This is a genomic window from Ancylobacter radicis (assembly GCF_018449475.1).
GTDB lineage: Bacteria > Pseudomonadota > Alphaproteobacteria > Rhizobiales > Xanthobacteraceae > Ancylobacter > Ancylobacter radicis.
On record NZ_JAHCQH010000014.1, the window covers coordinates 274,582 to 387,288 of the forward strand.

At 67.2% G+C, this 112,707-nt stretch carries 103 protein-coding genes, 3 tRNA genes, 2 pseudogenes and 1 other annotated feature (2 of these 109 cut by a window edge); of the genes and pseudogenes, 43 read left to right on the forward strand and 65 right to left on the reverse strand.

Translation table 11 applies throughout. From position 1 onward, the window contains the following. From KIP89_RS04520 to KIP89_RS04540, 5 genes are all read right to left on the reverse strand, one after another. On the reverse strand, positions 1-532 hold the 5' portion of the coding sequence (locus KIP89_RS04520) for an AAA family ATPase (protein ID WP_213754216.1). Its footprint begins 500 nt before the window's first position; the window shows 532 of its 1,032 coding nt (coding positions 1-532); the start codon lies at positions 530-532; its stop codon lies off the left edge, out of view. A gap of 202 nt (positions 533-734) precedes the next feature. Continuing rightward, positions 735-1,052: a methanol dehydrogenase [cytochrome c] subunit gene (locus KIP89_RS04525; protein ID WP_213754217.1), complete on the reverse strand. Its 318-nt coding sequence runs from the start codon at positions 1,050-1,052 to the stop codon at positions 735-737. Positions 1,053-1,091: 39 nt separating this feature from the next. Beyond that, the gene (gene moxG, locus KIP89_RS04530) at positions 1,092-1,670 is read right to left on the reverse strand and encodes a cytochrome c(L), periplasmic (protein WP_213754218.1); all 579 of its coding nucleotides are present in this window, start codon (positions 1,668-1,670) and stop codon (positions 1,092-1,094) included. A gap of 72 nt (positions 1,671-1,742) precedes the next feature. Then, a complete protein-coding gene (moxJ, locus tag KIP89_RS04535; protein ID WP_213754219.1) occupies positions 1,743-2,642 on the reverse strand; it encodes a methanol oxidation system protein MoxJ in 900 nt (299 codons plus the stop codon). Between the two features lie 139 nt (positions 2,643-2,781). Continuing rightward, positions 2,782-4,686, reverse strand: a complete 1,905-nt coding sequence (locus tag KIP89_RS04540) for a methanol/ethanol family PQQ-dependent dehydrogenase (RefSeq protein ID WP_213754220.1) — start codon at positions 4,684-4,686, stop codon at positions 2,782-2,784. Between the two features lie 445 nt (positions 4,687-5,131). On the opposite strand from KIP89_RS04540, the gene KIP89_RS04545 reads away from it, so the two are divergent. Genes KIP89_RS04545 through KIP89_RS04555 form a run of 3 tightly spaced genes read left to right on the forward strand, consistent with a single transcriptional unit; the run spans position 5,132 to position 7,826 of the window. Further along, the gene (locus KIP89_RS04545; protein WP_250152191.1) at positions 5,132-5,713 is read left to right on the forward strand and encodes a hypothetical protein; all 582 of its coding nucleotides are present in this window, start codon (positions 5,132-5,134) and stop codon (positions 5,711-5,713) included. Next, complete coding sequence (locus tag KIP89_RS04550) at positions 5,710-7,170, forward strand: ATP-binding protein (RefSeq protein WP_369807045.1); 1,461 nt, start codon at positions 5,710-5,712, stop codon at positions 7,168-7,170. Before KIP89_RS04545 ends, KIP89_RS04550 begins: the two co-directional genes overlap by 4 nt. Beyond that, positions 7,167-7,826: a response regulator transcription factor gene (locus KIP89_RS04555; protein WP_213754221.1), complete on the forward strand. Its 660-nt coding sequence runs from the start codon at positions 7,167-7,169 to the stop codon at positions 7,824-7,826. Before KIP89_RS04550 ends, KIP89_RS04555 begins: the two co-directional genes overlap by 4 nt. 21 nt (positions 7,827-7,847) lie before the next feature. On the opposite strand, the gene KIP89_RS04560 is transcribed toward KIP89_RS04555, so the two are convergent. Beyond that, on the reverse strand, positions 7,848-10,634 hold the full coding sequence (locus KIP89_RS04560; protein ID WP_369807046.1) for an ATP-binding protein: 2,787 nt from the start codon (positions 10,632-10,634) through the stop codon (positions 7,848-7,850). Positions 10,635-10,688: 54 nt separating this feature from the next. Here KIP89_RS04560 and KIP89_RS04565 point away from each other — a divergent pair, with 54 nt between their 5' ends. From KIP89_RS04565 to KIP89_RS04590, 6 genes and pseudogenes are all read left to right on the forward strand, one after another. Next, positions 10,689-10,973, forward strand: coding sequence for a hypothetical protein (locus tag KIP89_RS04565; protein WP_213754223.1), 285 nt, complete (start codon positions 10,689-10,691; stop codon positions 10,971-10,973). A 241-nt stretch (positions 10,974-11,214) separates the two neighbouring features. After that, positions 11,215-11,415 (forward strand): YgaP family membrane protein, encoded by a 201-nt coding sequence (locus tag KIP89_RS04570; RefSeq protein ID WP_213754224.1) that lies wholly within the window; start codon positions 11,215-11,217, stop codon positions 11,413-11,415. Next, a pseudogene (locus tag KIP89_RS04575) lies at positions 11,376-12,323 on the forward strand (MBL fold metallo-hydrolase); the annotation flags it as partial. The gene KIP89_RS04570 and the pseudogene KIP89_RS04575, both read left to right, overlap by 40 nt. A gap of 14 nt (positions 12,324-12,337) precedes the next feature. Further along, entirely contained in the window at positions 12,338-12,679 is a 342-nt protein-coding gene (locus KIP89_RS04580) for an ArsR/SmtB family transcription factor (RefSeq protein WP_213754507.1), read from the forward strand. Then, positions 12,676-13,104 (forward strand): YeeE/YedE family protein, encoded by a 429-nt coding sequence (locus tag KIP89_RS04585; RefSeq protein WP_213754226.1) that lies wholly within the window; start codon positions 12,676-12,678, stop codon positions 13,102-13,104. Before KIP89_RS04580 ends, KIP89_RS04585 begins: the two co-directional genes overlap by 4 nt. Before the next feature lies 1 nt (position 13,105). After that, positions 13,106-13,531: a DUF6691 family protein gene (locus KIP89_RS04590; RefSeq protein WP_213754227.1), complete on the forward strand. Its 426-nt coding sequence runs from the start codon at positions 13,106-13,108 to the stop codon at positions 13,529-13,531. A gap of 183 nt (positions 13,532-13,714) precedes the next feature. Here KIP89_RS04590 and KIP89_RS04595 read toward each other — a convergent pair whose 3' ends face one another. Continuing rightward, positions 13,715-15,082 carry a dicarboxylate/amino acid:cation symporter gene (locus KIP89_RS04595; RefSeq protein WP_213754508.1) on the reverse strand — a complete coding sequence of 456 codons (1,368 nt, stop codon included), beginning with the start codon at positions 15,080-15,082 and terminating at the stop codon, positions 13,715-13,717. Between the two features lie 219 nt (positions 15,083-15,301). Here KIP89_RS04595 and KIP89_RS04600 point away from each other — a divergent pair, with 219 nt between their 5' ends. Further along, positions 15,302-17,146 carry a sensor histidine kinase gene (locus KIP89_RS04600; protein ID WP_213754228.1) on the forward strand — a complete coding sequence of 615 codons (1,845 nt, stop codon included), beginning with the start codon at positions 15,302-15,304 and terminating at the stop codon, positions 17,144-17,146. After that, entirely contained in the window at positions 17,146-18,507 is a 1,362-nt protein-coding gene (locus tag KIP89_RS04605; RefSeq protein ID WP_213754229.1) for a sigma-54-dependent transcriptional regulator, read from the forward strand. Before KIP89_RS04600 ends, KIP89_RS04605 begins: the two co-directional genes overlap by 1 nt. Before the next feature lie 45 nt (positions 18,508-18,552). Here the strand turns inward: KIP89_RS04605 and KIP89_RS04610 are convergent, their stop codons facing one another. The 17 genes from KIP89_RS04610 to KIP89_RS04690 form a co-directional block, all read right to left on the reverse strand. Then, the gene (locus KIP89_RS04610; protein ID WP_213754230.1) at positions 18,553-20,625 is read right to left on the reverse strand and encodes a TRAP transporter permease; all 2,073 of its coding nucleotides are present in this window, start codon (positions 20,623-20,625) and stop codon (positions 18,553-18,555) included. Between the two features lie 21 nt (positions 20,626-20,646). Then, on the reverse strand, positions 20,647-21,627 hold the full coding sequence (locus KIP89_RS04615; protein WP_213754231.1) for a TAXI family TRAP transporter solute-binding subunit: 981 nt from the start codon (positions 21,625-21,627) through the stop codon (positions 20,647-20,649). A gap of 124 nt (positions 21,628-21,751) precedes the next feature. Further along, positions 21,752-25,732, reverse strand: a complete 3,981-nt coding sequence (locus tag KIP89_RS04620) for an autotransporter domain-containing protein (protein WP_213754232.1) — start codon at positions 25,730-25,732, stop codon at positions 21,752-21,754. Between the two features lie 135 nt (positions 25,733-25,867). After that, complete coding sequence (locus tag KIP89_RS04625) at positions 25,868-26,854, reverse strand: AraC family transcriptional regulator (RefSeq protein WP_250152192.1); 987 nt, start codon at positions 26,852-26,854, stop codon at positions 25,868-25,870. 208 nt (positions 26,855-27,062) lie between these two features. Then, entirely contained in the window at positions 27,063-27,431 is a 369-nt protein-coding gene (locus KIP89_RS04630; RefSeq protein WP_213754233.1) for a cupin domain-containing protein, read from the reverse strand. 23 nt (positions 27,432-27,454) lie between these two features. Further along, complete coding sequence (locus tag KIP89_RS04635; protein ID WP_213754510.1) at positions 27,455-28,843, reverse strand: NAD(P)/FAD-dependent oxidoreductase; 1,389 nt, start codon at positions 28,841-28,843, stop codon at positions 27,455-27,457. Further along, entirely contained in the window at positions 28,843-29,580 is a 738-nt protein-coding gene (locus KIP89_RS04640) for an NTP transferase domain-containing protein (protein WP_213754234.1), read from the reverse strand. The genes KIP89_RS04635 and KIP89_RS04640 overlap by 1 nt, the downstream gene beginning before the upstream one ends. Then, positions 29,577-31,064 (reverse strand): aldehyde dehydrogenase family protein, encoded by a 1,488-nt coding sequence (locus KIP89_RS04645; RefSeq protein ID WP_213754235.1) that lies wholly within the window; start codon positions 31,062-31,064, stop codon positions 29,577-29,579. The genes KIP89_RS04640 and KIP89_RS04645 overlap by 4 nt, the downstream gene beginning before the upstream one ends. A 29-nt stretch (positions 31,065-31,093) precedes the next feature. Next, positions 31,094-32,638, reverse strand: coding sequence for an aldehyde dehydrogenase family protein (locus KIP89_RS04650; protein WP_213754236.1), 1,545 nt, complete (start codon positions 32,636-32,638; stop codon positions 31,094-31,096). A gap of 11 nt (positions 32,639-32,649) precedes the next feature. Further along, positions 32,650-33,711 (reverse strand): aminoglycoside phosphotransferase family protein, encoded by a 1,062-nt coding sequence (locus tag KIP89_RS04655; RefSeq protein WP_369807047.1) that lies wholly within the window; start codon positions 33,709-33,711, stop codon positions 32,650-32,652. Between the two features lie 2 nt (positions 33,712-33,713). Then, positions 33,714-34,061 (reverse strand): cupin domain-containing protein, encoded by a 348-nt coding sequence (locus tag KIP89_RS04660; RefSeq protein ID WP_250152193.1) that lies wholly within the window; start codon positions 34,059-34,061, stop codon positions 33,714-33,716. 9 nt (positions 34,062-34,070) lie between these two features. Further along, complete coding sequence (locus tag KIP89_RS04665; RefSeq protein WP_250152194.1) at positions 34,071-34,430, reverse strand: cupin domain-containing protein; 360 nt, start codon at positions 34,428-34,430, stop codon at positions 34,071-34,073. A gap of 5 nt (positions 34,431-34,435) precedes the next feature. After that, positions 34,436-35,710: a nucleotide disphospho-sugar-binding domain-containing protein gene (locus KIP89_RS04670; RefSeq protein WP_213754238.1), complete on the reverse strand. Its 1,275-nt coding sequence runs from the start codon at positions 35,708-35,710 to the stop codon at positions 34,436-34,438. A 62-nt stretch (positions 35,711-35,772) separates the two neighbouring features. After that, on the reverse strand, positions 35,773-36,828 hold the full coding sequence (locus tag KIP89_RS04675; protein ID WP_213754239.1) for an ABC transporter ATP-binding protein: 1,056 nt from the start codon (positions 36,826-36,828) through the stop codon (positions 35,773-35,775). After that, positions 36,825-37,616 carry an ABC transporter permease gene (locus KIP89_RS04680; RefSeq protein ID WP_213754240.1) on the reverse strand — a complete coding sequence of 264 codons (792 nt, stop codon included), beginning with the start codon at positions 37,614-37,616 and terminating at the stop codon, positions 36,825-36,827. Before KIP89_RS04680 ends, KIP89_RS04675 begins: the two co-directional genes overlap by 4 nt. Beyond that, positions 37,609-38,475, reverse strand: coding sequence for an ABC transporter permease (locus KIP89_RS04685; protein ID WP_213754241.1), 867 nt, complete (start codon positions 38,473-38,475; stop codon positions 37,609-37,611). Before KIP89_RS04685 ends, KIP89_RS04680 begins: the two co-directional genes overlap by 8 nt. Before the next feature lie 101 nt (positions 38,476-38,576). Then, the gene (locus tag KIP89_RS04690) at positions 38,577-39,623 is read right to left on the reverse strand and encodes a polyamine ABC transporter substrate-binding protein (protein ID WP_213754242.1); all 1,047 of its coding nucleotides are present in this window, start codon (positions 39,621-39,623) and stop codon (positions 38,577-38,579) included. A gap of 164 nt (positions 39,624-39,787) precedes the next feature. Between KIP89_RS04690 and KIP89_RS04695 the strand changes: the two genes are divergently transcribed. Together KIP89_RS04695 and KIP89_RS04700 are read left to right on the forward strand one after the other, a co-directional pair. Beyond that, positions 39,788-40,747 carry a GntR family transcriptional regulator gene (locus KIP89_RS04695; RefSeq protein WP_213754243.1) on the forward strand — a complete coding sequence of 320 codons (960 nt, stop codon included), beginning with the start codon at positions 39,788-39,790 and terminating at the stop codon, positions 40,745-40,747. Then, positions 40,744-42,027 carry a nucleotide disphospho-sugar-binding domain-containing protein gene (locus KIP89_RS04700; protein ID WP_213754244.1) on the forward strand — a complete coding sequence of 428 codons (1,284 nt, stop codon included), beginning with the start codon at positions 40,744-40,746 and terminating at the stop codon, positions 42,025-42,027. Before KIP89_RS04695 ends, KIP89_RS04700 begins: the two co-directional genes overlap by 4 nt. Positions 42,028-42,036: 9 nt before the next feature. Here the strand turns inward: KIP89_RS04700 and KIP89_RS04705 are convergent, their stop codons facing one another. Further along, on the reverse strand, positions 42,037-42,744 hold the full coding sequence (locus tag KIP89_RS04705; RefSeq protein ID WP_369807048.1) for a DeoR/GlpR family DNA-binding transcription regulator: 708 nt from the start codon (positions 42,742-42,744) through the stop codon (positions 42,037-42,039). A gap of 120 nt (positions 42,745-42,864) precedes the next feature. Between KIP89_RS04705 and deoC the strand changes: the two genes are divergently transcribed. The 7 genes from deoC to rbsK all read left to right on the forward strand — a co-directional run bounded on the left by deoC (position 42,865) and on the right by rbsK (position 50,329). Continuing rightward, entirely contained in the window at positions 42,865-43,566 is a 702-nt protein-coding gene (gene deoC / locus KIP89_RS04710) for a deoxyribose-phosphate aldolase (protein ID WP_213754246.1), read from the forward strand. Positions 43,567-43,627: 61 nt separating this feature from the next. Further along, positions 43,628-44,674: an autoinducer 2 ABC transporter substrate-binding protein gene (locus KIP89_RS04715; RefSeq protein WP_213754247.1), complete on the forward strand. Its 1,047-nt coding sequence runs from the start codon at positions 43,628-43,630 to the stop codon at positions 44,672-44,674. A gap of 142 nt (positions 44,675-44,816) precedes the next feature. Then, positions 44,817-46,313 (forward strand): sugar ABC transporter ATP-binding protein, encoded by a 1,497-nt coding sequence (locus KIP89_RS04720; protein ID WP_213754248.1) that lies wholly within the window; start codon positions 44,817-44,819, stop codon positions 46,311-46,313. Further along, the gene (locus KIP89_RS04725) at positions 46,313-47,284 is read left to right on the forward strand and encodes an ABC transporter permease (protein ID WP_250152195.1); all 972 of its coding nucleotides are present in this window, start codon (positions 46,313-46,315) and stop codon (positions 47,282-47,284) included. Before KIP89_RS04720 ends, KIP89_RS04725 begins: the two co-directional genes overlap by 1 nt. 14 nt (positions 47,285-47,298) lie before the next feature. Next, a complete protein-coding gene (locus tag KIP89_RS04730; RefSeq protein ID WP_213754249.1) occupies positions 47,299-48,294 on the forward strand; it encodes an ABC transporter permease in 996 nt (331 codons plus the stop codon). After that, complete coding sequence (locus KIP89_RS04735; protein WP_213754250.1) at positions 48,291-49,367, forward strand: aldose 1-epimerase family protein; 1,077 nt, start codon at positions 48,291-48,293, stop codon at positions 49,365-49,367. Before KIP89_RS04730 ends, KIP89_RS04735 begins: the two co-directional genes overlap by 4 nt. A gap of 44 nt (positions 49,368-49,411) precedes the next feature. Beyond that, positions 49,412-50,329 (forward strand): ribokinase, encoded by a 918-nt coding sequence (rbsK, locus tag KIP89_RS04740; RefSeq protein WP_213754251.1) that lies wholly within the window; start codon positions 49,412-49,414, stop codon positions 50,327-50,329. A 24-nt stretch (positions 50,330-50,353) separates the two neighbouring features. Here rbsK and KIP89_RS04745 read toward each other — a convergent pair. The 3 genes from KIP89_RS04745 to KIP89_RS04755 form a co-directional block, all read right to left on the reverse strand. Continuing rightward, a tRNA-Ser gene (locus KIP89_RS04745) sits at positions 50,354-50,443 on the reverse strand. Positions 50,444-50,599: 156 nt separating this feature from the next. Further along, the gene (locus KIP89_RS04750) at positions 50,600-51,433 is read right to left on the reverse strand and encodes a hypothetical protein (RefSeq protein ID WP_213754252.1); all 834 of its coding nucleotides are present in this window, start codon (positions 51,431-51,433) and stop codon (positions 50,600-50,602) included. A 110-nt stretch (positions 51,434-51,543) separates the two neighbouring features. Continuing rightward, positions 51,544-51,813, reverse strand: coding sequence for a hypothetical protein (locus KIP89_RS04755; RefSeq protein ID WP_213754253.1), 270 nt, complete (start codon positions 51,811-51,813; stop codon positions 51,544-51,546). A gap of 563 nt (positions 51,814-52,376) precedes the next feature. On the opposite strand from KIP89_RS04755, the gene KIP89_RS04760 reads away from it, so the two are divergent. The 3 genes from KIP89_RS04760 (at position 52,377) to rimO (ending at position 54,866) form a co-directional block, all read left to right on the forward strand. Further along, positions 52,377-52,943: a hypothetical protein gene (locus KIP89_RS04760; RefSeq protein ID WP_213754254.1), complete on the forward strand. Its 567-nt coding sequence runs from the start codon at positions 52,377-52,379 to the stop codon at positions 52,941-52,943. A gap of 128 nt (positions 52,944-53,071) precedes the next feature. After that, positions 53,072-53,401, forward strand: a complete 330-nt coding sequence (gene hmuQ, locus KIP89_RS04765; RefSeq protein WP_213754255.1) for a heme-degrading protein HmuQ — start codon at positions 53,072-53,074, stop codon at positions 53,399-53,401. Positions 53,402-53,510: 109 nt separating this feature from the next. Further along, positions 53,511-54,866, forward strand: coding sequence for a 30S ribosomal protein S12 methylthiotransferase RimO (gene rimO / locus KIP89_RS04770; RefSeq protein ID WP_213754256.1), 1,356 nt, complete (start codon positions 53,511-53,513; stop codon positions 54,864-54,866). Between the two features lie 37 nt (positions 54,867-54,903). Here rimO and KIP89_RS04775 read toward each other — a convergent pair whose 3' ends face one another. The 9 genes from KIP89_RS04775 to KIP89_RS04815 all read right to left on the reverse strand — a co-directional run bounded on the left by KIP89_RS04775 (position 54,904) and on the right by KIP89_RS04815 (position 65,017). Next, positions 54,904-55,668, reverse strand: coding sequence for a bestrophin-like domain (locus KIP89_RS04775; protein WP_213754257.1), 765 nt, complete (start codon positions 55,666-55,668; stop codon positions 54,904-54,906). Positions 55,669-55,687: 19 nt separating this feature from the next. Then, positions 55,688-56,911 carry an ArgE/DapE family deacylase gene (locus KIP89_RS04780; protein WP_213754258.1) on the reverse strand — a complete coding sequence of 408 codons (1,224 nt, stop codon included), beginning with the start codon at positions 56,909-56,911 and terminating at the stop codon, positions 55,688-55,690. Continuing rightward, positions 56,908-58,188 (reverse strand): allantoate amidohydrolase, encoded by a 1,281-nt coding sequence (locus KIP89_RS04785; protein ID WP_213754259.1) that lies wholly within the window; start codon positions 58,186-58,188, stop codon positions 56,908-56,910. The genes KIP89_RS04780 and KIP89_RS04785 overlap by 4 nt, the downstream gene beginning before the upstream one ends. A 150-nt stretch (positions 58,189-58,338) precedes the next feature. Further along, a complete protein-coding gene (locus KIP89_RS04790) occupies positions 58,339-59,421 on the reverse strand; it encodes a BMP family ABC transporter substrate-binding protein (protein WP_213754260.1) in 1,083 nt (360 codons plus the stop codon). Between the two features lie 101 nt (positions 59,422-59,522). Next, positions 59,523-60,446, reverse strand: a complete 924-nt coding sequence (locus KIP89_RS04795) for an ABC transporter permease (protein ID WP_213754261.1) — start codon at positions 60,444-60,446, stop codon at positions 59,523-59,525. Next, positions 60,439-61,515, reverse strand: a complete 1,077-nt coding sequence (locus KIP89_RS04800) for an ABC transporter permease (RefSeq protein ID WP_213754262.1) — start codon at positions 61,513-61,515, stop codon at positions 60,439-60,441. The genes KIP89_RS04795 and KIP89_RS04800 overlap by 8 nt, the downstream gene beginning before the upstream one ends. After that, on the reverse strand, positions 61,505-63,067 hold the full coding sequence (locus tag KIP89_RS04805; RefSeq protein ID WP_213754263.1) for an ABC transporter ATP-binding protein: 1,563 nt from the start codon (positions 63,065-63,067) through the stop codon (positions 61,505-61,507). The genes KIP89_RS04800 and KIP89_RS04805 overlap by 11 nt, the downstream gene beginning before the upstream one ends. Positions 63,068-63,249: 182 nt before the next feature. Continuing rightward, entirely contained in the window at positions 63,250-64,227 is a 978-nt protein-coding gene (locus KIP89_RS04810) for a quinone oxidoreductase family protein (RefSeq protein ID WP_213754264.1), read from the reverse strand. A 28-nt stretch (positions 64,228-64,255) separates the two neighbouring features. Next, positions 64,256-65,017, reverse strand: coding sequence for a CDP-alcohol phosphatidyltransferase family protein (locus tag KIP89_RS04815; protein ID WP_213754265.1), 762 nt, complete (start codon positions 65,015-65,017; stop codon positions 64,256-64,258). 166 nt (positions 65,018-65,183) lie between these two features. Here KIP89_RS04815 and KIP89_RS04820 point away from each other — a divergent pair, with 166 nt between their 5' ends. Further along, the gene (locus tag KIP89_RS04820; protein WP_213754266.1) at positions 65,184-66,395 is read left to right on the forward strand and encodes a UbiH/UbiF family hydroxylase; all 1,212 of its coding nucleotides are present in this window, start codon (positions 65,184-65,186) and stop codon (positions 66,393-66,395) included. Positions 66,396-66,399: 4 nt separating this feature from the next. Here KIP89_RS04820 and KIP89_RS04825 read toward each other — a convergent pair whose 3' ends face one another. Beyond that, positions 66,400-67,359: an AEC family transporter gene (locus KIP89_RS04825; RefSeq protein WP_213754267.1), complete on the reverse strand. Its 960-nt coding sequence runs from the start codon at positions 67,357-67,359 to the stop codon at positions 66,400-66,402. A 166-nt stretch (positions 67,360-67,525) separates the two neighbouring features. Between KIP89_RS04825 and hspQ the strand changes: the two genes are divergently transcribed. Next, complete coding sequence (gene hspQ, locus KIP89_RS04830) at positions 67,526-67,861, forward strand: heat shock protein HspQ (protein WP_213754268.1); 336 nt, start codon at positions 67,526-67,528, stop codon at positions 67,859-67,861. Between the two features lie 79 nt (positions 67,862-67,940). On the opposite strand, the gene KIP89_RS04835 is transcribed toward hspQ, so the two are convergent. Further along, entirely contained in the window at positions 67,941-68,693 is a 753-nt protein-coding gene (locus KIP89_RS04835) for an invasion associated locus B family protein (protein WP_213754269.1), read from the reverse strand. A 317-nt stretch (positions 68,694-69,010) separates the two neighbouring features. Here KIP89_RS04835 and KIP89_RS04840 point away from each other — a divergent pair, with 317 nt between their 5' ends. Then, the gene (locus KIP89_RS04840) at positions 69,011-70,711 is read left to right on the forward strand and encodes an extracellular solute-binding protein (protein ID WP_213754514.1); all 1,701 of its coding nucleotides are present in this window, start codon (positions 69,011-69,013) and stop codon (positions 70,709-70,711) included. Between the two features lie 168 nt (positions 70,712-70,879). After that, positions 70,880-71,206: a hypothetical protein gene (locus KIP89_RS04845; RefSeq protein WP_213754270.1), complete on the forward strand. Its 327-nt coding sequence runs from the start codon at positions 70,880-70,882 to the stop codon at positions 71,204-71,206. 26 nt (positions 71,207-71,232) lie between these two features. Here KIP89_RS04845 and mfd read toward each other — a convergent pair whose 3' ends face one another. Then, entirely contained in the window at positions 71,233-74,757 is a 3,525-nt protein-coding gene (gene mfd / locus KIP89_RS04850) for a transcription-repair coupling factor (protein WP_213754271.1), read from the reverse strand. After that, positions 74,754-75,050 carry an FAD assembly factor SdhE gene (locus KIP89_RS04855; protein ID WP_213754272.1) on the reverse strand — a complete coding sequence of 99 codons (297 nt, stop codon included), beginning with the start codon at positions 75,048-75,050 and terminating at the stop codon, positions 74,754-74,756. The genes mfd and KIP89_RS04855 overlap by 4 nt, the downstream gene beginning before the upstream one ends. 175 nt (positions 75,051-75,225) lie before the next feature. Here KIP89_RS04855 and recG point away from each other — a divergent pair, with 175 nt between their 5' ends. Genes recG through mobA form a run of 3 tightly spaced genes read left to right on the forward strand, consistent with a single transcriptional unit; the run spans position 75,226 to position 78,354 of the window. After that, positions 75,226-77,307, forward strand: a complete 2,082-nt coding sequence (recG, locus tag KIP89_RS04860; protein WP_213754515.1) for an ATP-dependent DNA helicase RecG — start codon at positions 75,226-75,228, stop codon at positions 77,305-77,307. A gap of 52 nt (positions 77,308-77,359) precedes the next feature. After that, positions 77,360-77,755, forward strand: coding sequence for a YbaN family protein (locus KIP89_RS04865; RefSeq protein ID WP_250152196.1), 396 nt, complete (start codon positions 77,360-77,362; stop codon positions 77,753-77,755). Next, complete coding sequence (mobA, locus tag KIP89_RS04870; RefSeq protein ID WP_213754273.1) at positions 77,755-78,354, forward strand: molybdenum cofactor guanylyltransferase MobA; 600 nt, start codon at positions 77,755-77,757, stop codon at positions 78,352-78,354. The genes KIP89_RS04865 and mobA overlap by 1 nt, the downstream gene beginning before the upstream one ends. On the opposite strand, the gene mobB is transcribed toward mobA, so the two are convergent. After that, complete coding sequence (mobB, locus tag KIP89_RS04875) at positions 78,351-78,887, reverse strand: molybdopterin-guanine dinucleotide biosynthesis protein B (RefSeq protein ID WP_213754274.1); 537 nt, start codon at positions 78,885-78,887, stop codon at positions 78,351-78,353. The two genes, mobA and mobB, sit on opposite strands and share 4 nt — an antisense overlap. Positions 78,888-79,034: 147 nt before the next feature. Between mobB and KIP89_RS04880 the strand changes: the two genes are divergently transcribed. Next, a complete protein-coding gene (locus tag KIP89_RS04880) occupies positions 79,035-79,307 on the forward strand; it encodes a sulfurtransferase TusA family protein (RefSeq protein ID WP_213754275.1) in 273 nt (90 codons plus the stop codon). A gap of 69 nt (positions 79,308-79,376) precedes the next feature. Here KIP89_RS04880 and KIP89_RS04885 read toward each other — a convergent pair whose 3' ends face one another. Together KIP89_RS04885 and KIP89_RS04890 are read right to left on the reverse strand one after the other, a co-directional pair. After that, entirely contained in the window at positions 79,377-79,868 is a 492-nt protein-coding gene (locus KIP89_RS04885) for a hypothetical protein (RefSeq protein ID WP_213754276.1), read from the reverse strand. 77 nt (positions 79,869-79,945) lie between these two features. Next, positions 79,946-80,242 (reverse strand): DUF2218 domain-containing protein, encoded by a 297-nt coding sequence (locus KIP89_RS04890; protein WP_213754277.1) that lies wholly within the window; start codon positions 80,240-80,242, stop codon positions 79,946-79,948. Between the two features lie 114 nt (positions 80,243-80,356). Here KIP89_RS04890 and KIP89_RS04895 point away from each other — a divergent pair, with 114 nt between their 5' ends. The 5 genes from KIP89_RS04895 to KIP89_RS04915 all read left to right on the forward strand — a co-directional run bounded on the left by KIP89_RS04895 (position 80,357) and on the right by KIP89_RS04915 (position 85,022). Then, a complete protein-coding gene (locus tag KIP89_RS04895; protein WP_213754278.1) occupies positions 80,357-81,010 on the forward strand; it encodes an alpha/beta fold hydrolase in 654 nt (217 codons plus the stop codon). 69 nt (positions 81,011-81,079) lie between these two features. Continuing rightward, positions 81,080-81,508 (forward strand): lysozyme inhibitor LprI family protein, encoded by a 429-nt coding sequence (locus KIP89_RS04900; protein ID WP_213754279.1) that lies wholly within the window; start codon positions 81,080-81,082, stop codon positions 81,506-81,508. Next, positions 81,501-81,815 (forward strand): RNA-binding S4 domain-containing protein, encoded by a 315-nt coding sequence (locus KIP89_RS04905; protein WP_213754280.1) that lies wholly within the window; start codon positions 81,501-81,503, stop codon positions 81,813-81,815. The genes KIP89_RS04900 and KIP89_RS04905 overlap by 8 nt, the downstream gene beginning before the upstream one ends. 123 nt (positions 81,816-81,938) lie before the next feature. Then, positions 81,939-83,594 carry a methyl-accepting chemotaxis protein gene (locus tag KIP89_RS04910; protein WP_369807049.1) on the forward strand — a complete coding sequence of 552 codons (1,656 nt, stop codon included), beginning with the start codon at positions 81,939-81,941 and terminating at the stop codon, positions 83,592-83,594. Positions 83,595-83,765: 171 nt separating this feature from the next. Then, complete coding sequence (locus tag KIP89_RS04915) at positions 83,766-85,022, forward strand: GGDEF domain-containing protein (RefSeq protein WP_213754281.1); 1,257 nt, start codon at positions 83,766-83,768, stop codon at positions 85,020-85,022. Positions 85,023-85,077: 55 nt separating this feature from the next. On the opposite strand, the gene KIP89_RS04920 is transcribed toward KIP89_RS04915, so the two are convergent. Then, positions 85,078-85,153: transfer RNA gene (locus KIP89_RS04920), tRNA-Lys, on the reverse strand. A gap of 243 nt (positions 85,154-85,396) precedes the next feature. On the opposite strand from KIP89_RS04920, the gene wrbA reads away from it, so the two are divergent. Further along, a complete protein-coding gene (wrbA, locus tag KIP89_RS04925) occupies positions 85,397-85,996 on the forward strand; it encodes an NAD(P)H:quinone oxidoreductase (protein ID WP_213754282.1) in 600 nt (199 codons plus the stop codon). A gap of 142 nt (positions 85,997-86,138) precedes the next feature. On the opposite strand, the gene tgt is transcribed toward wrbA, so the two are convergent. The 7 genes from tgt to gyrA all read right to left on the reverse strand — a co-directional run bounded on the left by tgt (position 86,139) and on the right by gyrA (position 93,628). Then, complete coding sequence (gene tgt / locus KIP89_RS04930; RefSeq protein WP_213754283.1) at positions 86,139-87,278, reverse strand: tRNA guanosine(34) transglycosylase Tgt; 1,140 nt, start codon at positions 87,276-87,278, stop codon at positions 86,139-86,141. Further along, on the reverse strand, positions 87,275-88,360 hold the full coding sequence (gene queA / locus KIP89_RS04935; protein WP_213754284.1) for a tRNA preQ1(34) S-adenosylmethionine ribosyltransferase-isomerase QueA: 1,086 nt from the start codon (positions 88,358-88,360) through the stop codon (positions 87,275-87,277). The genes tgt and queA overlap by 4 nt, the downstream gene beginning before the upstream one ends. Before the next feature lie 82 nt (positions 88,361-88,442). Further along, positions 88,443-88,907 (reverse strand): peptidylprolyl isomerase, encoded by a 465-nt coding sequence (locus KIP89_RS04940; protein WP_213754285.1) that lies wholly within the window; start codon positions 88,905-88,907, stop codon positions 88,443-88,445. A 41-nt stretch (positions 88,908-88,948) separates the two neighbouring features. Next, positions 88,949-89,503 (reverse strand): peptidylprolyl isomerase, encoded by a 555-nt coding sequence (locus tag KIP89_RS04945; protein ID WP_213754286.1) that lies wholly within the window; start codon positions 89,501-89,503, stop codon positions 88,949-88,951. A gap of 40 nt (positions 89,504-89,543) precedes the next feature. After that, entirely contained in the window at positions 89,544-90,050 is a 507-nt protein-coding gene (coaD, locus tag KIP89_RS04950; protein ID WP_213754287.1) for a pantetheine-phosphate adenylyltransferase, read from the reverse strand. An 83-nt stretch (positions 90,051-90,133) separates the two neighbouring features. Beyond that, positions 90,134-90,715: an LOG family protein gene (locus KIP89_RS04955; protein ID WP_213754288.1), complete on the reverse strand. Its 582-nt coding sequence runs from the start codon at positions 90,713-90,715 to the stop codon at positions 90,134-90,136. A 144-nt stretch (positions 90,716-90,859) separates the two neighbouring features. After that, entirely contained in the window at positions 90,860-93,628 is a 2,769-nt protein-coding gene (gene gyrA, locus KIP89_RS04960; protein ID WP_213754289.1) for a DNA gyrase subunit A, read from the reverse strand. Between the two features lie 496 nt (positions 93,629-94,124). Between gyrA and KIP89_RS04965 the strand changes: the two genes are divergently transcribed. Next, positions 94,125-94,751 carry a MarC family protein gene (locus KIP89_RS04965; RefSeq protein WP_213754290.1) on the forward strand — a complete coding sequence of 209 codons (627 nt, stop codon included), beginning with the start codon at positions 94,125-94,127 and terminating at the stop codon, positions 94,749-94,751. A gap of 246 nt (positions 94,752-94,997) precedes the next feature. Here KIP89_RS04965 and ssb read toward each other — a convergent pair whose 3' ends face one another. Then, positions 94,998-95,558: a single-stranded DNA-binding protein gene (ssb, locus tag KIP89_RS04970; RefSeq protein WP_213754291.1), complete on the reverse strand. Its 561-nt coding sequence runs from the start codon at positions 95,556-95,558 to the stop codon at positions 94,998-95,000. A gap of 275 nt (positions 95,559-95,833) precedes the next feature. Between ssb and KIP89_RS04975 the strand changes: the two genes are divergently transcribed. Together KIP89_RS04975 and uvrA are read left to right on the forward strand one after the other, a co-directional pair. Beyond that, positions 95,834-95,998, forward strand: coding sequence for a hypothetical protein (locus KIP89_RS04975; RefSeq protein ID WP_213754292.1), 165 nt, complete (start codon positions 95,834-95,836; stop codon positions 95,996-95,998). A gap of 68 nt (positions 95,999-96,066) precedes the next feature. Beyond that, positions 96,067-98,970 (forward strand): excinuclease ABC subunit UvrA, encoded by a 2,904-nt coding sequence (gene uvrA, locus KIP89_RS04980; protein ID WP_213754293.1) that lies wholly within the window; start codon positions 96,067-96,069, stop codon positions 98,968-98,970. Between the two features lie 273 nt (positions 98,971-99,243). Here the strand turns inward: uvrA and KIP89_RS04985 are convergent, their stop codons facing one another. After that, entirely contained in the window at positions 99,244-100,317 is a 1,074-nt protein-coding gene (locus tag KIP89_RS04985; protein ID WP_213754294.1) for a COX15/CtaA family protein, read from the reverse strand. A 158-nt stretch (positions 100,318-100,475) separates the two neighbouring features. On the opposite strand from KIP89_RS04985, the gene KIP89_RS04990 reads away from it, so the two are divergent. Next, a complete protein-coding gene (locus KIP89_RS04990) occupies positions 100,476-100,760 on the forward strand; it encodes a DUF2842 domain-containing protein (RefSeq protein ID WP_213754295.1) in 285 nt (94 codons plus the stop codon). A 25-nt stretch (positions 100,761-100,785) separates the two neighbouring features. Here the strand turns inward: KIP89_RS04990 and KIP89_RS04995 are convergent, their stop codons facing one another. The 4 genes from KIP89_RS04995 to KIP89_RS05010 form a co-directional block, all read right to left on the reverse strand. Continuing rightward, positions 100,786-102,306: a tyrosine-protein kinase family protein gene (locus KIP89_RS04995; RefSeq protein WP_213754296.1), complete on the reverse strand. Its 1,521-nt coding sequence runs from the start codon at positions 102,304-102,306 to the stop codon at positions 100,786-100,788. Between the two features lie 50 nt (positions 102,307-102,356). Beyond that, positions 102,357-103,838: a SulP family inorganic anion transporter gene (locus KIP89_RS05000; RefSeq protein WP_213754297.1), complete on the reverse strand. Its 1,482-nt coding sequence runs from the start codon at positions 103,836-103,838 to the stop codon at positions 102,357-102,359. A gap of 63 nt (positions 103,839-103,901) precedes the next feature. Next, positions 103,902-103,957, reverse strand: a sequence feature (sul1 is cis-regulatory element that is thought to sense ions involved in sulfur or methionine metabolism; They are found in Alphaproteobacteria). Between the two features lie 115 nt (positions 103,958-104,072). Then, positions 104,073-104,150: transfer RNA gene (locus KIP89_RS05005), tRNA-Pro, on the reverse strand. Between the two features lie 22 nt (positions 104,151-104,172). Further along, positions 104,173-104,703 carry a GNAT family acetyltransferase gene (locus tag KIP89_RS05010; RefSeq protein ID WP_213754298.1) on the reverse strand — a complete coding sequence of 177 codons (531 nt, stop codon included), beginning with the start codon at positions 104,701-104,703 and terminating at the stop codon, positions 104,173-104,175. A 153-nt stretch (positions 104,704-104,856) separates the two neighbouring features. Between KIP89_RS05010 and KIP89_RS05015 the strand changes: the two genes are divergently transcribed. Continuing rightward, a complete protein-coding gene (locus KIP89_RS05015; protein ID WP_250152197.1) occupies positions 104,857-105,543 on the forward strand; it encodes a nitroreductase family protein in 687 nt (228 codons plus the stop codon). Here the strand turns inward: KIP89_RS05015 and amaB are convergent. Continuing rightward, positions 105,516-107,063, reverse strand: a complete 1,548-nt coding sequence (gene amaB / locus KIP89_RS05020; protein WP_213754299.1) for an L-piperidine-6-carboxylate dehydrogenase — start codon at positions 107,061-107,063, stop codon at positions 105,516-105,518. The genes KIP89_RS05015 and amaB overlap by 28 nt on opposite strands. A gap of 429 nt (positions 107,064-107,492) precedes the next feature. Between amaB and KIP89_RS05025 the strand changes: the two genes are divergently transcribed. Further along, positions 107,493-107,846 carry a septal ring lytic transglycosylase RlpA family protein gene (locus tag KIP89_RS05025; RefSeq protein WP_250152198.1) on the forward strand — a complete coding sequence of 118 codons (354 nt, stop codon included), beginning with the start codon at positions 107,493-107,495 and terminating at the stop codon, positions 107,844-107,846. 927 nt (positions 107,847-108,773) lie between these two features. On the opposite strand, the pseudogene KIP89_RS20205 reads toward KIP89_RS05025, so the two are convergent. The 6 genes and pseudogenes from KIP89_RS20205 to KIP89_RS05055 all read right to left on the reverse strand — a co-directional run. Continuing rightward, positions 108,774-109,073, reverse strand: a pseudogene (locus KIP89_RS20205) (MerR family transcriptional regulator); the annotation flags it as partial. A 44-nt stretch (positions 109,074-109,117) separates the two neighbouring features. Then, complete coding sequence (locus tag KIP89_RS05035; RefSeq protein WP_213754301.1) at positions 109,118-109,423, reverse strand: integration host factor subunit alpha; 306 nt, start codon at positions 109,421-109,423, stop codon at positions 109,118-109,120. Positions 109,424-109,529: 106 nt separating this feature from the next. Continuing rightward, positions 109,530-110,501, reverse strand: a complete 972-nt coding sequence (locus KIP89_RS05040) for a beta-ketoacyl-ACP synthase III (protein ID WP_213754302.1) — start codon at positions 110,499-110,501, stop codon at positions 109,530-109,532. Next, complete coding sequence (gene plsX / locus KIP89_RS05045; RefSeq protein WP_213754303.1) at positions 110,498-111,574, reverse strand: phosphate acyltransferase PlsX; 1,077 nt, start codon at positions 111,572-111,574, stop codon at positions 110,498-110,500. The genes KIP89_RS05040 and plsX overlap by 4 nt, the downstream gene beginning before the upstream one ends. A 124-nt stretch (positions 111,575-111,698) precedes the next feature. Further along, on the reverse strand, positions 111,699-112,229 hold the full coding sequence (locus KIP89_RS05050; RefSeq protein ID WP_213754304.1) for a YceD family protein: 531 nt from the start codon (positions 112,227-112,229) through the stop codon (positions 111,699-111,701). Further along, positions 112,226-112,707: the 3' portion of a ubiquinol-cytochrome C chaperone family protein gene (locus KIP89_RS05055; RefSeq protein WP_213754305.1), read on the reverse strand. It continues 82 nt past the right edge of the window; only the last 482 of its 564 coding nucleotides appear in the window; the start codon falls outside the window, past its right edge; its stop codon occupies positions 112,226-112,228. Before KIP89_RS05055 ends, KIP89_RS05050 begins: the two co-directional genes overlap by 4 nt.

The following is a 112,707-nucleotide window of genomic DNA, read 5'->3' on the forward strand; positions in this document are numbered from 1 at the left end:
GGTCGCGGGCCGCCGCCGGCAGTTCGAAGGTTTCCTCGCGCTCCACCTTGTTGCGGTCGGCGAACACCTGGACATGGGGAAAGCGGTATTCGCGGTTGAAGGCGGAGACCGAGCGTTCCGCCATCAGCCGCAGCATCAGCGAATGCACCTGCGGGCGGGCGCGGTTGATCTCGTTGAAGAAGAAGACGGAGAGATCCTCGCCCTGGCGCAGCAGCGGGCCGGGGTCGATGCGCGGGCGGCCATCCTCGCCGAGATGGGCGTGATAGATGAGATCGGCCGGCATCAGGTCGATCGTGCCCTCGATGCGCTCGAAGGCGCCGCCAATGGCGCGGGCGACGGCGCGCAGCAGCGTGGTCTTGCCGACGCCGACATCGCCCTCCAGCAGCACATGGCCGCGCGCGAAGGTGGCGATGGTGATGAGGCGGATCACGCGATCCTGCCCGAGAACCACCTTGGCCACCTCGCGCTCGAAACGCTGCGCATGACCGCGCCAGTCCGCCAGCACGGAATCGGTTTCGCGAACGACGCGCATCAGGCTGCCTTTCGGGGAGAGCCGGGCCCGGCAGGTCCTGCCGGCCCGGAAAAGGGCGCGGCCCACGCGCCGGGCGAACCCGGACGACGTTGGCCGCGCCAGTTACCCACAAACCGGACGGTATGCCCGGAGGATCGAGGGGCAGACGGAGAAAGCTGTCTGCCCACTGGTGGGTTCTTGAAGGCGATTGTCGGCAGGGCGGTCAGTTCGCGCTGGGGATCTTCGTCACGTCGTAGACGAACTTGCCGGTCTGCTCGAAATACTTCACGCGCTGGGCGTTGCGCTGCTCCATCCCCTGGATGGACTGCTGCTGCTTGTTCAGCTCCGCAGGGTTGTGCTTGGGATCATATTTCGATCCCGCCACCTGCGCGGGATAGCCGGGCTTCGGCTCCCAGCAATTGCCCGGCGCCTTGCAGTTGGTGCCGTCATAGGCGGCGGCGCCCACCACCATGGCGAGGCCGAAGGCGCCGGCGCCGGCGATGATGCACGAGAACTTCACTTTCCGGTCGATGATGCTCATGTTCCGTCTCCTGGTCGTTTCCACCGTTGTAAGCCGGCGTTATCCCGCCGGTCCGCCGCACGCCGGCAGCAGCTCCTCGGCTGGCTCGATGTGCGAAGCGTTCTCGTTGAAGGGCTTGAACTTGCTGCGCTGCTCCGGCGTGAGCCAGACAGCGCCCTGCGGATCCTCCTTGTAGACATGGCGGATCCACGCCATGACGAGGAGCATCTCGTTCATGTTCAGCGCGCCGTACATCGGGCCCATCTGGCCCTGCGCGCCGCCGAAGATGGTCTCGAACAATCCCTGATCGGTCTCGTTCTTCGGGTAGGTCCAGTAGCTGTCATTGAGCCCCGGCCCGATCTTGCCCTCGGCATAATGGCCGTGGCAGCCCGAACACATGGACAGGAACAGCTCGTGCGCCTTGGGCAGGCAGACCGCCTTCTCGTTGTAGATGTTCGTGCCGGTTGCGAGGAACGTCTTGACCGCCTCGGTGTCACGGCCCTCCTCCGGGGCTTCGGAAAGATCGAGAGGAGCGCCGGTGACCGTGTTGCTCAACATGATGGCGGCGTGGGCCCCCCAGACCAGGGTGCCGACGGTGACAAGTGCCGCTGCCGTCTTCAGAAGATGTGTCGTTCGCATCGGACCTTTTCACGGTAAGTATCGATGGCCCCCGGCCGCCCCTGGGGGCGGGCCGGGCCGGCTGGGACGGGCTCAGCTATTCGGCTTGAGCAGCGGAATGCCTTCCTCGACGAGGATGGCCTCGATCTGCGGACGGGCCATCTCCAGCGCCGCGTTGATCTCGCCGATCAGCGCCGTGTCAGCCTTGCGCACGCCGATCGCCTGATCGTAGTGCATGGGGATCGGCGTATCGTTCGGGCGGTCGAGATCGTTGGAGATGACCGTCATGCGCAGCGCCGTGGGCGACTGCTTGACGTAGCGGGCCACTTCGGGGGCGAAGGCGATGCCGACATCGGCCTCGCCGCTGGCGACCTCGGTGACGATGCGATCGCCCGGCACCTGGGTCCACTGGTTGCGGCGCGACTTGAAGTTGACCAGCGAATACATGTAGGCGGCGTTGTCCTCGAAGCGGCCGATGCGCTTGAGCATGGTCTCGGCCGGCGAGTAGAAGCGCACCGCGAAGCGGCTCTGGTCCTTGATCTGCTGGTCGTCCCAGGCGGTCGCGGTGATGTTGCGGTCGGCCTTGGTCACCAGCACATAGCCGGTGCGGTAATAGGGCTTGGAGGCGAGCACGCGCTCGTCGCCGACATCGACGCCCATCACGACGTCGCAGTTCTTCTTGTCGAGCTGGTCGCGCACCAGATAGATGCCGGCCTGATCGGTCCGCACGAAGACCGGCTTGCGGCCCATGGTTTCGGCCAGCACGCGGGCGATGCGGTCCTCGAAGCCGGTATTGTCCTTCTCCGAGAACGGGGCCTCGATATTGGAGGCGCAGATGTGCAGTTCCTTGGCCCCCGCCGGGGTGGCCGGCCGCGGTTCGACCGTGGCGGCGCCGGACAGGGCGACGCCGGCGAGGCTGGTGACGGCGACGCTGGCGGCGATGAGACTAAGCCGGCTAATCATTTGCCGGCGACGAGCGTCAGGCTTCGACATGGGATGATCCTCCGGGACCGGAGCCGGCGGCGCATGGGCCGCGCGGGCGATATTCTTGGGACGGGAGACAACCGCGCGGTGTGTACCGAAGCGGGAACCGCCCGCGCCTTCAGAGCGCGGGCGGCCGTGCCGGAGGCGATCAGCCGCCGTTGCGGATGATCTCGGTCGAGTATTCGCCGAGCGCCGGGTTGTCATAGGGGCCCTTGCCGTCGAGCGAGAACACCATCACGCCGCCACCCATCTGGGTGTAGTGCTGGAGCTGCTTGAAGGCGCCCACCGAGCCGAGGCCGGCGGTCGGGTCGTTCAGGTCGAACACCAGGCCGACACCCGGCCAGCCGCCGACGCCGTAATAGATGGCGACGTACTGGGTGCCGTTATGGGTATAGGTCATCGGGTGGCCGATGACGCCGGAGGGCAGCTTGAACTTCCAGAGCAGCTCGCCGGTGTCGCTGTCGCGGGCCTTGATGAAGCCGTCCAGCGTTCCGTAGAACATCACGCCGCCGCCGGTGGCGAGCGTGCCGCCCCAGGCCGCGAAACGCTCCATCACTTCCCACTTGTACTTGTTGTTGATGGCGTCATAGGCCTTGACCTGGCCCAGGCCCTCATAGGTCTGCCGGTCACCCTTCGGGCCGGGATACATGTTCAGCGTCGCGCCGACGAAGAACTGACCCGCACGGTAGGGCAGCATGAAGGGCTCCCAATCCATGCAGATGTGGTTGATGCCCATGAAGAAGGACTTGCGCTGCGGGTCGTAGCTGTCGTGGCCCTGGTTGTGGTAGCCCATGGCCGAGGGGCAGATGTCGCGCCCCTTGTGGTCCATGCGCGTGCCGAATTCCGGGTCGCGCTGCGGCAGGCCGGTCTTCAGGTCGACCTGCTTCACCCAGTTGACCGTGTCGTCGATCTTGTCGGCCGAGACGAGGTCGCCATTGGTGCGGTCGAGCGTGTAGACGATGCCGTTGCGGTCCGGGTGGGTCAGCAGCTTGCGCATCTTGCCGGTCTTGTCCTGCTGCTCGGAGAGCATCATGACGTTGACGCCGGCATAGTCCCACTCGTCATGCGGGGTCTTCTGGTAGCCGAACTTGGCCATGCCGGTGTCCGCGTCGCGGCCCCAGATGGTCATCGTCCACTTGTTGTCGCCCGGACGCATGGTCTCGTTCCACGGCGCCGGGTTGCCCGAGCCGTAATAGAACAGGTTGGTGTCCGGGTCGTAGGCGTACCAGCCCCAGTTGGTGCCGCCGCCGATCTTCCACGCCTCGCCTTCCCAGGTCGCCTTGCCGAGGCCCTTCTGGCCGTAATGCGGATTGGCGCTGTTGAAGTCGTCGGCGAGGCGGACTTCCTCGTCCGGGCCGGTGGCGTAGGCGCGGTACTTCTGCTGGCCGGTGGCGATGTCATAGGCGGTGACATAGCCGCGCACGCCGAGTTCGGCGCCCGAGGAGCCGATCAGCACCGTGTCCTTGACCACATAGGGGGCGATGGTGAGCGTCGAGCCGACCTTGATGTCGGAGTTCTCGAGCTTCCAGTATTCCTCGCCGGTGTCGGCCTTCAGCGCGACCACATTGCCGTCGAGCTGGGTCTTGATGATGAGCGGGCCGACTTTGCCATTGCCCGGCCAGTAGGCGAGGCCGCGGTTGACGACGTCGCAGCAGGCCACCGCGCGGGCGGTCGGGTTCTGCTTCGGCTTGTGCTGCCAGAGGATCTTGCCGGGCTCGTCGAGCGAGACGGCGAAGGTCGTGTTGGGGAACGGCGAGTGAATGTACATCACGCCGTCGACCACCAGCGGGGTGCCTTCATGGCCGCTGAGGACGCCGGTGGAGAAGGACCAGGCAGCCTTGAGCTGCTTGACGTTCTCCTTGGTGATCTGGTTCGCCTCGCTGTAATTGTTGGCGTCGTAATTCTTGCCGGTCATCGGCCAGTTATCGGTGCTCTTTGACAGCTCGACGAGCTTGTCATTGGCCAGCGCCGGCGCGCTTGCGCCAAGGCATACCGTGGCCGCCAGTGCGGCGGCGACGGTGAGCGCGGACACCGAAGAGTGCAGTCGGCTCATTTGAACTTCCTCGCGTTTCCTATTCCCAGGCCGCTCCCCATCCTTCCCGGCAGGCCGGGACGGTGTGGATTTCGTGCTTTTCTGACCACCACACCCGTGGTTTTGGCGTTGTTCATGGGTGTTGTTGGAAGGTAGGCAGAATTTCTTATGTTATGTTTATATTTAAGTGATTTGCAGGATCATTGTTTTCTTGAACTGAAGTCGTGTCTTTAGGCAGTTTGGAAAATCTGGACGGGAACTTTTCCCCGATCCTCCCGAGCTTTCCATGAAACAGCGCGGAAGGCTTGCCGCGCGGCCTGCAAAGTGATGTGATGCCAGGGCCTTGATGCTGGTTCGCCGGTTGCCGGCCGCTTTACCGTGCGCTGTTGCGGGAATGGTAAAAATGGTCGGGATGCTGCGACGGCATCGGGGTGAGGACATGCTGATAAGAAGATTATAAGTATAGATGACTGCGCACACGCCCCTCATGGCCCGCGCCCTGCTCGCGGCCACTCTGGCCCTCGCTCTCGCCGGTTGCCCGGGCGACAGCGAGCCGGAGAGCCGTGAGCGCGTGGCCGCGTCCGTGAGCGACGCGCTGGCCAAGCGCGGCTGGCTGGAGCCGACCGACCCGACCGACCCGGCGCGCTGGCTGGCCTCGCGCGAGGCCGGCAGCGACCTTCCCGCCGATGCGCCGGCGGTCGCCGGCTGGCAGACCCTGCTGCGCGAAGCGGACCAGCGTTTCGGCGAGACCGACCGGATGATCGCCAACCGCGCGACGCAGCTCGAAGCCATGCTGGCCGAAATCGGCATGCCCGAGAGCACGCGGCAGATCCTCGACGAGTTCATGCCCTTCGCGCCCAAGGGATCGCGGCGCGGCTTCAGCGATCTGTGCCAGCATTATTACAATTTGCGCAAACAGGGCCTGTCGCGCGCCGACGCGCTGGCCGCGCTCGGTGCCGAGACACCGCGCGCGGAGGTGGTGGCGCCGGCAGACCCGCGCCCCCCCGTAGCGCCCTCCCCAATGACGCCCGCGGAGCCTCGCCCGTGAGCGCCTTCCTGCCCGATCCGGCCTTCCGTGGCGTGGCGCACGGGATGGGGAACCGGCGCTCGCTGCGCTGGCAGGTGATGGCCGCGGTGGTGGCCATCAATCTGTGCGCCGCGCTGGCGGCGATGGCGGTCACCATCGTCAACGCACGCCGCGCCACGGAAGTGGAGATTTCCTCGTCGCTCGCCATTGCCGAGCGTTTCGTCGACGAGACGCTGGAGCGGCTGGCCGGTCAGGCGGGCGGCGCGGCCTCGCTCCAGCAATTGCCGCTGCATGTGAGCGGGCTGCGGCATGTGCGCATCCGGATCGAGGACGCGCAGGGCCGCGTGATCGACGTCGCCCCCGGCGCGGGCGAGGCGGATGACGACGAGGACGGGGGCGAGGTGCCGGAATGGTTCGCCGCGCTGGTGCGGGTCGCGCCGGAGGGGCGCGACATGCCGGTGGTCGAGGGCGGACAGGTGGTCGGTCATGTCCGCGTGGTCGGCGAGGCGGCGGACGAGATCGCCGAGGTCTGGCACGACAGTTCCGCCCTCGCCCTGCTGATGCTGGTCGTCAACATCGTCGTGCTCGGCGCGCTCTATCTCGTTCTCGGGCGCCTGCTGGCGCCGCTGCAAGCTCTCGCCGGAGGGCTGGATGAGCTGTGCGAAGGTCGTTTCGGCCACCGCGTGCCGGTGCCGCAGGTGCGCGAACTCGCGCTCATCGCCACCCGCTTCAACGCGCTGGGCGCGGCGCTGAAACAGGCGCGCGACGATAATGAGCGGCTCAATGAGCGCATCATCACGGTGCAGGATGACGAGCGCCGCCAGATCGCGGCGGATCTGCATGACGAACTCGGCCCCTGCCTGTTCGGGCTGCGGGCCAATCTGGAATCGGTGCACCGCCTGTCCGCGCGGGCCGAGCCGGAACTGGCCGGCCGGATCGGCGAGCGCACGGCGACGATGGCGGAGATTCTCGACCGCGTGCAGCACCTCAATCGCCGGCTGCTGCGCAAGATCCGGCCGATGGCGCTCGGCCATGTGCCGCTGGCGACGGTGATCGCCGGGCTGATCGCCGATTTCGAGCGCCATTCGCCGGGGCGGCGGCTGCGGCTGTCGGTCGAGGGGCTGGAGGAACGCTATGCCGACAGTGTCGAACTGACCGTCTATCGCTGCATCCAGGAGGCGGTGACCAATGCGCTACGCCATGGCGATGCCGAGCAGATCAATGTCCGCCTGCGCGCGGTCGGCGATGAGGCGGCGCCGGAGGGCCGGGCGCTGGTGCTGTCGATCGAGGACGACGGCATCGGCATGGCGCCGGACGCCGCGCCCGGCTTCGGCCTGATCGGCATGGGCGAGCGCCTGAGCGCGCTGGGCGGCCATTGGCGCATCGGGCCGGCGTCGCCCCGCGGCACGCGGGTGGAAATGACGGTGCCGGTCCGCATGGGCACGGTGCAGGATGAAGCGAGGGCTGAGGCGACATGACGAGCGTTCTGGTGATCGACGACCATCCCATCGTGCTGCAGGGCTGCCGGCGGCTGCTGGAGGATGCCGGCGTCGACCGGGTGCTGGAGGCGAGCACGGTGCTGAGCGGCTACCGGCTGTTCCGGCGCGAGAAACCGGACGTGGTCATCATCGATCTGGCGCTGCACGGCAACGGGCTGAGCGGGCTGCTGCTGGTGCAGCGGCTGCGCGCGCAGAACCCGCGCACGCCGATCCTCGTCTTCTCCATGCATGGCGATCCGGTGATCGTCAGCCGCGCGCTGGAGGCGGGCGCGACCGGCTATGTGCTCAAGGATACCTCCTCCGGCGCGCTGCTGGAGGCGTTCGAGAAGGTGCGGCGCGGCCAGCCCTATATGAGCCACGACCTCGCCATGCAGATCGCGCTGCTCGGCACGCGCCGCGAGGCGCCGCTGGCCGACATCACCCCGCGCGAATTGCAGACGCTGGCGCTGCTCGCCGAGGGCAAGGACTACACCCTCATCGCCGACGAACTGGGCATCAGCTACAAGACGGTGGCCAATACCTGCTCGCAGCTCAAGGTGAAGCTCGGCGCCTCCAGCCTGCCGGAACTGGTGCGCTCCTCGATCCAGTACCTCTCCGCCTCGCCCTATGCCGGCGCGGCGCGGCGCGCCAACTGAGCCATCCGCCGGCGGGGCGCGCTATTCGTCGAGAATCGCGCGCACCTTGGCGGCGAGCGCCTCGACATTGAATGGCTTGGGCAGGAGATGCGTGCCGGCGTCGAGGGTGCCGTTATGGACGATGGCGTCGCGCGTATAGCCGGTGGTGTAGAGCACCTTGAGCGCGGGATGGAGGCGCCGCACCTCATCCACCAACTGGCGCCCGGACATGCCCGGCATCACCACATCGGTGAACAGCAGCGCCGGGCACGGGCCGGCCTCGATGAACCGCAGGGCCTCCAGCGGGCCGGCGGCCTCGACCACGGTGTAGCCGAGATCGCGCAGCACCTCGGACGACAGGGCGCGCACGCGGGCGTCATCCTCGACCACCAGCACCGTCTCCGCGGCCGTGCCGCGCCGCGCCACATCCCGCGGCTCGCGCGGCGGCTCCGCCGGCATCGGCCCCTGAAGGCGGGGCAGGTAGATCTTGACCGTGGTGCCGAGGTCTAACTCGGAATAGATCCGCACATGGCCGCCGGACTGGCGCACGAAGCCATAGACCTGGCTGAGGCCGAGGCCCGTCCCCTTGCCCACCGGCTTGGTGGTGAAGAACGGGTCGAAGGCCCGGCTGATGGTCGCCTCGTCCATGCCCGTGCCGGTATCGGTGACGGCGATCAGCACATAGTGCCCGACCGCAATGCCTGAATCGCGGGCGTGGAGATCGTCGACATCGACATTGGCGGTCTCGACGGTGAGCGTGCCGCCCTCGGGCATGGCGTCGCGGGCATTGACCGCGAGGTTGAGGATGGCGCTCTCCAGTTGCGCCGGGTCGACGCGGACCTGCCACAGGCCGGCGCCGATCACCGTCTCCACCCGGATGGTCTCGCCCAGCGTGCGGATCAGCAGGTCGCTCATGCCGGTGACGAGGCGTCCGACCTCGACGGGCTTGGGCGAGAGCGGCTGCTGGCGCGAGAAGGCGAGCAGGCGCTGGGTCAGCGTCGCGGCGCGCTGGGCGCCTTCCAGCGCCGCCTCGACGAAACGGCCGACATCGGTGTCGCCCTTGTCCAGCTTGCGCTGGGTGAGGTTGAGCCCGCTGATGATGACGGCGAGCATGTTGTTGAAATCATGCGCGATGCCGCCGGTAAGCTGGCCGACGGCCTCCATCTTCTGGGCCTGGCGCAGCCGGTCTTCGGCCTTGGAGCGTTCCTCGACCTCCTCCATCACGCGGCGCTCCAGCGTGGCGTTGAGGGCCTGCAGCTCCGCCTCGGTGCGCTTGCGCTGGGTGATGTCGATCACCGTGCCCATGAAGCGCAGCGGGTGGTCGTCGATCTGCAGGCGGCTGCCGGTGGCGGCGAGCCAGCGTTGCTTGCCGTCCCGAAGGCCGATGGTGCGGAATTCGATGTTGTAATCGGCCCCGGTGGACAGGGCATTTTCCACCGCGGCGGCGGCTCGCTCCCGGTCCTCGGGATGCAGCCCGGCAAGGAAGGAGCCGGCATAGCTCACCTCGGCGTCCGGCGGCAGGCCGAACAGTTCCTTGCAGCGCGCGTCCCATTTCAGAAGGTCGAGGGCGGGCTGATAGTCCCAGGTGCCGATGGCGGCGGCGGTGATGGCGAGCCGCGCCCGCTCCGCCTCCGCGCGCGCCCGCTCCTCGGCGCGCACGCGCTCGATATGGGCCCAGCTGCGCTCGGCGACCTCGCTCAGCAGAGCGAGCTCGTCCGGCGTCCAGCGATGCGGCGCCGCGTAGTTGACCGACATCAGCGCGGTGAGGCGGCCATCCTTGACCAGCGGGATCGACGCGGTGGCAACGATGCCCAGTTCCGTGAACAGGGCCGAAAGCTCGCGCGGCAGTTCCTCGCGGACATGATTCAGGGTGAGCGGCTGGCCGGCCCGCAAGGTGCGGGCGACCGTCTCGCCGAACTGGCTGAGCCGGTATTGCCCGATGACGCTGTGCGCCCCCGGCCCGGTCCATTCGCCACGGACCGTGATCGTGTCGCCATCGGGTTCGACATCGGCATAGGAGCAGCTTACCCCACCGAGCCGCTGGCCCAGCATGCGGGTGGAGGTGTCCATGATGGCATTGGCGTCCGCGCTCAGGACGGTTTCCCGGCTGAGGCTGTCGAGGAAGCTCAGCCGGGCCTCGTTGGCCCTTAGCTGGCGCTCCGCGCGCATCCGCTCGGTGGTCTCGCTGACGATGCAGAGCACGCCGGCGATGCTGCCGTCGACCTCCCGCACCGCCGAATAGGCGATGTCGAAATTCACCTCTTCGAGATAGCCGTGGCGCTCGATGAAGAACGGCCGGTCCCGCGCATAGACCGGCTCGCCGGTGAGGCGCACCTGATCGAGCAGCGGCCGCAGATCGTCCCAGAGTTCCGACCACCCCTCCGATGCCGGCCGGCCGAAAGCATGAGGATGCTTGCTGCCGATGGTGGGCGCATAGGCGTCATTGTACAGGGCGAGATAGTCCGGCCCCCAGAACAGCACGATCTGCACCGGCGAACAGAGCATCACATCGAAAAGGCGCGCCAGAAGCGGCGGCCAGTTCCGGCTCGGCCCGAGCGGGGCATCCGAGATATCGAGGGCGGACACAACGTCAACAGCGTGAGATGGCGTCGGCCTGCTCATCGAATCCCCGCCCTCCATGGCACGCATACCCGCCCCCGGAGGCTGGCAGCAAGGTACCTTCCGCGAAGAACCGCCGCCGCCGCAATTGGTTCCAGGGACACGCCAAAATGACGGTGGCGCGAGGGGCGCCGGAAGGCAGGCGTGACCCTGCCGTGAGAGGGGCGAGGTATGAGAGGGGTCGAGCGGCGAAATCGGCGGGCCGGGCATTTCCAAACCCGCCCGGTGCGCTACACTTCAACGCATGCGTGGGAGGAACGTGTCGTGAGATGGCCGATCAAATGGCTCGCCCTGAGCGTCGTGCTGCTGGCCGGGAGCCCGGCTCTGGCCCAGTCCGACGCCCTGCCGCCCCTTCCCCCGCCCACCAGCCCGGATTCCTTCGCGGCCCCGGCCCCGGACGGCCTCGACCCCGTGAGCGACGAACCGGCTCCGCAGACCGGTGAGCTGGTCCCCCTGCCCGTTGCGCCGCCGCAGGACCCGGCGGCGGCGATGAAGCTGCCGGATTGCGCGCCGCCCAATTGCGGCACGCCGCAGATCATGGCGCCGTAGAGTCTGTCCGCAAAAGCCGATCGCGTTTCGTGTCGCGGCCGGGAGCCTGCGCCGTGGCGCGCGCGGGCTCGGCGCGCATGGCCGGCCGATCCCCGTTGAAGGCCGGAAATGCGACGCGCGGCGGTTTTACGGAATGTCGTGAGGGTTTTTGCATATCGTTTTGTTGATTGCATTTTTATGCAATAATGATATCCCTGAATGCGGCAGGAACGGACCTGCCATGTTGCTGGGATGCCCTGACATGACACGAAATCTTGGAAGCCTCGACCGCGCCGTGCGCGTCGTGATCGGCCTCGGCCTGCTGTCGCTCATCCTCGTCCTCGAGGGCAATCTGCGCTGGCTCGGCCTGATCGGCCTCGTGCCGCTGCTGACCGCGATGATCGGCAATTGCCCGCTCTACAGCGTGTTCGGTCTCTCGACCTGCCCGCTCGCGCGCCGCTGAGGAGCCGTGCCATGAGCGGCCAGCTTGAGGTGGGGAGACCCGAGGTGACGGGATTCTTCGATCCCCGCACCTGGTCGATCCAGTATGTCGTCGCCGACCCGGCGACGAAGCTCTGCGCGATTGTCGATCCGGTCCATGACTTCGACGAGAAGTCCGGCCAGACCGCCACCATCAACGCCGACCGCCTGCTCGCCTTCATCGAGACGCGCGGCTACACGGTCGAGTGGATCCTCGACACCCATCCCCATGCCGACCATTTTTCCGCCGCCAGCTACCTGAAGCAGAAGACCGGCGCGCCGACCGCCATCGGCGAGCGGGTGAAGGATGTTCAGGCGCTGTGGAAGGGCCATTACAACTGGCCCGATTTCCCGGCCGACGGCTCGCAATGGGACCGGCTGTTTGCCCATGGCGACAGCTTCAAGGTCGGCAGCATCGAGGCGCGGGTGATGTTCTCGCCCGGCCACACGCTGGCTTCCGTGACCTATGTCATCGGCGACGCCGCCTTCGTGCATGACACGCTGTTCATGCCCGACAGCGGCACGGCGCGGGCGGATTTTCCCGGCGGCAGCGCCCGCGTGCTGTGGCGCTCGATCCAGGACATTCTCGCCCTGCCGGACGAGACCCGCCTGTTCACCGGCCATGACTACCAGCCCGGCGGGCGTCCGCCTTTGTGGGAATCGACCGTCGGCGCGCAGAAGGCGGAGAATATCCATCTGAGCCATGGCGAGGACGAGGCCGCCTTCGTCGCGCTGCGCGAGGCGCGTGACCGGACCCTTCCCATGCCGAAGCTGATCCTGCATTCACTGCAGATCAACACCAATGGCGGGCGGCTGCCGGCGCCGGAATCGAACGGGACACGCTATCTCAAGATCCCGCTCGACCTGCTCAAGGGCGCCGCCTGGGAGTGAAGCGAATGGACGCGATGACCGACGGGCTCTCCGCCGAGGCCGCCGACATGAAGGCGCGGGTGAACGAGGCCAGCGCCTTTCTCAAGAAGCTCGCCAATCCCGACCGTCTGCTGCTCGCCTGCGCCCTGCTGGAAGGAGAGCGTTCGGTGCGCGAAATGGAAGACCTGCTCGGCATTCGCCAGCCTGGCCTGTCGCAGCAGCTTGCCGAACTGCGCGCCGCCGGGCTCATCGTCGGGCGCAAGGAGGGCAAGCAGGTGTTCTACGCACTCGCCGACCCGCGCGTGAAAACCTTCATCACCACCATGCACGGGCTTTTCTGCGCACCGTCGGGAACGGACGGCAAGGAACAGACATGACCGCCTTCACCCCGTTGACCTCCTTTGCCGGAGGGCTCCTCATCGGCCTTTCCGCCGTGCTGATGCTGGCGCTGGAAGGGCGCATCGCCGGCATTAGCGGCATTGCCAGCCGCCTCTTCCCGCCCTGGCGCGACGGCCTGCTGCCGGGTCGCCTCGCCTTCATCGCCGGGCTCGTCGCCGCGCCCTTTCTGGTCGCGATGGCGACCGGACAGGAAGTGGTGCAGACCGTCTCCGCGCAGCCGCTGCTGATGGGTGTCGCGGGCCTTCTGGTCGGCTTCGGCTCGGTCTGGGGCTCGGGCTGCACCTCCGGCCATGGCGTGTGCGGTCTCGCCCGGCTCTCGAAACGCTCGATGGTGGCGACCGCGGTGTTCATGGCGGCGGGCTTCCTCACCGTTTTCGTCACCCGTCATGTGATCGGAGGCTGAGATGCGCGCGCTGACCTCGATTCTCGTCAATCTCGGCATCGGCCTCATCTTCGGCGTCGGGCTTGTCATTTCCGGCATGAGCAACCCGGCCAAGGTGCTGAACTTCCTCGACCTTGCCGGCACGTTCGACCCCTCGCTGGCCTTTGTCATGGGCGGCGCGGTGCTGGTCGCGTTCATCGGCTTCCGGCTGGCGCTGTCCCGCCCCGCGCCGCTGCTGGCACCGCGCTTCCAGCTTCCGACGCGCAGCGACATCGACGCCAGGTTGATCGTCGGGCCGGCGCTGTTCGGCATCGGCTGGGGGCTCGGCGGCTTCTGCCCCGGCCCGGCCTTCACCGCGCTGGGCCTCGGCGCGACCGGCACGCTGATCTTCGTCCCGGCTATGCTCGCCGGGATGTGGGCGGCGCGTAGCCTGGAGCTTTCTCGGTGAACTCCGGTTCACCGAGAAAGCTCTAGCTTATTGTTCTGACGCATTTTCTTCACGCGAACCGGAATCCACTTCGCTCGAAAATGCTCTGGCGACAGGGCCGGCTGACCCAACGGCGCCCGCCCCACAGCAAAACGGCCCGGCCTCGCGAGAGACCGGGCCGTTTTACAGGGGATGCAGGTACGCCTATTCCGCCGGAGCCGGGTGCGGGCGGGCGATGCGGTCATCCTCGGCGGCGAGGTCGGACACATCCTCCGGCAGCTTGCCGGCGAGAGCCGCCTTGAACTGCGCGGCGTCGAACTCGCCTTCCCAGCGGGCGACGACGACGGTAGCGACCGCGTTGCCGATGAAATTGGTGACGGCGCGGCATTCCGACATGAAACGGTCGATGCCGAGGATCAGCGCGAGACCGGCCACCGGCACGGTGGGCACCACCGACAGCGTCGCGGCCAGCGTGATGAAGCCGGCGCCGGTGATGCCGGCCGCGCCCTTGGAGGAGAGCATCGCCACCAGCAGCAGCAGCACCTGTTCCTGCAACGAGAGATGGATGTCCATCGCCTGGGCGATGAACAGCGCCGCCAGCGTCATGTAGATGTTGGTGCCGTCGAGATTGAAGGAATAGCCGGTCGGCACCACGAGGCCGACCACCGAACGCTTGCAGCCGGCGGCTTCCATCTTCTCCATCAGGCTCGGCAGCGCCGCCTCCGACGAAGAGGTGCCGATCACCAGCAGGATTTCTTCCTTGATGTAGCGGATCAGCGCGAGGATCGAGAAGCCGTTATAGCGGCACACCGCGCCGAGCACGCCGAGGATGAACACCGCCGCGGTGAGGTAGAAGGTGGCAATCAGCATGGCGAGGTTCGCTACCGAGCCGATGCCGTATTTGCCGATGGTGAAGGCCATCGCCCCGAAGGCGCCGATGGGAGCCGCCTTCATCAGGATGGCGACCAGCTTGAAGATCGGCGCGGTTAGGTTCTGCAGAAAGTCGGTGACCGGCTTGCCGCGCTCGCCGACCATGGCCAATGCCGTGCCGAACAGCACCGAGAAGAACAGCACCTGCAGGATGTCGCCGGAGGCGAAGGCGCCGACCACGGTGTCGGGAATGATGTTCTGCAGGAAGCCGACAATGCTCGCGTCATGGGCCTTGGCGGCATAGGTCTGCACCGCCTTGGCGTCGAGCGAGTTCGGGTCGATGTGCAGGCCCGTGCCCGGCTGGATGACATTGCCGATGATAAGGCCGACGATCAGCGCCAGCGTCGAGAAGCACAGGAAATACAGCATCGCCTTTCCGGCGACGCGCCCGACCTTCTGCATGTCGCTCATGCCGGCGATGCCGGTGGCGACGGTGAGGAAGATCACCGGGGCGATGATCATCTTCACCAGCTTGATGAAGGCGTCGCCCAGCGGCTTCAGCGCCGCGCCGGTCTCCGGCCAGAAATGACCGATGGTCATGCCGAGCGCGATGGCGAACAGCACCTGGAAATAGAGCTGCTGATAGAATTTCTTGGGCCGGGCGGGCGTCGTGCCGGCAGGGATCGCCGTCGCCGGCTGCATGATGGGCGCCATGGTTTCCTCCGAGGGGTCGTGGCTTGTTGTTGATCTTGGCGAAATAGCGGCTCCCTTCAGCAACGCGCGTGCCAGCCGATGTGACCTCCGAAAAGAGACGACAAGACAGAGGGTTAGAAGTGAGTTCCGATCTTTTTGGATGACAGATCGTGCGAAAAACCGCACGGCTCCCTCTTGCGATGTGCGGGAAGTCGCGCAAGATGGGGCATGAGTTTGGTCCCGCCGCCCACGCCTGAACGCGCCGTTCAGCGCCTTCCATCCCCTGCCCCGTTCTGGCCGTGGCTGGCGTTTGCCGCGGTGGCGCTGGCGCTCTCTGTCGCCGCTTTCGTCGCGGCCGCCGATATCGGGCGCAGCCGGGCGGTCGCCAGCGAGCGGGCGGCGGCGGAGAACGCGGCGACGCTGGCTATCGCGGTGCTGCGCGGCGAGCTGGAGAAGCAGCGCGCGGTGCCGCTCATCCTCGCCCGCGACCCGGATGTGCGGCGGGCGCTGGACGGGGGCGACCCGCACGCGATCGACACCAAGTTCGACGCCATCGCCGGCGAGACCCGCGCCTCGGTGATCTATCTGCTGGACCGGCGCGGCGTCGCCATCGCCGCCTCCAACTGGGACGAGCCGGCCAGCTTCGTCGGCAGCGACTATTCGTTCCGCGACTATTATCTGACGGCGATGGCGCAGGGGACCGCCGAGCAATTCGCGCTCGGCACGGTGAGCAACCAGCCGGGGCTCTACATTTCCAGCCGCGTCGACGGTCCGCAGGGGCCGCTCGGCGTTGTCGTCGTCAAGGTCCAGTTCGACCGGGTCGAGGCCGACTGGAAGGCGCTGGGCGGCCAGATCTATGTCGCGGATGCGCGCGGCGTGGTGCTGCTGAGCACGGTGGAGGCCTGGCGCTTTCATGTCGAGCACGCCCTCTCCCCCGCCGCGATTGCCGATATCCGCCACTCGCTCCAGTTCGGTGCCGCGCCGCTGGTGCCGCTCCCCTTCACGCGGGCGGGCGAATTGCTGCGGGCGGGGGAGGTCGCGGGCCGTTTCGTCGATGCCCGCATCGCCGTGCCGACCACCGGCTGGTCACTCGACGTGCTGCTGCCGGTCGATCGCGCCATACGCAGCGAACAGGCCCGGCTCCAGCTCATCGCCGCGCTGCTGCTGATGCCCGGCCTCGGCCTCGCGGCGGAGCTGATGCGCCGGCGGCGCCGGGCGCAGGCGCGCCTTCTGGCGGATGCGCAGATCAAGGCCGAGCTGGAACAGCGGGTGGTTGCGCGTACCGCGGAACTGGCCGGCGCCAATGCGCGCCTGACCGAGGAGATCGCCGAGCGTGCCCGCGCGCAGGAGCGGCTCTCCGATGCCCGCGAGGAACTCGCCAAGGCGAACCGCCTCGCCACGCTCGGTCAGGTCACGGCCGGTGTCGCCCATGAGATCAACCAGCCGCTCGCGGCCATGCGCACCTATGCCGAGAATGCCCGCGCCTTCCTCAAGCGGGGCGAACCCGCCGGGGCGGAGGGCGCGCTCGGCCGGGTGGTGGGCCTTACCGAGCGGATCGGCGCGATCACCGAGACGCTGCGCGGCTTCGCCCGGCGCGGCGATGGCGTGGTCGAGCCGACCCCGCTCTCCGACGCCATTGCCGGCGCGCTGATGATCCTTGACGCGCCGCTGCGCCAATCCGGCATCCGCCCGGTGCTCACTGCCGTACCGCCGGATCTCAGGGTCATGGGCCGGCGGGTGGAGCTGGAGCAGGTGCTGGTCAATCTCATGCGCAACGCCATCGAGGCGCTGGCTTTGGTTCCGCCGGCCGACCCTACCGCCCCGCCGCTGGTGCTGGGCGTGCGGGCCGAGGAGGAATTGGTGATCATCACCGTCGCCGATCGCGGGCCGGGCCTGAGCGAGCAGCAGGTGGCCGATCTGTTCACCCCGTTCCGCTCCTCCAAGGCCAAGGGCCTCGGGCTGGGGCTGGTGATCTGCCAGGACATTGTGAGCCGGTTCGGCGGCACGCTGACCGCCGCCTGCCGGCCGGGCGAGGGCTGCGTCTTCACCATCGCGCTGCGGAGGGCGCCCTGATGAGTCTGATCGACCTCTCAGCCGTCGACATTGCCTTTGTCGATGACGATGAAGACCTGCGCGACGCCAATGTGCAGGCGCTGCAACTTGCAGGGTTGCGCGCCGCCCCGTTCGCCTCGGCGATGGAGCTGCTGGAGCATCTGCGGCCCGATTTCGGCGGCGTCGTGGTCACCGATGTGCGGATGCCCGGCATGAACGGGATCGAGCTGTTCCGCCATATCCGGGCGCTCGACGCCGATATTCCCGTGGTGATCATCTCCGGCCATGCCGACATCGCCATGGCGGTGGAGGCGATGACCGAAGGCGCCTACGACTTCATCGCCAAGCCCTATGCCGGCGAGCGGCTTGCCGAGACCGTGCGGCGGGCGCTGGAGAAGCGCAGCCTCGTCATGGAGAATCGCCGGTTGCGCGTCCTGGCGGCCGGCGACGAGAGCGAGAGCGCGCTGATCGGCGAGACGCCCTCCATCGTGCGGCTGCGCCAGATGATCCGCGATCTCGCCGATATTGATGTCGACGTGCTGGTGCTGGGCGAGACCGGCACTGGCAAGGAGGTGGTGGCCAGTCTGCTGCACCGGCTGGGGCGCCGTCGCGGCCGGCCCTTCGTCGCGCTCAATTGCGGGGCGCTGCCGGAGAGCGTGATCGAAAGCGAGCTGTTCGGCTATGAGGCCGGCGCCTTCACCGGCGCGCAGAAGAAGCGGATCGGCCGGATCGAACATTCCAGCGGCGGCACGCTGTTCCTCGACGAGCTGGAGAGCATGCCGGTGAGCGCGCAGGTGAAGCTGCTGCGCGTGCTGGAGGCCCGCGAGATCGCCCCGCTCGGCTCCAACGAGCTGCGCCCGCTCGATCTGCGCGTGGTAGCGGCCACCAAGACCGACCTTGCCGACCCGGCCGCACGCGGCGATTTCCGCGCCGACCTGTTCTACCGGCTCAATGTGGTGACGATGCGCATTCCGCCCCTGCGCGAGCGCCGGCGCGACGTGCCGCTGCTGTTCGCCCATTTCGTCGCCCGCGCCGCGCGCAAATATGGACGGCCGCCGCCCAAGCTCGGCCGCGCCGTCGAGCGCCATCTGGTCGAGAATGACTGGGCCGGCAATGTGCGCGAACTCGTGCATTTTGCCGAGCGGGTGGCGCTGGGGCTCGACGAGGCCGCCCCGCCGGTCGGCGCCGCCACCGGACGGCCCGGCCAGAGCCTGCCGGAGCGGCTCGGCGCCATCGAGGCAAACCTCATCCGCGAGGCGCTGGAGCGCCATGGCGGCGACGTGCGTGCGACCATCGAGGCGCTCGGCATTCCCCGCAAGACCTTCTACGACAAGCTCGCCCGCTACGGCATCGAGCGCGCGGCCTATGAGAGCGAGCGATAGGAGGTGCGGCGCGCGGCCGAGATGCCCGGCGCGCCGCTCTCCAGATCAGGCCAGTCCTTGCACCCTGGAGGGTCGCCTGAGCCATTGCAGCACCAGTACCGGCGCGATCAGGGCCAGACCGAGCAGGGTCGAGTAGAATTCGGGCGCCACCAGAAGCAGGGCCGCACTGATCAGCACCATCCGTTCCCAGCCGCGCAGCCCCGCCAGCATCCAGCCGGAGATACCGGCACCAAGGCAGGTGATGCCGATGACGCAGCCGGTGAAGGCGAGAACGAAATCGGGCCAGTTGAACCCCTTCGTCACCAGCAGCAGCGAGGGGGAGAACACGAAGACGAAGGGCACTAGCACCTTGCCGAGGCCCAGCCGGAACGCGGTGTTGCCGGTTCGGAACGGATCGGCATTCGCCATGCCGGCCGCCGCATAGGCGGCGAGGGCCACCGGCGGCGTGATGTCCGCCAGCACGCCGTAATAGAACACGAAGAAATGGGCGACGATCGGCTCTACCCCCAGGAGGCCGAGCGCCGGGGCAGCGATGGTCGCCATGATGATGTAGTTGGCGGTGGTGGGAATGCCGCAGCCCATGAGGATGCAGACAATGCCGGTCATGATCAGCGTGAACAGCAGCGTCAGCGTCTGCGGCGCGGCGAGCATCACCGGCAGGATGTCGGTCGCCCAGGCCGCCATGGCGGTGGCGGTGGAGGTCACGATGAAGGAGACCTTGAAACCCACACCGGTGAGCGTGACCACGCCGACCACGATGCCGACGGTCGCCGCCGCCGCACCGACCGCGAGGGCGTATTTGGCGCCGTCGCGCAACCCCTCGGCGATGTCGGTCAGGCTCATGCGGTTGCGCGGGTTCAGCAGGCCGACCGCGACGCACAGGGTGATGCCCCAGAAGGCGGCGAGATAGGGCGTATAGCCCATCATCAGCAGCGTGATCAGCACCACCAGCGGGATGGCGGTCGGCCAGTCGCGCTTCAGGGCCGCCTTCACATCCGGCATTTCGTGCGGTTCGAGGCCCCGGAGGCCGTTCCGCTTCGCCTCGAAATGCACCTGGATGAAGACGCCGAAGAAATGCATGAAGGCGGGGACGATGGCCGCCAGGATGATCGTCGTATAGGGCAGGTTGAGGAACTCGATCATCAGGAACGCGGCGGCGCCCATGATCGGCGGCGTGATCTGCCCGCCCGTGGAGGCCGTCGCCTCGACCGCCGCGGCGAAGTGGCGCTTGTAACCGAGGCGGATCATCGCCGGGATGGTGAGCGAACCGACCGTCACCGTATTGGCGACCGACGAGCCGGAAATCATGCCGAACAGCGCCGAACCGAAGATCGACACCTTGGCCGGCCCGCCGGCATAGCGCCCCGCGATCCACGCCGCGCAGTCGAGAAAGAGCTGGCCCAGCCCGATCCGGGTGGCGAACACGCCGAACAGCACGAAGTGGAAGACGTAGGTCGCCACGACGCCGAGGGCGACGCCGTAAATCCCCTGCGTGGTGAGATAAAGATGGTCCACGAGCTGCGGGAAGCTGGCGCCCGGATGCACCAATATCCCCGGCATGTAGGGCCCCCATATCGCATAGGCCATGAAGACGAGGGCGATGATCGGCAGGGGCACGCCGAGCGAGCGCCGCGTGGCTTCCAGCAGCGCGACGATGAGCAGGCCGCCCAGCACGACATCGAGCGTCGTCGGGTTGCCGACGCGGAAGGCGAGATCGTCGAGCGGGATGAGCGGAATATGCATCACCGCGACGACCGCCGTGGCGGCCAGCAGCCAGTCCGGCAGGGCGATGCCGAAGGGGCGCAGCCAGCCCGATTGCGCCGGCTGCGCATAGCCCCGTTTCGAGAACGGGAACACCAGGAAGACGAGGCCGAGCACGAAGGACAAATGAATGCCCCGGTGCATCGTCTCCTGCAGGAGGCCGAAACCGGCCGTGTAATAGTGAAACAGCGACAGCGCGATCAGCAGGCCGCCGACCAGATAGCCCACTCCCGGCGCGAGCGGCCGGAAGCGGATTTCGGGGTCATAGACCTCCTCCAGCTCGCGAATCCGTGCCTCGTCGAGTTCGAGGCCCGGATTGGCGCCGGTGGGGGCGGATGGTTCGTCACGAACAGCCATGTGGGCGACGCTGGACGCGCGTTACTTCAGCACGCCCGCTTCCTTGTAGAAGCGTTCCGCACCCGGATGCAGCGGGATGCCGAGGCCCTTGGTGGCGTTCGGAAGCGTGATCAGCTTGCCCTTGGCGTGACCGGCGTCGAGCGAGGCGCGCGAGGCGTCGTTCCACAGCACCTTGACGATGTCGTAGACGAGCTGGTCGGGCTGCTTGGTGCTGGTCAGCCACTGCGCATTGACCGAAATGGTCTCGGTCGCGCCGACGCCCTTATAGGTATCCGCCGGCACCTTGTCCTTGGCGAAGAACTGGTACTTGGCCAGGAGCTGGTCCACCTCGGGCCCGGTAATCGGCACGAGTTCGATGCCCGAGGACGAGGCGAGTTCGGAAATGGCGCCGGTCGGATAGCCGCCGACGAAGAAGAACGCATCGAGCGCCCCGTCGCGCAGCCGGTCGCCGGCGGGGCCGGGCTTGAGATATTCCGGCGTGATGTCCTTCTCGGTCAGACCATAGGCGGCGAGCACGATGCGCGCGTCGACCAGCGTGCCGGAGCCCGGCTCGTCGAGAGCCACGCGCTTGCCCTTGAGATCCTTGACCGACTTGATGTTGGCGCTCTTGGCCGCCACGAGATGGATGGTTTCCGGGTAGAGGGTTGCGATGATGCGCAGATCCTCGACCTTCGGCTTGCCCTCATAAAGGCCGGTGCCGGTATAGGCCCAATAGGCGACGTCCGACTGCGAAAAGCCCGATTCGAGCGAGCCGGACTGAATCGCGTTGACGTTGGCGACCGAGCCATTGGAGGCGACGGCGGTTGCCACCAGCCCCGGCACGCCCTTGTCGCCATTGGCGGAGATGGCGTTGGCGATCAGGCCGCCCACCGGATAGTAGGTGCCCGCCGTGCCGCCGGTTCCGATGCGGAAGAAGGCCGGCTGCTGGGCCATGGCGAGGCCGGTCATGAGCGCGAGGCCGGCGAGCGCCGCGGTCAGTTTCGATCCCTTGCTGAACTTCATGAATTCGCCCTCCTGCCACATCAAAGCGCCAGCATGGGCGAGTCCGCCGGCCTTGTCGATCCGCGACCGCCTCTGCTTTTGTCGTATACGCCCCATCTTGCCGCGCGTGCCGGCAGGCCGGGCCTCAGAAGCGCAGACGAAGGCTGGCATTGAACCCGTTGTCAGACAGGCCGCCGCCAAACGCACCGGAATAGGACACGGCCAGACGGGCGGCCGGCGAGAGCTCGACGGAAAGACCACCTTCGAGCACAAGCGCGTCTTCCGTCACCGGGACGCCGGTGATCGAGAACGGCGCGCTGCCCTCAAGGCTCATCGACATGGCCTGGTCCGTGTCGCCGAAGGCGTGGCGCCAGCCGGCCATGCCGGTCAGTTGGCCCAGCCGGGAGCCGAACGGCACCTCGATGGCGGCGCGCAGGCCCAGCGTGGTGAAGGTCACCCCGGCGTCGTAGCCAGCGCCGGTCAGCGCCGCCTCCCCTCCGCTTTCCGCAAAGCTGCCGCTGGAGGCATCGACATAGGCCAGCCCGGCGAAGGGCTCCAATACCGCCGAACCGAGCGCCGTCTGGTCCAGCGTGAGGCGCCAGCCGGCTTCGGCGAAGATCTGTGCCGTGTGACCGTCATAGTCACCCTCCAGCCGTTCGGAAAAGCCGGGGAACGAGACCTGCCGCGTCGTATCGACCGACTGGTGGGTGTAGGCCGCGCCGAGCCGCACCCCGAGCGCACCGAACTGGCCGCTGCCATAGAGGCCGACGTGAAGATCATCGCTGTCGGCGGAGGCGCCCGAGGCGGTTTCGCTGCTCTGGCCGAAGCCGACGAAGCCACCCCAGCGGAACGTCTCGCCCGCCGGGCGATCCATGCCGACCAGAAAGCCGCCGATCGTGCGGTCGAAGCCGGCGGCGTTCGACGTGCCCTCGAACGTTCCCCATGATCCGTAGGCCTGTCCCCACAGGGTCGCTCCCGTCTCGCCGGCCGTCGAGGCGATGACGCCGTCCGCGCGCGCGCCCTGATCGGCCTGCTGAAGTCGCGTCAGAACGGCATCGCGCACGAAGCGGCTGTCTTCCAGGGCGGCGTTCTGGAGGCTGGGATAGAGATCGCCGGACAATTGGTTGAAGGCGATGCGCGCGTCGGAATCGGTCATTTGCGAGCCGACAGCATCGTGCAGGTAGCTCCCGGTCGGCAGGCCGTCGAGCGCCACGGCGACGGCTATCTGGTTCGGTGTCACGGCGGCGGCGGTAAAGGCGCGGTCCTGATACACGTCGAGATACACGCCCGATCCGTCCGCCGACGCCTCCACCGCATAGAAGGCCGAGATCGAGTTGTCGCCCACCAGCGTGTAGCTCCCGGTGATTCCGCCATCGGCGGTCAGCACGGTGAAGCGCGTGCCGATGGCCGTGACGCCGCCGAGGCCGGTAATGCTGATGAGGGCGCCATCGGCCAGCGTGGCGGTGCCCCCGACCGCGATGAGGTCGGCGGTGCCGCCGCTCACTTCCACCGCATAGAGCGCGCCCGCCGCCTGGGTGAAATCGCCGGCGACGCTCACCGTACCCACGGAATTGCCCGGCGCGACCGTAGCACCGGACTCCAGCGCCAGCGCCCCGACGCCGCCATTGCCGGCCAGCACGGCGCCATCTTCCACCACGACCCATCCGCCCAGCGTTCCCGCCAGCGAAAGCGTGCCCGAGGCGACGGTGGTGGTGCCGGTGAAGGCCGTGCCGTCGCCGGCATAGACCAGCGTGCCGCTGCCGGTCTTGACCAGCGTGCCGCTGCCGCTGAGCCCGTTGGCGAGCGTGCCGGTCTCCGACTGGTCGATCACCAGCGCGCCCTCATTGACGATCCAGCCGCTGCCGAAGCTGGTGGCGGAGCCGATCAGCGTGCCGCCATAGATGTTGGTCCCGCCGGAATAGGTATTGAAGCCCGATAGTTCGGTGACGCCGGCATAGGCATCGACCGTCAGTTCCCCGGAAAGATCGGCCATGAACAGATAGTCGCTCGCCGTATGGTTCAGCACCAGAACGGCACTGGCGCCGGCCTGCACCGCCACCGCTCCGCTCTCCAGCATGCCCGGCGCCGTTGCCGCGTCACCCGCCGCGCTGCCGATGACGATCTCGGCGGAGATGCCGGCATTGCCCTCATCATCGACGGTACCGACGGACACCAGATCGGCCGTGAGGGTGCCGCCAGCGGACAGGGTCAATCGGGTCGGGGTGACGCCGCCCAGCAGCAGCCCGCTGCCCGCGTCCAGCCGCGATCCGTCGCCGGTCACCTCGATCTCGGCCGTGCCGCCGAGCGCGTTGACGAAGGAGGCCGCGACGTAACCGCCATTCGCCACCTGCAACGTGCCCTGCCCGCCTTCGCTGGCGACCGACAACTCGCCGTTCACGGTCCAGCTTGCGCCGGCACCGAACACGCTGACATAACCCTGCGAGCCCGGACCGGTGCCGACCGTGGCGGCGCCGCTGACGAGCGTGCCCCCCGCATCGACCAGCACCTCGCCCCGGCCGCCAAAGCCGACATACAACTCGTTGGCGACCACCAGCGAGGCCCCGGCGCCGATCTCGACGTCGCCGGTGCTGCCGGCCTCATAGGCCACCACGGCGACATCGGCGCTGACCGACGCGCCATCGGCGATGCCCAGATCGCCGTCGCCGCCATCGCCGACATAGAGCACGCCGTCGGCGTTCCAACTGGAGCCTGCGCCGGTGACGTAGACCACGCCGATCGTGCCGTAGAGAGAGCCGAGGACGGCATCCCCGGAGCGCACCGTGCCGCCATCGGCGATCGTCAGCGAGCCATAGCCGAGATAGCCCACCACCACCGCATCCGAGGCCGTCCAGCTCGAACCGGTCCCCGTGACCTCCACCTCGGCCGGGGTTGTGAGGTCGTAGCCGATCAGCAGGTCCGAACTCGTCGCCGTTCCGCCATCATAGACGGACACGGCGCCGGCGGTGCGGACGAACACATCGCCGCTGCTGTCCCAACGCGCGCCAGCCCCGCCGACCTCCACCAGAGCGGGGGAGAATTCATCGCCCACCACCGCATTGGCATTGGACACCACCGCGCCGTCGGCGATGACAAGGGTGCCGGTCCCGCCGCCCGTGGCCACCGTCAGGTCGCCGGTGATGATCCATTGCGAACCGGCGCCCAGAACGGCCGCCTGTCCGTCGCTATTGGCATCGCCGATCAGCGCGCTGGTGGAGGTGACCACGCCGCCATCGGAGACGACCAGAGAGCCATCCCCCAGCGCGCCGACAGTGATGGCCCCGCTCGCCTCCCATCGCGAGCCAGTCCCGTCGATGGTGATGCTGCCGGTCCCAGCGCTTACGCCGTCGCCGATATTGGTCTGGCCGGAGGTCATCACCGCCCCGTCGAGCACCGAAACGGTGCCGTTGGTGCCGATGGCGAGCGTCCCGTCCACCTGGAATGCCGAACCGGAGCCGCTGACCAGCACCGTGCCGCTGGGTGCCAGCAGGCCGGCCACCACGGTGTCGCCGGTCGTGACGACGCCGCCATCGGTGATCGTCAACTGCCCGCCGCCAAGCTGTCCGATGGCCAGCGCGCCGGCATTGACCCATTGTGATCCGGCGCCGGTGACCGTCACCGCGCCGACGGCGCTCGAACTCGCCGCGCCCAGAATCGCGCTGTCGGAGGTGAGGAGCCCGCCCTGTTCCACCGTAATGCTGCCATCGGCATTGAACGCCAAAGTGAGGTCGCCGGAGGTGTTCCAGGCGGATCCGGCGCCGGAAATGGTCGCCGCGCCCGTCGCCCCGCTCCCCACCGTGCCGCTGCTGCCGGAGACGGCGGCGCCGGCCAGAATGTCCAGCGTACCGGCATCGCTGTCGCCCACCACCACGGCCGCGCTGTTCGACAGGGTCGTGCCCGGATCGGTGACAATAAGCGTGCCGGCAAGGCCACCCAGACCGATAGAGGTGTTGTCGTAAGCGGGCATCGCGCCCTGGTCGATCTGTACGGTCCCGGTGACGGACAGGTCCTGCGCCGGGGCGAGCCCGGCACCGAGGCACAGCGCCGGCAGGGAGACGGTGGCCGCCAGGACGAAACGTCCGGCCGAGTGGGGCGCGCGGGCGCGGCACGCCCTCTCATTATTGGACATCAAGACCCATCCATCCGCGTTCGAGCGACAGCCGGTTTCAGCGTTCCGCCTAACAGCTTGAGGAGGGGCCCGTTTGATCGTGCTTGCTATTGCGCCGCGATCAACCCGCGCTGATGCGCGCCGGCAACAGGGCGGTCACGGGGTGCAGGGCACCAGCAGGCTGACCTGAAAGCGCCCGTTCGCGCTCCACGGTGGCGCCCGGTACATTTCATAGGCGGGGGCTTCCCCGAGTGCCCGCCGGTTGCGCGGCAGCCACAGGGCGCACACGCCGAAGACCGCTTCGGGAATGAGATGGTACGGCCCGTCCACATTCAGCCGCACGAACGTGGCCTCGCGCGTCGACAGGCGGCGCAGCGGTGCCCGGAGCGGAGGGAAAGTCGTGTGCGTATCCACCACCGTGCAGTCGTAGCGGATCTGGCCGGGCGCGGTGAAGCCGGGATCGTCATAGAGGATGCCGACAGCGGTCATCGCCTCCAGCGGCAGGCCTGCCGCCTGAAGCGCCTCGGCAAAACGCTGCCAGTGGAACGGTATCTGCGACATCGGCCCGTGAAAGCGCATGCCGATGAGCGGCAGGGCGCCCTGCCGCACCGGCGCGGCCTGTTCGACCAGATCGACATGCAGGCGTCCGGGCTTCGGCGCCTCCGCCTGGGCTCGCGCCCGAAGACGGTTGGGCGCCATGGCGAACTGCCGGGCAAAGGCGCGCGTGAAGGCCGCCTGACTGGCATAGCCGCTGCGCAGCGAGGCCTCGATGATCGAGGTCGACGACCGGCAGATGAGAGACGCCGCATGGGCCAGCCGGGTACGGCGCACATAGGCGCCGAAAGTCTCGCCCATGAGTTCGGCGAACCGGCGATGAAAGTGGAACGGGCTCATTCCCACCCGCTCCGCCGCCACTTCCACCGTGCGGGGAGCGGAGGTGTCGCTCTCGATCCAGTCCAGTGTGGCCAGCAGGAAGTCTGCGTCCACCTGAGTTCGGGGCGCGGTCGGCCCCATCCCGCCACGCACCCCCGGCAGGTCAAATTCCCGGCTGGCGGGCGCCCGGGTAGGGTCGAGCCTCTCGCCCATACCGATATCGTCGCGCGTCAGCAGGTCGGGGCGTTCGAGGTGAAAATCAGAGGCCAAACGTCGACACCTCCAGGGCCCGCCGCACCGACGCCGGGACGGCGATTATCCTTGATGTCGCATTCTCGCAAAGTCATCCCGACGATACAAGCCTGTGCCCGAGCGGAATGGAGTTGAAATACCAATGATTACAGCAATTTAATCGTTCTTCGAGGAAGGCCCCGCCGCTCGCGCCACGCTGTGACGGCGGCCGGGTCCGGCCCGGCCATCAGCTCAGGATGAAGAAGACCTTGCGCACGAAGGTGAGGTTTTCCCACGTGCCCTTGAAGCCGCGCGCCACCACGAAGCTCTCTCCGGGGCCGAATTCGCGGGCATGGCCCTGCGCGTCGGTCAGGCGCACGCGGCCCTCCAGCAGATGGCACATCTCGTCATAGTCGCAGTCCACCCGCTCGCAATGGGGAGGGGCTTCCCAGATGCCGGAGAGCGCGCCCTTCTCCGCATTGGTGAAATGGCGCCGGCTCTGCGCGACGAAGGGCACATCGACCACCGCCGGATCGTCGGTGACGATGTCGCGGACAGGCACCATGTCCGGGTCGAAGGCGATGACGTTGCTGGGCGATGTCGGGCGGAGGGACATGCGGTTCTCTCTGCGGTTCTTTCTCAGGAATCGAAGCCGACGCCCATGGCGTCGAGCAGGCGGTTGAAGCGCGAACGGCGCCCGTCCCGGTCCTCCTGCGCCAGCCCGATCTGGGCAAGGCGCACGCCGAGCCAGCGCAGCGGCTCGGGCGGGAAGGGAAAGGGGCGCGTGCGCGCCATGGCGAGGCGGGTGCGCTCGGTCTCCACGCCGTCGAGCAGGTCAAGCATGGTCAGCGCGGCGAAGCGGCTGGCCGAGACGCCCTGCCCGGTGAAGCCCATCGCATAAGCGAGCCGCCCGCCCGCCGCGAGCCCGGCGAAGAAGGTGGTGCGCGCCGAGGTGTCGATGATGCCGCCCCAGGCATGGGTGAAGTTCACACCGGCGAGCGGCGGCAGCGCGCGGGCGAAATGGGTGGCGAGCTTGTTATAGGTCTCGGCCCGGTCGAGCAGCGCAGGATCGCGCCGCGAGCCGAAATGATACACCGCGTCATAGCCGCCCCAGAGGATGCGGTTATCGGCGCTCTTGCGGATGTAGTGGAACTGGTTGCCGCTGTCGGCGAGCGAATGCCGCCCGGTCCAGCCGATGGCGGCGAGTTCGTCCGCGCTCAGCGGGCGCGTCATGATGGCATAGTCGAAGATCGGGATGACGCTCGGGCGCAGCCGGCGCAGCAGCGGCGGCGCGGCATTGGTGGCGAGCACCGCCCTGCCCGCCTTTATCACGCCGCCCGGCGTCACCAGCTCGATGCCGGTCGCGCTCTCGCGCAGCGCCGTCACCGGCGTGTCCTCATAGAGCTCAATGCCTTGAGTGAGGGCGACACGGCGCAGCTCCGCCACGGTCTTAGCCGGGTTCACCTGCGCGTAATTCGGCTCGAACAGGCCGGCGCCATAGACCGGGCTGTCGAGCTTTTCCGCCAGCGCGGCCCCGGTGAGCGGGTGGCTCTCAATGCCGAAGCGGCGGTGACTGGCGGCGAGCGCCTGCATCCCCTCGATCTGCCAGGGCGTCTCGGCCAGCATCAGCTTGCCCGGCCGCTCGAACTCGATATCGAGATCATAGCGGGCGACATCGGCGGCATAGGCGTCGAGATTCTCCCGGCCGAGGCGGATCAGCGTTTCGACCTCGCGCGGCCAGCGGCGCAGCGCATTGCCAAGGCCATGGGAGATGGACGGCGCGCAGAAGCCGCCATTACGGCCGGAGGCGGCGTTGCCGGTTCGGCCCGCTTCCACCAGCACGATGCGCGCCTGCGGGTCGCGCTCGCGCGCCTTCAGCGCGGTCCACAGCCCGGTGAAGCCGCCGCCGATGATGGCGAGATCGGCCCGTGTGTCGCTGGCGAGCGGGGGCCGCGCGGGCTCGGCGGGCAAGGTGTCGAACCAGTAGGGGCGCAACGCGGCGTGTTTGAGGGTGGGCAACAGCTCCATCACGCGACCGCCTCCGCCAGCTTCTCTTCCAGTGCCGCCAGTTCCTCGCGCGAGTTCACGCCGGTCACTTCCAGCTCGCCCGCCTCGACGGTGGCGACGCGGTAGCCGTCGGCGCGGGCAAGCGCGACGATGTCGGTGAGGTAGTACTCGCCCTTGGCATTGGCGCAGCCGACGCGGGCGAGCCACGGGAACAGCCGATCGCCGCGCACCGCCATGACGCCGGAATTGCAGAAGCCGATGGCACGCTCCGTCTCGCTGGCGTCGCTGTGCTCGACAATGCGCAGGAGGCTGCCATCCGCCGCCGTCACCAGCCGCCCATAGGCGCGGGTATCCGTGGGGCGGAAGCCGAGCACGGCGAGCGCCACGTCACCGCTCACCGCCGCGCAGAGCGCGCGCATGGTGTCGAGCGTGATGAGCGGCACGTCGCCATAGAGGATCAGCACGGTGCCAGAGAAACCGGCCAGCTCGCCCTCCGCCGCCTGCACCGCATGGGCAGTGCCAAGCTGCTCACGCTGGATCGCCTTGGGCAGAGCGGGAAAGGCTTCCTCGATCTGCTCGCGCCCGGCACCGACCACCAGCACGACCTTCTCAGCCGCGATCTGCGCGAGGCTGTCGAGAAGATGCGCCAGCATCGGCCGGCCTTTCAGCGGATGCAGCACCTTGTGCAAAGGCGAGCCCATGCGGCTGCCCTTGCCGGCGGCGAGCACGACCGCAGCGATGGGGGGCGTCGCGGTCATGCCGGCCCCGGCAGGTACCAGCCCCACACTTCGGACGGGTCGAAACGGGTGATCTGCTTGGTCTCGAAATAGGCGTCATAGCCCGCCCGGCCGAGTTCGCGGCCGATGCCGGAGGTCTTGAAGCCGCCCCAGGGAAGCTGGGCGAAGGTCGGCTGCGAGCAGTTCACCCAGACGATGCCAGCGCGCAGCTTGCGGGCGACGCGCTCGCAGCGGTCGAGATCATCCGACATGACGGCGGCGGCGAGGCCATAGGCGCTGTCATTGGCCAGCGCCAGCGCCTGCTCCTCCGTGTCGAACGGGTTCACGCAGACCACGGGGCCGAAGATCTCCTCCCGCCAGATGCCGGCATCAACAGGCACGTCGGCGAAGATGGTGGGCTGGAGGAAATAGCCCTGCGCCACCCCCTCCGGCCGCTCCCCGCCGGAGACCAGCCGCGCGCCCGACGCCCTGCCGCTGGCGATGGCGGCGAGGATCTTGTCGTACTGCCCCTTGGAGACGATGGGCCCAAGCTTCACGCCCGGCGCATCGCCCGACCCGATGGCGATGGCCTCCGCCGCCTCCTTCAACCGCGCCAGCAGGCGGGGATAGAGGCTGCGCTCGACCAGCACGCGGGAGGTCGCCGAGCACACCTCGCCCTTGTTCCAGAAGATGCCGAACAGGATCCACTCGACCGCCTTCTCGACATCGCAATCGGCGAAGACGAGGAAGGGCGACTTGCCGCCGAGCTCCAGCGCCACGGTGCGGATGCCGGAAGCCGCCGCCATCATCACCTTGCGCCCGGTCGCCACCGAGCCGGTGAAGGCCAGCTTGTCGCAGAGCGGGTGGTCGGCGAGCGGCTGGCCGGCCTCCGGGCCGGTGCCGGTGACGAGGTTGAACACGCCCGCCGGGATGCCGGCATCGTGGATGATCTCGGCCAGCGTCTCGCAGGACAGCGAGCAGAGTTCGGAGGGTTTCAGCACGATGGTGCAACCGGCTGCGAGCGCCGGCGCCACCTTCCACACCGCCATCAGCAGCGGGTAGTTCCACGGCGTGATGGCGCCGACGACGCCCAACGGCTCGCGGGTGATGCTGGCGCGGAAGCGGGCGTCGCCGACATCGACCTCCTCGTCCGCGCGGCTGTCCTCGGCCTCGGCAAGGCCGGCGTAATAGTCGAAGGTGAAGGCGGCATCGCCGACATCCCACTCGGCTTCCGGCAGCGGCTTGCCATTGTCGCGCACCTCAATGGCGGCGATCTCGGCGAGGCGCGTGCGCAGGCCCTCGGCCACTTTGCGCAGAAACGCGCCGCGCTGGGCACCGGTGAGGCCCGACCACACGCCCGCGTCAAAAGCACGGCGCGCCGCACGCACCGCGCGGTCGATATCCTCGGCCTGCCCGGCGGCGACATGGGCGAAGGGCTGTTCGCTCGCCGGGTCGATGGCCGGGAAGCTGCCGCCCGCCACCGGAGGGGCGAAGGCTCCGTCAATGTAAAGGCGCGTTGTGTGCATCGGGCTCGCCCTCTTCAGACCTGCTCGTTTCAGACGTGTTTGCGGCCGCCGGCACCCGACCGGTCGAGGAACCACTCGTCCGGGTAGGGATACCACCAGTCGTGAATTTGCGGCTTGTGGTCCATCACCACCATCTTGGAGCGGCGGAAGGCGTCGAGCCCCTGCCGGCCGAGTTCGCGGCCCATGCCCGAGGCCTTCCAGCCGCCGAAGGGCAGCGCGTCATTGTCGATCATCGGGTTGTTGACCCAGACCATGCCGGCTTCCAGTCGCTCGGACGCCTCGATGGCTTCTTCCAGCGACGTGGTGAAGATCGACGCGCCGAGCCCGAACGGGCTGTCGTTGGCGGCGGTGATGGCGGCGTCAAAATCCGCCACGCGGCAGACCGCGACGACCGGACCGAACGCCTCCTCGCGCAGGATCTCCATCTCCGGCGTGCAGCGGGTGAGAATGGTCGGCTCGTAGAACCAGCCGGTCTCCAGCCCCTCGGGAATGCGCCCGCCGCACTCGATTTTGGCGCCCTTGGCGACGGCGTCGGCGACGAGGCGCATCACCTTGTCCCGCGCGGCCTTTGAGACCAGCGGGCCGAGTTCGTTCTTTTCCAGCCCATTGCCGATGCGCAGGCGCCTGGTCTCGCGCACAAACGCTTCGACAAAGGCATCATGGATGGCATCGACGGCGTAGATGCGCTCGGTCGAGGTGCAGACCTGGCCGGACATGTGGAAGGCACCGGTGACGGCTCCCGCCGCCGCCACGTCGATGGGGGCCGAAGCGGCGATGATCATCGGGTCGGAGCCCCCGGCCTCGATCACCGCCGGCTTCATCTTCGCCGCCGCCGCCATGGCGACCGCGCGTCCGCCCGCCACCGATCCGGTGAAGGCAACGGCATGGGTGCGGTCACTGTCCACCAGCGCCTTGCCGACCTCCGCCCCGCCCGGCAGGCAGGCGACGAGGCCCTCCGGCAGGCCGTCGAACACCTTCATGAACTCCAGCGTGCACAGCGTGGTCGCCTCGGCCGGCTTGACGATGCAGCCATTGCCGGCGGCGAGCGAGGCCGCGACGGTCCAGCACATCAGCAGGATCGGGAAGTTGAACGGCATGATATGCACGGAGACGCCCAGCGCCTCGTAGCGCGCATATTGCGTCGAGCCGATCTGCGTCGTGCCGGCGATCTTGCCGGCGTCGTCGCGCGCCATCTCCGCGTAATAGCGGAAGATCGGCGCGACATTGGCGAGTTCGCCAATGGCCTCGGGATAGGGCTTGCCCATCTCCCGGCTCATCAGGATCGCGCTGTCGGTGAAATCCGCCGTCTCGATGCGATTGGCGAGCGCGTGCAGCGCTTTGGCGCGGCTCTTGGCGTCGGTGCGGTTCCACAGCTTCTGCGCCGCGTTGACGCGCGCCAGAACCGCCGCGATCTCCTCGCCGGTCACCTCGACGCGGCGGCCGACCTCCTCCAGCGTCGCCGGGTCGATCACCGCATGGGTGATGCCAGCGGAGGGGTGCAGGCCGGGGCTGAGATAATAGCGCGGGGCGGCGAGATCGGCGGGGGAAAGGTCGGCGGTGGAGGGATAGGCCATGCGATGTTCCTTCATGCCGGCGCTCGGGTAGCGGCCAGCCGGGACGCCAGCGCCTCGCCGCGCGCGCGCCAGTCCGGCAGTGCTTCCGCGAGGAAATCGGCGATGGATGTGAGATTGGCGGCAGCGAGCGCCGCGTCGAGCTGACCGAGCACGCGCGGCAGCCAGGTGAGGTAATGCGCCTTGCCGTCGCGCTGGCAGAGCCGCACGAAGACGCCGACGATGCGGGCATGGCGCTGCGCGCCCATCAGGTGATAACGCGCGCGGATCGCCCGCGCCTCGGCCTCATCGCCCGCGAGCGCGCCGATGTAGCGGTCCAGCATCGCGGCTTCGAGACCGGGGGCGAGGTCGCGCCGGGCATCCTGCAGCAGCGAGACGAGGTCATATTCGCGGGGGCCGCGCACGGCGTCCTGAAAGTCGAGCAGACCGCAGCGGGCGACGCCCTCGCGCCCGTCCAGCTCCATCAGGTTGTCGACATGGAAGTCGCGCAGCACTAGCGCCTCCTGCCGGCCATAGAGCGGGGCGAGCGCGGTGTCCCACAGCTCAAGGAAGCGGCGGGTGAAGGCGGCGCGATCCAGCTCCGGCGCCAGCGCCGGGGCGAACCAGTCGCAGAACACGGTGAGTTCGGTGAGCCAGACATCGCGATCATAAAAGGGCTGCGAGACCGCCGCCCCCTCGGGCGATTGATGCAGATGCGCCAGCGCGTCGATGGCCAGCGCGTAAAGCTCCGCCTCCGACCGCCCGGCCCTGAGGCGGCGCGCATAGGTGGCGTCGCCCCAGTCCTCGATCAGCGCGAGGCAATGCACCGGGTCCGCCGCCTCGACGCGCGGCGCCGACAGGCCGAGCCCGTTCAGGTGCCGGGCGACGCGGATATAGGAGGCGAAGCCCTCCGGGTCGGTGCGGTCCTCCATCAGCAGCAGCCCGGCCTGCGGCAGCCGGTAGTAGCGGCGCGCCGAAGCATCGCCCGGCAGCGCCATGAGCGGCACGCCGGCCTGACCATGGCGGGCCAGAAAGGTCACGCCGGGGGGATCGAGCCGCACGGCCGGGCCGGACGTTGTGCTGAGGGGGACGGCCACGCTCATCGGATCATGTAGACCTTCTTGATGGTCTCATGGACCGTGCAGACGCCCTTCCAGTCCTTCGGGAAAAAGGCGGCGGTGTCCGGGGTGATCTCGATCACCTCACCGCTCTCATGCACATAGGTGCAGCGCCCTTCCAGGAAGTGACAGAACTCGTCGGAGGTGACGTGGCATTCCCACTTGCCCGGCGTGCAGATCCACAGGCCGCATTCGGACTGGCCGTTCGGGCCCTTGTGGATCACCTGACCGGAGACGTGGGACTGGCCCTCGATCATGGTGGGAATGATGCCCCAGTCCACCACGTCGGTGACGGAAAGCGGCTTCTTCATCAGGGGGGTAGCGGTCATTCGTTTCACTCACGCCAGCATGTAGATGTTGCGGATGGTTTCGATCACCTCGGCCTCGCCCTCATAGCCGCCGGGGAAGACGACGCAGGTGCCCGCCTCGACCTCGGTGACCTCGCCGGTGACGGCGGTGTAGCGCGCGCGGCCCGACACGAAGTGGCAGAACTCGTCGCGCGGCACGGAGATTTTCCAGCGGCCGGGGGTGCAGACCCAGATGCCGGTCTCCGGCGAGTTGCCCGGCCCCTTGAACAGCAGGCGGCCGGTGGAGTGCGAGGCGCCCTCGATGGAATCGGGCTGCGCGCCCCAGTCCACGAGGTCGTCATAGGTCGTGGCGCCGTGGATGTGCGGCGCGGAGCTTTTCAGGTCGGTCATGGCGATCACACCAGCGCGGTGAGCAGGCGCGCGGCCTTCTTCGGGCCCTCGCAGCTCTGCATATGGGCGGAAGTGGTGGCGAGCTTGGCCTTGATGGCCGGATCGGTGAGGCAGGCCTCGATCTTGGCGATCAGCTCCGCGTCGGTCCAGTCATAGCGCTCGGAGCGGAAGCCGTGGCCGGTCTCCTCGACGCGCATGGCGTTGTCATGGCCGTCCCAGACATAGGGCATGATGATCGCCGGCTTGCCGAAATAGAGGCACTCGGTGAACGAGTTGTTGCCGCCGTGATGGATGACGGCATCGACCTGCGGGATCACCGAGGGCTGCGGGAACCAGCTCGCCAGCGCCACATTCTCCGGCACGTCCGTGTAGCTCGCCATGTAGTCGCCGACATTGACTAGCGCGCGGTAGCGGGACTTGCCGACCAGCGCGATCAGGCGCTTCAGCAGCTCGGTGTCGCCCGAACCGAGCGAGCCGAAGGAGATGTAGAGCAGCGGGCCGTCATTATTCCTGGCGAAGGTCGGCACCGTGTAGGGCTCGTCCTTGCGCACGCAGCCTTCCAGATACTGGAAGCGCGCCGGGTCGAGCGGCACCGCCCGCTTGTACTTGGCCTGCTCGGGATAGAGCAGCAGGTTGAGATAGGGCGAGGCCTCGAAGAACTGGCCGAGCGGATAGGCCGCCTCCCCATTCTCGGCGAGGAAGGCGTTGAACTGGTCGTGGATCGGCTTGATGACCTCGTTGAACTTCGCCCGGAAGGCGGCGTGGCCTTCATGGTCGTTCTCGCCCATGCCGGAAAGATGCGGCGGGATCGCCTCGTCCTCGATCTCGTTTTCCGAGCAGGAGATAATGCGCACCCACGGCACGCCGGACTGCTTGATGGCCGGGAACAGGATGACGTTGTCGACCGCGATCACATCCGGCTTGATGCGCGCGAGCACGCCCGGCAGATCCTTCTGCGCCCATGTGGCGCTGGAGACGATGGCCTCCCAGCACTCCCGCACATAATTGTCGAGCTGGTCGATCGGCTTCTTCGAGAAGTTCGGGATATGGCCGTTGATGAAGTCCTCCCAGAACTTCGCCATCTGCTCGGGCGGCATGGGCTCGGAGAGCGCGACGGGGTGAGCCTCGAAGCCATAGCCCTCATAGACCGACACGAAGCCGGGATCGGACAGGAACACCGCCTTGTGGCCGAGCGCCGTGACCGCCTGGGCGATGCCGACGGAGTTGAGGGCCGGACCGAAGGCCGCTTCGGGGAAGAAGGCGAAGGTCTTCTGTTCCATCGTTTAACCTCTCTGGAAGCGCCTCTTGGCGGGCGCCGGTGGTGTCGTTCGCGGGGACGGCGTCAGGCGGCGAAGATGCGGGTGTCGGCACGGCTCCAGCCGAGGCTGAGCACATCGCCGGTTCGGAAGCTGCGGGCCTCGGCCGCGTCCGCCGTCACCCGGCAGATCAGCGGCTTCGGCATGGCCGGCGTCTCGATATGCACCTGCAGATCGAGGCCGTGATAGGCGGTGGCGAGGATGCGGCCGGAGAGCCGGTTCTCGCAGGCATGGGCATCGAGCCGCAGCCGCTCGGGCCGTACGGCGGCGACGAGATCGCCGCCCATCCCGTCGGGAATGTCGGCGCGGATCAGGCTGCCCTCCGCCGCTGTGAGTTTGGCCCCGTCGCGCGCGACCGGGATGACGTTCATCACCCCGATGAACTCGGCGGCGAAGCGGTTGGCCGGGTGCTCATAGACCTCGCGCGGCGGGGCGCATTGCAGCAGTTCGCCATGCTGGAGGATGGCGATGCGGTCGGCCATCACCAGCGCCTCCTCCTGATCATGGGTGACGATGATGAAGGTGATGCCGAACTGGTGCTGGATACGCTTCAGCTCCAGCTGCATCTCGCCGCGCAGCTTCTTGTCGAGCGCCCCGAGCGGTTCGTCGAGCAGCAGGAGCTGCGGGCGCTTCACCAGCGCGCGGGCAAGCGCGACGCGCTGGCGCTGGCCGCCGGAAAGCTGCTCGGGCTTGCGGCTCGCCAGCGCCGAGAGCTGGATGGTGGCGAGGATCTCGTCCACGCGCTGACGGATCTCCGTGCGCGGCAGCTTCTCCATCTCCAGCCCATAGGCGATGTTCTGCGCCACGCTCATATGCGGGAACAGCGCATAGGACTGGAACATCAGGTTCACCGGCCGGTGGTTCGGCGGCACGTGGGAGATGTCCTTGCCGTTCAGCAGGATCTGCCCGCCGCTCAGCGCCTCGAAGCCGGCGAGCATGCGCAGCAGCGTGGTCTTGCCGCTGCCGGAGGCGCCGAGCAGGGCGAAGAACTCATTCTGGCGGATGTCGAGCGACACGCCATTGACGGCCCGCACATGGCCGAAGTGCTTCTCGACATGACGAAGGGAAAGCAAGGTGGTCATTGGCCCGGCAGGCCTCCGCGGTTAAGGCGCTGCGACAAAGCGAGGGTGACCAGCGAAAAGCCGATCACCAGCGTCGCCAGCACATTGATCTCGGGCGTCACGCCGAAGCGGATCATGCCGTAGATCTGCATCGGCAGGGTGATCGAGGCGCGCTGGGCCCCGGCCGTGAAGAAGGCGATGATGAATTCGTCGACTGACAGGGTGAAGGCCAGCAGCCCACCGGCGATGATCGCCGGCGCCAGCACCGGCAGCACCACGCGGCGCAGCGTCGTCAGTGTCGAGGCACCAAGATCGGTGGAAGCCTCGACGATCGACCAGTCGAAGGATTTCAGCCGCGCCCGCACGACGGCGCAGACATAGGCGAGGTTGAACACCACATGCGCCATGATCACCGTGTGCAGGCCGAGACGCACGTCGAGCAGCGAGAAGAAGCTCAGTAGCGCGATCGCCAGCACGATGTCGGGAATGACCATCGGGGCGAAAATCAGCGTCTCCAAGACGGAGCCCTTGCGGCGCCGGATCTCCACGCCGATGGCGAGCAGCGTGCCGAGCACGGTCGAGATGGCGGCCGAGACCAGCCCGACGATCAGCGTGTTGCCGGCCGCGCGCAGAATGTCCTGATTGGCAAACAGCGCGCCGTACCATTTCAGCGAGAAGCCGGTCCAGGCGGTCGGCATGCCGCCGGCGTTGAAGGACAGGCCGACCAGCACCGAGATCGGGATGTAGAGAAAGGCGAAGACCAGCCCGAGGATCAGCAGCATCAGGCGGAAGGTGCGGCGATCAGCCATCGGCCCGCTCCGTGGACTGACGCCCGGTGGAGGCGTGTTCATTGGCGTAGGTCTGGAGCGTCAGCAGCACCAGCATGACGGCGATCAGCACCATCGACAGGGCCGAGCCGAAGGGCCAGTCATTCGCTGTCAGGAACTGGGCGTAGACCAGATTGCCGATCATCTGGAACTGGCCGCCGCCGAGCAGCGCCGGGGTGACGAAATTGCCGATCGACAGCACGAAGACGAAAATGAAGCCGGTCGCCACGCCCGGCAGGGTGATCGGCAGGATCACGCGGCGGAACGTCGTCCAGCCTCCCGCCCCGAGATCGCGCGAAGCCTCCGCGATCTCGGGGTTGAGACGCGAGAGCGGGGCATAGGCGGCGAGGATGACGAAGGGCAGGTAATTGTAGACGAGGCCGAGGACGACGGCCCCTTCGGTATAGAGCATCTGCGGCAGCTCGCCGTCGAAGCCGAGCGCGCGGGCAATGCCGACGATCAGCCCCTCGCGGTTCAGCAGCACGATCCACGCATAGGTGCGCACGAGATAGTTCGACCAGAACGGCAGGATGGCGAAGAACAGCAGCGCCGGCTGCCGATGGCGCGGCATGCTCGCAATGGCATAGGCGGCGGCATAGCCGACGACCGAAGCGATGAGGGCGGCGAGGCCGGCGATCCAGGCCGATTTCAGGAAGATCCGCGCATAGAGCGGATCGAACACCATGCCGAAATTCTCAAACGTGAACTCATAGTCGATGCCGCCATAGATGCCGCGCCGGAAGAAGGCGAGCGCGAGGATCAGCAGGCAGGGCACCACCATGAAGGCGGTGAGCCACGCGAAGGCCGGCGCGATCAGGATGAGGGTTTTGCGGTCTTGCATGAAGATACGGCACCGTCAGGCGGTCCAGCGCGCGCGAAGGCGGCGGGGCCGGCGGGGGGCCGCCCCCGCATGAGCGGGAGCGGCATGGTCCTGCGCGTGGTTCAGTTCGCCGCCATGATCTCGGACACGGTGCGCGAATAATCGCGCTGCGCCGCGCCGACATCGCGAAGCTGCTCATGCGTGAGAAGCTCGGCCGGCGTCATCGTCATGTTCGGGTACTTCTGCAGCAGGGCCGGATCGAGCCCTTCCATCGCCGCCTTGTTGGGCACCTTGTAGAGAATGTTCTCCGCCGCCCAGCGGTGGTTCTTGCCGTCGAGCATGTAGTTGATGAAGGCGTAGGCCGCGTCCTTATGCTCGGAGGATTTCAGGATCACCATGGTATCGACCCAGAGGTCCGAGCCTTCCTTCGGGATCACATATTTGATCTGCGGGTTCTCGGTGATGCCGTAATTGCACCAGCCATCCCAGGCCTGCACGAGCTGCGCCTCGCCGGAGACAAGCTTCGAATAGAAGGTCGTGTCGTCATAGGCGAGCAGCGTCTTCTTGGCGGCGATCAGCAGGTCGCGGGTCTGCTGCAGCTTGGTCTTGTCGGTCTCGTTGACCGAATAGCCCTGCGCCAGGAAGCCGGCGGCCAGCAGCCAGCGGTCGGTCGCCAGCATGGTGGTCTTGCCCTTGAGGGCGTCGGTCGGCTTCAGGAGGTTGTTCCAGGACGTCGGCTCGCCGGTCAGGTCCGAGCGGTAGCACAGCCCCGTCGTGCCCCAGGTATAGGGCACCGAGAAGGTGTTGCCCTTGTCATGGGCGAGACCCGTCGCCTCCGGGTAGAGATTGGCGAGGTTGGGGATCTTGCTGTGATCGAGCGTCTCGGCGAGGCCGAGATTGTGCAGCACCTCGGCGAAGGGCGAGGAGACGAAGACCACGTCATAGCCCTTGCCCTTGGCGGCGATGAGCTTGCCCATGATTTCTTCGTTCGTCGCGTGCAGCACCAGCTCGGCGCTGTTGCCGCTGGCCGCGTTGAAGGTCTTGAGCGCGTCGGGGGCGAGATAGCCGTCCCAATTCGAGATCACGAGCGGATCGGCGCTGGCGGCGAACGCGGTCAGGCTGAGAGCCATGCCCGCGACAGCCGCCATGCGGCAGGAAACACCCACCATGGCAGACTCCTGTTGTTCCCCACCGGATGCGGTGGCTGTCGGAAGGAGCGGTTCTTGATGACCGCTGGCCATGAGAGTACGGATAAGCGGAAAAATACGTCAAACTGTATTCACGGTTCTTAGCGGGAGAGCCCCGCCCAAGAACGGCTCGGGAGGAGACTTCGATGGTCGGGCGGCGCCGTGCGGCACGCAACAACCATGTCGCGCTGGCGCAGCAGATCGTCGCGCTGGTGATCGACCGTGCGATGAAGGCTGGCGATCATATGCCGGAACAATCCATCGCCGAGGCCTGCGGGGTCTCGCGCACGCCGATAAGAGCTGCGTTCAAGATATTGGAAAAAAACAATATACTGATCCGAAAGGAAGAAGAGGGCTACTTTCTGGCGCGCGGCGCGCAGGATGGGCTGGTTGACACAAACGTGGCCGTCGAGACTCTCGAACAGGAGCTTTTCACCCGCATTCTCGCGGACCGTGCCGCCCGGCGCATCGCCGATGTTCAGTCCGTCAGCGCCCTTGCGCGTCGCTACACGACCACCCGTGTTGAAGTACTCAATGCGCTAAAAATACTGTCACGCGACGGCGTCGTCTCGCAGCTTCCCGGTAGCGCCTGGGCCTTCCAGCCCCTGCTCGACACGCCGCGCGCCATTGCCGAGAGCTTCGCCTTCCGCCTCACCCTGGAGCCGCAGGCCATTCTCACGCCGGGCTTCACGCTCGACCCGACCCGCGCCAGCACCCTGCGCACCCAGATGCGCGCCTTTCAGGACCTGCCCGATGCCCGGCTCACCGCCGCGGGATTCCAGCGGCTCGACAATGATTTCCACATCATGATCGCGGAAGGTTCGGCCAATCGCTTCGTTCAGGGAACGCTGCTGGCGCATCACCGTCTGCGTCGCATGGCGCAGAAGGAAGCCCCGCCGCCCTTCCGCCAGCGTCAGGCGATGGAGGAGCATCTCGATATTCTCGACAGCCTGGAGCGCAACCAGTTGGAGCTTGCCGCCGACCAGATGGTGCTGCATCTGCGGCGCTCCGGGATTCGCCGGCCGGAAACCGCCGGGCGGGGCATGTCGCCGCTTCTGCGCGGGCCCCAGCAGGCGGGCGCGCGCATCAAAGGAATCGCCTCGTGAACCGCCCTCCGGTCATCGCCCTGTTCCCCGAGGCCAGCTTCGGCGCGGCGCTCAACTGCGTCGGCATCGCCCGCGAGCTGGCGGCGCGCGGCGCGGAGGCGGTGTTCATCTGCCATCCCGGCTTTACCGGCGTCTTCGCGGAGTATGGCTTCCGCGAGTATCACCTCCAGCCGGAGCCGGCGGCGGTGCCGGGGCGCGGGGAGACCTACTGGCAGAACTTCGTCACCACGCATCTCGCCCATTTCGACCTGTCGCCGCAGGCGCAGCTCGAGGCCTATGTCGCCCCGACCTGGGAGGCGATCATCGACACGGTGATATCGGTCGAGGACTCGCTGGAGGCGCTGCTGGCGCAGATCCAGCCGGACGCGATCCTGCTCGACAATGTCATCATGTTCCCCGCCATCCTGCGCTCGGGCCGGCCCTGGGTGCGGGTGGTCTCCTGCGCCGAGACCGAGATACCGGACCCCTGCGTGCCGCCCTATCTGTCCGGCCTCGCGCCGGAGGATGTCGCGGGCCGCGCCCGCTGGGAGAAGGCCGCGAGCGCGACGCTGAAGCCCGCGCATAACCGCTACAACGCCTTCCGCCGCGCGCGGGGGCTGCGTCCGCTGCCGGCGGGCGAGTTCCTGGAGTGCTCGGAGGGGCTCAACCTGCTGCTCGCCCCCTCCGCCGTGCGCTATCCGCGCATGCAGCCTCTACCGGCGGACCGTTTCGTGTTCCTGGAAGGCTGCGTGCGCGAGGAAGTGCCGTTCGATCCCCCGCCCCTGCCCGCCAATGAAGGACCGCTCGTCTATATGAGCTTCGGCAGTCTCGGCGCGATCGACACCGACCAGATCAAGCGGATGATCGAGGTGTTCGCCACGCTGCCCGCGCGCTTTTATGTGAATGTCGGGGGCTTCATGGACGAGTACCGCCAGGTGCCCGACAATGTGTCGCTCGGCAGCTGGTTTCCCCAGCCCTCCGTGGTCGCGCAATCCGCGCTGTTCATCCACCATGGCGGCAATAATTCCTTCTGCGAGGCGCTGTTCCACGGCGTGCCCTCGCTGGTCATGCCCTATTGCTGGGACGGCCACGACAATGCGCGTCGCGCGCAGGACACCGGCACGGGCCGCCACATGCACCGTTCCGACTGGTCGCCGGACGCATTGCGCGGCGTGATCGAAACGCTTCTTGAAGATCGCGCGCTTCGCGACCGCCTTGCCGCCATCTCCGCTGATATGAAGGCCGAGCCGGGCGTGGCCCGGGCGGCTGAAGCGGTGCTGTCGCTAGTGCGGGCGGGCTGAGGCCGCCGCTCAGGGCGCGTCAGCGTCGGTGATGAGGCGGGCGAACTGCTCGCGGCGGGCGAAATAGGCCGGTTTGATCTTGTCCAGCTTGCTGGAATCGACCACCAGATAGGCGATTCCAGCCCGCGCCAGCACCGCCTGCTTGATCGGCACCTCGTGGAAGTTCGAGCAGGTGACGCCGTGCTGGGCGTGGACGCCGCCGGCGGAAATGAACGCCTTGCTGATGCCAAGACGCTCCAGACTGCGCAGCGCCTCCTCGCCGGAAAAGGTCTGTGAGGAGGCGTGGAACAGCCCGCCCAGCAGGATGAGGCTGGTATTGGGCCGGCTTGCCACGCGGGCGGCGATGTTCATCGCATAGGTGATGACGGTGAGCCGCCCGGTGATCGGCAGATGGTCGATCATCCACGGCGTGGTGGTGCCGCAATCGATGAAGATGGTGTCGTCCCGCTCGACCAGCCCTGCCGCTGCGCGGCCGGCGAGTTCCTTCGCCTCGGCATGGGCGTCCAGTTCGACGTCGAGCCGGTAGCCGGACGCGCGTTCACTTCCGGCCGGCAGGATGTAGCCGCCGAAATAGCTGAACAGCTCAGGCGAGGTCGCGAGGTCGCGGCGCACCGTCATCTCCGAGACATCGAGATGCTCGGCCGCCTCGCGCAGATGCAGCACGCCAGCGGCCCGCAGCCGCTCGTCCAGTCGTCGGATGCGTTCGGACTTTTTCACAGCACTCCCCGTCCCCCACCTTTCCATCGACGCCCGGCCTTGACTCGTCAAGATGTGCGTGAAATGTTCGCAACAAAATTTGTGATAATCATAACAAAACACGCCAGATCGAGACTTTCAATGCCTGAAAACACACACGCGTCGCTGCGCGATCCGCGCGCGCTGGCGGGGTTCATCGACCATACGATCCTCAAGGCCGAGGCCTCGCGGGCCGAGGTGGCGCGCTATTGTGACGAGGCCCGCACCTATGGCTTCGCCTCGGTCTGCGTGAATGCGGTTCATGCCGGCTTCGTCTCCGGCCGCCTCGCGGGCAGCCCGGTGAAGACCTGCGTGGTGATCGGCTTCCCCCTCGGCGCGGGCGGCGCCGCCGCCAAGGCCGCCGAAGCCTCGCTTGCCATCGCCTCGGGGGCGCAGGAAATCGACATGGTCTTGGACATCGGCGCGCTGGTCGAGGGTGACCTGGCACGCTGCCGGGCGGACCTCTCCGCGGTGCGCGCAACCACACGCGGCACGGTGCTCAAGGTCATCCTTGAAACCTGCCTGCTGACCGATGCCCAGAAGGAAGCTGCCTGCCGCCTCTCCAGGGAGATCGGCGCCGATTTCGTGAAGACCTCCACCGGCTTTTCGACCGGCGGCGCCACGGTGGCCGACATCGCGCTGATGCGCCGGGTGGTGGGTTCCGAGATGGGGGTCAAGGCCTCCGGCGGCGTACGCGATGCCGCGACCGCCTGGGCGATGATCGACGCGGGCGCCACCCGCATCGGCGCCAGCGCCAGCATCGCCATCGTGGGAGGAGCCGCCCCGGCCGCGGCCGGCTACTGATCCCGCAACCATTGCGACATCAACGCAATCTCAAGACCAACAAATGTCTGGGAGGACATCCATGAGAAAGACCCTACTGACCCTCGCTACCGGTCTGTCGCTGCTGGCGCTGCCCGCCCTCGCCGATGGCGTGGTCGACACCAGCCAGGTGCGCAAGGACATCACCGCCGCCGCCACCGGCAAGAAGTTCTCCATCGCCACCGTGGTGAAGGTCGACGGCATCGCCTGGTTCGACCGCATGGGCGACGGGGTGAAGCAGTTCGGCGCCGATACGGGCATGGATGTCTGGCAGGTCGGTCCGAGCCAGGCGGACGCCGCCGCGCAGGTGCAGCTGATCGAGAACCTGATCGCTCAGGGCGTCGACGCTATCTGCATCGTGCCCTTCTCGGTGGAAGCCGTGGAGCCGGTGCTGAAGAAGGCGCGCGACCGGGGCATCGTGGTGATCGCGCACGAAGCCTCGAACCTGAAGAATGCCGACTACATTCTGGAGGCCTTCGACAACAAGGCCTATGGCGCCCAGCTCATGGAAGTGCTCGGCAAGTACACCGGCGGCAAGGGCAAGTACCTCGCCACCGTCGGCAGCCTGACCTCGCAGTCGCAGAACGAGTGGATCGACGGCGCCATCGAGTACCAGAAGAAGCACTTCCCGGAGATGTCGCTGGCCACCCAGCGCCTCGAAACCTATGACGACGCCAACACCGACTATAACCGCCTCTCCGAAGCCCTCACGACCTACCCGGACGTGAACGGCATCATCGGCGGCCCGATGCCGACCTCGGCGGGCGCCGGCCGGCTGATCGCCGAGCGCGGGCTCAAGGGCAAGGTGTTCTTCTCCGGCACCGGCCTGCCCTCCGTCGCCGGCAAGTATCTCCAGGACGGCGACATCCAGTACATCCAGTTCTGGGATCCGGCGGTTGCCGGCTATGCCATGAACGAGCTGGCCGTGATGGCGCTCTCCGGCAAGAAGGACGAGATCAAGGCCGGCCTCAATCTCGGCCTGAAGGGCTATGAGAAGCTCACCACCCCGGCGGGCGCTGCGCCGAACCTGCTTTATGGTCAGGGCTGGGTTGGCGTGACCAAGGACAACATGGACCAGTACAAGTTCTGACGCGACTGTCCGGGGCGGGGTGGCGAGGGTCGCCCCGCCCCCGGCATGTCGGCTGAATTTGAGCTATCCAGGGAGCTTCGAGCTCCTGCGCGAACGGCCGGGATGTGTCCCGGCCGTCCCTGTCCCTTCCAGAGCGCGTATCATGGCCGAACCACTGATCGAACTGCGCGGCGTCACCAAACGCTTTCCCGGCATGAAGGCGCTCGACGGCGTCGATTTCCGCATCGAGCCGGCGGAAATCCTGTGCCTTGCCGGCGAGAACGGCTCGGGCAAGTCGACGCTGATCAAGATCGTCTCGGGCGTCTATGATTTTGACGAGGGCACGCTGCTGATCGACGGCGTCCCGGTTTCCGGTTTTTCGCCGCGCGCGGCCATCGCCGCCGGCATTCAGGTGATCTACCAGGATTTCTCGCTGTTCCCGAGCCTCACCGTGGCCGAGAACCTCGCCATGGGCCGGCTGCTGAGCGAGGGGCGTCGCTTCATCGCCCCCGCCGAATGCCGCCGGCTCGGTGCCGAGGCGCTGGCGCGGCTCGATGTAACCATCGACCTTGATGCGCGCGTCGGCGAGCTTTCAACCGCCGACCGTCAGATCGTCGCCATCGCCCGTGCGCTGATGAGCGAGACGCGCCTTCTCATCATGGACGAGCCGACCACGGCGCTCACCGGGCGCGAGGTCGACCGGCTGTTCGCGCTGGTGCGCGAGATCCAGGCGAAGGGCATCGCGGTGCTGTTCGTCAGCCACAAGATGCGCGAGATGCTGGAAATTTCCGACCGCATCTGCGTCTTCCGCAACGGTCGCAAGGTCGAGGAAGGTCCGACCGCCGATTTCACCGAGGCCCGCATCACGCGCGCCATGACCGGGCAGGATCTCGGCCATGAACGTTATGTCTGGACGGGCGACGCTGCCGCCGAGCCGCGCCTGCGCGTCGAGGGGCTGAGCGTCGGGGATGCCGTGCGCGACGTCTCGCTCGAGCTGCGCGCCGGCGAGATCGTCGGCCTTTCCGGTCTGCTGGGTTCCGGCCGCACGGAGCTCGCGCTCGCTTTGTTCGGCATGGAGCCGGACCATCGCGGCGCGATCTTCCTCGACGGTCGGGCGCTCGCGCTCACGAGCGTGCCCGAGGCGGTCGAGGCCGGCATCGCCTATGTCCCGGAGGACCGGCTCTCCGAAGGCCTGTTCATGAGCCAGTCCATCGCCCGCAATGTGGTGGCAAGCGCCATTGACCGGGCAACGCGCGGGCCGTTCCTCTCCGACGAGGCGGTGACGACGCTGGCCGAGCGCACGGTGGACGACATGCGCATCGCCACCACCGATGTCGACAAGCAGGTCGGCAAGCTCTCCGGCGGCAACCAGCAGCGCGTCATCATTGGCCGCTGGCTGCTCACCGGCCCGCGCGTGCTGATCCTCAATGGGCCGACCGTCGGCGTCGATGTCGGCTCCAAGGCCGAGATCCACCGCCGCATCCGCGATCTCGCGGTGACCGATGGTCTGGCGGTGCTGATGATTTCCGACGACGTGCCGGAGCTGCTGCACAACTGCAACCGCATCCTCCTCATGCATCGCGGGGCGATCGTCGACGATCTCGACCCGCGCGGCCTTGAGGAGGACGACATCCACACCCGCTTGAAGACGCTGCGCTGATGAATCACCTCGCCAAGCTGATGCGCCGCTCCGAGACGGCGGTCTTTCTCATCGTCCTCGCGATCATGATCGTGATCGGGCTGATCAATCCCGCCTTCTGGCAGGCTGACAATTTGTTCAATCTGCTGCGCGCCAACGTCATCATCGGCATCATGGCGCTGAGCGTCCTGATCGTGATGGTCTCTGGCGGCATCGACGTGTCGTTTCCCGCCTTCGCGGCGGCGGCGATGTATCTCACCGTGCTGGCGATGAACGCCTATGGCCATGAGGGCGTGCTGCTGCCGTTCATCGGCGCGACGCTGATCGGCCTGCTGTGCGGGCTGGCCAACGCCTTCTTCATCCACACCTTCCGCATGATCCCGCTGATCGTCACGCTGGGCTCGGCCTCGGTGGTGCGCGGCCTGCTGCTCGGGCTGGTCGGCACCTCGATCGTCAATATCGACCGGATGCCGCCGGCGCTGATCGCCTTCGGCCGCTCCAGCCTGGAGATCGGCGGGGCGAAGCTCTCGGTCATGGTGTTCGTCTATCTCGGCCTGGCGGTGCTGGTCTGGCTGCTCCTCACCCGCACCATGACCGGGCGCTCGATCTTCGCTTATGGCGACGACGCGGAATCGGCCAAGCGTGTCGGCTTCAACACGCGGCGCACCGTCTATGTCGCCTATGGCCTCGCCGGCGCGCTGGCGGGCTTTGCCGGGCTGCTGCACGCCTCGATGATCTGGCTCGCCAATCCCCGCGACTTCGTCGGCTATGAGCTGGACGTGATCGCCGCCGTGGTGCTCGGCGGCGCCTCGATCTTCGGCGGGCGCGGCTCGGTACTTGGCACCCTGCTCGGCGTGTTCCTGCTGGTGCTGATCAAGAACAGCCTGATCATCATGCGCATCGACAATACCTGGCAGGGCGTGGTGATCGGCTGCGTCATCGTGGTGGCGACCGCGCTCACCGCCTGGCGCGACCGCAAGACGCTGGCGTGAGGGGGACGGAGACCATGAACAAGCAGTTCGACCTCTCGCGCGTCATCAACCGCGACAACAACATCCTCCAGCTCATTCTCATCACCGTGGTGATCTTCGCGGTGATGAGCTGGCTCGAGCCCACCAAGTTCCTGCGCTACTACAATTTCGAGTCGATCAGCTTCATCTTCCCCGAGCTCGGCATCGTCGCCATTGCGATGATGCTGGCCATGCTCACCGGCGGCATCGACCTGTCGGTAATCGGCATCGCCAATCTCGCGGGCATCCTCGCCGGCGTGTTCTTCACCAAGCTCCTGCCCGGCGATCCCGCCGCCGGCATGGCCGGGGAGATCGCCCGCGTCGCCGCCGGCGTGATGCTGGCGCTGGGCGTCGGGCTGGTCGCCGGGGCGCTCAACGGGCTGCTGATCACGCGGGCGAAGATCACGCCGATCCTCGCCACGCTCGGCACCGGCCAGGTGTTCACCGGCCTGTGCATGGTGCTGACCGGTGGGCCGGCCATTGTCGGCTTCCCCGCCTATTGGGGGCTGATCGGCAATGGCAAGCTGTTCGGCATCGCCGTGCCGCTGCTGATCTTCGTCGCGGTGGCCATGGTGATCGCGGTGCTGCTCACGCGCACCTCCTTCGGCCTCAACCTGTTCCTGATCGGCACCAATCCACGGGCGGCGGTGTTCGCGGGGCTGAAAAGCGACCGCATGGTGCTCTATTCTTACATGCTGAGCGGCACGCTCGCGGCGCTCGCCGGCATCATGCTGTCGGGCCGCACCAATGCGGCGAAGTCGGATTACGGCACTTCCTACCTGCTGCAGGCGGTGCTGATCTGCGTGCTCGGCGGCACCAACCCGGCCGGCGGCAGGGGCACGGTGCTCGGCGTCTCCATCGCGGTGATCGCGCTGATGCTGCTGGCCTCGGGCTTCCAGATGATGCGCTTCTCCAACCATCTGATCGACTTCATCTGGGGCGGCTTCCTGCTGCTCGTCATGGTGCTGAACGCTTTCAGGAACCGCGCATGACCCGCTTTCATCTCGATCGCCGCGCCTTTGGCGAGGTGGAAACCCTCGCCGTCGAGCATGAGGGGCTGACCGCCCACCTGTTCCGCTACAAGACCGGCGTCGAGGCGGTGCGGCTGGCCAATGCGCGCGGCGCCCTCGTGGTGCTGCCCTTTCTCGGCCAGATGATCTGGTCCGCCGCCTTTGACGGCGTCGACCTCACCATGGCGAGCATGTTCAAGGCGCCGCGCAATGTGCGCACCATCGCCGAGACCTATGGCTGCTTCGCCTTCCATTCCGGCCTCCTGCGCAACGGCGTGCCCGGCCCCACCGACAGCCACCCCGCCCATGGCGAAATGCCCTGCGCGCCGATGGACTCAGCCGGCATCGAGGTGGGAATCGATGCGCGCGGCCCGTGGATGCGGCTGTTCGGCGCTTACGACTACGCCATGGGCTTCGGCGCCCATTACGAGGCGCGCCCGAGCGTGACGCTGCACGCCTCCGACGCCCGCTTCGACATGGCGATGGAGGTGACCAACCTCTCCGCCGGCGACGCCATGGACCTGATGTACATGGCGCATGTGAACTACGCCTTCGTCGAGGGCGGTGAGATCATTCAGCAGGCCCCGTTCGACGCCGCCCATACCGTGGTGCGCCGGGCCGTGCCGGCCCATGTCACGCCCAATCCCGCCTATCTCGCCCGCATCGAGGCGCTGGCCGCCGACCCGTCCGCCAGCCGCGTCATTCGCCGGGCGGATGGCTTCGATCCCGAGCAGGTGTTCTATCTGCGCAACCTCGCCACCGATGCCGCGGGCGCGACCACGCTACTACTGCGCCGGCCGGCGGGCGACGCCTTCCTCGCGCGCTACCGCCCGGCGGATTTTCCCAAGACGGTGCGCTGGGTCCTGGCCGGGCATGACCAGTCGGTCTGCGCCTTCGCCCTGCCCTCGACCTGCGAGCCGGAGGGCTACACCGCCGAGAAGGCCAAGGGCAATGTCATCCGCCTGCCGGCCGGCGCGACGGCGCGCTACAGCGTCGAGCTGGGCCATCTCGATGCGGGCGAATGCGCGGCGCTCGCGGAAACGCGCGGCGGCTGAACGCAACAAGGCCGTCCCGGCAAGGGGCGGAACGGGAGAGTGAGATGTCCAAGATCGCCGTCGTCGGGTCCAACATGATGGACCTCATCACCTATGTCGACCACATGCCGCTGCGCGGCGAAACCGTTGAGGCGCCGAGCTTCGAGATGGGCCATGGCGGCAAGGGCGCCAATCAGGCGATCGCCGCCGCGCGGCTCGGCTCGCCGGTGGTGATGGTGACGCGGGTGGGCGAGGACACTTTCGCCGACGCCACCCTCGCCAATTTCCAGCGCAATGGCATCGACACGACCCATGTCATCCGCACGCCCGGCGCGCCGTCGGGCGTCGCGCCGATCTTCGTCGAGCCTTCGGGCGAGAACTCGATCCTCATCGTCAAGGGCGCCAACGCCCAGCTCGCGCCCGAAGATGTCGATGCCGCCGCCGATCTGCTCAAGGGCTGCGCGCTGATCCTGATGCAGCTCGAAATCCCCGTCGAGACCGTCTACCACACGGTGCGCCGCGCCAGGGAATGGGGCGTGCCAACCCTGCTGGTGCCGGCGCCCGCTTTGCCGGACCTTGATGTGTCCCGCCTCGCCGATCTCGCCTTCCTCACGCCGAACGAGACCGAACTCGCCACTTTGACCGGCCTGCCCGTCGACACCGAGGCGCAGGTGGAAGTGGCCGCGAAAACGCTGACCGCGCGCGGCATCGGCACGGTGATCGTCACCATGGGCGGTCGGGGCGCGCTGCTGGTGACGGCTAGCGAGGTGAAGCATGTCGCGCCGGTAAAGGTCGCGCCGGTCGACACCACCGGGGCGGGCGACGCCTTCATCGGCGCTTTCGCGCATTTCCACACGCAGGGCCTGCCCGTGTTCGCCGCGCTCGGCGAAGCCGCAAAATACGCGGCCGATTCGATCACCCGCCGCGGCACGCAACACTCTTATGCGACCGCCGAGGATTTCCGCTCCCGCTTTCCGGGATGAACGGCGCGGGGTTTGGGGCTGAAATGGCGGAAGGGGTGGGATTCGAACCCACGGTGGGCTTGCACCCACGGCGGTTTTCAAGACCGCTGCCTTAAACCACTCGGCCACCCTTCCCGCATCCACGCGGGAGAGACCACGCGGCATACAGGCTCTTTGACGCTCGGCATAACTCGCCGCGTTGCCTTGGGCGTCCTTGTTCCCAAACTCACCCGGTTTGGCAAGCGGCAATGGCGCCTATTTGCAGTCAGATGATCGGTAGGGGCGATATCGTCACGGCGTAGGGGTTGGCAGCGTCCAGCCCGGAACCGTCCAGATGCGCGCGCCCGCGCCGGTGGTGGCGGTCGCCTCGGACGGCCCCTCAGCCGGGGATCCCTGCCCTGACGTCTCCGGCCCGGCCGGCGGTGCGAGCCGTGTCGTGGCGCGCGCCGCGCGCCGCGCGCTCAGAAAGGCCTGTGTCTGGTTGAGGATAATCTGCTGAACCGCCGGGGCGGTCGGCAATTGCGCATGATTGACGAAGCGGGCGCCCGAACTCCAGGCGTCGATGTTCACCGCGCCCCTCACATCGGCGAAGCCGGGGCCGTGAATATTGGTGCAACGCGGCACCGGGCAGGATGGCGGGGCGGGCGCGGCATCGATGGTGATGATCAGCGGCGCCGGCTTGCCGGCCGCCACCAGCTTGCGCCCATACCGCAAAGCCATGTCTCCCCCCATGGAATGCCCGATAATGATATCCGGCACGATGTCCTGCGATCGGGTCATCAGATGAGAGTCGGTGCGGGTACGGAAGCCTTGCTGTTGCAGCGGACGCGCCAGCGCCGAAACGCCGATACGGTTGCTCTCCACATAGACGCCGAGACCGTCGAGCAGCAGCACGAGCGGGGGTGACGGCTGTGCGGGGGCGGGCTGTTCGGAGGCGCCCTCAACGGGGCCGGCCATCTGGGCGGATGCGGGTAATGCTCCGAGCAGGCTCACCCCAAGAAGCCCCGCCGCGACGAGGTTGGCGGCCATGCTTGATCGAACACGCGAGAGCGCACCGGATCGGGGCGCCTCAAAAATTCCGGCGTTCCGGGTCACTTCTCGCCGGATCATTTCTCGACAGATCATGGGCGCGAGAAATGCTGGCGTTGGGCGGCGATTTCAAGGCAGGGACGGCGGAAAAATACAGATCCGCCCCTGCCGCAAGGGCACTCGCACGGGCACTCCGGCGTGGGATATCAGGCCGCGTGGCGCCAATCCGAGGGATGCGGTTGCAGCCCACAGGCCGCCGACCATGTTTCGAAGGCAATCCAGGCATCCTGCTTCTGGCGCGGCAACTCGGCCGCTTCCATCTGTGTGAGCAGCATTTCCGCGAACCGGCCAAGCCGGTCATGACGCAGGGACCGGATGAGATGGATCGCGCATTCGAGCGACCGAATCTCCAATTCCTCCTGGCCGACACGTACGAGCAGAGGCGATGGATGGAAGTCCTTGGCTTGGTTCGACATGCGTGCGTCCTCCCTGTGTGAACGGCCCTGATATCGGGGGCGCGACCTGGCCGGTAGGTCCGCCTCTTTCGCGAGTGTCGGAGCACAACGTAGCGCAACAATGACACAGTCAAGGAATGTAGCGGTGAACATGGCCATTCTAGGCCCGTCCACGCGCTGAGCCGAACACCTTTTGGTGAGCGATGCTGATGTTAGACATGAAGAATATGGCACATCGTACCTTGGATTTGGCATTCCAGAGCATAGGCGATGCCAGTTCTGCGGCTGGGAGGTGATGGAGCCGGTTGGCAGAAGATGAGATGCGCGCCTTTTCTTGCTCTCGCGGGCATCCTGCTTCGATGAATTGGCAGGGTATCATCTATCAACGCCACGCATACATGCATGATGAGCGACGGCACCATCCAACCGTCGGAAATGCGCTGAAAGTATTAAGCGTACATATCTTTTAATAAATGAGAGCCCATATGCTGCCATGCAGCATCGAATGCATATTGCCTTCTTGCGGATACATCATGTTACGCTGCGTCCAGCGGCACAAGACCGCACTCAAGGAGGAAACGCCAATGAAATTTCGCATGACTCTCGCCGCGGCGGCCGCGGCTGGCCTGATGTTTGCCGCCCCTGCCCAGGCGCAGGACGCAATGGCCCACGCCCCGGCCGTCACCGCCTATGTGCAGAAGAATGTGCAGCCCTGGCTGAGCGACCCCGTCATCGTCGCGGCGGTCATCGAGTCCAACAAGAAGCATGCGCGCCTGATGCAGAGCGACATCGACGCGCTCGACAAGGCCTGGAAGGACAAGGATCAGGCGCTCCGCGATTCGACCATGAAGACGCCGGCGGCGGCGTTCCTGGTGACGAAGAAGGAGGCCTCCGGCGGCGTCATCACCGAGGCGTTCGTGATGGATGATCGCGGGCTCAACGTCGCCCAGACAGACGGCACGTCGGACATGTGGCAGGCCGATGAGGCCAAGTGGCAGAAGACCTATGCCGCCGGCCCCGGCACCATCTTCGTCGACAAGGTCGAGGAGGAGGACGGCAAGAAGATCGCCCAGGTGAGCGTGACGATCTCCGACAAGGACATGGCGATCGGCGCCATCACGCTCGGCATCGATCTCGGCAAGTTGAAGTAATCGGGTTCCGGCCTCTCCCCGGAAGTCGGCAGGGGCGGCGCAGCGCCGCCCCTTTTTTACGGCACCTGATCGACCCGCCCGGTCGCATCGGCTAGGTTCCTCCGGCCGGGATATTCAGGAGAGCCACCATGTTTCTTGCCATGAACCGCTTCAAGGTGAAGCACGGATCGGAAGCCGATTTCGAGACCGTCTGGCGTGAACGCGACAGCCAGCTGCACACCGTTCCGGGCTTCGTCGCCTTCAATCTGATGCGCGGCCCGTCCAAGGACGACCACACGCTGTACGCCTCGCACACGATCTGGGGCTCGCGCGAGGATTTCGAGGCCTGGACGCGCTCGGAAGCCTTCCGCATGGCGCACCGCAATGCCGGCGGCAACAAGCCGCTCTATATCGGCCATCCCGAGGTCGAGCTGTTCGAGAGCGTGATCTCGCTCGACACCCACGAAAAGGCGGCCTGACTCCTCCGCCTGCCCCTCGCGCAGCCCCGCCGTGCGCGCAGCGGAGTTGACGGATGGCAGCGGCTGGCTTAACGCCTCGCGATCCTCTTACGTCCGGGTTCCGACAGGCATGGCCGACATCGCGTCATCCGACGCCTCCGCCGCGCGCGGCGAGGCGCCGCGTATCTCCTTCGTTTCGCTGGGGTGCCCCAAGGCGCTCGTGGACAGCGAGCGCATTGTCACAAGCCTGCGCTCGGAAGGGTATGAGCTGTCGCGCCATCACGAGGGCGCGGACCTCGTGATCGTCAACACCTGCGGCTTTCTCGACAGCGCCAAGGCGGAGAGCCTCGCCGCGATCGGCGACGCACTGCGCGAGAATGGCAAGGTCATCGTCACCGGGTGCATGGGCGCCGAGCCGGAGCAGATCCGCGCCGTGCATCCGGGCGTGCTCGCGGTCACCGGTCCGCAGCAATATGAGAGCGTGCTGGCGGCCGTCCATGAAGCCGTGCCGCCGCAGCATGATCCGTTTCTGGATCTCGTGCCGCCGCAGGGCATCAAGCTCACCCCACGTCACTACGCTTACCTAAAGATTTCAGAAGGTTGCAACAATCGCTGCACCTTCTGCATCATCCCGAAACTGCGCGGCGATCTGGTCAGCCGCCCGGCGGCCGATGTGCTGCGCGAGGCCGAACGCCTCGTCACCGCCGGGGTGAAGGAACTGCTGGTCATCTCGCAGGACACCTCCGCCTACGGTGTCGATCTTCGCTATGCGGAGAGCCAGTGGAAGGATCGTCAGGTCCGCACCCGCTTCCTCGATCTGGCGCGCGAACTCGGCACGCTCGGTGCCTGGGTGCGGATGCACTATGTGTATCCCTATCCGCACGTCGACGAGGTCATAGGCCTGATGTCGGACGGGGTGATCCTTCCCTATCTCGACATCCCCTTCCAGCACGCCTCCCCGACCGTTCTGAAGCGCATGAAGCGCCCGGCGGCGCAGGAGAAGACGCTGGCCCGCGTGCAGGCCTGGCGCGCCGCCTGCCCTGAGCTGACCCTGCGCTCGACCTTCATCGTCGGCTTCCCCGGCGAGACCGAGGCGGAATTCCAGGAACTGATCGACTTCCTTGAGGAGGCCGAACTCGACCGGGTCGGCTGCTTCAAATATGAGCCGGTGGATGGTGCGCCGGCCAATGCGCTGGGCATGGCCATCCCCGAAGAGGTCAAGGAAGAACGCTGGAAGCGCTTCATGGAAGTGCAGCAGCGTGTCTCCGCCCGGCGCCTCAAGCGCAAGGTCGGCACCCGCCAGCAGGTCATCATCGATTCGGTCGGTCCGACAGTGGCGATCGGCCGCTCCAAGGCGGATGCGCCGGAGATCGACGGCGTGGTGCATGTCGCCTCGCGCCGCCCGCTGCGGGTCGGCGAGATCACCACGGTGAAGATCGAGCGCGCCGACGCCTACGACCTGCACGGCACGGCGGTCGGCTTCTGATCGCCCGGCTTCTGGTCGCCCTGCACGGCTGGCGCTCTCAGGGCGCCAGCACGCGCGTCAGTTCTTCCCGCGGGATGATGTTCTCGTCCACCGTCGGCCATGCCAGGGCGACGGTGTAGGCGAGCGTGACGGCGAAGGCGATGGAGAAGGTCGCGAGGCCGATGATGAGCTGCGGGCGCTTGCCGACATGCAGCGCGGCGAGCCCGATCTGCGAGAGCACGCCGAGCAGCAGCACGACGGCCCAGCGATGCGGCGCCAGATCGACATGCAGGATGAAATAGCGGTCGGTGCGCAGGCGCCGCAATTCGCCCTGCCCCGTCAGCATGGCCGCGCGCAGATGACCGGCCACATCGGCGCGCCGCTCCACCTCGGTAATCGCCGCGACCAAGGTCTCAAAGCGCGCGGACACGGCGGCCTGCGGGTGGGTCCAGCCCTCGTCCCACTCATTCTGCGAGAGCGAGCGCGCATAGGCGCCGACCGCGTCGTCCACGGCCTGACACGGCGCGCCGCAGATGCGGGCGACATCGAGCAGCGAATCGAGGCGCTGCACTTCCTGAAGCACGGTCAGGGCGAATTTGGTCTCGCGCTGCCAGATGTCGCTCATCATGAAGGCGAGGAACAGCGCGAAGGGCAGCGTGAGCGCCCCGAGATAGGACGTCGCGAGGTCCTTGGGCTCGAACCATCGGACAAAGCGCGGCAGCACCGCCACCCAGTAGACCAGAGCGCCGGTCAGCAGCGGCACCAGCGCGAACAACCCGACGAGCACCCAGTACTCGCCGACGATGAGCTGCATCCAGTTCATGGCCGCAGCTCCCCCGCCGCTACTTGGCCGCCAGCAGATCGCGCAGCGTGGCCTCGATCACCGCTGTTGCGGCCTTGAGGTCGCTGATGCGGACATGCTCATCCGCCGCATGGGCATTGGCCTCAAGGATGGAGCGCGGACCCGCGCCATAGAGAATGGTTGGAATGCCCGCCGCCGTGTAGTGGCGGGCGTCGGTGTAGAGCGGTACGGCGGTCGCCGGCGGCGTCTCGCCGAGCACAGCAGTGGCGTGCTTCTGCACGATCTCGACCAGCCGTTCAGTGCCCGGCAGGGTGCGCAGCGGCTCGGCCAGAATGATGCGGCGGCATTCGATCTCGATGCCCGCACGCCCCGCCACCGCCTGCTCGATCAGCTGTGTCAGCTCGGCTTCGACCGCGAGGCCGTCCTCTTCCGGCGTCAGGCGGCGATCGACGCGCATGACGATGCGGTCCGGCACCACATTGGTGTTGATGCCGCCGGAGATGAGGCCGACCGTGATCTTGGGCGAGCCGATGCCGGGCGTGGCGCTGGTGATGCCGGAAAGCCGGCGGCGCTCGCCATAGATGGCCGTGAGGATGACGTTCGCCGCTTCCAGCGCGTCGGCGCCGGTTTCCGGCATGGCGGCATGGGCCTGCTTGCCGCGCACGACGATTTCGAGGTGCAGGCAGCCATTATGCGCGATCACCACGGCATAGGAGAAGCCGGCGGAGATGGCGTAGTCCGGCCGGGTCAGCTCATGCTCGATCAACCATTTCGGCCCGACAAAGCCACCGGCTTCCTCGTCATAGGTGAAGTGCAGCTCGACCGTGCCGTCGAGACCTTCCGGGCGCTGCTTCAGCGCCAGCAGCGCGAAGCTGTAGGTGGCAAAATCGGATTTCGACACCGCGGCGCCGCGGCCATAGATGGCGCCGCCACGCTCCTCGGCGCCATAGGGATCATAGGTCCAGCCCTCGCCGGGCGGCACCACGTCGCCATGGGAATTGAGCGCGATCACCGGGCCCTGCCCGCTGCCGAACCGCTCGCGGACCACGAGATTGACCACAGACTTCATGCCATAGGTCTTGACGAAGGGCTCGGGCACCGGATGACGCTCGACGGTGAAGCCCAACTCCTCCAGCAACTGGCCGGCGACTTCCGCATGGGGGGCGCAATCGCCGGGCGGATTGTCGCTCGGCACCCGCACCAGCGCCTTGAGGAACTCGACCTCGCGCGCGAGGGACGCCGTGTCGTCGCCGGGGATGGTCACGTCTCTACTCCGCCTGTGGCTTCGCTGAGTTGGGGAAGCTGGAACCGCTCGATGAAGCGCACCAGCGCGGCCGCCGCAAGCCCCATGTCCTGCGGCGCGGCATATTCGGCCGGATTGTGGCTTATCCCGCCCCGGCAACGCACGAACAACATGCCGATCGGGCAGAGCTTGGACATGGCCTGTCCGTCATGCCCCGCGCCGGAGGGCATGGTCGGCGCGCGATGGCCGAGATCGGCAATGGCATTGCGCAGGCGCAGCTGAAGATCGCGGAAGCACGGAACGGTCGCCACCTCGTGAAAGGCGGAAATGACCACGCCGAGATGGCGCAGATCGGCGATGCGGTGCGCCTCGCGCTCGAAACGCTCCAGCGCCTCGCGACGCGACAGATCGGACCCCGAGCGCAGATCGACGGTGAACACCACGCGGGAGGGGATGACGTTCACCGAGCCGGGTTCGACATGGACACGCCCCACCGTGGCGACCATGCCATGGGCATCCGCCTTGGCGATACGCTCGGCCGCCAGCGCCATTTCCGCCGCGCCGAGCAGCGCGTCGCGGCGCATGGACATCGGTACGGTGCCGGCATGACCGGCCTCGCCCGTGACCGTCACCGACAGGCGCGAGGCGCCGGCGATGGCGGTGACGACGCCGAGCGGCTCGCCTTCCGCCTCCAGCACCGGGCCCTGCTCGATATGCGCCTCGATATAGGCGATGACCTTGTTCGGGTCGTAGGCCGCCGCGGGGATGTCGTCCGGGTTCTTGCCATAGGCGATAAGCGCCTCGCCATAGCTGATGCCCTCCGCGTCGCGCGTGACGAGGCTGGCGGGCGCGAAAATACCGGCCACGGCGGCGGAGGCCGAGAGCGTGGTGGGAAAGCGCGTCCCCTCCTCGTCGCCAAACGCCAGAATGTCGACGCCGAAGGGCTTGGTGAGCCCGGCCTTGCGGATTTCGTCGAGCGCGATGATGCAGAGGATCACGCCAAGCGTGCCGTCATATTTGCCGGCATTGGCGACGGTGTCGATGTGGGAGCCGATGAGCAGGCGGGGCGCGTCAGGCCCGGCCGGGTGCCAGTGGCCGCGTACTGTGCCGAGCGCATCCTCGCTCACGCCGAGGTCCGCCTCGCGCATCCAGCCGGCGACAAGATCGGCGGCGCGGCGATGTTCGGGGGTGAGGAAAAAGCGCGTCAGGCCATCCGGCGTCGCGGAGATGGCAGCCAGTTCCTCGATCATGGCGGCGGCGCGCGCACCCAGCGCAGCAATATCCAGCGGCACGTTCATGATGTCGGTTCGGCGCCTCCGCTGGATGCCGCGGTGAATCCGCCAGCCGGCCCAGCCTCGTCAGCGCATCGCATATGGGTGCCGCTTTGGCAATGTGCGGCGGCAGGGACCGCCGCCGCACCTTCGTTCAGACTGGCCTGACTGTCCGCCTCACTGGCCGGGAATCTTGTCGTCGATGCCCTTCACGTACCAGTTCATCGAGAGGATATCCTTGTCGGAGAGCGCCGCGCCCTCCTTCACCACAAGCTCCCCCTTCTGGTTGGTGATCGGGCCCTTGAAGGGGTGGAGCGAGCCGTCCTTGATGGCGGCTTCGGTCTTCTCCGCCATCGCCTTCACGTCATCAGGCATGTTGGTGTAGGGCGCCATGACGACCTCCCCATCCTTCATGCCGCTCCAGGTGTCCGTTGACTTCCAGGTGCCGTCGAGCACCGCCTTGGTGCGCTCGATATAATAGGGCGCCCAATTGTCGATGATCGAGGTGAGCTGCGCCTTCGGTCCGAAATTGATCATGTCCGAGGCTTGGCCGAACGCCTTCACGCCGCGCGCCTCGGCGGCCTGCATGGCGGCCGGGCTGTCGGTGTGCTGGGAGATCACATCCGCGCCCTGGTCGATCAGCGCCTTCGCCGCGTCGGCCTCCTTGGCCGGATCGAACCAGGAGTTCACCCAGACGATCTTGACCTTCATGTCGGGGTTGACCGACTGCGCGCCGAGCATCAGCGCGTTGATGCCGGAGATGACTTCCGGGATCGGGAACGAGGCGATGTAGCCGACCGTGCCGGTCTTCGAGGTCTTGGCCGCGATCTGGCCAAGAATGTAGCGGCCTTCGTGGAACTTCGAGTTGTAGGTCGAGACGTTGGCGGCGCGCTTGTAGCCGGTGGCGTGCTCGAAGAAGACCTTCGGATAGCGCTTCGCCACCTTCAGCGTCGGCTCCATATAGCCGAAGGAGGTCGTGAAGATCAGCTTGTTGCCGGCGCGCACCAGCTGCTCGATGACGCGTTCGGCGTCGGGACCTTCCGGCACGTTCTCGACATAGGTCGTCTCAACCTTGTCGCCGAACTCCTTCTCGACCGCCTTGCGGCCCTGGTCATGCTGGTAGGTCCAGCCAAAATCGCCGACCGGGCCGATATAGACGAAGCCGATCTTGAGCTTTTCGGCGGCTGAAGCCGGCGTGCCGGCGCCGGCGAGCGTGAAGCCCGCGGCGATGGCGACCGCCATGGAGAGAATCTTGCGCATGAACGTCTCCGTACCCATTGAGTCGCGGTCGATATACCGACCGGCGTCGCGCGACCGCGGCCGCGATACCGGGGGCCGTCGCCACGGCCCGGAAGGAAAGCTCAGCGATCCGGCACGAAGGGCACGCCCAGCCCCGCCGGGGCACCCTGTCCGCGCTTCAGCGCCGAGATGGCGACCAGCGCCACCACCGTCGCGATGTAAGGCAGCGCAGAAAGCAGTTGTGAGGGCACGCCGAGGCCGAAGCCCTGCACATGAAGCTGCAAGATCGATACCGCACCGAAGAGATAGGCACCAGCCAGCAGCCAGAGTGGTTTCCAGGCGGAAAAGACCACGAGTGCCAGCGCGATCCAGCCACGCCCGGCCGTCATGTCGCTGGCCCAGAAGGGCGTGTAGGCCAGCGACAGATGCGCCCCGGCGAGCCCCGCACAGGCGCCGCCGAACATGACGGCCAGCGTGCGGATGCCCCGCACCGGATGACCCAGCGCATGGGCCGCCACGGGGTTCTCGCCCACCGCGCGCAGCACCAGGCCAGCCCGCGTGCGGGACAACCCATAGGCGACGCCTGCGAGCAGCAGCAGCGACAGATAGACGAACGCATCCTGCCCGAACAGCATCTCGCCGATGACCGGAAGATCGGTCAGGCCGGCGATGCGCAGCTCCGGCGCGCCATCAAGCCGCGTGCCGACGAAGGGGGAGCCGATCAGCCCGGCAATGCCGAGTCCCAGGATCGTGGTGGCAAGACCGGAGGCGACCTGATTGGTGGCGAGCCACACGGCGAGCACGGCGAAGACCAGCGAGAGCATCACGCCGGCCAGCACGGCGGCGATCGCGCCAAGGATGAGGCTGCCGGTGCCATAGGCGGTGGCGTAGCCCACGGCCGCGCCCACCACCATCATGCCCTCGACGCCGAGATTGAGCGTGCCGGCGCGCTCGGCCACCAGTTCGCCGAGCGAGGCAAGCAGCAGCGTGGTCGCCGCGGCAACGATACTGGCGAGCACCGCGCCGAGAATGGCCGCATCAAGCATGGCCGACCTCTTCCACGCGCCGCACCCGGTAGCGCACCAGAACATCCGCCGCGAGAATGGCGATCAGCAGCGTGCCCTGGAACACGCGCGTGACGTCGAAGGGAAGGCGCATGGTGATCTGCGCCGCCTCGCCGCCGATATAGGTCAGGGCGAGCACGAGGCTCGACACGAGAATAAGCACCGGGTGCAGCCGGCCGAGCATGGCGGCGATGATCGCGGTAAAGCCATAGCCGGGCGAGATGCTTGGCTGCATCTGGCCGATCGTGCCGGTCACCTCGATCATGCCGGCGAGGCCCGCCAGACCGCCGGAGACGGCGAAAACGCCATAGGTCACCCGCCGCTCGTCGAAGCCGGCGAAGGCGGCGGCGCGGGGGGCGGAACCGGCCAGCTCGATGGAATAGCCGACCAGCGTGCGTCCGAGCACGAAGGTCGCGGCCGCGATCACCACCAGCGCGATGAGAATGCCGCCATGCAGCCGCCCTTCCCCCAGAAGCAGGGGCATCAGCGCCACGTCGTCAAAGGTCACGCTCTGCGGGAAATTGAAGCCCTGCGGGTCGCGCCACGGGCCGCGCACCAGATAATCGAGGCCGAGCTGGGCGACATAGACCAGCATCAGCGAAGTCAGAATCTCGCTTGCGCCGAAGCGCACGCGCAGAAAGGCCGGGATAAGGCCCCATAGCGCGCCGCCGATCACCCCCAGCGCCAGCATGGCCGGCAGCACCCAAGGGCCGGCATCCGTGCCATGAGTCGCCAGTGCCAGCCAGGAACCAAGCACGGCGCCGGCGACATACTGGCCCTCGGCACCGATGTTCCAGCGATTGGCGCGGTAGCAGAAGGCAAGCCCGGTGCCGATCAGCATCAGCGGGCAGGCCTTCACCACCAGTTCCTGAAGCGTCCACGTATCGGTCAGCGGCTCGATGAAATAGATGCCGAAGGCGCGAATCGGGTCGTGGCCCAGCGCGACGAACATCACCGTGCCGACGATAATGGTGAAGGCGATGGCGATCAGCGGCACCAATGTGAGGCGGAGCCCGGAAATATGCTCCTGCCGTTCGATCCTAAGCGGCATGGGTGCCCTCCCCGCCATGGTCATGCCCATGCGCGCCACCCATGGCGAGGCCGATCGCCTCGCGGGAGGTTTCGGCCACGGGCACCGGTGCGGTCAGCCGGCCCTCGCTCATCACGGCGATGCGGTCGGTGAATTCCAGCAATTCGTCGAGATCCTGGCTGATGACCAGCACGGCGCAGCCCTCCGCCGCCTTGGCGCGCAGCGTTGTGCGGATGAAGGCGGCGGCGGCGGCGTCCACGCCCCAGGTCGGCTGGTCGACGACAAGCAGTACCGGCTCGCGCAGCACCTCGCGGCCGATGACGAATTTCTGCAGATTGCCGCCGGAGAGCCGGCGCGCCTTCGGATCCTTGCCGCCGAAGCGCACGTCGAAGCGTTTCACGATCTCCTGGAAACAGGCGAACAGCACGGGACGCCGCACCACGCCCTGGCGCACGATCGCGCCGTCGCCATGGGTGGTCAGCAGCACATTGTCGGACAGCCGCATATCGGGGGCGGCGGCATGGCCAAGACGCTCCTCCGGCACGAAGCCGGCGCCGAGCGCGCGGCGCGCCGTCGGATCCAGTGCTCCCGCCGGCGTCTTGTCGATCACGACCGCTTCCGCATCGGCGCAGGGCCGCTCACCGGACAGCGCCTCGAACAATGCGGTCTGACCGTTGCCGGCGACGCCGGCGACGCCGACGATCTCGCCGGCGCGGATTTCGAGCGTTATGTCATGCAATGCCGAGCCGCGTGATCCATCGCCGGGAATGCTGAGATTGCGTATCAGCAGGCGGGGCTCGCCAAGCTCATGCGTCACGAGGCGCGGCGTGCGCGGCACATCGGCGCCGACCATGAGGCGAGCGAGGCTTGCCGAGCTTTCCTGCGCCGGATCAACCTCGGCGATGAACTTGCCGCCGCGCAGCACCGTGGCGCGATGGCACAGGCGCCGAACCTCGTCGAGCTTGTGGCTGATGAACAGCACCGCCCGGCCCTCGCCGGTCAGCAGATCGACGGTGCGGAACAGGCTTTCCGATTCGTCCGGCGTGAGCACGGAGGTCGGCTCGTCGAGAATCAGCACGCGCGGTTCGCCGAGCAGGCAGCGCACAATCTCCACCCGCTGGCGCTCGCCGACCGACAACTCCCCCACCCGTCGATACGGTTCGACGGCGAGTCCATAGCGATGCACGCAGGCCTCGATCCGCGCGGCCAGGGCCGGCAGGGGCTCATAGCCCGGCAGGCCGAGCGCGACGTTCTCCACCACGGTGAGCGCGTCGAACAGGGCGAAGTGCTGGAAGACGACGCTGATTCCCTTGGCGCGCGAACTGGCCGGATCAGGAAACACGACCGGCTGCCCGTCATGCAGCAGATCGCCCGAATCGGGCTGGAGCAGACCGCACAGCATCTTCACCAGCGTCGATTTGCCGGCGCCATTCTCGCCCAGCAGTGCGTGGGTTTCTCCGGGGCGGATGGCGAGGCTGACATGGTCATTGGCGACCAGCGCGCCAAAACGCTTGGTCAGCCCGACCGCTTCGAGCAGCGCCGCCGATGCACGCGAGCCATCCGTTTCAGCCATGCGAAGGCCCCCCGACACCGGGGCCGGAGGGGCAGCTAAGCTTTGGCTGCAACTGGCGATTCATGCTCGACCGAATGCGGAGGTTGTATTCGGCAGCATCGCATGACGCTAGGACGGAGCAAGCCTAAAGTCTGGTCCGTCCGGTCCGATTTCTGATGCCTTTTGCGCCAGCGATGGATGCCTCAGGGAAGCAGAACCGTCGACCCCGTGGTGCGCCGCCCTTCCAGATCGCGATGCGCCTCGGCGACGTCGGCGAGCTTGTAGCGTTGATCGACCGCGATCTTCACCACACCGGAACCAACCACCTCGAACAGGTCGGCGGCATTGGCCAGCAGCGCCTCCCGCGTGGCGACATGCGTGAACAGCGTCGGCCGTGTCGCGTAGAGCGAGCCCTTCTGCGACAGGGCCAGCAGGCTGAAATTTTGGATCGCGCCGGAGGCATTGCCGAAGCTGACGAACATGCCGCGCGGGCGTAGGCAGTCGAGCGAGGCCGGATAGGTCGCTTGCCCCACGCCGTCATAGACGACGTCGCACAGCGCGCCCTCGGTGATCTCCTTGACGCGAGCGACGAAATCCTCCTCGCGGTAGTTGATGACATAGGCGGCACCATTGGCGCGGGCGAGCTCGGCCTTCTCTGCCGAGCCGGCGGTGCCGATCACCGTGGCGCCGAGATGCGTCGCCCATTGGCACAGGATGAGCCCGACGCCGCCGGCCGCGGCCTGAACAAGCACGGTCTCGCCGCCCTTCACGGGGTATGTCTGGCGCAGCAGATAGCGGGCGGTCATGCCCTTGAGCATCATTGCCGCGGCGGTTTCGTCGGGGATGGAGGAGGGAAGCTTCACCAATGGCGCCGCCGGCATGATGCGCTCGGAGCAATAGGCGCCCAGCGATGAGCCATAGGCGACGCGATCGCCGACCTTGAACTCGGTGACGCCCTCGCCGACCTCGACGATAACACCCGCCGCCTCATTGCCGGGAATGAAGGGCATGCCCTGTGGGGCGGGGTAAAGCCCACTGCGGAAATAGGTGTCGATGAAGTTGAGGCCGATGGCGGTATGGCGGAGCCGGACCTCGCCGGGACCGGGGCTGCCGAGGGTAATCTCCTCATAGCGCAGGACCTCGGGGCCCCCGACTTCATGAACACGTACCGCCCACGCCATGGCCAACTCCTAAGCTTTCGTGCGGGTCTCAGATATCGCCGGACGGGGCCTCGCCACCGCGTCGGCGGAACGGGATCAGCCCGAACAGGAGGAAATACAGGGCGCACAGGCATAAACCGCCAATGACCCAGCCCGACGGTTGCAGGTCCTCGACCACGGCGACCATGGCCAGCACCGCCCAGAGCGCCAGCAGGCCGATGGTGAAAAGGCGCAGGCGCAGGACACGGAAGGGATGGACGAACTTGATCGGCAGGAAGGTCGCGACCGACAAGCCCAGAATGATGGCGGCGATCAGCCAGGAGTTCATCGGCACGAGGAAGAAATAGAACACGACGAGGTTCCAGACGGCCGGGAAGCCCTGGAAATACAGGTCGTCGGTCTTCATCTGCGTGTCGGCGAAATAGAGCGCGCTGGTCAGCAGGATCGCCGCGCTCGCCGGCACCGCCATCCAGGTCGGCATCAGCCCGCCCATGGCGACCGCGAAGGCGGGGACCAGCACATAGGTCAGGTAGTCAACCACGAGGTCGAGCGTCTCGCCCGACCAGCGCGGCAGCACTTCCCAGACCCGCGCACGGCGCGCCATGGTGCCGTCGATGCCATCGACGAAAAGGGCGATGCCGAGCCACGTGAACATCAGCGCCCAGTGGCCCTCCACGGCGGCGATGAGCGCGAGCAGGCCGCAGACCGCGCCGGAGGCGGTGAACAGATGCACGGCGAATGCGAGCGTCTGCTGACGCTTGGGACGCTCTGCCATCAGCTTGCCAGCAAGCGACTTGGACGAAATCGCCACTGCTTCTCCTCCTGCGACCCGCCGTAGCAGGGTCGATCCAATAGCTCTCCGCCGGCATATAACATTTGCGCGCATTCGTACGCATTGTCAGGCGATGTTGCCCTGCTTATCCCACACTCCGGCGTGAGCTTACAGCCCCCGCCATACCGTGCATTTGGAGGCCGAGATGACAGCCGGAACGGAAACCGAACGCCGCGTCGCGGTTGCGGGTGGTGGGGCGAGCGGCCTGATCACCGCCCTCGCCCTCGCCGCCGATGGCATCGACGTCACGCTGGTGGCTCCGGCACGGGCGCCCGATCCGCGCACGACGGCGCTGATGGACGGCTCGGTCAAGGCGCTGGAGGCTCTTGGCGTCTGGACCCTTCTGAAGCCCAATGCGGCGCCGCTGCGCATTATGCGGATCATCGACGGCACAAAGCGGCTGCTGCGCGCGCCGCAGGTGGATTTCCGCTCCAGCGAGCTTGGGCTGGAAGGCTTTGCCTGGAATGTCGAGAACGAGGCGCTTCTCGCGGCGCTCGACGCCGTGGTCGCCGAGCAGGGCCGGATCCGGCGCGTTGAGGCCAGCGTGACACAGGCGGTCGATCATGGCGACCATGTCGAACTGTCTCTGGACACTGGCGAGACCGTGCAGGCCGCGCTGGTCGCGGCTGCCGACGGACGCAACTCGCCTTGCCGCCGGGCTGCGGGGATCGACATCCGCACCCGCGAATACCCGCAGGTGGCGGTGACGGCGACGCTCGCCCATGAACGTCCGCATGGCGACATATCGACCGAGTTCCATACCGAAACCGGCCCGCTCACGCTGGTCCCCCTGCCCGGCCGCCGCAGCAGCATCGTCTGCGTGGTGTCGCCACGCGAGGCGGAGGAACTGATGGCGCTGGATGATGGCGCGTTTTCACGCCGCATGGAGCGCAAGGCGCACTCGATCCTCGGACCGATGCGGCTCGATTCGCCCCGTGGCAGCTTTCCCCTGAGCGCACGCACTGCGACGCGCTTTGCGAAGGGGCGCATCGCTCTTATTGGCGAGGCGGCTCATATCATTCCCCCTATTGGCGCGCAGGGGCTCAATCTCGGCATTCGCGACGCGGCGACGCTCGCCGAACTGGTGCTCGTGGCTTGGCGCGCGGGAGAGGATATTGGCGGCGTCGGTGTGACCGATCCTTATGAGCGCCGCCGCCGGGCCGATGTGGAGAGCCGCACCGCCGCCGTGGACCTCGTCAACCGCTCGCTGCTGACCGGCTTCCTCCCGGTGGCGGGGGTGCGGGGGCTCGGTCTGTGGCTGCTCGGCCGTTCGCCGCTGCTGCGCAGGGCGGTAATGCGCGAGGGTGTCGGGCCGACGCGGGACGTGCCCCGGCTGCTCACCGGCGAGGCCGTCTGAGCGATCAGTTCAGGCCGTGCGGCAGCATGTCGTGCTGCAGGGCGTAGAGCATCAGCGTCACGGTGAGTACCGACACCACCGTGCCGATCAGCACGCCACCGGAAGCGCCCTGCACATAGGTCTCGTACTGCTTGGCCATGATGAAGGCGTTGAGGGCCGGCGGCAGGCTGGCCATCAGCACGGCCGTTGCGATCCACACCGGCTCGAACCCGCCGATCGTGGTCAGTACCAGCCACACCAGCGCGGGGTGCACCACCAGCTTGATGAGCAGCAGCACCGGCACCTCGCCCTGCATCCGTTCCATCGGCCGCAGCGCGACCGAGACGCCGAGGGTGAACAGAGCGCAGGGCGCGGCAGCGTTGCGCAGGAATTCCAGTGTCTTCTCGATGGCGGCCGGCGGCTGGAACTCGATATAGGCGGCGAAGACGCCGAGAAAGGTGGCGACGTTGAAAGGGTGCGTCACCACGCGGCGCAGCACCAGCAGCAGCGTCGCGGAAAGGCGCCGCTGGTCGCGCCCGCCGATCGCCATCATGATCGGCACGATGGTGAAGAAGAACAGGCTGTCGAAGACGAAGATCAGCGCCGTCGGCACAGAAGCGCCCAAGCCGAGCGCGCCGAGCGTCAGGCCCGGCCCCATGTAACCGACATTGGAGTAGGAGCCGAGGATAGCGGCAATGGTCGCCTCGGGTAGATTGCCACGGCGTAGCCACAGCCCTACCGTCAGCGACAGGGCAAAGCAGGCGGCCGTCGACAGCGTGGTGGCGGCGATGAACGTTCCATTGGTCAGTTCACGGAACGGCGTGCGCGCCACCAGCGAGAAAAACAGTGCCGGCAGCGCGACATAGATGATGAAGAAGCTGAGCCAGGCAAGGCCGCTTTCCGGGATGCGCGCGAGCCGGCCGCATCCCAGCCCCAGGAAGATGACGCCGAAAAACGGAAGTGCTAACGCTAGGACCTCGGCCATTGGCGTTGGCTATCGGCTCCCCGGAGGGCGGTCAATCGGTCTTTTGGTGGCGCGGACGGACACGCGGAAAGGCGAGCGGGCATGCGTGTTGCATCGCCCCTCCGCCGCCGGATCCGGCATGGCAGATGACGCAACGGCTTTGGCTGCTGCGAGATAGGACGGGCGGATGATGAAGGAGCGCAATGCCAAGTATCGGATCGGACAGATTGTCCGGCACCGGCATTATCCCTTCCGCGGCGTCGTCTTCGACGTCGACCCCGAATTCTCCAACACCGATGAATGGTGGGATTCGATCCCCGAGAACATCCGCCCCTCGACCAAGGACCAGCCCTTTTATCACCTGCTGGCGGAGAATTCGGAGACCGAATACGTCGCCTATGTCTCCGAGCAGAATCTGGAGCTGGACACGACCGGCGAGCCGGTGCGGCACCCTCAGGTGCGCGAGATGCTGGCGGCCGATGGTGATGGCGGATGGCGCGTGCGCAGCGAAAGGCTGCAATAGGTCGCGAGCCTGCCGTCGTTGAAAACGAAAACGCCCGGCGCGAGCCGGGCGTTGCTGTCTCAGGAGAGGCCCTGCGGCATTACTGCGCGGGCTGGCCGCTTTTCAGCTTCTCGGCGCCGAGCTTTTCCAGACCGGCCTTGGTCTGCTGCTCGCGCGCATCGGCTTCCGCCTTCAGTGCTTCCTGACGGGCCTTGACCTGGTCCTGGATCTTCTTGACCTGCTCCTCGAACGCCTTCGGGTCGGTCTGCGGGCCGTCATAGACCTTGGCGAACTCGCCGAGGCCGATCGGGTAGGAGATGACGCGGCCGACAGAGTTGGCGACCTGCAGCGTCAGGCCCGGAGCCTTCTTCATGCGGTCGATGAAGGCCTGATCGATCTGGATGTCGCCGCGGCAGACCTGCTGGTCGCACATGATGAAGGTGCCGAGGATCGGCTGCTCATTGGCGAGCGCAACCCGGAAGCCGTTGCGCAGCAGCAGGCCGGTCGGGAAGGCCACGACGAAGGCCTTCTTCGGATCATCCTTCACCTCGAAGATGCCAAAGCGCACCAGGAACTGCCCGGTATCGGTGATGATGGTCTGCTCCATGTTGCAGACCTCTTTCTTGATCGAGGGCTCCTCGCCGCAACGCTTCACCCACGGAATAGGCAGCGCCGGGATCTGGGCCTGCTGCGGAGCCTGCTGGGCCTGAGCGGGGGCCGCCTGCTGCTGGCCGTTGGCGGCCGGCTTCTGGGCGGGCTTGGCGGGCTGCGTCTGCGCGAAGGCGGTGCCGGTCAGCGACAGCACCATAACGGCGCCGGCGACATGGCGCGCGAGAGTCGAGCGGTTGATCATATCGAATTCCTGTCGTTCGGCCCGCAATCAGGAGCGGATGTCGGACGCCTCTGCGCCATCTCGGGAACGAGGGCTGTCTCAAGCCCAATTGAGGCGACAGAGTGACCCGGTGGAAGTTGAATCTCTTCGATCGTGCTAGACATTCTCGTGTATGCGCGAGTCGAATCTGTGACCAGGGAAGCGGAAGCGTGACCGATATCGCCCGCCGCGCCTTCATACGCAATGCCGTAATTGCTGGCGGCGGCATCCTGATGCCGCTTCTCCGGCCTGTCACGGTGGTGGCGCAGGGGCAGCCCGTGGCCCGACACGGCATCGCCATGCATGGCGAGCCCGCTTATCCCGATGGTTTCTCCCATTATGCGAGCGTCAATCCCGAGGCACCCAAGGGTGGCCGGCTCACCCAGGGCACGGTCGGCAGCTTTGACAGCCTGAACCCCTTCATCGTCCGTGGCACGGCCCCGCCCTTCATCCGCTGGAACCTCGTCGAGAGCCTGATGGCCCGCTCGCCGGACGAGGCCTTCACCTGCTACGGCCTGCTGGCCCGCAGCGTGGAGACCGACGAGGCCCGCAGCTATGTCGCCTTCGAGGTCGACCCGAGGGCGCGCTTCTCCGACGGCACGCCGGTTACGGCACAGGACGTGCTGTTCTCCTTCAACCTGCTGCGTACCAAGGGCCGGCCCAATCACCGCAGCTATTACGGCAAGGTGGCGAAGGCCGAGGTGACGGGTCCGCTCGCCATCCGTTTCACCTTTGCCGGGGTGGACCGCGAACTGCCGCTCATCATGGCGCTGATGCCGGTGATGGCGCGCCACGCCGTGGACGAGGCGACGTTCGACCAGACCAGTTTCACGCCGCCACTGGGCAGCGGACCTTACAAGCTGAGCGAAGTACGGCCTGGCGAGACAGTGATCCTGACGCGTAACCCGGATTATTGGGGCCGCGACCTACCGGTCAATCGCGGCAACCACAATGTCGATACGCTGCGCTACGATTTCTATCGCGACGTTAACAGCCAGTTCGAGGCGTTCAAGCGCGGGCTCTACGACATCCGCTTCGAGACCGATCCCGGACGCTGGAAGACCGGCTACGCCATTCCCGCGGTGCGCGACGGACGCATCGTGCAGGAGGAGATCGAGACCGGGATGCCGAAACCCTATTCGGCCCTGATCTTCAACATGCGCCGGCCGATCTTCGCCGATGCCCGCGTGCGGCAGGCCATGGTCGAGCTGTTCGACTTCGAATGGGTGAACGCCAACCTCTATTTCGGCCTCTACCGGCGTAATGGCAGCTTCTATGACGGCTCGGAGCTGTCGGCGCGCGATCGCTCCGCGGGAGCGCGCGAGCGGGAGTTGCTCGCCCCCTTCCCCGATGCGGTCCTGCCGGAGGTGATGGACGGCACCTGGCAGCCGCCGGCGTCGGACGGCTCGGGGCGCGACCGCACCCGGCTGAAGACGGCGCTGGATCTGTTCGCCGCCGCCGGCTGGGAGCTGAAGGGCGGCAAGCTCACTGGCGCGGATGGACGCGCCTTCGCGCCGGAACTCGTCGTCGGCACCAAGGATCAGGAGCGCCTCGCCCTCGCCTATCAGAACATGCTGCGGCGCGCGGGCGTGACGCTGAACATCCGGCTCGTCGACAATGTGCAGTTCGAGAGCCGCAAGCAGACCTATGATTACGACATGGTGCCGTATATCTGGGACCAGTCGCTCTCGCCCGGCAATGAACAGGCCTTCTATTTCGGCTCGGCAGCGGCCGATGTGCCCGGCACGCGCAATTTCATGGGTCTCAAGAGTCCGGCCGCCGATGCCATGATCGAGGCGCTGCTGGCCGCGCGCGAGCGGGCGGATTTCGTGTCGGCGGTCCGCGCGCTGGATCGGGTGCTGATCTCGGCGCGCTTCTCGGTACCGCTGTTCTACACGCCCGGCCAGTGGGCGGCGCGCTGGCGGCAGATCCACCGGCCCGAGCGCGTGGCGCTGAGCGGCACGCTGGCGGAGAGCTGGTGGCGCGAACCGGGAAGCTGAACCTGCCCGGCACGCCTCACGGTTTCGTTGACGTTGAACCAAACAAGCTCTGGACAGGCCCGACGGAAAAGGTTCCTTAGGGGCGTGTTGCCATGGAGAACCGGACGGCGCTGCCTTTGGCAGTTCCGTCGCCCACGGCGACGCTGCTGTTTTCTCGGAGTTGTCTCAATGCGTTACGCCGCTTGTCTGGTGATCGGTTGGCTTGCCTTGGGCGCGCTGCCCGCAAGCGCCCAGTCGTCGATCACCGTGCATCCCCAGCCGCAGCCGGGTGGTTCGGGCGGCATGGAAATCAAGATTCCGCCGCTCAACAACCCGAACTATCTCGACTATGGCCCGCTGCCGGACAAGCCCGGCTCCGACCATAGCCAGGATTACATGAACCAGGCCGGCGGCAATTCGCCGGATATGTCCGGCCCCGGCTCGGATGTCGACGCCGACGTGATGCCCGACAGCGACGGCGCCTATGACGGCCCGATCTCGGGCACGCCGTTCTGATCGATTGAGGAAAAGCATGGGCGGTCTCAGGCCGCCCGCGCTCCCTGCTCGGCGATCTTCGCCAGTTCCTTGAGAATGCCCGCCGTGCCCTTCAGGCGCGCATTGGCGTTCGGCCAGTCCTCCGAGAACACCACCTTGCCGTCCGGGCGCATCTTCGCCACCACATGCGGCTTGCCGACATAGGTGATGAAGCCGGCCGGGTTCGGGAAACGCCCGTCGCGGAAGGTGAGCACCGCCCCGCGCGGGCCGGCATCGACCTTCTCCACATTCGCCCGGCGGCAGAACGCCTTGATGCTGACGAGCTTGAGCAGTTGCTCCACTTCCTCGGGCAGCGTGCCGAAGCGGTCGACCAGTTCCGCCCCCATCGCCTCGATCTCCCCATCCGTCTCCATGTCGGCAAGCCGCCGGTAGAGGGTGAGACGGACATGCAGATCCGCCACATAGTCCTCGGGGATGAGAACCGGGGTGCCGATGGAGATCTGCGGCGACCATTTGTCGGCGGTCGGCGCGGTGATGCCGGCCTTGAGGTTGGCGATCGCCTCCTCCAGCATCTCCTGATAGAGCTCGTAGCCGACCTCCTTGATATGGCCGGACTGCTCGTCGCCCAGGAGGTTGCCGGCGCCGCGAATGTCCAGGTCGTGGCTGGCCAGCTGGAAGCCGGCCCCCAGCGTGTCCAGCGATTGCAGCACCTTGAGCCGCCGCTCCGCCTGCGTGGTGAGCGCCTTCTCGGTTGGCAGGGTGAAGATGGCGTAGGCGCGCGTCTTCGAGCGCCCGACTCGTCCGCGCAACTGGTAGAGCTGGGCAAGCCCGAACATGTCGGCACGGTGGATGATCAGCGTGTTGGCGGTGGGTATGTCGAGGCCGGACTCGACGATGGTGGTCGAGAGCAGCACGTCGAACTGCCCGTCATAGAAGGCGGACATGATCTCTTCGAGCTGCGTCGCCGCCATCTGACCATGGGCGACCGCCACCTTCACCTCGGGTACCTGCTTGTCGAGGAAGTCCTTCACCTCGCCGAGGTCCTCGATGCGCGGGCAGACATAGAAGCTCTGGCCGCCGCGATAGCGTTCGCGCAGCAGCGCCTCGCGCACGATCAGCGGATCGAACGGGGTGACGAAGCTGCGCACCGCGAGGCGGTCCACCGGCGGCGAGGCGATGATGGAAAGCTCGCGCACGCCGGTCATGGCGAGTTGCAGGGTACGCGGAATGGGCGTCGCGGTGAGGGTCAGCATATGCACCTCGGCGCGCAGCTGCTTCATCTTCTCCTTATGGGCGACGCCGAAATGCTGCTCCTCGTCGATGATGACGAGGCCGAGATCACGGAACGAGATCGCCTTGCCCAGCAGCGCATGGGTACCGACCACAATGTCGACCGTGCCGTCGGCGAGGCCCTTCTTGGTCTCGCTCATCTCCTTGCCGGTGACGAGGCGCGAGGCCTGCCGCACCACGACTGGCAGCCCCTTGAACCTCTGCGAGAAGGTCTTGAAATGCTGGCGCGCCAGCAGCGTGGTCGGCACGACGACGGCGACCTGCTTTCCGTTCAGCGCCACCGCGAAGGCGGCGCGCAGCGCCACCTCGGTCTTGCCGAAGCCGACATCGCCACACACCAGCCGGTCCATCGGGTGGCCGGAGCCGAGATCGTCGAACACCGCGTCGATGGCGGCTTCCTGATCCTCGGTCTCTTCATAGGGGAAGCGGGCGCGGAACTCGTCATAGATGCCGGCCGCCGGGACAAGGCGGGGCGCCTCGTGGAGCTGGCGCTGCGCCGCGATCTTGATCAGCTCGGCCGCCATCTCTCGGATGCGGCTCTTCATCCGCGCCTTGCGCGCCTGCCAGCCGCCGCCACCCAGCCGATCGAGCTGGGCCTCGGTGTCCTCGGAGCCGTAGCGCGAGAGGAGTTCGAGATTTTCCACCGGCAGGAACAGCTTGGAGCCTTCCGCATAGTGGATTTCGAGGCAGTCATGGGGCGCGCCCATCGCCTCGATGGTCTTCAGCCCGATGAAGCGGCCAATGCCGTGGTCGACATGGACGACCAGATCGCCCGCCGTCAGCGAGGTCAGCTCGGCGATGATGTCCTGCGCGCGACGCGCCTTGCGCTTGGGGCGCACCAGACGGTCGCCGAGAATGTCCTGCTCGCCGATGACCACCAGATGGTCGGTCTCAAACCCGTTCTCGATGCCGAGCACGGCAAGACCGATCGTGCCCTTGGGCAGGGCCTCGGCGGCATCGCGGGTGCCGACCGTCTGCGTGCCCTTGAGGCCGTGATCGGCCAGCACCGTGGACAGGCGGTCGCGCGAGCCGTCCGACCACGCCGCGAGAATGGTGCGCTTGGTTTTCGCCTGCGCGCGCAGATAGGTGACGGCGGCATCGAAAAGCTGCGCTTCGGGGTCGGCGCGTTCGGGCGCGAAGGAGCGCGCCGGATGCCCATCAAGATCGAGCACATCCTTGGAGGGCGGCAGCGCGAAGGCGGAGAGTGCCACCTTGGCGGCGACAGCGTTGCGCTGCTCCCATTCCTTGGCGGTGAGGTAAAGCGCGTCCGGCGGCAGCGGCTTGTAGGGCGCGCCGGTGCTGTGCTCCATGCCGTGGCGGCGGGCATCGTAATAATCGGCGATCTGGTCGAGCCGGGACGCCGCCGCCTCGCCGCCCTGCGCTTCCATGACGATGGGGGCGTCGGGGCAATAGTCGAACAGCGTGTCCAGCCCGTCATGGAACAGCGGCAGCCAATGTTCCATGCCGGCATAGCGGCGGCCTTCGCTGACCGCCTCATACAGCAGGTCGCCGCGTTGCGCCGCGCCGAAGCGGGCGACATAGGCCATGCGGAAACGCCGCATCGTCTCGGTGGTGAGCTGCAACTCGCTCATCGGCACGAGGTCGAGCGAGCGCAGCTGCATGGCCGTGCGCTGCGTCTCGGGATCGAAAGAGCGGATCGATTCCAGCGTGTCGCCGAAGAAGTCGAGCCGCACCGGCGCCGGCAGACCCGGCGGGAACAGGTCGATGATGCCGCCGCGCACCGCATATTCGCCGGTATCGCGTACTGTGGAGGTCCGCTGGAAGCCGTTCACCTCCGCCCAGCCGGTCACCTCGTCGAGGGCGAGCGCGTTGCCCGGCGCCGCCGAGAAGGACTGCGTGGCCACCAGCGCGCGGCTGGGCACGCGCTGCAGGGCTGCGTTGACCGTGGTGAGCACGATAGTGCCGGCCTCACGCCCCTTCACCCGCGCGAGGCGGGCCAGCGTCGTCATGCGCCGTGCGACCACCGGCCCGTTGGGCGAGGCGCGGTCATAGGGCAGGCAGTCCCAGGCAGGGAACGGCAGCACCTCGACGCCGGGCGCGAAGAAGTCGAGCGCGCGCTCCAGTTCCGCCATACGCTCCGTATCGCGGCAGATGACCAGCAGGGTCGGCCACGGCGCCTTGTCCTGCGCGGCGAGGGCGCGGGCAAGGTCGGCGACGACGAGCCCCTCCATGCCGGTGGGCACGTTCGCCAGGGAGAGCGTGCGGCCCGGCGCGAGGCGGGAGGAGATGGTGGCGAGCGGAGAGCCGAACGGGGTCTTCATAGGTTGGGAATGCCCTCACCCGACAGATGAAACTGCCGGAAGCGGTGAAAGATCGGGGTGTCAAAGGCCGGGTCCGGCACGCCGCTGTTGATCCAGCCGAACAGATCGGGATCCTCGACCTCGATCAGCTCCTCGAAGGCGGCGACCTCCTCCTCGCTCATCTCGCCGATCATGGCATCGGCGAAACGGCCCATCAGAAGGTCCATCTCGCGGGTGCCGCGATGCCAGGAGCGGTAGAGGATACGACGACGGCGGGCATCGAGCCCGGCGCTCGAACGGGTGGTTCCGGTCATGTCTGCACGATGCTCCAATGGCACGTGGCCGCGGAAGGCGGTGTCTTTAGCGCGCCGCGCGGCTGCTGTCAGGTAGACCTTGCGAAAAGGCGGTCAAGGCCGTGACGGAATAGGTGGCTTAATGGGGAACTGGCGGATTGCGCCGCACACCCGCTTCGTCCACCTTCCCGCGATCATGCGGCCCGACATCCTCAACTCCTATTTTGCTCCGATCACCGGCCTGCCGGGTATCGGCCCGAAGCTCGCCAAGCCGTTCAACCGGCTGCTGGCGCGCGCGGAAGGGGCCCGCATACTGGACCTCCTCCTGCATCTGCCAAGCTCCACCATCGATCGCCGGGCCCGCCCGACGCTGCGCGAGGTGGTGCCGGACACGGTGGTGACGGTGGAAGTCCATGTGGACCGCCATGTGCCGCCCCCGCGCGGCTCGCGGGCGCCCTATCGTGTCTATGCCCATGACGAGACGGGGGATCTCATCCTCGCCTTCTTCAAGGCCGAGCGCAGCTGGATGGAGCGCCTGCTGCCCATCGGCGAGACGCGCTGGGTATCGGGTACCGTGAGCCTGTACGACGGTATCCCGCAAATGGTTCACCCCGACCGGGTGGTCGATGCGGCCGGCCTCGCCAAGCTGCCCTCCATCGAGCCGCTCTATCCGCTGGTCGAGGGGCTCGGTCACGGCCATGTCCGCCGTGCGGTCGAGGCCGCCCTCGCCCACACCGCCGATCTGCCGGAATGGCAGGCCGGCGCACCGGAACTGAGCTTCCATGAAGCCCTGCGCCGCGTCCATCAGCCGCGCGAGCCGCTCGACGCCAGCTCTGCCGGGCCTGCCTGGCGGCGGCTCGCCTATGACGAACTGCTCGCCGGGCAGATTGCCCTCGCTCTGGTGCGGGCCCGCACCGTCAAGCAGGCCGGCCGCCCGAGCCTCGGTGACGGGCGCGTCGCCGACCGCATCTTGGGCGCCCTTCCCTTCGCGCTGACCGGCTCGCAGCTTGCCGCGCTGGAGGCGATCCGCGCCGACCTCGCCTCGAACGACCGGATGCTCCGCCTGCTTCAGGGCGATGTCGGCTCGGGCAAGACCGTGGTGGCCCTGCTGGCGGCGGCTACCCTCATTGAGGCTGGCCGGCAGGCGGCGCTGATGGCGCCGACGGAAATCCTCGCCCGCCAGCACATGAAGACCATCGCTCCGCTCGCCGCGGCGGCCGGGCTGCGGGTCGCCTTGTTGACCGGCCGCGAGAAGGGGCGCGCCCGCGACCAGCTTCTCGCCGATCTCGCCGGCGGCGCGGTCGATCTGGTCATCGGCACCCATGCGCTGTTTCAGGAGGGCGTTACCTTCCACGACCTCGGCCTCGCCATCGTCGACGAGCAGCACCGCTTCGGTGTGCATCAGCGCCTTGCGCTGGCCTCCAAGGGCGAGGCGGTCGACGTGCTGGTGATGACCGCGACCCCCATCCCCCGCACGCTGGTGCTGACCTATTTCGGCGACATGGAATCGAGCGAACTGCGCGAGAAGCCAGCCGGCCGCAAGCCGATCGACACCCGCGCCATTCCCTCCGACCGGATCGACGAGATCGTCGCGCGCCTCGGCACGGCGCTGGCGCAGGGGCGGCGGGCCTACTGGATCTGTCCCCTGGTGGAGGAATCGGAGAACTCCGACCTTGCCGCCGCCGAAGCGCGCTTTGCCGAACTGACCGCGCATTTCGGCGCCCGCGTCGGCCTCGTTCACGGCAAGATGAAGGGGGCGGAGAAGGATGCCGCCATGGCCGCCTTCGCCAGTGGCGAGACGCAGCTTCTGGTCGCGACCACGGTGGTCGAGGTGGGCGTCGATGTGCCGGAGGCGTCCATCATCGTCATCGAGCATGCCGAGCGATTCGGCCTTGCCCAATTGCACCAGTTGCGCGGCCGGGTCGGGCGCGGTGACGTCGCATCGGTCTGCATCCTGCTCTACCGGCGCCCTCTGGGCGAGGTGGCGCATCAGCGGCTGGAAGCGCTGCGCTCATCCGAGGACGGGTTCTTTCTGGCGGAAGAGGATCTGCGCCTGCGCGGCGAAGGCGATGTGCTGGGCACACGGCAGAGCGGTTTTCCCGGCTTTCGGGTCGCCCAATTGGATCTTCATGGCGACCTTCTCACGCAGGCGCGCGCCGAGGCGGCAGAGATCGTTCAGAACGATTCCGATCTTAGCGGGCGCCGTGGAGTGGCGCTCCGGCTTTTGCTACATATCTTTGAAAGGGATGTGGCCGTGAAGCTCCTCGGAGCCGGCTGAATATTTCGCGGCGACTATGAGACAATTTGAGCAATCCACAGCGACACCAGTAATGCAGGACGGACGCTCCCCGCTTTATTCCGCAACGTCACCCATGCGCTGGGTGATGTTCGTCGGCGGCTGGATTTGCGTGGGCCTCGGAATCGTCGGCGTCATCATGCCGGGGATGCCGGGAACGGTGTTTCTCATCCTTGCCGCCTGGCTGTTCTCCCGCTCCTCGCCGCGTTTCGAGAAATGGCTGCTCAGCCATCCGCGCCTCGGTCCTTCCGTGGTCGCCTGGCGCGAAAAGGGCGCGGTGCCGCGCGGGGCGCAATTCGTCGCCACTGGCAGCATGATGGCAAGCTTCGGCATTCTCGTGCTGCTGGGGCTCTCCACCCCGGTACTCGGCCTCATCGCCGTGATCTTCGTCGCGGTCTCCGCCTATCTCCTCACCCGCCCGTCCGCGTGATGGAAAAGCCCGTCGGCATGATCCTCGCGGGCGGCCTGTCGCGGCGCATGGGCGGCGGCGACAAGGGGCTGCTGCGGCTAGATGGCGCGCCGATCCTGTCGCACATCGTCCGGCGGATCGCGCCGCAAGTGTCGACCCTACTGCTGAACGCCAATGGCCCGGCCGCGCGATTCGGCCTTGATCTCACCGTCGTGCCGGACAGCCTGCCCGAGCGCCCCGGCCCACTCGCCGGCATCCTGGCCGGGCTCGATTATGTCGCAGAGCATCTGCCGCAGGCGCGCTTCCTGCTGACCGTGCCCTCCGACTGCCCGTTTCTCCCCGACGATCTGGGCGACCGGCTGCACATTGCCGCGGCGCGCAACGGCGCGGCTTGCGCCGCCTCGGGCGGGCGGGTGCATGGCGTGGTCGGGCTCTGGCCGGTGGCCGCACGGCAGGATCTGCGTCACCTTCTGGTTGTTGACCGCGTGCGCCGGGTCGATAGCTGGCTGGGACGTGTCGGGGCCGTGGCGGTGGACTGGCCGGCCATCCCCTATGACCCGTTCTTCAACGTGAACACACCGGACGACCTCGCCGCAGCCGAGAGTATGGCGCGCAGCTAGGCCGGCTGATCCTCGCTCTGGCGCCAGCGGACGCTGGCGACCGGCACGGCGTGGCGCTCGACGGCATCGGCCAGCGCCTGCGGGTCGTTGAGATCGAGAACCGGCAACCGCGCGCCGTTCAGCGGCATGTCCGAGGCGATGGCGACAATGAACGGATCGTCCGGGTGCAGAAAAGGCTTGCCGACCTCGGCACGGTGAATCTCGATCTTGGGATGGTGGTCGCGCTTGAAGCCTTCCACCAGGACGATGTCGACCGAGGCGAGATGGGCGAGGAGATCCGGCAGTTCGGGCTCGCGCGCGCCGCGCAGCTCATGCATCAGCGCCCAGCGATTGGCGGAGGAGACCAGCACCTCGCGCGCCCCGGCGACACGATGGGTGTGGGAATCCTTGCCGGGAATGTCGATGTCGAAGTCATGATGCGCGTGCTTGATGGTCGAGACGCTGAGCCCCCGTGCCACCAGCGCCGGGATGAGCCGTGCGAGCAGGGTCGTCTTGCCCGCGCCGCTCCATCCGGCAAAGCCGATCAGCCGCATGATCTTCTCCCTTGTATCGAGCCCTGAGTTCCGCCGGCGCGAGTCTCAAGTCAAGCGCAGGGGTGGCATGGCCCGATCACCCTTTCCGATCGGCCGGGCGCTTGCGCAAGGGCGCGGCGGCGGCTTAGCTGGCGCGGGAGCGGCTCCATGACATCCGATACGACGGCATCCAAAGCCCGCGAGGAGCGGGTGATCCGGCTCGATCTGAGGGGCCTCAAATGCCCCCTGCCCGCGCTTCATGCCCGGCGGGCGCTGGAGCGTGCCGCGCCGGGCATGCTGCTTGTCGTCGCCTGCACCGATCCCATGGCGGTGATCGACATTCCCCACATGGTGCGGCAGAGCGGCAACCTGCTGGAAGGGCAGGAGCAGCACGAAGGCGTGCTCACCTTCGTGCTGCGCAAGGCGGAAGCGGCTTCCTAAAGCGTTTTCGAGCGAAGCGGTTTCCGATTCGGGTGAAGAAAACGCGCCAAAACAAGCTTCCAGAGCGGCTCAGTAGTCGATGCCGCAGCCATCGGCGACCTCTTCCAGCGCCTTGGTCGAGCCGCGAGCGTTGAACTTGGTCTCGTGGAAATTGTCGCCCTTCATCGTGATGACGACGGAGATGGAGGACTGCGCATCCATCACCTCGAGGAACAGGTCGTCATCCACCTCCGCGACCATGCCAAGCGTGCCTTTGACCTCATGGGCCGTGGCATCATTGGCAATGATCTCGCCGCCATCGACGCGCACGCGCAGCTTCGGCTCCAGGCTGTTCATGATCTCCGGCCCCTTCGGGTCGTCGATCCGCTCGGGGGTGATGAACACCGCCTCCAGCGTGTTGTCGCGGCACCGCAGGGCGAACACGTAATCGCCGGAGACCGTCAGCGCGAGGTGCAGCGCGTCGTCGTCGAACGCACCGCCCTCCTTGTCCGCGATCCACTGCGCCGATGCGGCGAGCGAGGACGCCGCAAGAAGCGCGGCGGCAAGAAGCAGTCTGAACATCATTCCCTCCCAACGGGCTTTTCCCGTTGCGGAAAGAAGATCAGAATTGGTGCAATTTTCGAGCGAAATCGACGGTGTCAGGCTGCGGCGTCGTGCCAGTCGAAGGGCAAGGGCGCTTCACGGAAGGCGAAGCGGTCGAGATGACGGGCGACAACGTCCTTCATGCGCGCCAGAGTTTCAGCATTGGGCGCGGTGATGTGCACGGCCAGCGCCGCCTCGCCGGCGATCATTGTCGCCACCGCGCCGTCCGGCAGCTTCACCTCGCCGCGCTCGGGGGTAAACGCGACCTCCAGCTTGTGCGCCCAATGCTTGCAGAGCTGCTGGAGATAGCGGCTGCCATGGGTGGTGGGCACCTCGGCCTGTGTGGTGATCATCACATGTGGTTCCTGTTAGCGGGTCCGATGAAACGCCGTGTCGCGCCGCGATGGACAAGAGGCACGGCATCTATTTTATCTTGCACGCGCTCTTTCTGCGCCTCGGGGGATTGAATGACGCTCAACCGCCTTATCGTCGCCGTCGCGATGCTGGCGACTTCCTTCGCACTCCTTTTCGCGGCGCCAGTCTCGGCCCAGACCTCGCCGCGCCCGCCATGGGCGGCGGCGCCGGTGACGGCGAAGCCCGGCCAGCCCCTGCCCACCCGTGCCGACACCCATGTCTATCTTCTGCGCGGCCTGTTCGGCGTGTTCTCGCTGGGCATGGACAGCCTGGCGCAGGAACTCGTCGAGCAGGGCTACACATCGCAGATCTATGGCTGGGATGAGGCGCAGAAAGTGGTCGAGCTGATCACCACGCGGTATCAGGGCGGTCACACCGGACCGGTCGTCATCATCGGCCATTCGCTCGGCGCCAATGCGGTAATCGACATCGCCACCACGATTCAGACGACCAATATTCCGGTTGATCTCGGCGTCACCTTCGACGCCACCGATCCCGCGCCGGTGCCCGGCAATGTCGCCGTGTTCATCAATTTCTGGGCGCAGGACGGTTTCGGCAAGCCGGTCTCCGCCGTGCCCGGCTATCCCGGCCAGTTGGAGAATTTCGATCTCTCCGGCCAGCCCAATATCAGCCACACCAGCATCGACACGATGGACAAGTTCCACCAGTTCGTCATCTCCACGCTGGAAGGCATGACCAGCAAATAAGGCCGCGCGCCGAGGCGGCTGGTGCCGTGGCCGCCTCTCCGCGTCGCCCATGATCCGTCAGGAAAGCCGATGGCCCGTCTCGAACCGTCAGTCCGCCTCGCCGCCGCGCTGCTCGTGCTGGGGAGCCTGCCGCATGGCGCATCGGCGCAGACCCCGGCCTCGGCCTGCGACCGGTTCGGCGGCTATGAACTGCAGAACTGCCTTGCCGGTGCGCTCGCCAAGGCCGACAAGGCGCTGAACGCCGCCTATCAGAAGGCGCTCGCCGCCATCGCCGCCGATGCCGACACGCCGGCGGACCAGAAAGTAAGCTGGAAGCAGAATCTCATCGCTGCCCAGAGGGCGTGGCTCGGCTTTCGCGACGCCAATTGCCTGTTCGATCTCATTGGTGCGGAATGGCATTTCGGCACCGGCACCACCGCCGCGCAGCAGCAATGCGTGCTGACCATGACGCAGCAGCGTACCGCCGAGCTGCTCGCCCGCATTCCCTCCGATGGGTGATGCAGAGGACGGACTTTCCGGGCGACCGCTGATCGACAGCGAGGTCTGCCGCGTTGATATCTGGCTGTGGCACGCGCGCTTCGTGAAGGCGCGCAGCCTCGCGGTCGAACTGATCGAGCGCGGGAGGGTCCGTCTCACCCATCACGGCCAGCATTCCCGGCTCGACAAGCCGAGCCGGACGGTGCGGCCGGGCGACGTGCTCACCATCGCGCTTCACGAGCGGGTCGTCGTCGTCCGCGTCGACGCGATCGGGGCGCGACGCGGGCCAGCGGATGAGGCCCGCGGGCTCTATACCCTGCTGACCTAGCTGACTTTGCGTAAGCCCCGGGCAAGCCACGCGGTCTCTTCTGGGCGCCTCCGTCACCGGCGCGTGGAAGATGTCGTTATGCGATTCAATAATTGGCCCATACTGGGGAAAATCTCCCTCGTCGTGGCACTGCTTGGCCTGTGCTCGACCGGCTGCACCGTTTTCGCCGGCTGGCGGATGGTGCAGATGCAGGACGATTACACCGCTCTCATCGAAGGCGATGCGAAGGCCGCGATCGCCTTGGCGCGGATGAATCGGCAGATCGTCTGGTCGGAGCGGTCCATCTTCCATGCCCTCGCCTCCACATCGGCGGAGGAGAATCGCGAGGCGGAAAAGGAACTCAGCCACGGGCTTGAGGAGTTGCACGACTACGCCAACCAGGCCAAGGCTGCCCTTCCCGATCATGCTGGCGCCATCGACGAGCTCGTGAGCCGCTTTGACAGCCAGGTGAAGACCGCCTGCGGCCCGACGATCGCGACGGCCATGAGCGCGACGACGGCGGACGACAAGCACCGCGCCGACCAGATGATGATGGCCGATTGTGAGCCGGCGCTGGACAAAGTGCGTGCCGAAGTCGGCTCCCTCATATCCGCGCTGACGAACGACATGCACCAGCGCGAAGAGGAACTGCACGCGCGCGCCGATGCGACCCTGATCGAACTTTATCTCGGCACGGCCATCGCCATCGCCGCCTGTCTGGCTCTCGCCTTTCTGATCGCACGCAAGGGCATCGTCAGCCCGATCGGCCGCATCGTCGCCGTCATGGATGCGCTGACCTCAGGCCGGTTCCATACCGAGGTCGGTGAAACCGATCGACAGGATGAGGTCGGCCGTCTGGCGCGTGGGCTGGAGCGTTTCCGCCGGGAACTGATCGACAACGAGAATCTGCGCGAGCAGGCAGCTCTTGAGGAGCAGCGGTCGGCCGACCGGCTGCGGCAGCAGAAAGAGGAGATCGCCACCACGTTCGAAAGCCGGATGGGGACTCTGGCCGAATCCTTCTCCAATTCGTCGAGCGAAGTCGCGCAGGCCGCCACCGGCCTCTCCGCGTCGGCCGAGGAGACCACCCGTCAGGCGCGGGCGGTCGGCGACGCGGCGACCGAGGCCTCCTCCAGCGTGCAGGCGGTTGCCGCCTCGACCGAGGAGATGTCCGCCTCGGTTCGCGAGATTGCCGAACAGGTGATCCGTGCGGCGAACATCGCCGACAGCGCCTCCAACGAATCCAGCCGGATCCAGAGCGAGATCGCCGAACTCACCCAGGCCGCGACCCAGATCGGGGCGGTGATCGACCTCATCACCAGCATTGCCGGCCAGACGAACCTGCTGGCGCTGAATGCCACGATCGAGGCTGCCCGTGCTGGCGAGGCCGGCAGGGGCTTCGCGGTGGTGGCTCAGGAGGTGAAGGAACTCGCCAGCCAGACCGCGCAGGCGACCGACGAGATTTCGTCCAAGGTCACCGAGATCCAGAACGCGACCGGCCGTTCGGTGTCGTCGATCGCCCGCATCGCCGGAACGATCAACGAGATCCGCACCGCATCCGCCGCGATCTCGGCAGCCATTGAGGAGCAGGGCGCGGCGACCCGCGAGATCGCCCACAGCACCCAGCATGCCGCCCAGGGCACTCGCGTCGTCAATGACAGCATCGGTGGTGTCGGTGAGGCGGCGGAGAGCACGGGTGCCGCGTCGGTCCAGTTGAAGGGGCTCTCGGAGCATCTCTCCGGCCAGGCGGCCGAGCTCAAGTCGGAAGTGCGCAGCTTCGTGAAGACCCTGCGCGCGGCCTGACCGACGCACACTGAACGCCAGACGTGCCCCGCGGCGCAAGCTGCGGGGCACGTTGCGTTCGGGGTGACATGCGGCGCGACCTATTGCCTGTGAACGGCTTGGGACGGATAGTTTGATCTCGCCTGGCGATGCGCCGTGCGAAACGCCGCGATCGTCACAGCAAGTCGTGCCATGAATCCAACCGAGCTTGACTGGCTGTCCTCCGTCGCCGTGCCGGTGCTCGCCGTTCGCGCCGACATCGTCGTCGCGCTGAACCCGGCCGCGACCATTCTGTTTGGGGACGCGGCCGCCCCGCGCCCGCTGACCCTGTCCGCCCTGTTCGCCGATGAGGCCGGTGGGCTCGCCGCCTATCTGCACGCCTGCGAGGCCGCGCCGGCCTTGAACGCACTCCAGCTCGGCTGCACCCTTGCCGGCGAACGCCGTCATCTGCAGATCGCCGCGCGGCGTCTCTACCCGGCCGGGACGGCCGAATCCCTATGGGTCCTCACCGTGTTGGAGACGCGTGCTCCCCCGTCGGGTACCGTCGGTGCGCCCGGCGCTGCGCCGGGGCGTTGGGTGCATCTTCTCCCGACCATCCTCGACCAGCTTCCGGTGGCGCTGCTGATCGAGGATGATGACGATGTCGGCGTTTTCGCCAATCGCGGCTTCACCGAGATTTTCGAATATGCGCTGGAGGAAATCGCGGCGCTCGACGACTGGTGGCACAAGCTCTACCCAGACCCGCTCATCCGCGAGGCGGCGAAGGTGGAGTGGGCGGCGAAACTCGCCATGGCGCCGAGGGGCGACGGCACCATCTCGACCTCGGAATTCCAGATCCGCGCGGGCGGCGGCCGCGACAAAGTCCTGCAAAGCCACAGCTTCCGAATCGGCGACTATCGCGTGCACTCCTATGTCGATGTCTCGCAGCGACACCAGCTGGCGCTCGACCTGCGCCAGCTCGCCGATACCGATGCGCTCACCGGCGTACTCAACCGGCGCAGCTTCTTCCAGAAGGGCCGCACGCTTGACCGTGTCGGGGAGCCGCTGGCGGCACTGCTGCTGGATATCGATCATTTCAAGGTGGCGAACGACCGCCACGGCCATGCCTTCGGCGACGAGGTGCTGGTCGAGATTTCGGCCCGCGTGCGCGCGGCGCTGAGATCGCGTGACCTGCTCGCCCGCATCGGCGGCGAGGAATTCGCGGTGCTGCTGCCGGGGCTCGACCGCGACGTCGCCCTCGGCGTGGCGGAACGGCTGCGGCAGACGGTGGAAGACGTGCCGGTGACGCGCGGCACAACCCGCCACAGGGTGACGGTCAGCATCGGCGGCGCCTGCGCGTCGACGGCCGAAACTTCGATCGAAGAACTGCTGCTGCACGCCGACCGCGCGCTCTACGCCGCCAAGCACGCCGGCCGGAACTGTGTCTGGTTCGAGGGCGACCGGGCCTGAACGCCATGGCGGACCGTCACGCCACCGGGAAAGCGTGCAGGCGTGGGCGAAAAGGTGGTGAGCCCGTTGGGATTCGAACCCAAGACCCCATGATTAAAAGTCACGTGCTCTACCGGCTGAGCTACGGGCTCCCACCGCGGGGGGATTAAGGGTTTCGGTCGGGCTTGGCAAGCTGCGCATGGTCGCGGCGGATATTCGCGCACAGGCGGTTGCCGTTACGCACGGCCCACGCCGCTCCCCCAGCTTATTGCACGGCTGCAAGATCGTCCTGTCGATCATACCGCTTCCGCCCTGAGGGAACGCCGACTAGCTTGGCGCCACGTCTTCAGCAGGACCGCACCCGGTCCGGCGATCCGATCCCAGGAGTTGATCCCATGGCCAAAGTGCTTGTTCTCTACTACTCGACCTATGGTCACATCGAGACCATGGCCGAGGCCGTCGCCGAAGGCGCTCGCGAGGCGGGTGCGACCGTTGACGTGAAGCGCGTTCCCGAGACCGTCCCGGAAGACATCGCCCGCGCCAACCACTTCAAGCTCGACCAGAAGGCCCCCGTCGCCACGGTCGACGACCTGAAGAACTATGACGCCATCATCTTTGGCGCCGGCACCCGCTTCGGCACGGTCGCCTCGCAGATGCGCAGCTTCATCGACCAGACCGGCGGCTTGTGGTTCGGCGGCGCGCTGGTCGGCAAGGTCGGCTCGGTGTTCACGTCCTCGGCCACCCAGCATGGTGGTCAGGAATCGACCATCCTCGGCTTCCTGCCCACGCTCCTGCATCACGGCATGGTCGTGGTCGGCCTTCCCTATGCCTTTGCCGGCCAGATGGGCCTGGATGAGATCAAGGGCGGCTCGCCCTACGGCGCCGCGACCATCACCGATGGCGACGGCTCGCGTCAGCCGTCCGAGGTCGAACTCGCCGGCGCCCGCTTCCAGGGCAAGCACGTTGCCAGCGTCGCGGCCAAGCTGCACGGCTGAGTTATCAAGGCGGTCATCGATGGCCTTCGCCTTCAATAGCAAAGACTGCACCAAGACGTGGATCCCCGGGTCAAGCCCGGGGATGACGTCGTTTTAGGGGCGTCGCTTAGCGGGACGTCGTCCGAGGACGCGCCGTCGCGCCTCACCGCGCCGGAATATCGCCGCGCGCCCAGCCTTCCTTGACCTCGACCCTGTAGGCCTCGAACCGCCCCTCGCCGATGGCGGCGCGCGCGCCGGCCATCAGGCTCTGGTAATAGGCGAGGTTCACCCAAGTCAGCAGCATCGAGCCGAGCATCTCGTCGCAGCGGATGAGATGGTGGAGATAGGCGCGCGAATAATCCCGCGCTGCCGGGCAGTCGCTCGCCTCGTCCAGCGGGCGCGGATCATTGGCGTGACGGGCGTTCTTCAGGTTGATCTTGCCGAAGCGGGTGAAGGCCAGCGCATGCCGCCCGGCCCGCGTCGGCATCACGCAGTCGAACATGTCGACCCCGCGCGCGACCGCCTCGATCATGTCGTCGGGCGTGCCGACCCCCATCAGATAGCGCGGCTTTTCCGTCGGCAGGATCGGCGCGACCACCTCGATCATCGCCAGCATCACCGCCTGCGGCTCGCCGACCGCAAGGCCGCCGATCGAATAGCCGGGAAAGTCGATATCGATCAGCCCACGCGCCGATTCCTCGCGCAATTGCGGATCGTCGCCGCCCTGCACGATGCCGAACAGCGCCCGGCCTTTGGGCTGGCTCTCGAACGCTTTCTTCGACCGCTCGGCCCAGCGCAGCGAGAGCCGCAGGGCGCGGGCGATCTCGTCCTTGGTCGCCGGCAGCCGCACGCACTCGTCGAGCTGCATCTGGATGTCCGAGCCGAGCAGGCCCTGGATCTCCACCGAGCGTTCCGGCGACAATTCGTGATAGGAGCCGTCAATATGCGAGCGGAAGGTCACGCCCTTCTCGCTCATCTTCCGCAAGCCGGCCAGCGACATGATCTGGAAGCCGCCGGAATCGGTGAGGATCGGGTGCGGCCAGCGCATGAATTCATGCAGGCCGCCCAGTTCCGCCACCCGTTCGGCGGTGGGGCGCAGCATCAGATGATAGGTGTTGCCGAGCAGGATGTCGGCACCCAGCTCGCGCACCTGCTGCGGATACATCCCCTTCACCGTGGCGGCGGTGCCCACCGGCATGAAGGCCGGCGTGCGGATGGTGCCGCGCGGGGTCACGACCTCGCCGAGGCGGGCGGCGCCATCGGTGGCGTTCAGGTGGTAATGGAAATCAGATTGTTCGCTCATGCGCGGGCTTTTGGCAGCAAAAGACAGGCATCGCCATAGGAATAGAAGCGGTAGCCGGTCGCAATCGCGTGGGCATAGGCACGCTTCTGCGTCTCATGGCCGATGAAGGCGGCGACCAGCATCACCAGCGTCGAGCGCGGCAGATGGAAATTGGTCATCATCCCGTCGATGAAGCGGAAGCGGTGGCCGGGCGTGATGAAGATGTCGGTCTCGCCGCGCCATTCGCTCAGCGAGCCATCCTCGGCCGCCGCGCTCTCGATCAGCCGCGTCGCCGTGGTGCCGACGGTGACGACCCGCCCGCCCCGCGCCTTCACCGCATTGAGCGCCGCGACGGTCGCGGCGGACACCTCGCCCCATTCGGCGTGCATCCGGTGGTCGGTGGTGTCGTCCACCTTCACCGGCAGAAAGGTGCCGGCGCCGACATGCAGCGTCACGCGATGCGTCTCGACGCCCCGCTGCGCCAGACGCTGGATCAGCTCGGGCGTGAAATGCAGCCCGGCGGTCGGGGCGGCAACCGATCCTTCCTGATTGGCGAACATGGTCTGGTAGTCGCGCCGGTCCTGCGCGTCATCGGCCCGCTTGGCGGCGATATAGGGCGGCAATGGAATATGGCCGATGCCGGCGATGGCGGCGTCGAGAGCGGCCCCGGCAAGGGTGAAGCGCAGCGTCACCTCCCCGCCCTCGCCTTTCGCCTCCAGCACGGCGTCCAGCGTCTGCGTGCCATCGGGAGAGGCGAAGACGATGGTGTCGCCCGGCGCCAGCCGCTTGCCCGGCCGGGCGAGAGCCAGCCAGCTATCGGGCGCCACGCGCTTGTGCAGCATCGCCTCCACCTCGACGCCCTCACCCTGTGAGGTGGCGCGGCGGCGGATGCCGGCGAGGCGGGCCGGCAGCACCCGCGTATCGTTCACCACCAGCGCGTCGCCGGGCTGGAGAAGCTCCGGCAGGTCGCTCACCCTTGCGTCCGCCAGTTCCGGCTCGGCGCCCGTGCGCACCACCAGCAGCCGCGCCGCATCGCGCGGCGAGACCGGGCGCAGCGCGATCCGCTCATTGGGCAGGTCGAAGTCGAAGAGGTCGACACGCATCGAAAAACTCGGGTTCAGAAACAGCGATCCCGGAGCGTGCTCGCGCACCTCCGGGATGACGCCTTGTCCAATTCGGCGCAGATCAGGCGGCGGAAACGCTCGCCTTGACAATCTTGTCCGGGTTCGAGACCGGCTCGCCGCGCTTGATCTTGTCGACATTCTCCATGCCTTCGACCACCTCACCCCACACGGTGTACTGGCCGTCGAGGAAGGACGCGTCGCCGAAGCAGATGAAGAACTGGCTGTCGCCCGAATCCGGGTTCTGCGCGCGGGCCATCGAGGCCGTGCCGCGCACATGGCGGCCCTTGTTGAACTCGGCCTTCAGCTTCTTGCCGGAACCGCCGGTGCCGTTGCCGAACTGGCCGTCGCCCGTCTGGGCCATGAAGCCCTCGATCACACGGTGGAACGGCACGTTGTTATAGAAGCCCTCGGTGGCGAGCTCGGCGATGCGCGCGACATGGTTCGGCGCGAGATCGGGGCGGAACTTGATCTTCACCGGGCCCTGGGTGGTCTCCAGCAGCAGGAAGTTGGCAGCGTTGTCGGACATGGGTTTCTCCTTGGAAACGGATAGTGGCGGCGCGCGGCGTCTTACTTGACGTCCGCGGCGACCTTCATCGAAATGATCTTGTCGGGGTTCTGCACCGGCTCGCCGCGCTTGATCTTGTCGACATTCTCCATGCCGGAGACGACCTCGCCGATGACCGTGTACTGGCCATTCAGGAACGAGGCATCGCCGAAGGTGATGAAGAACTGCGAATTGGCGCTGTTCGGGGCGGAGGCGCGGGCCATGCCCACCGTGCCGCGCTTGAAGGGCACGTTGGAGAATTCGGCCGGCACGTTCGGGTAGCGCGAGCCGCCGGTGCCATTGCCATACTGGCCGTCGCCGGTCTGGGCCATGAAGCCCTCGATCACGCGGTGGAACGGCACGTTGTCATAATAACCCTCGCGGGCCAGCGTCTTGATCCGCTCGGCATGCTTGGGGGCGATGTCGGCGCGCAGCACGAAGATCACCGGACCTTTGGTGGTCTGCATGATGATGGCGTTCTGCGGATCGACATTGGGCGGCAGCTTCGGCGCCTGCGCCATCGCCGGCACAGCCAGCGCGACGGTGAGGGCGAAGGCGGCGAAAAGGCTTCGGATCATGGAAGGCAACTCCGTTGAGCGAAGGCGGCGGCCGCAAGGGTCAGCGGCGCGGAAAGCGCGCGGTAAGCCGTGCCAGCACGGCCGGGGGAACGAAAGCCGAGACATCGCCGCCCATCGCGGCGATCTGCCTGACGAGCGTGGCGGTGATAGGGCGGGCAATGGGGGAGGCCGGCAGGAAAACCGTCTGGACGGTCGGCTTCAGCACCGCGTTCATGCCGGCCATCTGCATTTCATAGTCGAGATCGGTGCCATCGCGCAGGCCGCGGATCAAGAGATACGCGCCATGCTGCTCGGCCGCGTCGACCACCAGAGTGTCGAAGGTCACGCAGTCGAGACTCGCGCCTTCCTCGGCGGCGATCGGCGCGAACACCTCGCGCAGCATCTCCAGCCGTTCGGCGGCGGAGAACAGGGGCGCCTTGCCGGGATGGATGCCGACGCCGACCACCAGCCGGTCCGCCAGCCGGGCGGCGGCGCGCGCCACTTCGACATGGCCATTGGTCGGCGGATCGAACGATCCCGGATAGAAGGCGGTGCGCGCGGCGCTCATCAGCACTCTCTCAATGCGCGGCAAGCGTTAGCTGTCCCAGCGGCCGGACGCAAGCGCGGCGCGCGGCGCCGGGCCGGGTGCGCCTAACGCTCATCCTTGCCGATCCACTTGGTGACGGTGGGCGCGCGATAGCCGCGCAGCTTGGCCAGCAGTTCCCGCGGGCTCTCGGCCATCACCAGCATGTCGCGATGCTCGCGCCGCATGAAGCCTTCCTCAACCGTATGGTCGAGAAAGCCGAGCAGGCGATGATAATAGCCCTCCACATCCAGCACGGCGCAGGGCTTGGTGTGGTTGCCGAGCTGCGCCCAGGTCCACACCTCGAACAATTCCTCCAGCGTGCCCGCGCCGCCCGGCAGCGCGACGAAGGCGTCAGCCAGTTCGGCCATTTGCGCCTTGCGCTCATGCATGGAGGTGACGACGCGCAGATCCGAAAGGCCGCGATGGCCGACTTCCTTGTCCATGAGGCGCTGCGGGATGATGCCGATCACCTCCCCACCCGCCTCCAGCGCCGCATTGGCCAGCACGCCCATGAGGCCGACGGAGGACCCGCCATAGACCAGCCCGATGCCCTCGCGCGCCAGCGTGGTGCCGAGTGCGGCGGCGGCCTGCGTGTAGGCGGGGCGGCGGCCGGCATTGGAGCCGAGAAAGACACAGATGCGACGCATGGGTTCCTGTCGGAAAAACAAGACTTGCCGGAAAATAGAGCCTGACGTGTGCCGGGCTCGTTCAGTCAAAAGCCGAACATGGAAACGGCGCCGTCACCGGCGCCGCCTCTGGATTTCATGGGCAAAGACAGGCGCTGCCCGCCCTTACTCCACGGCAGCCCCGTCGGCGCTGTCGCCCAGGCTTTCCTCGCCCTCTTCCTCGTTGACGCGCTCCACCGAGACCACCTTCTCATCCTCGGCGGTGTCGAACACGATCACGCCCTGGCTGCCGCGACCGACGGTGCGGATGCCGTTGACCGGGCAGCGGATGAGCTGTCCGCCGTCCGTCACCAGCATGATCTGGTCGCCATCGTCCACCGGGAAGGAGGCGATGAGCGGCCCGTTGCGGTCATTGACCGCCATGGCGACGATGCCTTTGCCGCCGCGCCGGGTGGTGCGGTACTCATAGGACGAGGTGCGCTTGCCGTAGCCATTCTCGGAGAGCGTCAGGATGAACTGCTCGGCGGCGCCCATCTCGATATAGCGGGCCTGGTCGATATCGGCCGGCACCGCGACCGCTTCCTCAACATCTGCCTCAACCGGCGATTCCACCTCTTCCACGCCGCTCTCGGCACCGTTCTGGCTGCGCCGCAACGCATTGGCGAGCTTGGTATAGGCCGCGCGCTCCTCGGCGCTCGCCTCCACATGGCGGATGATGGCCATCGAGATGAGCTTGTCGGCGCCTTCAAGCTGGATACCGCGCACGCCCATGGAATCGCGCCCCTTGAAGACGCGCACCTCGGTGACCGGGAAGCGGATGCACTGGCCGTTGGCGCTGGTCAGCAGCACGTCGTCCTGCTCGGTGCAGAGCTGGACATCGGCGATGGCCTCGCCCTCTTCCAGCTTCATGGCGATCTTGCCGTTGCGATTCACATTGGTGAAATCGGACAGCTCGTTGCGCCGCACCGTGCCGCCCGTGGTGGCGAACATGATCTGTAGCCGGCTCCACGTCTCCTCGTCCGGCAGCGCCATGATCGAGGTGATGCGCTCGCCTTCGGTCAGCGGAAGAATGTTCACTAGGGCCTTGCCGCGCGCCTGCGGCGCGGCGATGGGCAGGCGCCACACCTTGAGCTTGTAGACCTGCCCCTTGGACGAGAAGAACAGCACCGGGGCGTGGGTGGAGGCGACGAACAGGCGGGTGACGAAATCCTCGTCCCGCGTCTGCATCGCCGAGCGGCCCTTGCCTCCGCGCCGCTGCGCCCGATAGGTCGAGAGCGGCACGCGCTTTACATAGCCCGCATGCGAGACGGTGACGACCATGTCCTCGCGGGCTATGAGGTCTTCGTCCTCGAAATCGCCTTCCGCCTCGATGATCTCGGTCTTGCGCGGCGTGCCGAATTCCGCTTTCACCGCAAGGAGTTCGTCCTTGACGATGGTGCGGATGCGCTCGCGGCTGGCCAGAATATCGAGATATTCGCGGATCTCCACGGCGATCTTGTCGAGCTCGTCCGCCACCTCGTCACGGCCGAGCGCGGTGAGGCGCTGCAGGCGCAGATCGAGAATGGCGCGGGCCTGCTCGAAGGAGAGCCGGTAGGTATTGTCCGGGCCGAGGCGATGGCGCGGATCGTCGATCAGCGCGATCAGCGGGGCGACGTCGAGCGCCGGCCAGTCGCGCGTCATCAGCGCCTCGCGCGCGCTCGCCGGATCGGGCGAGGTGCGGATGGTGTGGATGATCTCGTCAATATTGGCGACGGCGATGGCGAGGCCGACCAACACATGGGCGCGGTCGCGCGCCTTGCGCAGCAGGAATTTTGTGCGCCGGCTAACAACATCCTCGCGGAACGCGACGAAGGCGGTCAGCAGGTCGAGCAGGTTCATCAGCGCCGGCTTGCCGCCGTTCAGCGCCACCATGTTGACGCCGAACGAGGTCTGCAACGCGGTCATGCGGTAGAGATTGTTCAGCACGACTTCCGCCTGGGCGTCGCGCTTGATCTCGAACACGACGCGCATGCCCTCGCGGGAGGATTCGTCGCGGATTTCCGCAATGCCTTCCAGCCGCTTCTCGCGCACCAGTTCGGCGATGCGCTCGATCATCGTCGCCTTGTTCACCTGATAGGGAATCTCGGTGACGATGATGGCGTCGCGGTCCTTGCGGATTTCCTCGATGGTCGCGCGCGAGCGCATCGGGACGGAACCGCGGCCGGTCAGATAGGCCTGACGGATGCCGGTGCGCCCGAGAATGAGGGCCCCGGTGGGGAAATCCGGGCCGTGGATGTAGTCGAGCAGTTTCTCGATATCGAGCGAGGGATCGTCGATCAGCGCGATGCAGGCATCCACCACCTCGCCGAGATTATGCGGGGGTATGTTGGTCGCCATGCCGACCGCGATGCCGCCGGCGCCATTGACCAGAAGGTTCGGCACGCGGGCGGGGAGCACGGTCGGCTCCTGCTCGCGCCCGTCATAATTCGCCTGGAAATCGACCGTGTCCTTGTCGAGATCGTCCAGCAGCGTCATCGCCGGCTTGGCGAGGCGCACCTCGGTGTAGCGTTCGGCCGCGGGCGGGTCGCCGTCGACGGAACCGAAATTGCCCTGACCGTCGATCAGCGGCAGGCGCATGGAGAAGTCCTGCGCCAGACGCACCAGCGCGTCATAGATCGCCTGGTTGCCGTGCGGATGGTACTTACCCATCGTGTCGCCGGTGACGCGGGCGGATTTGTTGTAGGGCCGCTCCGGCGTGTAATTGTTCTCGCGCATCGAGAACAGGATGCGGCGATGCACCGGCTTCAGCCCGTCGCGCACGTCAGGCAGCGCACGCGAGACGATGACGCTCATCGCGTAGTCGAGGTAGCTGCGCGAGAGCTCGTCGGTGATGGAAACGGGCCGGATATCCGTCGGGCCGGGGCCCTCCGGCTTGGACGTATCGGAATCGGACAAGGAAGGACTTTCCGCAGTTGCCGAACAGGTAGGATTGTCTAGCCGATTCCACTCGAAAACACCAGCCGCAGCCCGATTTCAGCCGCCGCAAAACCTGCGTAAAATCAATGGATTACAGCCGTGATTTCGCAAGCTGTGGAGATCGTGGCGGAAGCAAGGCGACAGAGTATCCCGGCACCTCCCTGGCTGGCGCCTTGCTCTGCCGTCGGCATGAAGGCCGGACGACGGCCCCCGGGGCATCCGTGTTCCGAGCGGCGCCCCCGCTGTGGGAACGATCGGAGAGCCTTCCGTCCGCGCAAGGCCGCGCCGGCCCTCCCCACCTCAGCCACTCGCCGGGCCCGTTGCCGGCCAATGGAGACGACGCGTCGGCGGTGCGGGTCCGCTGGGCCGGCCCCGCCATGGGCCATCACCTCACCACCGGAGCCTCTCCAGCTCCGGCGCGGGCTCTTGCGAAAACGCCTCTGTTGGCGGCAGATGGCGCAGACCGGGGGGTATCATGCTGGATTATGTGTTTTCCGCCGCCGTCACCATGCTGGTGGTGATCGACCCGGTGGGGCTGGCGCCGCTGTTCCTGGCGGTGACGCATGACCTGTCGCCGCAGGAGCGGCGGCAGGTGGCCTGGCGCTCCTCGGTCCTCGCGCTGGCGATCCTCGTGTTCTTCGGCGTGGTCGGCGCCCCGCTGCTCGGCGCGCTCGGCATCACCCTGCCCGCCTTCCGCATCGCCGGCGGGCTGCTGCTTTTCACGATTTCCTTCGAGATGGTGTTCGGTCGCCGCACCGAGCGTACCTTCGACACCAATGCGTCGGCAGCGCGCGATCAGGCGCTGCGCATGCTCGCGGTGTTTCCGCTCGCCATCCCGCTGATGGCCGGGCCCGGCGCCATCACCGCCATGCTGCTGCTGGCGGGCGAGGCGCATGGCGACCCGGCAAGGCTGGCGGCGCTGTTCGGCATCACGCTGCTGGTGATTGCGAGCTGTCTTCTGGTCTATCTCGCGGCCGGCCGGGTCGACCGGTTGCTGGGCGTCACCGGCAACGCCATCCTCTCGCGCCTGCTCGGCGTGGTGCTGACCGCGCTGGCCGTGCAGTTCGTCATCGACGGCATCCGCGCGGCGTTTTTGAGCTGAGCCTGCTCAGGCGGGAGGGCCCGAAGACCGCGTTTCAGGCCCCCGCGCCGCAGATTGCTGGTGTCACGGCTCGGACGGCAACGTTAATCCCGGCCGCCAAGACCCTTCCAGCCCACCTGGATCAGGCCCGGCATCGGTGAGGCCGTCTCGCGCGTGATAGCCGCCGGGATTCCGGAAGCGCGGGGAGGCGCCAAGACGACCAAGCCCCACGCCGAACAAGCCCCGCGCGGGATCGTCCGGCCCGCCTCAGAACGGGATATCGTCGTCGAGATCGCCGCCGAACTTGCCGCCGCCCGGGGCCGGGGCCGAGGCCGGCTTGCGGTCATTGCCGCCGAAGGAGCGCCCGCCACCCGCGCCGCCGAGGCTGGCCCCGCCGGAATAGCCGCCGCCCGAGCCGAAGTCGCTGCTGCCGGAACCGTAATCGTCGCCGCCACCCTCACCGCCGCTACCGCCGCCGCGGCTGTCGAGAATGGTCAGCTCGCCGCGATAGGCGCGCAGCACCACTTCGGTGAAATAGCGTTCGCCGCCATTCTGGTCGGTCGCCTTGCGGGTCTCCAGCTGGCCTTCGATGTACACCTTGGTGCCCTTGCGCAGGTACTGCTCAGCGACCTTCAGCAGGTTCTCGTTGAAGATCACCACGCTGTGCCACTCGGTGCGCTCCTTGCGCTCGCCGGAGGCCTTGTCGCGCCAGGTCTCGGAGGTGGCGATGCGCAGATTGCAGACCCGCCCACCATTCTGGAAGGTGCGTACTTCCGGATCGCGGCCGAGATTGCCGATCAGGATCACCTTGTTCACGCTGCCCGCCATATTGTCCTCCGAGAGCAATCGAACGCACGCGGCGGAGCGCGCGCGTTCAGACACCGCACATTATCCCATCCGCCGCCGGCATGCGCCCCCTGCGGCCACTCCTGTCCACACAAGCCTCACGCCGGTGACGGCCGGGCGCTTGAATGTTCTTGTTATGTTCCTAGCATTAGGGCTAATCTGACGCAAGACGTGTCGAACCGTGACGAGTCGTCCGTTGCAGCTTGGCGGAGCCGCATTATGTTAGCTGGCGTGATTGCACAGGGAGCACTCCCATCATGAACCACCCGCACAGAAGCCGGCGCGCCCGCGCCACCGCCATCGCCCTGCGTGCCGAGGATGCCCGGCAGGCTCTGATCCGCCGTGCCCTCCTCGCCGTAAGCGGCGGGCTGATTGCGGCTGCCGCCGTCGCGGCCCTCGCCCTGCGGGGCGCCGGTATCTGATCCGCGCCGGGACGGGCGGCCGCCCCCGCGTTAGACCCTTGGCACTGCCCGTCGAAGAAGAGACCGGAATGAAGGATCGCGTGGACCTCCCGCGCCGCGACGCCCGTTCGATTACCATTCGTGGCGCGCGCGAGCATAATCTCAAGAATGTCGATCTGGAGATTCCGCGCGACAGCCTCGTCGTGTTCACGGGATTGTCCGGCTCCGGCAAATCGTCGCTGGCGTTCGACACCATCTATGCCGAAGGCCAGCGCCGCTATGTCGAGAGTCTCTCGGCCTATGCCCGCCAGTTTCTGGAGATGATGCAGAAGCCGGACGTCGACCAGATCGACGGCCTGTCGCCGGCCATTTCCATCGAGCAGAAGACCACCTCGAAGAATCCACGCTCGACGGTCGGCACCGTCACCGAGATCTACGATTATATGCGCCTGCTCTGGGCGCGCGTCGGCGTGCCCTATTCGCCCGCCACCGGCCTGCCGATCGAGAGCCAGACGGTCAGCCAGATGGTCGACCGCATCCTCGCTCTGCCGGAGAAGACGCGGCTGTTCCTGCTGGCGCCGGTGGTGCGCGGGCGCAAGGGCGAGTACCGCAAGGAACTGGCGGAGTTCCAGAAGAAGGGCTTCCAGCGCGTCAAGATCGACGGCCAGTTCCACGAGATTGCCGAGGCCCCGGCGCTCGACAAGAAGTTCAAGCACGATATCGATGTGGTGGTGGACCGGCTCGTGGTGCGCGGCGACATCGCCGGGCGCCTCGCGGATTCGCTGGAGACCGCGCTCGGCCTGGCCGACGGCATCGCGGTGCTGGAATTCGCCGACGAGAAGGAAGAGAACGGCGAGGCCCGCCGCATCATCTTCTCGGAGAAATTCGCCTGCCCGGTTTCCGGCTTCACCATTTCCGAGATCGAGCCGCGGCTGTTCTCCTTCAACAATCCGTTCGGCGCCTGCCCGGTCTGCGACGGCCTCGGCCATGAAAGCAAGATCGACCCCGATCTCATCGTGCCGGACAAGTCGCGCACGCTGAAGCAGGGCGCCATTGCTCCCTGGGCAAAGTCCTCCTCGCCCTATTACGGCCAGACGCTCGACGCCCTCGCCCGCCATTATGGCTTCAAGCTGACCACCCAATGGTCTGATCTGCCGGAAAAGGCGCAGAAGGTCATCCTGCACGGTTCGGGGCCTGAGGTGATCCGCTTCGTCTATGATGACGGCATCCGGGCCTATGAAACGGCGAAGACCTTCGAGGGCATCGTCACCAATCTGGAGCGCCGCTGGCGCGAGACGGATAGCGACTGGGCGCGCGAGGAAATCGGCAAATATTTCTCCGCCGTCCCCTGCGCCGCCTGCCATGGTTACCGGCTGAAGCCTGAGGCGCTGGCGGTGAAGATCGCCGGCAGTCATATCGGCGAGGCCGCGCAATTATCCGTGCGCACCGCGCTGGACTGGTTCGGCACCCTGCCCGGCCGACTCACCGACAAGCAGAACGAAATCGCCGTCCGCATCCTCAAGGAAATTCGCGAGCGGCTCGCCTTCCTGCTCGATGTCGGGCTGGATTATCTCACTTTGGCGCGCGCCTCGGGCACGCTGTCGGGCGGCGAAAGCCAGCGCATCCGCTTGGCGTCGCAGATCGGCTCGGGGCTGACCGGCGTGCTCTATGTGCTGGACGAGCCCTCCATCGGTCTGCACCAGCGCGACAATGAGCGCCTGCTCGGCACGCTGCGCCGGCTGCGCGACCTCGGCAACACCGTCATCGTGGTCGAGCATGACGAGGACGCCATCATGGCGGCCGACTATGTCGTGGATGTCGGCCCCGGCGCTGGCGTGCATGGCGGGCGCATCGTCGCGCAGGGCACGCCGCCGGAAATTTTGGCCAATCCGAACTCGCTCACCGGAAAATATCTCACCGGCGAACTCAGCGTGCCCGTGCCCAAGCGCCGCAAGCCGGATCGCAAGCGGCTGCTGCGCGTGGTCAATGCCCGCGCCAACAATCTGAAGAACGTCACGGCGGAAATCCCGCTCGGCCTGTTCACCGCCGTCACCGGCGTGTCGGGCGGCGGCAAGTCGACCCTGCTGGTCGATACGCTCTACAAGGCGGTGGCGCGCCGGCTGAACGGCGCCTCCGAGCCGCCGCTGGCGCATGACGGGCTGGAGGGGCTGGAGCATCTCGACAAGGTCATCGATATCGACCAGTCGCCGATCGGCCGCACCCCGCGCTCCAACCCGGCCACCTATACCGGCGCCTTCACGCCGATCCGCGAATGGTTTTCCGGCCTGCCGGAGGCCAAGGCGCGCGGCTATGGGCCGGGCCGCTTCTCGTTCAACGTCAAGGGCGGACGCTGCGAGGCCTGCCAGGGCGACGGCGTCATCAAGATCGAGATGCACTTTTTGCCCGACGTCTACGTCACCTGCGATGTCTGCAAGGGCAAGCGGTACAATCGCGAGACGCTCGAAGTCACCTTCAAGAACAAGTCGATCGCCGACGTTCTCGACATGACGGTCGAGGAAGGCGCGGAGTTCTTCAAGGCGGTGCCGGCGGTGCGCGAAAAGCTGGAGACGCTCTCGCGCGTGGGCCTCGACTATATCAAGGTCGGCCAGCAGGCGAACACGCTGTCCGGCGGCGAGGCGCAGCGGGTGAAGCTCTCCAAGGAACTGTCGCGCCGCGCCACCGGCCGCACGCTCTATATCCTCGACGAGCCGACCACCGGCCTACATTTTCACGACGTCGCCAAGCTCCTGGAAGTGCTGCACGAACTGGTCGAGCAGGGCAATACGGTGGTGGTGATCGAGCACAATCTCGAAGTCATCAAGACCGCCGACTGGGTTCTCGACCTCGGCCCCGAGGGCGGCGATGGCGGCGGCGAGATCGTCGCGGCCGGTCCGCCGGAGGTCATCGCCAAGACCGAGCGCAGCCACACCGGCCGCTTCCTCGCCGAGGTGCTGGCCCGCCGCCCGCTGAAACCCCGCCGGGCGGCGGAGTGAGGCGGAGTCGAGTGACGGATTAGCAGGCGCGCGCGGATAAGTCGTGGATGGCCGGGCCAAGCCCGGCCATGGCGTCGCGATGGGGGGGAAGGTCGCTGTCGCAGGCTCAGCGACGCAGGCTGATCATCATCCCCACGACGCCGTCAGCTCCAGACACCGTCATCCCCGGGCTCGGCCCGGGGATCCACGACTTTGGCCGAGGACCGGCAGCGCACGCGCTCGGCATCGCAGGACGCGTAAACATCGCACAGCCCTCGTCCTGACGCCCTTCCCTCAGGCGCCCTCGCGCACCCGCACCAGATGCACCGTCACCGCCATCAGCACGATGGTCGCACCGAACTGATGCGCCAGCGCGATGTCGATCGGCACCTGATGGATCAGCGTGAAGACGCCCAGCATCGCCTGCGCCAGCACCAGCCCGAAGATCAGCAGCGCCCGCTGCCGGGCCGGCCCGCCGGCCCGCCGGGCGGCGAGATAATGGCCAAGCGCCAGCGCCAGCAGCACATAAGCCACCAGCCGGTGGTTGAACTGCACGGTCAGCACATTCTCGAACACGTTCCGCCAGGCGGGTTCCTGCACCAAGAGGTTCGCCATGGGCGGCACCAGATGACCGTCCATCAGCGGCCAGGTCGTGTAGGTGAGCCCCGCGTCGAGGCCGGCAACGAGCCCGCCGAGGAAGATCTGCAACACCACCACGCCGAGCAGGATATGCGCGTTGGTGCGCAGCCAGGCCGGCACCACCTGCGGCGCGCGCGCCGGCTTCAAGGACACTGCGACCGCGACGGTGGCGGCGAGAATGATGCAGGCCAGCGTCAGATGGGTAGCGAGCCGGTACTGGCTCACATCCACCCGGTTCACCAGCCCGGAGGCGACCATCCACCAGCCGACGGCGCCCTGCAGCCCGCCCAGCACGAACAGCCCGCCCAGCTTCCAGCCGAGCGGCCGGTCGATCAGCCCGCGCCACAGGAAGAACAGGAAGGGCAGCAGGAAGGCGAAGCCGATCACCCGGCCGAGCAGCCGGTGGCCCCACTCCCACCAGAAGATGTATTTGAACTCGTCGAGGCTCATGCCCCGGTTGATCTGGATATATTGCGGGATCTGCCGGTACTTTTCGAACTCGACCTGCCACTGCGCCGCCGAGAGCGGGGGCAGCGTGCCGGTCACCGGCTTCCATTCGGTGATCGACAGGCCCGATTCCGTGAGCCGGGTCGCCCCGCCGACCACCACCATCAGAACGATCAGCGCCGCCACGGCATAGAGCCAGATCCGCACCGGACGCAGGCGATCTCCCGCATCGGTGGCGGGCAGCGGCCGACCGGCGGCGAGACTGAGTTGATCAAGGGCCATCACGCGCTCCTGGCAATGGCGGCCGCCAGCCCCTTTGGCCGCCTCGGCCGGGCGACTTCCTCCCCGGCCCGGCGAGCGATATAGAGGCGGACCGAGGCGTGCAACGAGACTCTTTGTCCCGCGCCGCCCCCTTCATCGCAAGGCCCGAGGAGCCACGCATGAGCGAGACCCCTGCGAGCAAGATTGGCGCGCGCCAGACACCGGCCGGCCCCACCAAAGGCCTGCCGCCGCGGCTACGCAAATTCATCGGAACGGTGGCGATGCTGGCGCTGGTCATCGTCTGGGCGCTGGCCGCCATGGCGCTGGCGCAGGGGCGCGTGACCACCCTGCCCGGCTATGCCCAGTTCTTCGCCTATGTCTTTCTCGGCATTGGCTGGGTGATCCCGGCCGCCTTCATCATCCGCTGGATGCAGAAATACGACCGCCGGCCGGAAACGCTCTGAGGTCACAACAGCGTGAGACCGGCGCTCAGGCGGCCTGCGGCAGCGGCGCGGGGGTGGGAGCCGGCATCTCGGTGAAGGTCACCATGGCGATGTCGCCGAAACCCTGCGCGGCGAGGTGGTCGAAGGCGTGAACCGCGTCGGTCGCCGGGCCGCCCGGTTGGGTGACGAGAATCAGCGTCGGCTTCAGCGCGGCGATACGCTCGGCCCCTTCCGCCGTGCCGAGCGGCGGGGCGGCGACCACCACATGGTCATAGGTCTGCATCAGCGCGCGCAGGATCAGCGTCAGCCGGTCCGCGCCCACCAGCCCGCTCGCCTCGCAGGCGCCGCGTCCGGGCGGAATGACATGGCACCGCGAGGCCGCCTCGCGGTGGATCGCGTCGGAGAAGCTGGCGACGCCAAACAGCAGGTCGGTGAGGCCGGGGGCGCGCGGATCGGCGGTCAGCTCCGCCAGCGCCGGCGCCATCACGTCGAGGCAGACGATCACGGTGCGCCGTTCCGGCGCGGCCAGCGAGCGGGCGAGCGCCAGCGCGCAGCGGGCGATTCCCTCATCCGTCGAGGGGCCCGTCACCACCACCAGCCGGGCGGCATCGCCGCGCAGTTCGACCATGCGCGACAGGTCCGCGAGTTCCCCCTCGCGCGAAAGATGGCGGCGGGGCAGGAGATCGCCCTCCTCCGCATAATCCACGCTCTCGCCGCCGATCCACGGCAGATGCTGGGCCGCGCCTTCGCGGGCCAGCTCGGGAAGCTGAGGCACTGTAGCCGGCGGCGCGGGCGGGTTGCTCCGGCGGCGGCGGCGAAACATCTGCAGACCGAAGGCAAAGCCGAAAACGCCGAGCGCGGCGCCGCCCGCCGCAAGGGCCGGCGCGGGCGCGAGCGCCTCGGCAGGCGCCTGCGCCCGAACCGCGAGCCGGGCGGGCATGGCGATGGGGCCGCCTGATTCCATGTTGAAGGCGCCCCGCGCCTGGCGCAGGCGCAGATAGCCATCGGCGAAGGCATTGGCGACTTCCGCGGCGAGCGCGGGATGGGGGGCGACGAAGCGGATCGTCGTCTGCCCGTCCGCCCGGTCGCTCACGCTCAGCCCGCCCTCGACGGCCCGCAAGGCCGCCAGATCGCCGGTCGAGGCCGTCGCAGGCGCGCCGAGCAGCGCGTTCAACCGGTCGGTAAGTGTCAGGCTGCGGCCCGCGAGCCGCTCGGCCAGCCGGCTGTCGTCCAGCACCTGCCGGGCGAATTCGCGCGAGGAAATGATCTGTGCCCGCGTCGCGGCGGCCGCCATACCGCGCGCTTCCGGCAGCAGGCGGGCCTCAGCCGCATAGCGCGGCTCGACGGCGAGGCCGACGAGACTGCCGGCCAGAACGGCCAGCAGGCTGGGAACGAGAAGATGGCGGCGATAGAGATGCCAGCTCCTGCGCAGCCGGTGCCGGCCCGGCGCCGCTTCAGCCGTGGCGATCGGGGCCGCGCCGGGCATGGCTGCGCTCTCCGCCCCTTCGGCCGGGGCCATCTCACGCGCAATGTCGGGCTCATCCACCATGGGCCCATTAGGCGCCATTGTGGTTTCCACCGTGTTAAAGCGCGGCGCGCTCCGGCGGGTACCGCGCTTTAATGTAGCGCGGCGGCGGGCGCGTCCGGTTTGTCGTGGATGGCGAAGCGGTCGACCAGCGTCGCGCTCGCTTCGTTGAGGCCGATCACCTCGACGCTGGCGCCCGCCTTGCGGAATTTCAGCACCGCCTTGTCGAGCGCGCCGATCGAGGTGATGTCCCAGAAATGCGCGTGGGTGAGGTCGATCACCACCTCGCGCGCCGGGTTGTCGAAATCGAAGCCGGCGAGGAACACCTCGGAGGAGGCGAAGAAGATCTGCCCCTCGACCACGAAGGTGATGCGCCCCGCCGCCTCGTCGATGATCTCGCCGACGCTGACGAGCTGCGAGACCTTGCCGGCGAAGAACACGCCCGACAGCAGCACCCCGACCAGCACGCCGATGGCGAGGTCATGCGTTGCCACCACCGTGATGACGGTGGCCAGCATGACGATGGAGGAGGAGCGCGGATTGCTGCGCAGCTCCAGAATCGAGCGCCAGGAGAAGGTGCCGATCGAGACCATGATCATCACCGCCACCAGCGCCGCCATCGGGATGATGCGCACGATGTCGTCCAGCACGAGGATAAGGAACAGCAGGAAGGCACCGGCGACGAAGGTGGACAGCCGCCCGCGCCCGCCGGAGGTGACGTTGATGACCGACTGGCCGATCATCGCGCAGCCGCCCATGCCGCCGATCAGCGCCGAGGCGATGTTGCTGGCGCCCTGCCCGACGCATTCCTGGCTCTTATTGCTCAGCGTGTCGGTCATGTCGTCGACGATCTGCGCGGTGAGCAGCGATTCGAGCAGGCCAACCGCTGCCAGCGTCAGCGAATAGGGCAGGATGATCTGCAGCGTCTCCAGGTTAAGCGGAACATCCGGCAGGGTGAACATTGGCAGGCTGGAGGGCAGTTCGCCGAGATCGCCGACCGTGCGCAGGTCCACCCCGCTCCACCAGGCAAACAGCGTGAGCGCTGCGATGGCGACCAGCGGCGAGGGCACCGCCTTGGTGAGGCGCGGGAACAGATAGATGATGGCGAGGCCCACCGCGATCATCGGGTAGGTCTCCAGCGGCACCCCGATCAACTCGGGCAACTGCGCCATGAAGATGAGGATGGCCAGCGCGTTGACGAAGCCGGTGATGACCGAGCGCGAGACGAAGCGCATCAGCCGCCCGACCTTCAGCGCGCCGGCCACAAGCTGGATAAGGCCCATCAGAATGGTCGCGGCGAACAGGTATTGAAGTCCGTGGTCGCGCACGAGGGAGACCATCACCACGGCGGTCGCCGCGGTCGCCGCCGAGATCATGCCCGGCCGTCCGCCGACAATGGCGGAGACGCAGGCGATGGCGAAGGAGGCGAACAGCCCCACTTTCGGATCGACGCCGGCAATCACCGAGAAGCCGATCGCTTCCGGAATGAGGGCGAGGGCGACGACGATGCCGGCAAGAATGTCGGCGCGGATATTGGAGGTCCAGTCGCGGAAATAGCGTGAGGTCAATGTCATGTGAGAAATCTTCGCAAAGAGCGGGCGTCCGCCGGAAAGCGGGCAAGACGGGCGCTGACTGTGCGTGATCCGGCGGATCGGCGGCCGGAAGAGCCACCCGGAGTTTCACCGGGTCCTGATGAATGACCCTCACCTAACGCGATACGCGCTGCGGCGCAACATGAACACGCAGCGCGGAGGCGCCGGCCGGTTCGGCAGGGTGGGCTATGCCTCGCGGCCCTGTATTTGGGCTAATGGTCGGAGCGGCGGGATTCGAACCCACGACCCCTAGTCCCCCAGACTAGTGCGCTAACCGGACTGCGCTACGCTCCGACTGCCGCGAGGCGAGGTCTGTCTAGCCATTTGCGCCGCGCGACGCAAGCCGGCGCTTGTCGCCATCCCCGCTGCTTTCTTCCGGGTCGGTCGTGTCGGGCTCCGGGCCCACCGATTCCTCGGTCGCGGCGCTCAGCCGCTGGAACAGACCGAGCGAGAGAAGCGTCGCGCAGGCGGCAGCTACCAGCAGCGCGGGATAGACCACATGGGAGGGGTCCTCGCGCGCGGTCTCGAACACCAGCACCAGGGCCTCCAGGAACAGCGCGATGATGATGGTGGAGACGAATTTGGTCAGCCCCCGCCGCGCATCGGCCGCCGTGCGCCGCTCGCGCCCGGCCGGCACTTCCTCCTCGAAGAAATACTTCGCCACGTCGAACAGGGCGATGGCGACGATGAGATAGCCCACCGCGCCCAGCAGCGCGTCGGGCGAGACACCCCCGCCGGACAAGGCGCCGGCTAGCGCCGTATAGGGCGCGTAGACCAGCAGGGCTGCCGCCACCACCATGATGGCGCAGGCGGCGAGGGCGAAGACAAGGCGGATGACGAAGCTCATGGGGGTACCCCGGTGAAGACCGACGGTAACTAGGTCGCCCCTCCTCGCCGGCAAGGGCAGGAACGGCAGGGAATGGCCGGCACGCGCCCTACCCCGCGCGGCCTCGCCGCTTCGCATCGGCCGGCGCTATACTGGCCGCTCCCGGAGACCGCGATGAATCAGCCCGCTTCCCATCACCCCGCTCCCCATCATGCCGGGCCACCGCCCGGCCCGAGCACCACCCCGCCGGTGATGATCCCGCCCTGCGAGGCGGCGCTGGCGCTGATGGAGGCGCGACGCTCGGCGCCGCTGCGCGGTCTGGTCGAGCCCGGCCCGACGCCGCAGGAGCTTGCGCGGATGCTGCGCCTCGCCGCCCGCGTGCCGGATCACGGACGACTGGTGCCGTGGCGCTTCATCGTGATCGCCGGAGAGGCCCGCCAACAGCTCGGCGCGCGGCTCGATGCGCTCTATGCCGCGCAGAACCCGGAGTTGCCGCCCTCCAAGGCGGATATGTGGACGCTGTATCTGGCGCGCGCGCCGGTGACGGTGGTGCTGGTCGCCCGTCCCGACCCCGCCGCCAAAGTGCCGGAATGGAATCAGGTGCTCTCCGTCGGCGCCGCCGGCATGGCGCTCACTCTGGCGGCGCGCGCGCTGGGCTTCGCCACGCAATGGCTGCTGAAATGGCCGGGCCGCGACCCGCAGGCGGCGGCGCTGTTGGGAGCCAAGGCCGACGAGCGCATCGCCGGCTTCATCCATATTGGTCGCCCGGTGGCCAAGGCCGAGGACCGGCCGCGACCGGTCCTCGACGAGGTGGTGAGCGTGTGGGCGCCCGATCAGTCGATGTCGAACGACACGCCCTGAGCGAGCGGCAACTGGCGCGAATAGTTGATGGTGTTGGTGGCCCGCCGCATATAGGCCTTCCACGCATCCGAGCCCGCCTCGCGCCCGCCGCCGGTCTCCTTCTCGCCGCCGAAAGCGCCGCCGATCTCGGCGCCGGAGGGACCGATATTCACATTTGCGATGCCGCAATCCGAGCCTTCCGCCGACATGAAGGTCTCCGCCTCGCGCATGTCATTGGTGAAGATCGAGGAGGACAGGCCCTGCGGCACGCCGTTCTGCAGCTTGATGGCTTCCGGCAGGCCCGAGCAGCGCAGCACATAGAGAATCGGCGCGAAGGTCTCGTGGCGGACGATCTCGACCTGCTCGTCGATCTCCACCAGCGCCGGGCGGACATAATAGGCGTCCGCCGCGCCCGCGACATCCACGCGCTCGCCGCCATGCACCCGCGCCCCGGCCGCGCGGGCGGCCTCCAGCGCCTTCTGCATGTTGTCGAAGCCGTCCTTGTCGATCAGCGGGCCGATCAGCGTCGCCGCCGCGCGGGGATCGCCGATGCTCACCGAGGCGTAGGCCTTGGCGAGGCGCGGCACGAGCGTGTCATAGACGCTCTCATGCACGATCAGCCGGCGCAGCGAGGTGCAACGCTGGCCCGCCGTGCCCATGGCGGCAAAGGCGATGCCGCGCAGCGCGAGATCGAGATCGGCCGAGGGGCAGACGATGGCGGCGTTGTTGCCGCCGAGTTCGAGGATGGAGCGGCCGAAGCGCCGTGCCACGCGCTCGCCGACGATGCGGCCCATGCGGGTGGAGCCGGTGGCCGAGACGACCGGCACGCGCGGATCGTCGGTCAGCGCCGCGCCGACATCGGCCCCGCCAATCAGGAGCTGGGAGAGCCCCTTGGGCGCGGTGCCGAAAACGGCCGCGGCGCGCTCGAACAGCGCCTGCACGGCGAGCGCGGTGAGCGGGGTCTTCTCCGAGGGCTTCCACAGCAGGCTGTTGCCGCACACCAGCGCCAGCGCCGCGTTCCACGACCAGACGGCGACCGGGAAGTTGAAGGCGGTGATGATCGCCACCGGGCCGACCGGGTGCCAAGTTTCCATCATGCGATGGCCGGGCCGCTCCGAGGCGATGGTGAGGCCGTAGAGCTGGCGGGAGAGGCCGACCGCGAAATCGCAGATGTCGATCATCTCCTGCACCTCTCCGAGGCCCTCGGAGAGGACCTTGCCGGCTTCCAGCGTCACCAGCCGGCCAAGCTCGGCCTTGTGGGCGCGCAGTTCCTCGCCGAGCAGGCGCACCAGTTCGCCGCGGCGCGGGGCCGGCACGGTGCGCCAGGCCTCGAAGGCGTCGACCGAGCGCGTCACCGCATCCGCGACATGGGCCGCGCTCGCCTCGGCCACATGGGCGACGGTCTCGCCGGTGATGGGCGAGCGGCTCTGCCGCGCCCCGCCGCGCCAGCTCGCATCCGGTACGCCGAGGGCGCGCATCAGTTCCGCGACCTCCTGCGCCACCGGCCTGTGGGCGTCGCCCTCTGCGCTCCTGTTCGCCATGACACTCAACTCCTTTGCCGGCCTGCGCCGGATGATCCGCATCCCGGCTGAATAGCATCCCGGCACGGATCAAATCCATTGCGGCTTTCCGCCGAGAGAAGCCGACGCTGTGCCGGCTCAGTTTTCGCCGGGCCGCTCTGCGCCCTGCCCCAGCGATGCCGGCGCTGCGCTGGCATTATCTTGTCTGCCTTTGCGTATAAGCGGGGGATGCAAGAAAATATCGTTCCATTGTGCTTGCAGATGAGAAGAGACTGATCCATTCTGAGCATACGGGATTTGTTGTGCTTTATACCAGCATCAGACTTTCGTTGCCCGTTTCCAGCCATGAAATCGTGATCACCTCGCCACATTTCCTTTCCATTTGGTTGCATCGGATGCAACTGGAGAAGGAACGAGGTATTGACGGCTTGGGGAATGGGACGGGTTGCCATGGCGGCATGCGCTTTGGGGATCATCTGCACCGCCAGCGGCAAACCTGCGCTAGCTGAAACCAACAAGACGATTCAGACGACTGGGATGGCCTCCTATTATGGCTATGGCGGCCGCACGGCCAATGGCGAACGGCACAACGCCGCGGCCATGACGGCGGCCCACCGCACCCTGCCCTTCGGCACCAAGGTGCGTGTCACCAACACCGCGAATGGCCGCACCGTGGTCCTTCGCATCAATGATCGCGGGCCCTTCATTCGCGGCCGCATCATCGACGTGTCGACCGCTGCCGCCGACGATCTGGGATTCCGCAAGCGCGGTGTCGCCAAGGTGCAGATCGCGGTCGTCGACTGAGGCCGGGCCTAGCCCTGCCTGACCGTTTCTAGACGATCACCGACATTGAACACGCTCCGCGCCCGGGTCCACGCGATCCGGGCGGCGGCCCGCTCGCGTGGCGGCAATTCAGCCCCGTGCCGCGTCCAGCAGGCGGCGGCATTCCTGCAATTCATAGAGCGCCGCCTGAAGGCGCTGCACGTCGTCCCGCGAGAGCTGGGGCGACGGCTCGGCGGCACGCTCGATAGCGCGCTCGGGAACACGCTCCGGCGCCCGCACCGGGAGTTCCTCGACGGGCCGCACCGGGGTCGCCACCGGCATCGGGCGGGCATTCTGCCGGGCGAGGATATGCGCCGGGCGGGCCGGCTCAGGCAGCGGCGCGAAGGGGTCGATCTCGTCCGGCTCGGGCTCCGGGGCCACGGCGCGGAACGGGAAGCTCGCCCGTCCCTCGCCGGCCCGCAGTTCCGCTGGACGGGCTTCGTGCAGACGCGGCTCCTGCGGACGCGGCTCGGCCATGCGCGGCTCGGCCATGCGCGGCTCGGCAACGCGCGGCTCGATCGGACGCAGCACCGGCTCGGCGCGGCGCGGTTCCACCGGCGGCAGTTCCGGCTCGCGAGCGGGCGCCTCGCCGCGCGGCGGGCGGCTCTGCGGCGCGAGGTCCGGCAGCAGCGGCAATTCGAGGAAATCGGGCTCGCTCTCGGGCCGGCGACGCGCGCCGCGCCGGGGCGCTGGGGCCTCCTCCGGCGGAACGCCGCGCGCCACCGGTTCGCGATAGGCGGGCTCGCGCATCACCGGCTCGCGGGGCGCTGCGTCGCGCTGGCGCGAGGGCAGAAGGTTCAGAAGCCCGCTCAGCGGCCCGCCGCGGCCGCCCTCGACCTCGCGGCCGCGTCCGGGATGGCCGGCATCGACCGGCTCGCGGGACGGCGCGTGGCGCTCCATCTCCTCAAGCTCGGCGACCGCCAGCGCATCGGCCTCGGCATCGCGCCAGATCGCCTGCACATAGCGCGGGCCCTCTTCCTTGAGGATGCGCTGCACGCCGCGAATGGTGTAGCCCTCGGAATAGAGCAGGTGCCGGATGCCGCGCAGCAGCTCGACATCATCCGGCCGGTAATAGCGCCGCCCGCCGCCGCGCTTGAGCGGGCGGATCTGCGGAAAGCGCGTTTCCCAGAAGCGCAGCACATGCTGGGGCAGGTCGAGATCATCCGCGACCTCGCTGATCGTGCGAAAGGCGTCGGGCCCCTTCTCCACGCTCACCGGCTCCTTCTCCTGCGTCGAAAGCTCCCGGCGGGAACTCACGATTCGGGTGCGTCAGCGTTGATCTGCTGCTTCAGAATGTTCGACGGCTTGAACACCATCACCCGGCGGGGGGCGATCGGCACTTCCTCGCCGGTCTTCGGGTTGCGACCGACGCGCTCGCCCTTCTGACGCACCACGAAGGAGCCGAAGGAGGAGAGCTTCACCGTCTCGCCGCGCGCGACGCAGTCGGCGATTTCGGTCAGCACGGTCTCGACCAGCGCCGCCGATTCGGTCCGCGACAGTCCGACGCGCTGGTACACAGCCTCGCACAGATCCGCGCGCGTAATGGTTCGCCCCGCCATGGCCCGCTTCCTCTCGTCGCCCATATCATCAACCATTACCAGCCTAGGCGGCGAGACCCTTGACGGTCAACGGTTCCGCGCAATCTGGCACTCCACTACCGCTGTTCTACCAGCGGACCAGCGCCGAGCCCCAGGTGAAGCCGCCACCCATCGCTTCCAGCAGCACCAGATCGCCCTTTTTGATGCGGCCATCCGCATAAGCGGCAGCCAGCGCCAGCGGAATCGAGGCGGCCGAGGTATTGCCATGATGGTCGACGGTGATCACCACTTTTTCCGGCGCGATGCCGAGTTTCACCGCGCTCGCGTCGATGATACGGCGGTTCGCCTGATGCGGCACGAACCAGTCGATGCTGGCGGCGCTCTCGCCGGTCGCCTTGAAGGCGTCCTCGATCACGTCGGTGATCATGCCGACCGCGTGGCGGAACACCTCGCGGCCTTCCATGCGCAGATAGCCGACCGTCTTGGTGGAAGAGACGCCGCCATCGACATAGAGCTTGTTCTTGTGCCGGCCGTCCGAGCGCAGATGGGTGGTGAGCACCCCGCGCCCCTCCTCGCCCTCGCTGACGGCTTCCAGCACCAGCGCGCCGGCGCCGTCGCCGAACAGCACGCAGGTAGTGCGGTCCGACCAGTCGAGGATGCGCGAGAAGGTCTCGGCGCCAATCACCAGCGCGCGCTTATAGGCACCCGACTTCAGGAAATTGTCGGCGGTGGCCAGCGCGAAGACGAAGCCGGAGCACACCGCCTGAAGATCGAACGCCGCGCCATGGGTGATGCCGAGCCCGGCCTGCACGCTCACCGCCGTCGCCGGGAAGGTGTTGTCCGGGGTCGAGGTGGCCAGCACGATCAGGTCGATATCCTGCGCGTCGAGCCCGGCGTCCGCCAGCGCCGCGCGGGCGGCGTGCAGAGCGAGGTCGGAGGTCAGCTCCCCATCGGCGGCGATGTGCCGCTCGCTGATGCCGGTACGCTGGACGATCCACTCGTCCGAGGTGTCGACCATCAGCGCGAGGTCGGCATTGGTCAGTGTGCGGCTGGGCAGATAGGCGCCGACGCCGCGCACCACGGAACGGATAGCACTCACGATGAAACCTGCATGTCGTCCTGAAGGGGCGCCTCCCCGCCGGCAACGCCGACGCGGGGACGATCGTTCATGCCCGCCTCGATGCGGGAGAGGAGCTGATAGCGGACCATGTCGTAGCCGATATCGACGGCGGAGGCGAAACCCTCCGCGTCGGTTCCGCCATGGCTCTTGATGACGACCCCGTTGAGGCCGAGGAACACCCCGCCGTTGGATTTGCGCGGATCGAGCTTTTCGCGCAGGGCGTTGAAGGCCCCGCGCGCCAGCAGATAGCCGATCTTCGCCATCAGGCTGCGATTGATCGCCGCCCGCAGATAGTCGGCCACCTGCTTGGCGGTGCCTTCGGCGGTCTTGAGCGCGATGTTGCCGGAAAAGCCTTCCGTCACCACCACGTCGACCGTGCCCTTGCCGATATCGTCGCCCTCGACGAAGCCGTGATAGGCCAGACCGGCATGGTCCGCCTCGCGCAGCGCCGCGGCGGCGTCCTTCACTTCCTCGACGCCCTTGATCTCCTCGACGCCGATATTCAGCAGGCCGACAGTGGGGCGTTCGATGTCGAACACGATGCGGGCCATCGCCGCGCCCATCACCGCCATGTCGACAAGGTGCTGCGCCGTCGCCCCGATCGAGGCGCCGACATCGAGCACCACGCTTTCGCCCTTGGCGGTCGGCCACAGGCAGGCGATGGCCGGGCGGGAGATTCCCGCCATGGTCTTGAGATTCACCTTGGCCATGGCCATCAGCGCGCCGGTATTGCCGGCCGAGACGGCGCAATCGGCCTCGCCGACGCGCACCGCGTCGATCGCGCGCCACATCGAGGAAACCTTGCGGCCCTGCCGCAGCGCCTGGCTCGGCTTGTCGTCCATCCGCACCACGACGTGGGTCGGGATCACCCGGCTGGCCGCCGCAAGGCGCGGCAGCCGCGCCAGCAATTCGCGGATACGCCCTTCATCGCCAAACAGCAGGAAGCTGATGTCGGGATGACGGGTCAGGGCGATCTCGGCGCCGGGCAGGACGACGTCCGGACCATGATCGCCGCCCATGACGTCGAGGGCTATGCGGACGGTCGACGACATCTAATTGTGCGGTCTCTCTGGTCGGGGAAGCGGCCCGGAGGGAACCGCGAAGGCGCACAGGGGATGCCCCAGATGAGCGGCCATGACAATAGCGTCGTGGCCTCTCGGCGGAAAATGCCGCGCGCTATTTGTCATCGTCGCTGCGCAGCTTGGCCAGGCCGGCGAAGGGGGAACTCTCCTTGTCGGTCATTTCCACCACGCCCTTGAAGGCGACGCCGGGCTTGCGCGGATAGGGATCGAGCCCCAGAGCGAGGAATTCCGCCGCCACCGCGCCGGCATCGACCGTGCCGTCGATCAGCGGATCGGGCAGGTCCAGCTCGGTCACGTCCAGCTCGGCGCCGGGGCGGATTTCGGGCAATTGCTCGGGCGGGGCGAAGGTGACGTCGATCTCCTCGGAAATCTCCGTATCGAAATCCTCCAGCGACACCACGCAGGTCTGGGTGACGACGGCCTCGACAAGGCCGCTCACCTGCACCCGGCCCTTGCTGGCGGGCACGAGCTTGACCTGCGCGGTCATCTTGGGAATGCCGGGGATGCCGAACTGGACGGCGAGAGCCGCCAGCGTCGCGGCATCGGGCTTCAGCTTCACGGTCGTTCCCGTATCGGGAAGGCTCGCCACGAGCACCGGGTGGCTGAGCGGCAGCTTGTCGGTCATGGGGTCACAAGCTCCTTGGAGTGCGGGTCGCGCGCCGGCGGGATGGGAAACTCCCCGGCGGCGAAGGTGTCGAAAGGCACGCCCGCCAGCGCGGCCACGGCGCGGCGGATAAAGGCGGCGAGCCCGGCCGCCTGGGCGGTGAAGGCCTCGTCCGAATCATAGACATTGCGCAGCACGGCTTCATGAAGCGCGCCGGGCTCGGCGGCATCGAGCGCGCCATCATAGGCGGCAACACGGCCATAAAAGGCCTCGGCGACCTTTTTCATCTTTTTCGGCACGGTGAGGTCACCGACCCCCATCTCGCGCAGGTTCGCGTCCATGTCGACGCAGAAGGCATCGAACACGCGCTGGCCAAGCTCGCGGCGCTCCTCGCTCTCGCCCTTCAGCCGGTGGAACAGCAGGAAGGCGTGCAGCAGGATCATCTCGAAACGCCCGGCGATGGTGTCCGGCACGCCATATTCGGTATAGAACACCGTAT

Bases quoted from the DNA above. Each gene is read 5' to 3' on its own strand.
- KIP89_RS04525 (WP_213754217.1), bottom strand. From the start codon at position 1,052: ATGAGCATCATCGACCGGAAAGTGAAGTTCTCGTGCATCATCGCCGGC.
- moxG (WP_213754218.1), bottom strand. From the start codon at position 1,670: ATGCGAACGACACATCTTCTGAAGACGGCAGCGGCACTTGTCACCGTC.
- moxJ (WP_213754219.1), bottom strand. From the start codon at position 2,642: ATGTCGAAGCCTGACGCTCGTCGCCGGCAAATGATTAGCCGGCTTAGT.
- KIP89_RS04540 (WP_213754220.1), bottom strand. From the start codon at position 4,686: ATGAGCCGACTGCACTCTTCGGTGTCCGCGCTCACCGTCGCCGCCGCA.
- KIP89_RS04545 (WP_250152191.1), top strand. From the start codon at position 5,132: ATGACTGCGCACACGCCCCTCATGGCCCGCGCCCTGCTCGCGGCCACT.
- KIP89_RS04555 (WP_213754221.1), top strand. From the start codon at position 7,167: ATGACGAGCGTTCTGGTGATCGACGACCATCCCATCGTGCTGCAGGGC.
- KIP89_RS04560 (WP_369807046.1), bottom strand. From the start codon at position 10,634: ATGCCCGGCCCGCCGATTTCGCCGCTCGACCCCTCTCATACCTCGCCC.
- KIP89_RS04570 (WP_213754224.1), top strand. From the start codon at position 11,215: ATGACACGAAATCTTGGAAGCCTCGACCGCGCCGTGCGCGTCGTGATC.
- KIP89_RS04580 (WP_213754507.1), top strand. From the start codon at position 12,338: ATGACCGACGGGCTCTCCGCCGAGGCCGCCGACATGAAGGCGCGGGTG.
- KIP89_RS04585 (WP_213754226.1), top strand. From the start codon at position 12,676: ATGACCGCCTTCACCCCGTTGACCTCCTTTGCCGGAGGGCTCCTCATC.
- KIP89_RS04590 (WP_213754227.1), top strand. From the start codon at position 13,106: ATGCGCGCGCTGACCTCGATTCTCGTCAATCTCGGCATCGGCCTCATC.
- KIP89_RS04595 (WP_213754508.1), bottom strand. From the start codon at position 15,082: ATGCAGCCGGCGACGGCGATCCCTGCCGGCACGACGCCCGCCCGGCCC.
- KIP89_RS04600 (WP_213754228.1), top strand. From the start codon at position 15,302: ATGAGTTTGGTCCCGCCGCCCACGCCTGAACGCGCCGTTCAGCGCCTT.
- KIP89_RS04605 (WP_213754229.1), top strand. From the start codon at position 17,146: ATGAGTCTGATCGACCTCTCAGCCGTCGACATTGCCTTTGTCGATGAC.
- KIP89_RS04610 (WP_213754230.1), bottom strand. From the start codon at position 20,625: ATGGCTGTTCGTGACGAACCATCCGCCCCCACCGGCGCCAATCCGGGC.
- KIP89_RS04615 (WP_213754231.1), bottom strand. From the start codon at position 21,627: ATGAAGTTCAGCAAGGGATCGAAACTGACCGCGGCGCTCGCCGGCCTC.
- KIP89_RS04620 (WP_213754232.1), bottom strand. From the start codon at position 25,732: ATGTCCAATAATGAGAGGGCGTGCCGCGCCCGCGCGCCCCACTCGGCC.
- KIP89_RS04630 (WP_213754233.1), bottom strand. From the start codon at position 27,431: ATGTCCCTCCGCCCGACATCGCCCAGCAACGTCATCGCCTTCGACCCG.
- KIP89_RS04635 (WP_213754510.1), bottom strand. From the start codon at position 28,843: ATGGAGCTGTTGCCCACCCTCAAACACGCCGCGTTGCGCCCCTACTGG.
- KIP89_RS04640 (WP_213754234.1), bottom strand. From the start codon at position 29,580: ATGACCGCGACGCCCCCCATCGCTGCGGTCGTGCTCGCCGCCGGCAAG.
- KIP89_RS04645 (WP_213754235.1), bottom strand. From the start codon at position 31,064: ATGCACACAACGCGCCTTTACATTGACGGAGCCTTCGCCCCTCCGGTG.
- KIP89_RS04650 (WP_213754236.1), bottom strand. From the start codon at position 32,638: ATGGCCTATCCCTCCACCGCCGACCTTTCCCCCGCCGATCTCGCCGCC.
- KIP89_RS04660 (WP_250152193.1), bottom strand. From the start codon at position 34,061: ATGACCGCTACCCCCCTGATGAAGAAGCCGCTTTCCGTCACCGACGTG.
- KIP89_RS04665 (WP_250152194.1), bottom strand. From the start codon at position 34,430: ATGACCGACCTGAAAAGCTCCGCGCCGCACATCCACGGCGCCACGACC.
- KIP89_RS04670 (WP_213754238.1), bottom strand. From the start codon at position 35,710: ATGGAACAGAAGACCTTCGCCTTCTTCCCCGAAGCGGCCTTCGGTCCG.
- KIP89_RS04675 (WP_213754239.1), bottom strand. From the start codon at position 36,828: ATGACCACCTTGCTTTCCCTTCGTCATGTCGAGAAGCACTTCGGCCAT.
- KIP89_RS04680 (WP_213754240.1), bottom strand. From the start codon at position 37,616: ATGGCTGATCGCCGCACCTTCCGCCTGATGCTGCTGATCCTCGGGCTG.
- KIP89_RS04685 (WP_213754241.1), bottom strand. From the start codon at position 38,475: ATGCAAGACCGCAAAACCCTCATCCTGATCGCGCCGGCCTTCGCGTGG.
- KIP89_RS04690 (WP_213754242.1), bottom strand. From the start codon at position 39,623: ATGGTGGGTGTTTCCTGCCGCATGGCGGCTGTCGCGGGCATGGCTCTC.
- KIP89_RS04695 (WP_213754243.1), top strand. From the start codon at position 39,788: ATGGTCGGGCGGCGCCGTGCGGCACGCAACAACCATGTCGCGCTGGCG.
- deoC (WP_213754246.1), top strand. From the start codon at position 42,865: ATGCCTGAAAACACACACGCGTCGCTGCGCGATCCGCGCGCGCTGGCG.
- KIP89_RS04715 (WP_213754247.1), top strand. From the start codon at position 43,628: ATGAGAAAGACCCTACTGACCCTCGCTACCGGTCTGTCGCTGCTGGCG.
- KIP89_RS04720 (WP_213754248.1), top strand. From the start codon at position 44,817: ATGGCCGAACCACTGATCGAACTGCGCGGCGTCACCAAACGCTTTCCC.
- KIP89_RS04725 (WP_250152195.1), top strand. From the start codon at position 46,313: ATGAATCACCTCGCCAAGCTGATGCGCCGCTCCGAGACGGCGGTCTTT.
- KIP89_RS04730 (WP_213754249.1), top strand. From the start codon at position 47,299: ATGAACAAGCAGTTCGACCTCTCGCGCGTCATCAACCGCGACAACAAC.
- KIP89_RS04735 (WP_213754250.1), top strand. From the start codon at position 48,291: ATGACCCGCTTTCATCTCGATCGCCGCGCCTTTGGCGAGGTGGAAACC.
- rbsK (WP_213754251.1), top strand. From the start codon at position 49,412: ATGTCCAAGATCGCCGTCGTCGGGTCCAACATGATGGACCTCATCACC.
- KIP89_RS04750 (WP_213754252.1), bottom strand. From the start codon at position 51,433: ATGATCTGTCGAGAAATGATCCGGCGAGAAGTGACCCGGAACGCCGGA.
- KIP89_RS04755 (WP_213754253.1), bottom strand. From the start codon at position 51,813: ATGTCGAACCAAGCCAAGGACTTCCATCCATCGCCTCTGCTCGTACGT.
- KIP89_RS04760 (WP_213754254.1), top strand. From the start codon at position 52,377: ATGAAATTTCGCATGACTCTCGCCGCGGCGGCCGCGGCTGGCCTGATG.
- hmuQ (WP_213754255.1), top strand. From the start codon at position 53,072: ATGTTTCTTGCCATGAACCGCTTCAAGGTGAAGCACGGATCGGAAGCC.
- rimO (WP_213754256.1), top strand. From the start codon at position 53,511: ATGGCCGACATCGCGTCATCCGACGCCTCCGCCGCGCGCGGCGAGGCG.
- KIP89_RS04775 (WP_213754257.1), bottom strand. From the start codon at position 55,668: ATGAACTGGATGCAGCTCATCGTCGGCGAGTACTGGGTGCTCGTCGGG.
- KIP89_RS04785 (WP_213754259.1), bottom strand. From the start codon at position 58,188: ATGAACGTGCCGCTGGATATTGCTGCGCTGGGTGCGCGCGCCGCCGCC.
- KIP89_RS04790 (WP_213754260.1), bottom strand. From the start codon at position 59,421: ATGCGCAAGATTCTCTCCATGGCGGTCGCCATCGCCGCGGGCTTCACG.
- KIP89_RS04795 (WP_213754261.1), bottom strand. From the start codon at position 60,446: ATGCTTGATGCGGCCATTCTCGGCGCGGTGCTCGCCAGTATCGTTGCC.
- KIP89_RS04800 (WP_213754262.1), bottom strand. From the start codon at position 61,515: ATGCCGCTTAGGATCGAACGGCAGGAGCATATTTCCGGGCTCCGCCTC.
- KIP89_RS04805 (WP_213754263.1), bottom strand. From the start codon at position 63,067: ATGGCTGAAACGGATGGCTCGCGTGCATCGGCGGCGCTGCTCGAAGCG.
- KIP89_RS04810 (WP_213754264.1), bottom strand. From the start codon at position 64,227: ATGGCGTGGGCGGTACGTGTTCATGAAGTCGGGGGCCCCGAGGTCCTG.
- KIP89_RS04820 (WP_213754266.1), top strand. From the start codon at position 65,184: ATGACAGCCGGAACGGAAACCGAACGCCGCGTCGCGGTTGCGGGTGGT.
- KIP89_RS04825 (WP_213754267.1), bottom strand. From the start codon at position 67,359: ATGGCCGAGGTCCTAGCGTTAGCACTTCCGTTTTTCGGCGTCATCTTC.
- hspQ (WP_213754268.1), top strand. From the start codon at position 67,526: ATGATGAAGGAGCGCAATGCCAAGTATCGGATCGGACAGATTGTCCGG.
- KIP89_RS04835 (WP_213754269.1), bottom strand. From the start codon at position 68,693: ATGATCAACCGCTCGACTCTCGCGCGCCATGTCGCCGGCGCCGTTATG.
- KIP89_RS04840 (WP_213754514.1), top strand. From the start codon at position 69,011: ATGCATGGCGAGCCCGCTTATCCCGATGGTTTCTCCCATTATGCGAGC.
- KIP89_RS04845 (WP_213754270.1), top strand. From the start codon at position 70,880: ATGCGTTACGCCGCTTGTCTGGTGATCGGTTGGCTTGCCTTGGGCGCG.
- mfd (WP_213754271.1), bottom strand. From the start codon at position 74,757: ATGAAGACCCCGTTCGGCTCTCCGCTCGCCACCATCTCCTCCCGCCTC.
- KIP89_RS04855 (WP_213754272.1), bottom strand. From the start codon at position 75,050: ATGACCGGAACCACCCGTTCGAGCGCCGGGCTCGATGCCCGCCGTCGT.
- recG (WP_213754515.1), top strand. From the start codon at position 75,226: ATGCGGCCCGACATCCTCAACTCCTATTTTGCTCCGATCACCGGCCTG.
- KIP89_RS04865 (WP_250152196.1), top strand. From the start codon at position 77,360: ATGCAGGACGGACGCTCCCCGCTTTATTCCGCAACGTCACCCATGCGC.
- mobA (WP_213754273.1), top strand. From the start codon at position 77,755: ATGGAAAAGCCCGTCGGCATGATCCTCGCGGGCGGCCTGTCGCGGCGC.
- mobB (WP_213754274.1), bottom strand. From the start codon at position 78,887: ATGCGGCTGATCGGCTTTGCCGGATGGAGCGGCGCGGGCAAGACGACC.
- KIP89_RS04880 (WP_213754275.1), top strand. From the start codon at position 79,035: ATGACATCCGATACGACGGCATCCAAAGCCCGCGAGGAGCGGGTGATC.
- KIP89_RS04885 (WP_213754276.1), bottom strand. From the start codon at position 79,868: ATGTTCAGACTGCTTCTTGCCGCCGCGCTTCTTGCGGCGTCCTCGCTC.
- KIP89_RS04890 (WP_213754277.1), bottom strand. From the start codon at position 80,242: ATGATCACCACACAGGCCGAGGTGCCCACCACCCATGGCAGCCGCTAT.
- KIP89_RS04895 (WP_213754278.1), top strand. From the start codon at position 80,357: ATGACGCTCAACCGCCTTATCGTCGCCGTCGCGATGCTGGCGACTTCC.
- KIP89_RS04900 (WP_213754279.1), top strand. From the start codon at position 81,080: ATGGCCCGTCTCGAACCGTCAGTCCGCCTCGCCGCCGCGCTGCTCGTG.
- KIP89_RS04905 (WP_213754280.1), top strand. From the start codon at position 81,501: ATGGGTGATGCAGAGGACGGACTTTCCGGGCGACCGCTGATCGACAGC.
- KIP89_RS04915 (WP_213754281.1), top strand. From the start codon at position 83,766: ATGAATCCAACCGAGCTTGACTGGCTGTCCTCCGTCGCCGTGCCGGTG.
- wrbA (WP_213754282.1), top strand. From the start codon at position 85,397: ATGGCCAAAGTGCTTGTTCTCTACTACTCGACCTATGGTCACATCGAG.
- tgt (WP_213754283.1), bottom strand. From the start codon at position 87,278: ATGAGCGAACAATCTGATTTCCATTACCACCTGAACGCCACCGATGGC.
- queA (WP_213754284.1), bottom strand. From the start codon at position 88,360: ATGCGTGTCGACCTCTTCGACTTCGACCTGCCCAATGAGCGGATCGCG.
- KIP89_RS04940 (WP_213754285.1), bottom strand. From the start codon at position 88,907: ATGTCCGACAACGCTGCCAACTTCCTGCTGCTGGAGACCACCCAGGGC.
- KIP89_RS04945 (WP_213754286.1), bottom strand. From the start codon at position 89,503: ATGATCCGAAGCCTTTTCGCCGCCTTCGCCCTCACCGTCGCGCTGGCT.
- coaD (WP_213754287.1), bottom strand. From the start codon at position 90,050: ATGAGCGCCGCGCGCACCGCCTTCTATCCGGGATCGTTCGATCCGCCG.
- KIP89_RS04955 (WP_213754288.1), bottom strand. From the start codon at position 90,715: ATGCGTCGCATCTGTGTCTTTCTCGGCTCCAATGCCGGCCGCCGCCCC.
- KIP89_RS04965 (WP_213754290.1), top strand. From the start codon at position 94,125: ATGCTGGATTATGTGTTTTCCGCCGCCGTCACCATGCTGGTGGTGATC.
- ssb (WP_213754291.1), bottom strand. From the start codon at position 95,558: ATGGCGGGCAGCGTGAACAAGGTGATCCTGATCGGCAATCTCGGCCGC.
- KIP89_RS04975 (WP_213754292.1), top strand. From the start codon at position 95,834: ATGAACCACCCGCACAGAAGCCGGCGCGCCCGCGCCACCGCCATCGCC.
- uvrA (WP_213754293.1), top strand. From the start codon at position 96,067: ATGAAGGATCGCGTGGACCTCCCGCGCCGCGACGCCCGTTCGATTACC.
- KIP89_RS04985 (WP_213754294.1), bottom strand. From the start codon at position 100,317: ATGGCCCTTGATCAACTCAGTCTCGCCGCCGGTCGGCCGCTGCCCGCC.
- KIP89_RS04990 (WP_213754295.1), top strand. From the start codon at position 100,476: ATGAGCGAGACCCCTGCGAGCAAGATTGGCGCGCGCCAGACACCGGCC.
- KIP89_RS04995 (WP_213754296.1), bottom strand. From the start codon at position 102,306: ATGGCGCCTAATGGGCCCATGGTGGATGAGCCCGACATTGCGCGTGAG.
- KIP89_RS05000 (WP_213754297.1), bottom strand. From the start codon at position 103,838: ATGACATTGACCTCACGCTATTTCCGCGACTGGACCTCCAATATCCGC.
- KIP89_RS05010 (WP_213754298.1), bottom strand. From the start codon at position 104,703: ATGAGCTTCGTCATCCGCCTTGTCTTCGCCCTCGCCGCCTGCGCCATC.
- KIP89_RS05015 (WP_250152197.1), top strand. From the start codon at position 104,857: ATGAATCAGCCCGCTTCCCATCACCCCGCTCCCCATCATGCCGGGCCA.
- amaB (WP_213754299.1), bottom strand. From the start codon at position 107,063: ATGGCGAACAGGAGCGCAGAGGGCGACGCCCACAGGCCGGTGGCGCAG.
- KIP89_RS05025 (WP_250152198.1), top strand. From the start codon at position 107,493: ATGGCGGCATGCGCTTTGGGGATCATCTGCACCGCCAGCGGCAAACCT.
- KIP89_RS05035 (WP_213754301.1), bottom strand. From the start codon at position 109,423: ATGGCGGGGCGAACCATTACGCGCGCGGATCTGTGCGAGGCTGTGTAC.
- plsX (WP_213754303.1), bottom strand. From the start codon at position 111,574: ATGTCGTCGACCGTCCGCATAGCCCTCGACGTCATGGGCGGCGATCAT.
- KIP89_RS05050 (WP_213754304.1), bottom strand. From the start codon at position 112,229: ATGACCGACAAGCTGCCGCTCAGCCACCCGGTGCTCGTGGCGAGCCTT.